The organism is Paraburkholderia susongensis, assembly GCF_900177725.1.
In the GTDB taxonomy this organism is placed as follows: domain Bacteria; phylum Pseudomonadota; class Gammaproteobacteria; order Burkholderiales; family Burkholderiaceae; genus Paraburkholderia; species Paraburkholderia susongensis.
The window spans coordinates 1-112,689 of the sequence record NZ_FXAT01000002.1; the positions used below are offsets into that span (position 1 = coordinate 1).

Below are 112,689 nucleotides of genomic sequence, written 5' to 3' on the forward strand. Positions count from 1 at the left end.
GTGCCCGAGAGCGAGCACGCGGAGTTCGAGCGGTTTCGCGAAACGCTGGGTTATCCGCATTGGGAAGAGACGCAGAACCCGGTGTATCGGCTGTTCCTTGTCTAGCTGAACACATCGGGGTTTACCTGAGGGCACGCCAGGCCGATGCAATGAGCCGCCGCTTCTCCTGATCGACGGAAAACCCCGGCTGGCATGCGTTTTCGGCCGATACGAGCCGGCTGCGCATGCCATCGGCATAGACCTTCTATCTCGCCACGCGATACAGGCTATCTGTCATATCGCGTTGCGGGATACCGACCGGGATCGTCACACTGAGTGCAAATCATCACCGCATTCAGGAGACACACCATGCGTACTCAAGTTGGCATCATCGGTGCCGGGCCCGCCGGCCTGCTTCTTTCCCACCTGCTTCATCTGCGCGGTATCGAGTCCGTCGTGCTCGAAACGCGTACCCGCGAACAGATCGAATCCACCATCCGCGCCGGCGTGCTCGAACAGGGCACGATGGACCTGCTGACCGAAACCGGTCTCGGCGAACGCATGAAAGCGGAAGGCGCATTGCATCACGGTTTCGAACTCGCTTTCGAAGGCCGTCGCCACCGCATCGATCTGACGGACCTCACCGGTCATGCGATCACCGTTTACGCGCAGCACGAAGTCATCAAGGATCTCGTCGCGGCACGTGTCGCCGCGAACGCCGAGCTGCGTTTCGGCGTGTCGGATACGTCGGTGCACGGCATCGATACCGATACGCCGTCGATCCGCTATCGCCACGAAGGCGAGGAGCACGAGCTGCAATGCGACTTCGTGATCGGCTGCGACGGCTCGCAAGGCGTGTCGCGCGCGGCGATTCCGCAGGCGCTGCGCAAGGACTTCGAACGCGTCTATCCGTTTGGCTGGTTCGGCATTCTGAGCGAAGGACCGCCGTCGTCGGACGAACTGATCTACGCGCGTCACGAACGCGGCTTCGCGCTCATCAGCACGCGCTCGCACAACGTGCAGCGCATGTATTTCCAGTGCGATCCGAAGGACTCGGTCGATAACTGGTCCGACGACCGCATCTGGGCGGAACTGCATGCACGCGCGGATTCGCATGACGGTCAGAAGATTGTCGACGGCAAGATTTTCCAGAAGAACATTGTCGGCATGCGCAGCTTCGTTTCGACGACGATGCAGCACGGCCGCCTGTTCCTCGCCGGCGACGCAGCGCATATCGTGCCGCCGACGGGCGCGAAGGGCATGAACCTCGCGGTGGCCGACGTCAAGGTGCTCAGCCAGGCACTGAATGCGTTCTACAGGGAAAATCGCACGGATCTGCTGGACCGCTATAGCGAAACCGCGCTCAAGCGCATCTGGCGCGCCGAGCACTTCTCGTACTGGATGACGAGCATGCTGCATCGTATCGAAGGCGCTTCGCCGTTCGAGCAGCAATTGCAGCTTGCCGAACTCGAGTACGTGACGACGTCGCGCACGGCGGCCACGGTGCTGGCGGAGAACTACGTCGGCATCGCCGGCGCGCAGATGCAAGGCCTGCGGTAAGTCGCACGCGGCGCCTCGGGATCCTAATTGATCGACAGATGCTGATGCGCGGCCGACTGAAATTCCCTGGGCGTGACACCCGTCTGCTTGCGGAAATAGCGGCTGAAATAAGCCGCATCCTCGAAACCGAGCGCATGCGCGATCTGTTTGATGCTCAAGCCTGAGTAGACCAGATCGCGCTGCGCCTCGCGTATCAACTGGTCGTTGACGAGCGACAGCGGCGAATGCCCGAGTTCTTCACGACAGATACGGCCGAGTTGCGCCGCTGTGACGCCAAGCTTTTCCGCGTAGAAATCGATGGGTTGATGTTCGCGCACGTGCGTGGCAACCAGTTCGCGCAGCCGTTTGAGTTGCGCCGCGCGCCGGTCGTTGATCGTCGCGCTGGCGGTTGCTCCGGCAGTCGATACCGCATCCGTCAACCGCGCCACCTGCACAAAAAGTGCAATCATGAGCGACATGCCCGCGGCGATATGACCGCGCGCACTGCCGCGAAATTCCTGCTCCAGCAAACCGAACAACGGCATCAGCGTGCGCTCGCCGATTTCGTGCCGCACGGGAGTCAGCGCAGGCCGTTGCAGCACCGGTAGCAGACCCGGTGACACCACCTTCGAGATCGACTCCAGCGCCCGTTGTGCGGCGGTAATCACGAGGCCGTCGATCTCCGGCGAAAACACGAATCCATGCACCGTTTGTGCCGGAAGCAGCACAAGGCACGGCGGCTCGATCGCGAGCTTTTCGCTTTCGATCAGCACATGGCCCGCGCCGCTACGAATATAGAGAATCTGCAGCAACGCGTCGTGCCGGTGAGCAGCGATATGCCAGTCGTTCGGACGACTGCGCTCGGCGATCCATTCGAAGTTGAAGGCATCGTACCAGGGCGGCCGCGCCGACTCTCCGTACAGATCGTAGTTAGGGATATTCCTCATGCCGTTTCGTCTCCTATGTTCGAATTGTCCTGCGATGCGTTGTCTTTGTCCAATTTCAGTGTCACGCTCGTAGCTATACTTTTTCCCATGAAAGACACGGTTGATTAGCGCGGCGGCAACGCCGCGACAGCACATCGCCGTCACGATTGGAATCATGGAGATTCGGATGACTAATCAAATGATCGAAAAAAGAGGTGAGCTAACGAGTCAGCGCGAAGAAGATACGAAATCGCGCCACTGGCTCGGACTCGAAGGCCGCGTCTGCGTAGTGAGCGGCGCAGCGGGCGGCATTGGCCGCGCCATTGCTCAGGTGTTCGGCGAAGCCGGCGCGCGCCTTGCATTGCTCGACCGCGATGAAGAAAAGTGCCGTGCGCTTGCACACACGCTGAACACGAGCGGCATCGAAGCGCTGGCAGTGGCTTGCGATATCGGCGACATCGACAGCGTACGCGGCACGGTGTCGGACGTCGAAGCAGCGTACGGAGCCGCCGACGTGCTCGTGAACAATGCCGGCTTGTTGCGGCCGGGCGGCATCGAAGAGATCGGGCTCGATGCATGGAACGCGATGCTGCGCGTGAATCTGACGGGCTACATGCTGTGCTCTCAACAGTTCGGTCACGGCATGTTGAAGCGCGGCGCAGGCGCGATCGTGCACGTCGCGTCGGTGGCCGCGCATCATCCGCAAACCTATAGCGGCGCGTACAGCGCGGGCAAGGCCGGCGTGACGATGCTGTCGAAGCAGATCGCGGCGGAGTGGGGGCCGCGCGGCATCCGCAGCAATGCGGTGTGTCCCGGCATGATCCGCACGCCGCTTTCCGCCGCGTTCTATGAGCACGGCGATATCGAACGCCGTCGCAGCGCGATGACGGCAAGCCGCCGCATCGGCGAGCCGAACGATATCGCCGACGTCGTCGCGTTTCTCGCCAGCGACCGCTCCGCCTACGTCAACGGCGCGGAAATGGTTGTCGACGGCGGCCTCGAAAGCATGCTGATGGACCTCGTGCCGCGTCCCGGCTTCGAGGCGTCGCAAGCCGCCCGCTAAGCTCTCACACAAGGAAGCCATATCATGACCCATCCAATGCGCAGCGCCGCTTTGACATGCGACGTGCTCGTCATCGGTTCGGGCGCGGGCGGTCTTTCGACGGCCATCACCGCGCGCAAGCATGGACTCGATGTCGTCGTGATCGAGAAAGAGCCTTTTTTCGGCGGCACGACCGCGTTTTCAGGCGGCGTGCTCTGGATTCCGGGCAACCGTCACGCGAAAAGCAACGGTGTCGGCGATACGCGCGAAGCCGCGCTGACCTACATGCGCAACGAAACCGGCGCGTTTTTCGACGCCGCCGCCGTCGATGCGTTTCTCGACACCGGTCCGGAAATGCTCGATTTCTTCGAGCGTGAGACCGCGGTCAAATTCGTGCCGACGCTGTACCCCGACTATCACCCGAACGTGGAGGGTGGTGTCGATATCGGCCGCTCGGTCGTGGCCGCGCCGTTCGACGCGCGCGCGCTCGGCAATGACATCACGCGGCTGCGTCCGCCGCTCGCGACGATCACGTTCATCGGCATGATGTTCAACTCGTCGAATGCGGACCTCAAGCACTTCTTCAATGCGACGCGCTCGCTCAAATCCGCGCTGTATGTCGCGAAGCGTCTCGCCAGCCATCTGAAGGACCTCGCGCTGTACCGGCGCGGCGTGCAGATCACGAGCGGCAATGCGCTCGCCGCGCGTCTCGCGAAAACGGCGCTCGATCTCGGCATTCCGATTCACACGAACTCGGCGGCTCGCGAGTTGGTCGTGACCGATGATCGCGTGACAGGCGCGCTCGTCGATGGTCCAGATGGCGAGACGCGCATCGTCGCGCGGCGCGGCGTGGTGCTCGCATGCGGCGGCTTCTCGCATGACGTGGCGCGCATCGCCCGTGCGTATCCGCACGTGCGATGCGGCGGCGAACACGTGTCGCCGGTGCCGTCTGGCAATACCGGCGACGGCGTCGGCATGGCGGAACGTCTCGGCGCGCAGGTGGCGATACGTTATCCGCAGCCCGCGGCGTGGATGCCGGTTTCGCGCGTGCCGATGCGCGACGGCAGCATCGGCGTGTTCCCGCATCTCGTCGATCGCTACAAGCCCGGCGTGATCGGCGTGACGCGCACCGGCAAGCGCTTTACCAACGAAGCGAATTCCTATCACGACGTGGGCGCGGCGATGATCGAAGCGTGCGCGAACGAGAGCGAAACCGCGATGTGGCTCATCTGCGATCACGCGACGATCCGCAAATACGGGCTTGGTTATGCGAAGCCCGCGCCGGTGCCGCTTGGGCCGCTACTGCGCAACGGCTATCTGAGCACGGGCCGCACGCTTGCCGAACTCGCACGCAATGCGGGACTCGACGCAGTGGCACTGGAAGCCACGGTGAAACGCTACAACGCGGACGCGGTGCGCGGCGAAGATCGCGAGTTCGGCCGCGGGACGACGTCGTTCAACCGTTATCTCGCGGACCCCGAGCACAAGCCGAACCCCTGCGTCGCACCGATTGGCGACGGACCGTACTACGCGCTGAAGGTGGTGATGGGCGACCTCGGCACCTTCGACGGCATCGCAACCAGCGTAACCGGCGAAGTGCTCGGCGAAGCGGGCGCGCCGATTGCCGGTCTCTACGCAGTGGGCAACGATCGCGCAAGCGTGATGGGCGGCAACTATCCGGGCGCGGGCATCACGCTCGGGCCGATCATGACCTTCGGCTACATCACCGGGCGTCATCTCGCGGGTGTGAGCGGGAGCGCGAACAGCATGGACAACCGCACGAGCAATCGCACGGGCAACGGCATCGACGCATCCGCAACCGTATTGAGGACCGGCACATGAGCCAGAGTAAGCCTTTTGTCGATCATCGCATCTACACGATCCGTCCGCGCGGCATGGCGGAATTCATCGACGTATTCGACCGGCTCGCCATGCCGATTCAGCTCAAGTATCTGGGTGCGCCCGTCGGCTTTTATATGAGCGATATCGGCGCGTTGAATCAGGTCGTGCATCTGTGGGGCTACGAGAGCATCGCCGATTACGATCAGCGCCGCACCGCGCGCGACGCCGACCCTGAATGGCCCGCGTATCTGCAGGCATCAGCGCATCTGATCGTCGCGCAGGAGAGCCGGATCATCCGGCGTGTCGACTTCAAGACCCTGGCGATGCTGCGTTAGCCACGAGCTCTATCAGGAGGCAGGCATGAATGAACGAACACGGCAGGAAAGAGCACAACGCGCTGCCATCGTGACCGGGGGCGCGAACGGCATCGGCTGGGCCTGCGCACAGCGTTTCGCGCAGGAGGGCTATAGCGTGGTCATCGCCGATCTCGACGCGCAGGAAGCCGGCAAACGTGCACGTGAGCTGGGCGCCGGGCACCTCGGCGTCGGTGCGGACGTGGCTGCCGAGGCCGATGTGTGTGCGCTGATCGACGCGTGCGTCGAGCGCTTCGGGCGGCTCGACGTACTGATCAACAACGCGGGCAATGGCGATCAACCGCATCCGACCATCCAGCAAAACGTCGACGCCTTCGACCGGCTGCTCGACATTCATGTGCGCGGCACGTTTCTCGCGTGCCGGGAAGCCGGCCGCGTGATGCTGGCGCAGCGCAGCGGTGCAATCGTCAATCTCGGCTCGATCGCGGGGCTCGCCGGCATCCCGGCTCGCAATGCGTACGGCGCCGCGAAGGCGGGCATCGTTGCGATGACGCGTTCGCTCGCCTGCGAATGGGCGCGTGACGGCATTCGCGTGAATGCGGTGGCGCCCGGTTATGTGGCGACCGAACTGGTCGAGACGCTCAGGCACAACGGCCAACTGAACGTGCAGTCGATCGAAAAGCGCACGCCGATAGGACGGCTCGCGCGTCCCGAGGAAATCGCGCAGGCAATCAGCTTTCTCGCGTCAGACGCGGCGAGTTATATCACAGGGACCGTGCTGAGCGTGGACGGCGGCTGGCACGCGTACGGCGCGGCAGGCGACTGATCGCGCATCGATTCACCGCGGCCGGACCAGAATCCGGTTGCAGCGGCAGCGTTTTAGGTAGCAATCCAAACAATAAAAATCATTCCGCCATTTCACGGAGACATCGCAATGAGACAGACCGAAGCCGGGCGCTACAGCAAGCCGCAACGCGGCGAAGCGCCCACTACACGAGCGTACGACCGCGCCGTGCATTTGCACCACCTGAGTCACCACCTGAATCACCACGTAAAAGGAGCGCTCAAATGACCCACTCCGAACGCACTGTGGATGTTCAGGCGTTTATCGACGCGCAGCGTTTCTCGCCGTTTCAATGGACGATTCTTGTGCTGTGCTTCCTCGTCGTCGCGGCGGACGGCTTCGATACGGCCGCGGTCGGTTTCATCGCGCCGTCGCTCGTGCAGCAGTGGGGGATTGCACGCAGCGCGCTCGGCCCGGTGATGAGCGCCGCACTGGTCGGACTCGGCATCGGCGCGCTCGCGGCGGGTCCGTGCGCGGATCGTATCGGCCGCAAGACGGTGCTGGTGCTGTCGGTATTTTTCTTCGGACTGTGGAGTCTCGCCGCGGCTCGAGCGACTTCGATCGAATCGCTCACGCTGCTGCGATTCTTCACGGGCCTCGGTCTTGGCGCGGCGATGCCGAACGCGGTCACGCTGATGTCCGAATACGCGCCCGCACGCATTCGCGCGGTAGCTGTCAACGCGATGTTCTGTGGCTTTTCGTGCGGCCTCGCGCTAGGCGGTTTCGCATCCGCGTGGATGATTCCGCAGTTCGGCTGGCAGAGCGTGCTGGTGGCGGGCGGCGTCGGCCCGATCGTGCTGACCGTGCTGCTGATTCTGCTGCTGCCGGAGTCGGCGCAATTTCTCGCGGTGCGCAAGCAGGCCGATCAACGCATCGCCCGGATTCTGCAACGCATTGCGCCGCAGAGCCGTTTCGACGGCTGTCGTTTCTTTGCCGTGGACGTGCGTCGCAACGCCGGTAACGCGCGCGCCGAGTGGGCGCTCGCGATCATTCTGTCGGCGCGCTACCGCTTCGGCACGCTGATGCTGTGGCTCGCCTATTTCATGGGACTTCTGATCTACTACCTGCTGACCAACTGGCTGCCCACGCTGTTCAGGGACACGGGCTTCTCAGGCGAAAAAGCCGCCTTGATGACCTCGCTTTTTCCGCTTGGCGGCATCCTCGGCAATCTGTGTGTCGGCTGGGTCATGGATCGCTTCGCCGGGCATCGCGTGATCGCCTTGACCTATGTGCTGGTGGGCTCACTGGTGTTGCTCGTGGGGCAGGGCGTCGGCCATCAGGTCTGGCTCGGCACGCTGATCTTCCTCACCGGCACGGTGGCGACGAGCGCGGTCACGTCGATGTCGGCGCTCGCGGCAAGCTTCTATCCGACCCGTGCGCGCGCCACGGGTGTCGCGTGGATGCTCGGCATAGGGCGCATCGGCGGTGTGGCGGGTGCGCTCGTCGGCGCGGCGTTGATGGGGCTCGGCTGGCAGTTCGGCGCAGTGTTCAGCCTGCTTGCGGTGCCGGCCGTCATTGCGGCAGGCGGTGTGTTTCTGATGATGCGGCGTGCGCCGCGCGAGGAATCGTCCGCGAATGAAGCGCTCGGCGCTGTCACGGCCGAATGACGGCCGCATCGCCGTGAAAACTCACGGCGTGCGCAGCAGCGTCATTTCGTTGCGCAGCAGCGCGAGCAGATCGTCGTCGGTGGGCCGTGTGCCCCAGTGCCGCGCGCCGGCCACCGACGCAATCGCCATCCACGAATGAGGCGGAAACCATTCGCGCAACAGCGTGCCGTTCTGACGCAAACAGAGTTGACCGGTCTGCTCGCTGTATTCGGCGCAGATAAGCGCGCCGTCGATGTGCGCAGTTACGCGCCTTGGATCGTTTTGTAGCACGTCGTCGCTCCTGTCGAAGGGGTGGCGCGAATGCCGGAGTGGCGCGGCGATATAGCCGCCCATCCTTCATCAATCATCGTCATCGTGCCTATGGCCGTGCCAGCCGTTGTCATGCCGGTCGCCGTGCGGGCCGCGCCTGTCGTCCCAATCGCCGTGATGGCGTTCCCAATCGCGCCGCTCCCAATAGCGATGACCGTCGTAGTAGCGATCGTTGTACCAGCCCGGCGCGATCACGACCGCGGGCGGCGGCGCATAGACGGGTGCGGGCTGCACATAGACCGGCGGCGGTGGCGCATACACGGGCGCCACCGCCACGCCTGGAATGCCGATGTTCACACCGACGTCGACGTGCGCGAACGCGGCGGACGACGCCCCGATCGCGAGGCCTGCGACGATCGTCAACGACATCCAACGGTTGCGTGAATGGCTCATGTTGTTCTCTGTTTCGATGTTTGTCATGGTGTGAGTGTGGATACGCACAGGCGCCGCCGGGGATTCACGAGGCGCCCGCCGTGCGCTCAATAATGATCGTGGTCGTAGTGATGATCGTGATGATGGTCGTCGGGGACCACGATACAACCGCTCAGCGCGCCGCCGAGCGTAGCGGCCAGAATGACCAGCGCAAAAATTTTCTTCATGACGTTGCTTCCTTTTGCCGATGTTGCCATTGCGTTTCGTGTGAACCGAACTCTACTGGGTGGCGCAACTATCGGTGTGTTTGTGTGTAACAGGACGTGTCGATGCGCTCGCGCGCGAGCGTGGCCGTACGGCCATGTCGAATGATGCAAAGAGAAGCGCAAGCGCCGCGCGCAGGAATGACAAGCGATTGTCAAACAGGCAGGCAAACCCTTGAACGCGTTATGAAAAGAAGCGCGCACAACGGGCTTGCACGCGAGCGTGCGCATCGAACCGTCGACGCATTGAGTGCTGACAGATGCGGCAAATCGTGTTTCGCCGCGAATGTATCGCGCGGACACATTCGGTTGCAGACTGGAGACGTGAGGCCGGTTGGCACGCTCGCGCGAGCGTCATATGAAAGAGACAGGACGCGTTGCGCCATCAGCGTCTCTTAAGGTTCGATCGGGTTCGTATCGGGTTCGATGCAGTTCGATCAGGCGTGAAGCGTGGGCAAGATCCGCACATGAGGCGCGCATCGGCAGCACCTCGGACACATTGCATGCCCGCCTGGCCTATTGAGCCGCCGAGGGCTGCGCCGCACTCGCTTCGCGATAGCCGAGCCGCGTCGAAATCGCGAGTCCCGCCTGCTTGAGCAATGCGACATAGTGCTGCTTCGTGTCGGCGCCGCAGCGCATCGTGGGAAACGAAATCGACAGGCCCGCGATCACGTGGCCGAAGCGGTCGAACACCGGCACCGCGATGCACTGCAGTCCTTCTTCCTGCTCTTCGTTGTCCTCGCCGTAACCCTGCTCGCGCACGCGCGGCAGAATGCTCAGCACCGCTTCGGCGCAGGTGAGCGTCTTTTGCGTCGATCTGCGGAATTCGGCGTGCGAGAGCACGTCGCGCGCATCGGCCGGTTCCATCCACGCGAGCAGCACTTTGCCGATCGCCGTGCTATGCAGCGGATTGCGCCGGCCGATGCGCGATTGCATGCGCAGGCCGTAGTCGGCGTCGATCTTGTGGATGTAGATGATCGCGTCGTCGTCGAACGCGCCGAGGTGAACTGCTTCGCGCGTCATCTGGCCGATGCGGCGCATTTCGACATCGGCCTCGCGCACGAGATCGACGCTTTCGAGCGCCTTCGCGCCGAGTTCGAACAGACGGATCGTGAGCCGGTAGCGCTCGGTTTCGACTTCCTGCGTCACATAGCCGAGCGCCTTCAGCGTTTGAACGACGCGATGCACGGTGGTCTTGGACATACCGAGCCGCTGCGACAGTTCGCTGATGCCGATCTGCCCGGTGTCGCCGATCGCGCCGAGAATCGCGAAGACCCGCCCGACCGACGACGCCGATTCGCCGCGCTCGCCGCTGTCCGCGTCGGGCGGCGCATCGGTGTCCTTGCGCGGTTTGCCGCGCGTTCTGTCGCGGGCTTCGCCGTGAACTTCGTCGTGAACTGCGCCGCGAGCTTTGTTCCGTGCTTTGTCGATCTGTGGTTCTATTGCCGCCATGTCCGTCATTCCCTGTCTGTGCCAACCCGAGCTATGGGTTTACGCCGCCGGTGCGAGTGCATAGCGAACAGCGTGTGGTGTGCTTTTGGCTAACGCGCGAGCCGATCGCCATCCACCGCCAGTGCATGCCCATGCCGAACGTGTTCACTGTGTTCAAGCCCATGTCAGCGCCATGTTTCCTGGACTGTAACGCAGAATTTCAGCTTCGGAATGCTGGTCCAAAAATATTGCTATGTGGCATCGAGCCTGGCAAGAATTTCGAATAGAGAGCGGGTAAACGATAGCCCGCGTTTTTAATGGAAACGGAATAGCGTTCCTTTCATGGTGCTATATTGCGCCGGACAGGGATAGCCCGGCGCAGAACGGGACATAACCCAGGGTGATCCACCCGTCAACGGGACGTGACAGTCCATGGAGGAGGCATGAAGATCAAGAAGGCCATCGACCGCATTCCTGGCGGCCTGATGCTGGTGCCGCTGCTGCTCGGCGCCTGTGTGCACACGTTCGCGCCCGGAGCGGGCAAATACTTCGGCTCGTTCACGAACGGCCTCATTACCGGCACCGTGCCGATCCTCGCGGTGTGGTTCTTCTGCATGGGCGCGACGATCGACCTGCGCGCGACCGGCACCGTGCTGCGCAAATCGGGCACGCTGCTCGCGACGAAAATGCTGGTCGCGTGGATCGTCACCTTGATCGCGGCGCGCTTCATCCCAATCGACGGCGTCAAGACCGGGCTCTTCGCCGGGCTCTCGATGCTCGCGATCACGACCTCGATGGACATGACCAACGGCGGCCTCTACGCCGCCGTGATGCAGCAGTACGGCACGAAGGAAGAGGCGGGCGCGTTCGTGCTGATGTCGGTCGAATCGGGGCCGCTCATCAGCATGATCATTCTCGGCGCGACCGGCGTCGCGTTCTTCGAGCCGCGTTTGTTCGTCGGCGCGGTGCTGCCGTTCCTGATCGGCTTCGCGCTCGGCAACTTCGATAGCGACCTGCGCGAACTGTTCGGCCGCTGCGTGCATCCGTTGATCCCGTTCTTCGGCTTCGCGCTCGGCAATGGCATCGATCTGAACGTGATCGTGACGAGCGGCTTGCCCGGCGTCGTGCTCGGGCTCGGTGTGATCGTCGTGACCGGCATTCCGCTGATTCTCGCCGACCGCTGGATCGCGGGCGGCAATGGCGCGGCGGGGCTCGCGGCGTCGTCGACGGCGGGGGCCGCGGTCGCGAATCCGGCGATCATCGCCGACATGATTCCGAGCTTCAAGCCGCTCGTGCCGGCCGCGACCGCGATGGTCGCGACGGCTTGCCTCGTGACCGCGATCCTCGTGCCGATTCTCACGGCGCTGTGGGTGCGCCGGCATCATGCGCGCGACGCGCTGCGTGAGGAGTTCGCGACGGCGCAGGCCGCGCCGCTCAACGAGCGCGACGCGCGCGTTTGAGTACGGTAGCCGGGTAAATACGGCAGCCGGGCTCGCTCGCGCCGGGGCGCGTGTGGCGAGCCCCGGCGAAGAGGGGGGCGGCTGAAGCGTATGCGGATTCTGGCGCTTCCCGGGCGCGATAACGGTGCAACGCGGCGCCACGGCAACGCAACACCAGGGCGCTAAGCCCCAACCGCGCGACGAACCGGCGCACTTTTCAGCGCGCCAGTTTCGCTTCGAGCATCGCCTTCACCGCCGGCCATTCGTCATCGATGATGCTAAAGCGCACCGAGTTGCGCTTGCGTCCGTCCGGCATGATGCGCTCGTGCCGCACGGTGCCTTCCTGTTTCGCGCCGATGCGCAGAATCGCCGCGCGCGATTTCTCGTTGAGTTCGTCGGTCGTGAACTGCACGCGCACGCATTGCAGCGTGTCGAATGCGTGGCATAGCAGCAGATACTTTGCCTCGGTGTTCACGGCCGAGCGCTGCGCCGATTCGCTCAGCCACGTGTGGCCGATTTCGAGCTTGCGATTCGCGCGGTCGATCTTCCAGAAGCGCGTGCTGCCGACGATTGCGCCGCTGCCTGTGTCATGGCTCGCGCCATCACTTGTGTCGGCGCTCGTGCCGCCGTCCGTATGCCTGTCGCGCCGCACGATCACGAACGGCATCACCGTGCCGGCCGCGCGTCCGGCGAGCGCGGTGGCGATATAAGCGTCGATGCTCGCCGGTCCCGGCACCACGGTCAGCTTCAGATTCCACAATTGCCCGTCAGCGGCGGCGTCGACGAGCGCCCGCGCGTGCGTTTCGCACAGCGGCCGTAATTCGACGGCCGGGCCGGTCAGCGTGGGCTGCATCGGATCGCAGAGGGTGTCGCTCATGGCTGCAAATAAAAAAGTCCGCGAGTGAAAAGCTCGCGGACCTGGCTGGTCGATTGAAGCAGGTCGATTGAAGCGTGAGCAGGAACGCCGCGCCGCCGCGACGTTCCCGAACCTCGCCCTTAAACCGCCATCACCGTCACCGCCTTCGTGACGAGATAAGCTTCCATCGCTTCCGGACCGCCTTCCGAGCCGTAGCCGGAATCCTTGACGCCGCCGAACGGCATTTCCGGCGTCGGCGTGGCCGGCTGGTTGATCCACAGCATGCCGACTTCCATCTGCTGCGACAGCTTATGCACGTTGGCGAACGACTTCGTGTACGCGTAGCCGGCGAGGCCGTACGGCAGACGGTTCGCTTCGGCGATCGCTTCCTCGAGCTTGTCGAAGCCGCGGATCGCGGCAACCGGACCGAACGGCTCGTTGTTGAACACGTCGGCTTCGAGCGGTACGTCGGTCAGCACGGTCGGCGCGAAGAAGTTGCCTTCCGAGCCGACGCGCTCGCCGCCCGTCGCGATCTTCGCGCCGGTCTTGCGCGCGTCGTCGACGACCTTCGCCATTGCGCTCAGACGGCGCGCGTTGGCGAGCGGCCCGAGCGTCGTGCCTTCGGCGAGGCCGTCGCCGAGCTTGAGGCTTTCGGCATGCTTGACGAGCGCCGCGGCGAACTCTTCGCGGATGCTGTTGTGCACGAGGAAGCGCGTCGGCGAGATGCAGACCTGGCCTGCGTTGCGGAACTTGGCCGCGCCGGCTGCCTTGACGGCGAGCGCGACGTCGGCGTCTTCAGCGACGATCACCGGTGCGTGGCCGCCGAGTTCCATCGTCGCGCGCTTCATGTGCGCGCCGGCGAGCGCCGCGAGCTGCTTGCCGACCGGCGTCGAGCCCGTGAACGTGACCTTGCGGATCACCGGATGCGGGATCAGGTAGCTCGAGATTTCAGCCGGGTCGCCGAACACGAGGCCGACCGTGCCGGCCGGCACGCCGGCTTCGACGAACGCCTGCAGGAGCGCGGCCGGCGAGGCCGGGGTTTCTTCCGGCGCCTTCACGAGGAACGAGCAGCCGCAGGCGAGCGACGCGGAGAGCTTGCGCACGACCTGATTGACCGGGAAGTTCCACGGCGTGAAGGCCGCGACCGGGCCGATCGGCTCCTTGAGCACCTGCGACTGCGCGGCGAGGTTGCGCGACGGCACGATGCGGCCGTACACGCGGCGGCCTTCGTCCGCGAACCATTCGATGATGTCCGCCGCGGCCAGCGCTTCGACGCGCGCTTCGGCGAACGGCTTGCCCTGTTCCTGGGTCATCAGGCGGCCGATGTCGGCAGCGCGCTCGCGCACCAGCGCCGCGGCCTTGCGCATGATCGTCGCGCGCTCGTTGGCCGGCACCTTGCGCCAGGCTTCGAAGCCGCGCTGCGCGGCTTCGAGCGCGCGGTCGAGGTCGGCGATGCCGGCATGCGCGACCTTGCCGATGACCTGGCCGGTCGCGGGGTTGACGACGTCGAGGGTCTTGCCGCTGGCGGCATCGCACCATTCGCCGTTGATCAGAAGTCGGGTATCGGTGTAGCTCGGGATAGCCATGCTGGGTTCCTGTGAGTGGGAAAAACGACAGGCCGCGGGATCGTGAGGCAAGCGGGCGCGAGGGGCGCCGGCGGGACCGGCGCGGCCATGATTGAACTGCCGATAACGATTATCTTATCTGATTGTGCCCGATCGCATCGGACCCGGGCCTGACCGGCGGGGCGTGGCACGCTGCTTGCTCGCGCGCTGGCACGTGTCCGGCTCGCGGTCCGTGACGCGCCTTCCTTGCTCTCCCTGCCTTTCTATCCGATTACCATATCAATACGACGAGCATCGGATTACACGAAATCCACTGTCACGATGATGCCGCGCAGCACGGGAACGCAGTATCATGCTTCAGGTTTCCTTCAGCTTTGCTCCGTACTATTTGCGCCATTGCCCGTGGCCTTTCCGGACCGCGGCCGTTGTCATACGCGTGTCACTCGCATGATCCTTGCAACACGCGTGCGGGCAATGGACAGATAGATTCCCGACTGAAAATTGAAAGCGCCGCAGAGGCTTGCTGGAGCATCCATGAAAACCCTGTTCTTGCAGGCGCCGTCGTATGACGGCTTCGATGGTGGCGCGGGTTCGCGCTATCAAGCCAAGCGTGAAGTCCGCTCCTTCTGGTATCCGACGTGGCTCGCGCAGCCGGCCGCGCTCGTTCCCGACAGCCGCGTGCTCGACGCGCCCGCCGACGGCCTCGGCGTCGATGCAACGCTCGACATCGCCACGCAATACGACCTCGTCATCATCCACACGAGCACGCCGTCCTTTCCGACCGACGCGCTCTTTGCCGAAGACCTGAAAAAACGCAAGCCGTCGCTGCTGGTCGGCATGGTCGGCGCGAAGGTCGCGGTCGATCCGCATAACTCGCTGACCGCGAGCGACGCAATCGATTTCGTGTGCCGCGAAGAGTTCGACTTCACCTGCAAGGAGGTTGCCGAGGGCACGCCGTTCGCGCAGATCAAGGGCTTGAGCTATCGCGCGGCCGACGGCTCGATCGAGCACAACGAAGCGCGCCCGATCCTCGAAGACATGGACGAGTTGCCGTTCGTCGCGCCGGTCTACAAGCGCGACCTCAAGATCGACAACTACTTCATCGGCTATCTGAAGCATCCGTACGTGTCGATCTACACGGGCCGCGGCTGCCGCTCGCGCTGCACGTTCTGCCTGTGGCCGCAGACGGTGGGCGGGCACCGCTACCGCACGCGCTCGGTCGAGAACGTGCTGGCCGAAGTGAAGTGGATTCGCGACAACATGCCCGAAGTCAAGGAGATCATGTTCGACGACGACACCTTCACCGACTTCAAGCCGCGCGTCGAGGAAATCGCGCGCGGTCTCGGCAAGCTCGGCGTCACGTGGTCGTGCAACGCGAAGGCGAACGTGCCGTACTCGACGCTGAAGATCATGAAGGAAAACGGCCTGCGCCTGCTGCTCGTCGGCTATGAGTCCGGCGACGACCAGATCCTGCTCAACATCAAGAAGGGTCTGCGCACCGACATCGCGCGGCGCTTCAGCGAAGATTGCCGCAAGCTCGGCATCAAGATTCACGGCACCTTCATTCTCGGCCTGCCCGGTGAGACGCAGGATACGATCCAGAAGACGATCGAGTACGCGAAGGAAATCAATCCGCACACGATCCAGGTGTCGCTCGCCGCGCCGTATCCCGGCACGACGCTGTACAGCCAGGCGGTCGAAAACGGCTGGCTCGAAGAGAACAAGGTCATCAACCTCGTCAGCAAGGAAGGGGTGCAGCTCGCGGCAATCGGCTATCCGCATCTGTCGCGCGAAGAGATCTATCACCAGCTCGAAAACTTCTACAAACGCTTCTATTTCCGGCCGTCGAAGATCTGGGAGATCCTGCGCGAAATGCTGACGAGCTGGGACATGATGAAACGGCGCCTGCGCGAAGGCGTCGAATTCTTCCGCTTCCTGCGCGCGCACGAGGCGTGAGCGCAGCGCATCTCGCCGCCGTCACGTTCGCGTATGCGTGCGCGGCGGCGGCCGTCGTCGGCATCGGTTATACGGTGTTGGCGAGCGCGCTGATCGGGCGCTTCTTCGCAAGGAGCCTCGCCCAACCCGCGAGCTTTCCGCCTGTCACGATCATCAAGCCGCTGCACGGCAACGAATGGGCGCTGCTCGCCAATCTGTCGAGCTTCTGCGAGCAGGACTATCCGGGGCCCGTGCAATTCCTGTTCGGCGTGCACGACTCGGCGGACCCCGCGCTGCAAACCGTCGAAGAATTGCGCCGGCTGCATCCGGACGCGGATATGACCGTGATCGCCGACGCGCGGCTCTACGGTCCGAACCGCAAGATCAGCAACATCCTCAACATGCTGCCGCAGGCGCGTCACGACGTGCTCGTATTCGCCGACAGCGACGTGTGCGTCGGGCCCGACTATCTGCGCAACGTGATCGGCGAATTGCAGCGGCCGGGCGTCGGGCTCGTCACCTGCGCGTATCGCGGCCAGCCCGATCCGGGTTTCTGGCCGCGGCTCTCGGCGATCGCGACCAACTACCAGTTCCTGCCCGGTGTCGTCACGGGGCTCGCGCTCGGGCTGGCGCGGCCATGCTTCGGCCAGACCATTGCGATGCGGCGCGATACCTACGAGCGTATCGGCGGCTTCAAGCCCTTCGCGCGACATCTGGCCGAGGATCACGCGATCGGCGAAGCGGTGCGCGCGGTGGGCGAGGAAGTCGTGATTCCGCCGTTCGCGATTTCGCATGCGTGTGTCGAGTCGAGCGCGACGCAACTGGTCGCGCATGAGCTGCGCTGGAGCCGCACGATCCGCCGCATCGATCCGCTCGGGCATTTCGGCTCGGCGCTCGTGCATCCGTTCACGTTCGCGCTGCTCGCGCTCGCGTTCTCGGGCGGCGCGTGGTGGGCGTGGCCGCTCGTGTTTGCCGCGATGGCCGCGCGGCTCGCGTTGAAACTGCTGTCCGATCGCGCGTTGCGCCGGCCGTGCCGCGATCTGTGGCTGCTGCCGTTATGGGATATCGTGTCGTTTGCGATTTTCGTCGCGAGCTTCCGCTCGTCGCGCGTGATCTGGCGCGGTTTCAGCTTCAAGGTCGACGGCGACGGGCTGCTGTCTGCGGCGCAGGACGAATGACGAATGACGAATGACGAATGAACGGTAGGTTGGGCAGGCAATGATGGATCACATCCCATCCGCATGCGAGGTCAGCGCGTGATGAAGCATTTCGGCCGCGCGGCCGCGCTCGCGGGTTTGCTCGTTTCCCTATGGCTCGTCTGGCGCGAAGATCCCGGCACCGTGCTCGGCGCGTTGCGCGCGGCCGGCGCGGGCCTCGTGCTGGCCGCGCTCGCGCACGTGTTGCCGATGATCGCCAATGCCTGCGACTGGCGCTCGTTGATTCGCGGCGCGAACCGCCCGAGCTTCGGCAAGATGCTGCATCTCGTGTGGGTGCGCGAATCGGTCAACAGCATGCTGCCAGTCGCGCGGGTGGGCGGTGAACTCGTGTCGTTCCGCATGCTCAGACGCTGGGGCGTGCGAGCGTCGAGCGCGGTCGGCAGCATCATCGTCGACATGCAGTTGACGGTAATCAGCCAGTTGCTGTTCACGATGGTCGGCATCGGCTTCCTGTTCGCGCATGCGCAATCCGGCACGCTGCGGCTCGCGGGACAGCTCGCGTGGGGCGTCGTGGTGCTCATGCCGCTGCTGCTGCTGTTCGCGCTCGTGCAGCATGCGAATCCGTTCGAACGCATCACGCGCGTGCTCAATCGCATCACGAGCGGCAAGCTCGCCGCACTCGTCGGCCAGTCGGCGCAGATCGATCAGTCGATCAAGCTGATCTGGCGGCGGCGCGCGGTCGTGCTGCGCTATCTGTTCTTCTGGCAGCCGCTGCAATGCTTCCTGACGTCGCTCGAAATCTGGCTCGCGCTGTATTTTCTCGGCGCGCGCGTGACGCTCGTCGAAGCGATCGTGATCGAATCGCTGATCCAGGCGATCAGCAGCGCGGCGTTCTTCGTGCCGGGCGGCCTCGGCGTACAGGAGGGCGGCTTCATTCTGATCGGCGGCGCGCTGGGTCTCGATCCGGCGACCTGTCTGGCGCTCGCGGCCGCGCGGCGGATTCGCGATCTGCTGATGTTCGTGCCGGGATTGATCGCATGGCAGTTCAGTGAATCGCCGGGGCGCACAGCGGTGCGCGGTGCGGGACTGGCGGAACAGCGCTCGGCCGTCGGCGAGGCGAGCCGGCGCGGTGCCGGGCGCTGATTTTTCCCGCCAAAGAAACCGGTCTCACGCGTGAGCGCACCCTCTCATAGGCGGGAAACGACAGCGGGAAACGACACCCGCACCGCCAGCCCCCGCTCGCCGATGCCCGTGCCAAGATGCAGGCTCGCGCCGAAGTGCTCCGCGATACGCGCGACGATCGACAGGCCGAGCCCGCTGCCGGTCGCCTGATGGCCGGTCGCGCGGAAGAAACGGCTCGTCAGCCGGGCGAGATCGTCCGGCTCGACGCCGGGACCATCGTCGCGCACGGTGACCTGCACGCGATCGCCGGTCTGTTGCACGGCAACTTCGATGTTGCCGTCCGCGCGACCGTACTTGATCGCGTTATCGAGCAGGTTGTCGAGCAGGATGCCGATCAGCACCGGCTCCGCGTAGATCTCGGCGAGCAGGTCGCCGCTCAGCACCACCCTGATGTTTTTCTGCTGTGCGTTGCGCTCGTTCGCAAGCAGCGTGTGCTTCGCGATCGCCGCCGGCTTGAGCGGCTCGGTCGGCAATTTCTCGTGCTCGTCGAGGCGCGCGAGCAGCAACAATTGCTCGGCGAGCCGCGCGCTGCGATCGACGCCCTGCACGACGCGCTCCATCGCGAGCCGCTGCAACGCGATGTCCGGCTCGGCGAGGGCGACCTGTGCCTGTACCTTGATCGCGGCGAGCGGCGTTTTGAGTTCGTGCGCGGCGTCGGCGGTAAACGCGCGTTCGCGTTCTAGCGAATTGTGCAGGCTCGCGAGCATCTGGTTGATCGCGTCGACGAGCGGGCGCACCTCGATCGGCGTGCGGCCGATACCGACTGGCCCCATGCGGTTGATGTCGCGCGAACGGATCGCCGCCGACAGCACCTTCAGCGGCGCGAGACTCCAGCCGATGCTGATCCACACGAGCAGCGCGAGCACCGGCAGCGCGACCAGCGTGGAGCGCGTGATCCGGCTCGCCACGCCGCTCACGAGGTCGCTGCGCGTGTTGGCCGGCTCGAATACGCGCACGCTGTGACCGAGCGCGGTGCCGCGCAGCGTGAACGAGTGATACATCTGGCCGCCGAGCATGATGTTGTGCGCGCCGCTCGCGGGCGGCAGCGGCAGGTCCCACGCATCGAGCGCGTGCAATTGAGGGCTGCCCGCCAATACTTCGCCGTTGGCGGCGCGCACCTGGAAGAGGGCGTCGCGCGGCAGCGTGTCGTCGTCGTCGAGATCGCTTGCGCCGGGTTCGCCGCCTTTTTCCTCTTCACGCACGTCGATGCGCGCATTGGCGAGCGTGGTCAGATTGGCGGGATCGAGCAGCGCGAGAATCTGCGCGAGTTCCGCGAGGCGCGCTTCTTCCCATTCGCCGACTTCGTGCGACGCCTGCCGGTAGCTCGACACGAGCGCGATGCCCCACACGAGCACGATGCTCGCGAGCACGAGCAGCGCGAGGCGCCGGCGAATCGACGAGCCCATCATTCCTTCTCCATCACGTAGCCGATATTGCGCACGGTCTTGATCAAACCGGTGCCGAGCTTCTTGCGCAGATTGGACACGTGCACCTCGATCGCATTGCTTTCGATTTCCTCCTGCCAGCCGTACAGGCTTTCCTCGAGCCGCGAGCGCGACTGCGGGATGCCGAGATTGGTCAGCAGCTGCAGCAGGATCGCCCATTCGCGCGACGTGAGCGGCACGCGCGCCTCATCGACCTGCACGGTTTGCGCGGCCGGATTCACTGTCAGATTCTGGTAACGAATCAGATCGATACTGCGGCCTTGTGCGCGACGCAGCAGCGCACGGCAACGCGCGATCAGCTCGGTGAGGTCGAAGGGCTTGCCGAGGTAGTCGTCGGCGCCCGCTTCGAGACCGCCGACGCGATCGACCACGGTGCCTTTCGCGGTCAGCACGAGCACCGGCACGTCGTTGCCGGCATCGCGCAATCGCTTCAGCAGCTCCATGCCGCTCACGCGGGGCAGACCGAGATCGAGGACGATCAATGCGTAGCGGGTGGTGTCGAGCGCGAGGCTGGCCTTGTGGCCGTCGCGTGCCCAGTCGACCGTGAAGCCGGCCTGGCGCAGGCCTGCTTCGACACCACAGCCGATGAGTTCGTCGTCTTCTACGAGGAGTACACGCATGGGGCGGAAATTCCCTACGATGGTTTCATTGCTTAACGCTCAGCGTTTCGATGCAAGCGTAGCTTTGCGCTCCTGAAGTGCTCCTGAAGCGCTCCCGAAGTTTAACCATGCTGTTCGTTAGCCGCTTCATACCCCGCGATTGCTTAAGGTTTCCTTCAGCTTGAATAGCTACCATCGACGCGCTATAACTGGTCGTCGCAAGATCGTGTTGAGCGAGCGAGGCCATGTTGCTGTCAGATAGTCGAAATCTGGTCGTAAGGACTTCGATGAGTGCGATGAATGCATGGGGCAGGCATTTTTATGCCGATCAATGCCGTCAATGGGCGGCATCGAGTCAGCCCCATCAGCGACGTCGCACATCCCGCCAGGCCGCAAAGCCACGCACGAGACACGTTATGAAGCCAGTCACCGTCGACATGCTGCGAGCCCATCTGCTGGTCGCGTCTCTCACGGCTGTGGGCGCCGATATGCTGCTATGCGTTGCGTTGTCGGTGCTGCCGGTATCCCAGGCTTTTTTTGCTTCCACGTCGTTCCGCCTGTTCGCACTTGCGGTGATTGTCGGCGGCGTGGTGGTTGCGCGCGAATTCGCGCAGGCCGCATTCGAACTCGCCGTGAAACGCAACGGCGCGTTTCTGGCTGGTCCCGGTCTGCGTCCGGTTGCGGTCGTGGCGGATTGTCCTCGGCGTTGGCTCGTCGTGCTTCATCTGCGCCTGACGGGGCAACCGTTCGTGCTGGTCGAGTACTGACGGATACGGACAATGGCGGCGCACGCGTTGACGGCATGCCAATGGATCCTGCTGGCAGGCTGTATCGGTGCAGCGCTGTACACGACCGTCGCCGCCGTGGCGATGCCGTTTTTCAGTACCCGGCGCCGCAAGTCTCCTTATCCATTCGCCTCCCGTAGCGGCGCTTGCGCCAGTTCCCAGTCATTTTCCGCCACTCCCGAATCCACGGCACATGCCGCGGATGCGACGTGCGCCACGCAAACGCAGCATCCGTTCGCGCAGGTTGGCGTGAGCGTACTCAAACCGCTGTGCGGGGCCGAGCCGCGTCTCTACGAAAATCTGCGAACCTTCTGCGAGCAGCGCCACGGGCGTTTTCAACTGGTGCTCGGCGTGTCGTCGCCGCACGATCCCGCCATTGCAGTGGTACGCCGTTTGCAAGCCGCCTATCCGGAGCGCGACATCGAACTCGCGATCGACACACGCGTGCACGGCAGCAATCTGAAAGTCAGCAACCTCATCAACATGGCGGAGCGGGCGCGTTACGACATGATCGTGATCGCCGATAGCGACATCGCCGTCGACGCCGATTATCTCGACAGCGTGGCCGCGCCGCTCGCCGACCCGAGCGTGGGCGTCGTCACCTGCCTTTACGTCGCACGCGGCGTGGGCGGTTTCTGGCCGCGCGTGGGCGCGCTCTTTATCAACGAATGGTTCGCGCCGTCGGTGCGCGTCGCGCATGCGATGGGCTCGCGCCGCTTCGGCTTCGGCGCGACGCTCGCGCTGCGGCGCGCGACGCTCGAGCGCATCGGCGGCTTCGCCGCGCTGAAGGATTGTCTCGCGGACGATTACTGGCTCGCCGAGCACGTGCGCACGCTGGGCCTGCAAACGGTGCTCTCGCGCGTGGTGGTGGCGACCGACGTGATCGAGCCGACCTTCGCCGCGCTCTGGCAGCGCGAGACGCGCTGGCTGCGCACGATACGCTCGGTGAATCCGCTCGGTTTCGTGTCGCTGCTGATTACGTTCCCGACGCCGTGGCTGTTGACCGCCGCATGGCTGACCACGACGTTCGCGACGCACGCATGCGCTCACGCGCCGTTCGCGGTGACGCTCGCCAGCGCGTCGGCCACCGCGGTGTGCGGCGGCGCGCGTCTGCTGCTGCACCTGCGCGCCGCGCGCCGCGAGCGAACTTTCTGGCGCGATCTGCCGCTCGTGCCGCTGCGCGATACGTTGCTCGCGCTGCAATGGCTCGTCAGCGCGTTCGGTTCGCACGTCGTGTGGCGTGGCGCGCGCATGCCGGTCGAAACGCCGGCAGCCGGGCGTCGTGAGCGGCTTCACGTGATGGAGGCCTCGGATGGCGGCTAAGCCACGCGGGCTGATCGTCACCGCTGACGATTTCGGCTTGCATCCGCGCGTGAATTTCGCCGTCGAGCGCGCGTATCGCAACGGCGTGCTGCGCGCCGCGAGCCTGATGGTCGGCGCGCCCGCCGCGCGCGACGCGATCGCGCGCGCCCGTGCGTTGCCGCAATTGCGCGTGGGCCTGCATCTGGTGCTGGCCGACGGCGTCGCGCTCACGCCGCGCGAGGAGATTGCCGCGTTGCTCGACGAGGACGGCCGTTTTGGCAGCAACATGGTGCGCGACGGCGTGCGGTTTTTCTTTCTGCCGCATGTACGCAGGCAACTCGCGCGCGAAATCCGCGCACAGTTCGAGGCGTTTGCCGCGACCGGCCTGACGCTCGATCACGTCAATACGCACAAGCATTTTCATCTGCATCCCACCGTGCTCGGCCTGATCCTCGAGATCGGCCGCGAATATGGCATGAAGGCGATGCGCCTGCCGTTCGAGGCGAATGCGCCTCTGTGGCTGAGGCCGTGGATCGCGCACGTGAAGACGCGTCTTCAGCGCGCGGGAATCGCGCATAACGACTACGTGGTCGGCATCGCGGCGAGCGGGCGCATGGACGAAGCGGCCTGGCTCGCCGCGCTTGCCGATCTGCCGCACGGCGTCGGCGAAATTTACTGTCACCCGGCGCTCGCTGGCGATGCATTGAGCGCCGGCATGCGCGACTACCGCCATGCCGACGAATTGCAGGCGCTGCTGTCGCCGAGGGTGGCCGCCGCGATACGCTCGCTTGGAGCGCCGGTCGGCGGATTTGCTGACGTGCTGGCGCCGCACATCACACCGGCCGCTTCTTCATCAACAGCTTCAGCAACACCGGCAACAGCAACAGCACGAGCGGCAACTGCACGATCAGCCCGGAAATGATCGCGACCGCGAGCGGCTGCTGCATCGCCGAGCCTTGCCCCAGTGCGAACGCGAGCGGCAGCAGCGCGAGGATCGCGGCGATCGTCGTCATCGCGATCGGGCGCAGGCGATTGCGGCCCGCGCTTTGCAGCGCGTCGTCGAACGGCATCTCTTCGCCGTGCACGAGCGCCTGCAACTCCGACACATAGAAGATCGCGACCTCGGTCACGATACCGATGATCATCGTCATGCCCATCATCGCCGAGATGTTCAGCTCGATGCCGGTGATCCACAGGCCGATGAACACCGCGCCCGCCGCGAAGAGCGGCATCGCCAGCACCGCGAGCGCGACGCGCAGGCGCTCGTAGAGAAACAGCAGCAGGCCGAACACGAGCGCGATCGCGGCGCCGAATACGGTCAGGAGACCCTTGAACGCGATCTGCTGTTGCTGATACAGACCGCCGAGTTCGTAGTAGATGCCGGGCGGCAGCAGATTCGTTTCGCCGAGCGCTTTTTGCACCTCGGCGATCGTCGAGCCGAGATCGCGGCCGTCGATACGCGCGGTCACCGCGACCATGCGCTTGAGATTCGAGCGGCTGATTTCGGGCTGGCCCGTGACCGTCACCCGGTCGGCAACGCGGTTCAAGGCAAACAGATGCCCGTCCGGCGCGCGAATCTGTAACTGGCCCAGTTGCGTATCGGTGAGCTCGCGCGCGCCGTTCACGCGCACCCGTACGCCGACCGTTTTCGGCCCGCTCTGGAACTGCGTCGCGACATTGCCTTCGAGCATGTCGGTGACGGCCTGCGCGATCGATTGCGGGTCCATGCCCTCGGCCGCCGCGGCAGCGGGCAGGATGTGCAGTTCGAGCGCGTCGCCGGCGGGGTTGATGCCGTCATTGACGTCCACCACGCCATGAATCTGGCCGATGCGCGCCGCGACCTTGCGCGCGGTGGTCTCGAGGGTGCGGGTGTCGTCGGAAAAGATCTTGATCTGCACCGGTTGCGGCACGGCCGTCAGATCGCCGATCAGGTCTTCCATCAGTTGCGCGAGTTCGATGTTTACACCCGGCACCTGCGTTTCGATCTGCGAGCGGACTTCCTCCATGACCGTTTCGATCGGCTCGCGCTTGCCGGACTTGAGTCGCACGAAGAAGTCGCCCTTGTTCGGTTCGTTCAGATCGCCGCCGAGCCCCGCGCCGGTGCGGCGCGAATAGGTCGCGACGTTCGGATTCGCGCGGATGATCTGCTCGATCTGCTTCATGAGCCGGTCCGTTTCGGTGATCGAGGTGCCCGGCTGCGTGTGATAGTCGAGCACGAAGCCGCCTTCGTCCATGCTCGGCATGAAGCCGCTGCCGACGCGCGTGAACGCGAACGCTGCCACCAGGACGAGCGGCAGCACGCCGAGCAGCACGAGCGGCGGGCGCGCGATCACGCGCGCGACCAGAACCGCATAGCGCCGGTTCAGCCACGCGGCGAGGCGCGTTTCCGCGTGCTCTTCGGCGTCTTCCGGCTTGAGCCAGTGGTCGCACAGAATCGGCACCGCGAGCCATGTGACGAGAAACGAAATGAAGAGGGCGCTTGCCATCGTCACCGAAAGCGCCTTGAAGAACGCGCCCGTCACGCCCGAGAGAAACGCGAGCGGCACGAAGATGATCAAGGTCGCCGCCGACGAGCCCGCGAGCGGCCGCGTGAATTCGAGCGCCGCGGCCATCACGCGGCCATGAAACGCGTGCGCGCCGGCCTCGCGCATGCGTCGCGCGATGTGCTCGATCATCACGATCGCATCGTCGATGACGAGGCCGACCGCGGCGGCCATACCGCCCAGGGTCATGATGTTGAAGCCCATGCCGAACACGTCGAGCAGCAGGATCGTCGCGGCCATCACGACCGGCACCAGCGCGACCGCGATCGCGGTGATCTTCCAGTTGCGCAGGAATACGAACAGCGTCAAAGCCGCGAGCACCACGCCGATCATGATCGCGTCGCGCACGCTCGTGGCCGACGCGATCACGAGTTCGCTCTGGTCGTACCAGTTCGACAGATGCACGCCAGCGGGCATCTGCTGCTCGAACGCGGCGAGCCGCTGGCGGATCGCGCGCGCCATCGCCACGCTGTTCGCGCCGGGCTGCTGATAGATGTTCAACAGCACCGCGTCCTTGCCGTCGGCGGTCACGCGCATCCATTGCGGCACGACGCCCGCGCTCACCGTCGCGACATCGCCGAGACGGATCTGTGTGGCGCCGCTCGCGGACACCACGACGTTGCGCAGTTCGTCGAGTTGCGTGATCGTCGTGTTGGTGACGACGAGGTACAGCTTGTCGTGATCCTCGATGCGGCCGTTCGCCATCAGCACGTTGCTCGCGCCGATCGCCTTCGACACGTCCGCGAGCGACAGCTTGTACGCCGCGAGGCGCGCGGGATCGACCGCGACTTCGAATTCGTCCTGTGCGCCGCCGATCACCTCGACACGCGCCACGCCTTCCACCGACGACAGCAGCGGACGCATCTGGAACTGCGCGAGGTCGTGCAGCGCCGAGAGCGACTGCTGCGTCGACGTGAGGCTGTACGCGAGCACCGGAAACACGGTCGGGTCCATGCGCCGCACCTGCATCGTCGTGCCGGGCGGCAGCGTCGCGAGAATTTCGCTGATCGCCGATTGCGCCTGCAACGTCGCCTGCGCCATGTCGGTGCCCCAGTCGAAGTTCAGCGAGATTTCCGCGGCGCCGCGGCTCGTGGTCGATTCGACGTCGCGCACGTTCGGCACGCGCCGCAGCGCTTCCTCGACCGGCATCGTGACGAGTGTTGCCATCTGCTCGGCGGGGCGGTCGCCCGCGTCGAGCGACACGACCGCGCGCGGAAACGCGACGTTCGGAAACAGCGAGATCGGCAGACGGAACGCGGTCAGTGCGCCCGCGATCGCGAGCAAGGCGATCACGAAGAGGAGCGAGCGGCGATGCGTCTGCATCCATTGGCCGAAGTTCATCGCGGCGTGTCTCCACCGGCGCGCACCGCCATGCCGTCCTGCAACTCGTAGTTACCGCTCACGACCAGCCCGAGCGCGGCGTCGAGCGAACCGTCGACGCCGTAGCGCTCGCCGTTCTCGACCGCGATCGTCACTGCGACGCGGTGTGCCTTCTTTTGCGGCGTGATCTGGAACACGTAGTGGCCCTGGCCGTCCTCGAGCACGGCCGCGCGCGGCACGATCCAGTGCGTGCCGCTGCGTGTCGCGATGTCGGCGGCGACGCGCGTGCCCGGAATGAACGGCGTCTGCGCAAGCGGCACGTTCGCGCCGATATCGACCAGTTGGGATTGCTGATCGACCGCGGCGCCGACCAGCACGACGCGGCCCGCGACGGCGGTTTTCGCGAGCGGAGCGGAGAGGCCGTGCAAGGTCACGGTGTCGCCGGGATGAACCGAGCCTGCATCGGCGGGCTCGATGCCGAGCGTCACGTTCGCGCGGGTATCGTGGGTAGCGTCGAGATGGCCGCTCGCGAGTTGCAGGATCGCCGCGCCGGCGGCCACCTGATCGCCCTGCGCCGCGGACAGTTGCAGCACCACGCCGGCGAACGGCGCCGTGATGGTCTTGTTGCCGCCCGCGATGCCGGTTTGATTCTGCGCGGCGAGCGCCTGCTGCGCGTCGTCGGCGGCTTTGCGCGCGCTCGCGAGTTGCGACTGCGTGGCGAGCCCCTTGTCATAGAGCGACTGCGTGCGCGCGAGTTCGCCTTGCGCGAGCGTCAGCGCGCTCTTTGCCTGGGTGGCGGCCAGCACCGCGGCCGGATCGGCCTGCACGACGAACAGCGGCGTGCCGCGCGCGACGCTCTGGCCGGTCTGCACGCGCATCTGCACGATACGCGCGACGTAGGGCAGGTTGATCGTCGTGAGGCTCGAAGCGGAAGCCGCGACGATGCCGAAGCCGCGCACCGGCTGCGCGATCACGGCACGCTGCACGCGCACGGTCTGGACGGCGACGGACGGTTGCGGCTCGGCGGCGGCGCTATCGGCCGCATGGGCTGCATGAATGGATGCGCACAGCAGCGCGGCCCAGGCGAGCGGCGCGGCAAGAGCCGCAAGGGGTGCGATGGCCGCGATGGTGACGGCGCGCGGCCACGGCCGCAGCGGCGGAAACAGGCTATTTCGCATGAGTGTCGGTGAAAGTCTGAGCGGAGGAAAAGGCGTCGGGAATCGCGCTGCCGAGCAGCGCTTGCAAACCGACGCGTTGTTCGGCGAGCGATTCGCGCAGCGTCGCGACGTCGATGCGTTTGGTGAGCGCGGCGCTTTGCGCGTCCGTGAACGCGCCGAGCGCGAGGTTGTGTTCGGCGTAGGCCGCGGCCGCCTGCTGCGCGGCGTGCTCGACGTCGGGCAGCGCGGACTCGGTCTGCTGCAACTGCCGCGCGAGAATCGTGCTGTCTTCGCGCAGACGCGCGACGTCCGCGTAGGCCTGGTTCAGGCGCATCTGGTATTCGTCGCGCAGGCGCTGGCGGGTGGCTTTTTCGATCGCGACGTTGCCTTGATTGCGGTTGAAGATCGGCAGGCTCAGGTTGATCTGGAAACCGCTCGTGTAGATGTTCGACGTGTCGCTCGCACGCACGAAACCGACCGACAGACTCGGAAACTGGCTCAGAATCGCCGCGCGATATTTCTGCTCCTGCGCTTCATAACCGGCTTGCAGCGCGATCAGGTCGGGGCGGCGTTGTGCGAGGTTGGCGAGCGCTGTGTCGATCGTGTCGTCCGGGGGCGGCGCGTCGTCGCTGCCCGGCTGCGATTGCAACGGCGATGGCAACTGCGCCGGTAACGCCGGCTGCAACTGCAATTGCACGTCGGGCGCGAGCCCGAGCAACGCGTTCAGATCGTGATGCGTTTGCGCGGCGCTGCGTTCGGCGTCGGTGTATTGTTTGCGCGCATCGCTGTAGGCGAGCAGCGCGGTGCTCAGTACGTCGTCGGTCAGATTGCCGTCGCGGCGCGCGGCGGCCATGCGCTCGTAGCGCGTGCGCGCGAGATCGCGTTGCTCGCGCAGCAGCGGCAGCGTGTCCTGCTGGAAGCGCGTCTTGATGAACAACTGCCGCGCCTGCGCGACGACCTGCCACTCCTGCCACAGCAGACCGAGATCGATCTTCGCGGCCGTCGCATCGGCGGACTGTTTGTTCGCGCTGCGCAGCACGATCGCCATCACGTCGATGCTCAGGCCATAATTGAACGCGCGCGTGGCGCCGGCCGCGCCCGGATAATCGCTCGACACGCTCAGTTGCGGATCGGGCAGCAGACCCGCCGAATAAGCCTGCGCGCGGGCGATGCCGAGATCGTCGCGAGCGAGCTTGAGGTCGGGATTATTGGCGACCGCGAGCATCGCGACTTCGTCGATGTCGAGGCCGTCGGCGGGATCGAAGCGATGCGCGGCCAGCTCCGGCAGCGGCATGCTCGACGGATCGATGCGAATGCGTTCGAGCGAACGCGCCGAGGTCGATGTGTCCTGCGGCGCGAGCGGCTCCCGGTGATACGTCGCGCAAGCGCCGAGCAGCAGCGCGCAGAGCGGCACGAGCGCACGCAGCCGCCCCGCTGGGCGGGGGCGCGGCGCTGTCGCTGCCGTGGCGGATGCAGCCACGGGCAGAGCCACCGCGGTGGCATGGAAAACGGGCAAAATCCGGCTCCTGACGAGAATTCGGGCAACCACGAGCGAATGCCGCGAAACGGATGCCGATTCTGCGCAGAAGGCGCTTAAGGCATGCTTAAGTTGATTCTCCGCCCATGAGTCATATGCGGTAAGGCTTTACAGGCTGTTACGCGGTGTACTGGCGCGAAAAACCGCAATGTTCCTGCGGGCGTTTTTTTCTGTCTCATCGAAAGCCACGGAGATTTTGGGCTGTCGCCCATGTACGGATGCCTGTCACACGGTAATCATCTGACTGCTGTCAACCCCGGCAGCGACTTCAGATAGATCATCGGCATACCTATGTCCCAGTCCGTATTTGAGATGCACTCCGTGGAGCTGTTCTGCCAGCGGCCACTGGGTGCCCGTTATGTCATCTGCGACGAATGGCACTATGAGGCGGCCCTGAGGAAGGCCGCCTATCTCGGGAAGGCCAGAGCAGAGACCCAGGAATTTCTCAGTATTTCCCAACTGAACCGTAGGGAATGGGAGCGGGATCTTGATCTGCTACGGAGTATCATGAAACGTCACTGGCTGACGTTTCATGATGTGCGGGACCGGAACCCCGACACCGACGGCTGGTGGATCATCAATGCGCTTCTCGCCGAGGTGCGCCGGGGCTCCCTGCTAGCCGTCAAGGGCCCTCGTGCTGACCTGTTTCCGCCACCCGATAGTACGCCGCTGCGACGTCTCGCAGCGAGGTCCGTCCAGTACGATCCGGCCACCTGGCAAGCGCAACTGAGAGCCGCACGCGCAGCCAAGGCAGGCGGCAGCAGCGGTGAAGGCCTGCCAGATGCGGCTGCCACTGTGGTCGGTACGCAAGTAGGCGATAGGCACGCCTCAACGTCGCTTGCCGACGCTGCACCCTTCGAAATGGGTGATTCAGTCAGTAGAGGCAACGTGCTGACAATGGCGGTACGCGGCGTGAGCGAAGCCGAAGAAGCGGAATGTGATGCAATGTACGAAGCTCGAATGACGTATTGCAGCGCATTGAGCAAAATGTACGGAGGCGATGCACGTACATATCTTGCCTGCAAACAGCAGGCGTTCGCAGACTATCAGGCATGTAGAGGGTATTGATGATTGAATATTTCGTCTCTTACTACGATCCAGAAACAAAGACGATAAAGACAGGTTTTGTGGATTCCCGAGCCTTGAAAGGCGCACGTATAAACATGTCAATAGAACATGCGGTCGGGGTGGACGATCCCATCACGGATGAATTCGCGCGTCGGTTCGGCGGCGCTGCACTCCTGTGGTTCGCTACGCAATACCCGGAACTTCGGAATTTTCTCGAAGTGACTGATGGTAAAGGCAGCAAAATAACGCTTGAACCACCATCCACCAATTGACACTCTTCTTGGTGACCCTTTCCGTTCCGTCCGTTGGGCCGCATGGCGCATTAGACAAATCCGTGCCCCGTTCGTAGTGGACGAAGCTATTTCGGTACGCCTTTGCCTCTTAATCGGCCACTGGCGGCGTCGGCGTCTCCCACCTCATTGGATGGGCTGTTGTGATTTGAAGGCGCTCGCGCAAATCGGGATTGGACATTGCCTGAATCAGAATTGCCATTCCGCCTAGCTGGCGAGCGTGTTCGTCGGTGACTGGCTCGGTCGAGTTTTCCTCTGCTTCTGGCGGGACGGTCATTGCCGCTGCTCGGTCGATGGCTGATTGCACCTGAGAGCGAAGCACAGTGCAAATCTTGATCTGTTGCGTTTGCGCATCGTAGAAAACGATGCTGGCCTTCTGTTTCTGCGTCATTTCAATATACTTTTTTGTCAGGCTCGGGCAGCCCAGGATGCTTGATGCTGAAGTGAGTCCCGATACAGCGTGCAAATTTTCAGTGCGTGCTCGTCTTCGTCGCAAGCGATGACAACGCATCGTCGTGGTGTTTGCATGGTGCGTGCTACGGCTGTGAGGGCTTGTCGATGGGTTCCTGTGTGACCGATATGTATTGCTTGATGTCTGGTTGACCGAGCGCAATCAAATTGAGCATCGCAACTCCAAGCCTCCGCGCAAATTCGTCGTCGAGCTTGAAATCGTACTCGTCGAGCAGAATGGGCATTTCGAGCTTCCCGGCGAGAAGTGGTGCCAGCCTGGCGGGATCGATAGTTTGCACCGTGAGCCTTTGGCGGTCTTCCGCGTAGCTTAGAACCACGGAATAGGGCGGATGATTAGCCATCAGTAACCTCTGCATTGTTGATAGTTCTGAAATAGCCGGCGGCCGGCGTGCGCCTCGTCGCTAAAGGGGTTACCGCGATATTCCTGCCGCATGTGGAGCGTGCAGCTTCGGTGAGCTCCGACCTTGAAATCGATCGCCATCTGTCTTTCATGTTCATGTCAGATCAGTCGGCAAACCTATCATGGCGCTGGGTCGCGTACGACAAAAGAATGAATCACTGAAATCCCCGCAAGTGCTGCGATACTCCCAGGCAGGCACAAGAACGCGCCGTCCCACGAGTCACGCTACCTTGCAACATCGTGGATTCTCCGCCCATGAGTTATATGCGGTAAGGCTTTACAGGCTGTTATCGTGATGTGGCGCAGCGCAATGCGGAGACGATGATGAAGTTTCTCGACGTCATCCTTCAGGCAGTCTTACTCGTGGCCTCCGCTCGATCGCTGGCCGGGCACCAACCGGTTACTTTTTGTCAGGCTCGGGCGGCCCGGGATGCTTGATGCTGTCCGGATGAGGTGTGACACTGATGTACTGCTTCAGCTTCGGCTGATGCACGGCCAGAAGGCCGAAGACAACGCCCCCAATGGTCCGGGCAGATTCATCATCCAGCTTGAAGTCGACGTCTTCAAGACGCCACGGAACAACTAGTGCCGCATCCAGCCGCCTGGCAAGTGAGTCTCGATACAGCGTGCAAATTTTCAGTGCCTGCTCGTCTTCGTCGTAAGCGATGACAACGCATCGTGGCGGTCTTTTTTCCATATCAACCAAGTCCTCTCAAACAGTTTGCATATCGCTGCATAGAGCGTTCCCGACACACGCCCCATGACGATGGTTTAGCTGCGTACCAAACCGAACACTCATCCATGTCCGCATTGAGCTGCATTTCGCACTCGGTCTCTTCTTCGGGCGAGAGAAATAACCCGGCGTCCTGCTCGGTATTATCAATGGGCGCAGCCTCGCTGTACTCAAACGGCTGCGCCTCGCCGAGTGGTGTCGATACCGCCGTGGCGATGGTTCCATCGGGCAGCACGTCGCCGGGACGGGCGAACCAGATCGCGAGGCCATCCTCGGCGGGCAACCGTGGCAATTTCGGGCGCTCGAAAGAGCGTGCGACACGCGCCACGGGCAGCGCGCGCCGGAATGCCTGCGACGGTGTGACGGTCGTATAGTACGGCCTGATCTGCTGTTGGACAGGTGCGCAGCTTCCGCCCGAGACACGCGGCTCCGACGCGACTGCAATCACATCGCCGCGCTCGACGGCGGCCCGTAGCATTCGGGCGAGTTGATCCGGCGCAGCGCCGCTCGCGATTGCGCCGCCGGGCGCATTGCGCATGAACTCGACGAGCCGCGCTAGCTGGCGCGTGTCGTGTGTAAGCTCCCATGCGCTTGCCGAGGTAATGAGCCGGCGCCCAGCGCGCGCCTCGTCGCTAAAAGGGTTGCCGCGATATTCCTGCCGCGTGTGGAGCGTGCAGCTTCGGTGAGCTCCGACCTTGAAATCGATCGCCATCTGTCTTTCATGTACATGTCAGATCAGTCGGCAAACCTATCATGGCGCTGGATCGCGTACGACAAAAGGAATGAATCCCTGACCCCCCGCAAGTGCTGCGATACTCCCAGGCAGGCACAAGAACGCGCCGTCCCACGAGTGACGCTATCTTGCAACATCGTGGACAACTGTCAAACAAGGCATCAAGGGCTTAATTTGCGCGGGCGTTCGATGTGATTCATTATGAGGCGACCCTGACTCCAGGACGTGCTTGACCTGACTTGATGCGCGAGGTTGAAGACAGAACAGCAAGTCATCGGAGCTTGCCGATAAGCTCATAAGGAACCGTTAAGCCGCTACATCCGATAATGCGGCGGGCAACCCTGCACGAAGGAGAGGCCATGCGCCTGCTACTGGTCGAAGACGACGACATGATCGCGGAAACGGTGCTCGGCGCGATGCGTCGCGCCGGCTATGCGATCGACTGGGCCGAGGATGGCCGCGCCGCGGAATTGTCGCTGGATAACGGCGTGTACGATCTCGTGCTGCTCGATCTCGGCCTGCCGAAGAAAGACGGCATCGACGTGCTCAACACGTATCGCCGCAATGGCGGTGCGGCGCCCGTCATCATCCTGACCGCGCGCGATGCGATCGACGAACGCATTCGCGGTCTCGACGCCGGCGCCGACGACTATCTCATCAAGCCGTTCGATCTCGACGAACTGGCCGCGCGCATCCGCGCGCTGCTGCGGCGGCGCACCGGCCAGAAGCAGCCGGTCTATGCGCACGGCGAACTCACGCTCGACCCGGCCGCGCACGAAGTCACGAAGAACGGCGTGCCGCTGCCGCTCGTGCCGCGCGAATTCGCCCTGCTGCAAGCGCTGATCGAGGAACCCACGCGCGTGTTCACGAAAGCCGAGCTCGAAGAAAAACTGTATGGCTGGGGCGAGGAGGTCGGCAGCAATACGATCGAAGTGCATGTGCACAGTCTGCGGCGCAAGATCGGCGCGGATCAGATCGTGACCGTGCGCGGCGTCGGCTACCGTCTGAAGAGGTGCTGATGACGTCGATTCGCCGCTGGCTGCTCGGCTGGCTGATCTTCGGCACGGTGGCGGCCTCGGCCGTCGCAGGCTACGCGATCTTTCACACGGCGCGGCGCGAAGCGAGCGAACTGTTCGACTACGAGCTGCGCACCGTCGCGCTGTCGTTGCCGTCGAACCTGAGCGGCGCGGGCAGCGGCGAGCGGCGCGAACCCGACCTCGGCGATCTCGCCGACGATCGCATCGTCATCGAAATCTGGGAGCGCGGCGGCCAGTTGATCTACCACTCCGCTCGCGCGCCGGTGTTTGCGCGCCTGCCGCAGGGCTTCAACACGGTGCAGCGCGGCGACTACCACTGGCGCACCTTCGGCGTCGAGCAGAAGGAGCGCTACGTGCAGGTCGCGCAGCCGGTGTCCGTGCGCGAGGATCTGGCGCTGCAGCTCGCATTGCACACGCTATGGCCGCTCGGCGTGCTGCTGCCGGTGACGGTCGTGCTCGTGCTGCTGGTGGTCGCGCGCGGCCTGGCACCGATCGGAAGCCTGTCGCGCGCGCTCGCCACGCGTTCGATCGATTCGCTCGAACCGTTGCGGCTCGACGGCACCGTGCCGGTCGAAATCAGACCGCTCGTCGAAGCGCTCAACGATCTGCTGCAACGGCTGCATACGGCGTCGCAGGCGCAGCGCACGTTCATCGCCGATGCCGCGCACGAACTGCGCTCGCCGCTTGCCGCGCTGAAGCTGCAATTGCAGGCGGCCTCGCGCGACGGCTCGTTAACGGGTGAGGGGCAGGCGTTCGAGCGCGTCGAGCATCGTGTGAACCGCATCATTCACCTCGTGCAGCAATTATTGGCGCTCGCGCGCGAAGACGCGCAGCCGGTCACGTCGATGGTGCCGGTCAGCCTGCGACGCATCGGCGAACAGGTGGTCAGCGATTTTTCGCTGCTCGCGGAGATGCGCGAGATCGATCTCGGCCTCGAATGCGAAAGCGCGCGCGCGCCGAACGACGCCTATACGGTGCTGGCCGAGCCGCATAGCATGAGCGTGCTGCTAGGGAACCTCATCAACAACGCGATCCGTCACACGCCGCCCGGCGGCCGCGTCGACGTGGTGCTGCGGCGCGCGGGAGAGCGGGTTGGTTTCGAGGTCGTCGATAGCGGCTCGGGCATTCCGGAGGAGGAGCGCGAACGCGTGTTCGACCGCTTCTATCGCGGCGAGGGCTCGAAGGGCGAGGGCAGCGGTCTCGGTCTTGCGATCGTCGCGCGGATTGCCGGGCGTCATCAGCTTGCGCTGTCGCTGCGCAATAACGCCGGGCGGCCCGGTTTGAGCGTCGCCGTGTCGGGTCTGCGCGCGCACGATGCCGACGCGTCGGCGCCTGCCGCGGGCTGACGATCCGCACACCGCTCAGGGTTGTCACGAGGGCGTTTGCGCAGACTGCTACAATCCCGTTTTTACGAATCGACTGACTGGTTGCGCACTATGGGTTTCGAACAACTCGCTGAACTGAAGAAGCAACTGGCCGCCGCTCGCGCCGCGGCCGAGTCCGCCGGCAAGCCCGATCGCAAATCGGCTGCCCGGCCTGCTTCGAAGTCCGCCGCCAAGCCGGATTCGCGGCCCGGTTCGAAGCCGGCCGCGAAGGCCGGTTCCCGCCCGGATGCGAAGCCGGGTGCGAAGCCCGCGCGCCACCACCACGGGCAGCCGCGCGGCGCGGCGCAGGCGGCCGCCGCGCAGGCGAAGCCGGCGGTGGATGCGAAACCGGTGGACCCGGTCGTCAGGTCGATCGGGCGTCTGCAAAAGCGCTTCCCGATTGCGTTCCCGAAGAACCCGGCGCCGAAGCTGGCGCTGAAGATCGGCATTTTCGAGGACCTCGTCGTGCACGCGAAAGAGCTTTCGCTCACCGAAGCCGAACTGCGCGACGCGATCAAGACGTGGTGCCGTGGCGGGCGCTACTGGAAGAGCCTCGTCGAAGGCGCGGCGCGCGTCGATCTGACGGGCACCGAGGCCGGCAAGGTCACCGCGCAGGAAGCCGCGGGCGCGCAGCGTCTGCTCGCGCATCGCGCGGCCAGAGGGGCGCAGAAGGCGGCCGCAGGCGCGGGCGCAACCGCTGATTCGGTGGCGGGCTCGCAAAGCGCGCCGGCTGACAAGCCGCAGGCCGAGGCGGCGGCATCGTCCGCGAATAGTGGCGAAGCCGTGGCGGAACAGGCGGGGGCGCAGGCGGCTGCACAGTCAGCGTCGCCGGACAAGGCGCCGGCGGCCGGTAGCGAGACCAGCGCTCAGGCCAACGAGCGGACCGACACGCAAGCCAGCGCGCAGACCGACACGCAGGGTGGTAGTCAGGCCAGCACCCAAGTCGATGCACAGGCCGATGTACAAGCCGACACACGGGCCAGCGCCCAAGCCGATGCACAGGCCAACACGCAACCCGGCACGCAGGACGCTCCTTCAGCCAGCACCCCCGCAGTACCTCCCTCCCAGGCATAACACGCCGGCCGCCCGCATCAGGGCGGCGCTTCAGGACACCACCGCGGGCCGCGCAGCCAATAACCGGCTGCGCACGAAGCCCACATGCTCGCGCAGCACATAGAACGCGTCCGCGTACGCGAGCGGCATGCGCAGGCGGTTCAACGCTCCTTCGATCTGGTCGAGTTGCCCGAGGAGTTGCGTGCGCTCGTCCTCGGTCGCTCCGGCGAGCGCATGCCGTTCGATCGCGATCAGCGAGCCGTAATAGCGATAGATGCGCGAGCGCACGCGCCAGCGATAGAGCGCCGGAATCACCCGCATCGCCGGCACCAGCAGCACCGCCACGGGCAGGAGCAGCACGAGCGTGCGGTCGCCGATGCTCGCGAGCCAGAACGGCAGCGTGCGGTACAGAAAACCCTTGCCGGTCCGGTAGTAGCGCCGCGCGTCCTCGCTGATCTGATATTCATGCGCGACCGGGTTCGGAAACTGTCCCGCGTGCTGCAGCAGGCCCGCCGTGCCATGCACTTCCTGCGCGGCTTCGATGAGCAGATCGGAGATGGCCGGATGCAGATTACGCCGCGCGACGAGTTCGACGGTCGGGCTGATCAGATGCACGGTCTCCGGTGGAATGCGCCGCTTCAGATCAAGCACGCCGGGCGGCAGATCGATCTGGTCCAGAAACGGGAAGAGGCGCGTATAGGCGGCCGCTTCGTCGAAATTCATCACCGAAATGCCGGGCACCTTGAGCAGCCGCAGCATCAGACCGCGCGTCGTGGAGTCGCCGCTGAGGATCGCCGCGTCGACTTTCCCCGTGACCAGTTCCGTGGCGGCCTGCAGGCCGTCGCTCGGCAGGAGCGTGGTGCGCCCGCCGGGTACGATGCCGTTCGCCGCGAGCAGTTGCAGCGCAAGCAGCCGCGTGCCGCTGCCTTCACGGCCTATCGCGATCCTTTTGCCCTCGAGTTGCGCGAGTTGCGTCAGGCGCGTGCCGCGATAGAACACGACCACCGGTACATAGAACACGCTGCCGAGCGACATCAGCGACGACGTGTCGAGCCCCTCGGCGACGCCTCCTTGCACGAGCGCGATATCGACGTGCTGTTTCGGATCGAGCAAACGTTGCAGGTTCTGCACCGAGCCATCCGATTCGAGAACGTTCAGCTGGATGCCGTTGCGCGCGAGGATCTTTTTGTACTGGTTCGCGGTGACGATAAACGAACTGTCGCGCGGGCCCGCGCTGATCGTGATCGTGCGCGGCGGCGCCGGGTTCGCCAGCCAGACGATCAGCATGACCGCGAACGCGATCAGGAGCGCCGTGAGGAAATAGGGCAGCACGTGGTCGCGCCATTCGGCACGCGGCGTATTTTCGCGAGAGACGTGTAAAGGATGCGGGCGCTGCGCTTTCATGAACACTCCGTGCCCAAGCCGGGATCAGGCATTGTCGCCTGTGCGTGGCGGATTTGCCGTCGGCAGTATGCTCTATTGACCGGGCGGGGCGCATTTATTCCACGGCCTGGATCGCGGCCCCGCGAGAGTTCGGACAGTTGGGCGCGCATGGCATAATTTGCCGCAAATCATGGTCTATCGATCATGGGTCGCCACTTCGTCGCATAGCGCCGGGCGTATGTTCAATCGTCTGCACCTGAAGATCGGCAGTTGGCTGGGATTGGCCGCGATCCTGATGGCGGCGCTCGCGCCGACGATTTCGCATACGCTCGCCGCCCACGTGGACGATGCCGTGATGTCCGCCGCGCTTTGCCGGGCGGCGTCGATGGATGCGACGGACGCAATGGACGATATGTCGGCGATGCAGTCCACGTCGCCCATGCGGATGCAGATGCCGGCGCAGGATGCCGCACCGCAAGACACGCACGCCACGGCAGACACGGCGGACGCAGCGGACACACCAGCAGCCCCCGGCGATTCCCCCAGCAAGCACACGCAGATGTCCGATGGCGACGCCTGCGGCTATTGCAGCCTGCTCGCGCATCTGCCTGTGATGCCGAGCGTCGAAACGCTGTTCGTCACCGCGGTCCGCGCGCGTCAGCAGAGCGCCACAGCCCGCTTCGAAAGCGTGCGGCGCGTCGCACCGCTCACCTTCGCGCAGCCACGCGCACCGCCGTTCACATCCTGATTCGAGTCCTTGATGGCGCGATGCGATGACCCGCCTCGCGCCCGCCGGCGCGCATCCATTCGGTTGCGCGCTGGCCCCGTCACAACCGAACAGACAGGATCAGACATGCACAATCCAGCAACGCGCGGCGGCCGTCCGCTGCGCGCGGCGCCGCTCGTCGCGGCCGCCCGATCTGTCGCGCGCGGCGCTTTACCGTCCACGCTCGCCGCCGCCTGGGTCACCGCTTTGGTCACGCTAGGCGCGCCGTCGCTCGCGCGCGCCCACGCGATCGCGGGCGACCGCGTCTTCCCGTCGACGCTGGCCGTCGACGACCCCGGCGTCGGCGACGAAGCCAACTTCGAGTACGGCCATCAGCGCGTGCCGGGCGACAACGGCGATCAGAGCATCAACACCTTCAGCTTCGAGTACGACAAGCTGATTACGCCGCGCCTCGCGGTGTCTGTCGACGGCGCCTACGTGATGCAGAACAACCCCGGCGCGCGCGGCTTCGACACCTTCGGCGTCGGCCTCAAGTACCTGCTGTATGTGAACGAGAAGCACGAACTGATGACCTCGGTCGGCGTGAATGCGGAACTTGGCGGCACCGGCAGCCGTGCGATCGCCAACAACTTCTCGACGATCTCGCCGACCGTCTACGTCGGCAAGGGCATGGGCGATCTGCCGGATTCGCTCGCCTATCTGCGTCCCGTGGCGGTGACGGCCGAGGCCGGTCCCGCGCTGACCACAGGAGGCGGCCAGCCGAACGCGTTCAACTACGGTTTCACGGTGCAGTACAGCCTGCCGTATCTGCAGCAGCACGTGCACGACGCCGGTCTGCCGCAACCGTTCGCGAACCTGATCCCGCTGGTGGAAATTCCGCTCTCGCGCAGTCAGGGGCAGACGACCGGCACGGTCAATCCGGGCTTCATCTGGCTGAATCGCTACGGGCAGTTCGGTGTCGAGGCGCAGATTCCGGTCAACCGCGCGAGCGGCTCGCACGTCGGCATTCTGGTACAGGCGCATCTGTTCTTCGACGATATTGCGCCGACCACGCTCGGCAAGCCGCTATTCCAGTAACGCAGGAGAACGACGATGAACAACACCTTGAAGAATCGCGCGGTACGCATGGCTACACTCGTGGCCGGTCTCGCGCTGGCATGCACCGCGTTCGCGCATGTCTTTCCGCAGAAACAGGAGCCGGGCGCGGGCGCGACGGTCGCCTCGCCCGCCCAGGTGCGGATCACGTTCGACGGGCCGCTCGAACCGGCGTTCAGTTCGTTGACCGTTACCGACGCCAGTGGCAAGCAGGTCAATGCGCAGAAGTCCGCGGTCGACGCGCAGCAGACTGCCGTGATGACAGTGCGGCTGCCGGCGCTCGTGGCGGGACATTACATCGTGCATTGGGTGGCCGTTGCGTCGGACGGGCATCGCACGCACGGTGATTATGGGTTCGACGTGAAGTAGAGCGTATGACGAAGTGCCGCCGCGCAAGGCGGCGGTGCTTCGCCGTTTGTTCGACTATCATCCTGTACTTCGGCAAATGCGGTCTATACGGCAGGCCGTTCGGCGGCCCCGCCGAGAGCAGGCGTGCGCTCGTCAATCCCGCCACGTCGTGCTGTCCATCACCTGGTAGACCGAACCATATTGCGTGATCTTTGAATACGGCACGGGGTCCGCGCCAAAGATTTCGCGCAGCTTCGCGGGTGCGACCTGCTCGATGTCATGGGCGTGATGAGGCCGTTGTGCTTGAAGGTCTCTTCCATCAGCGCAACTGGAATCAGCGATTGCCTACTCACTCAGTAGCCGTTTTACTTCATCAAGGAAGGAAGCCGCCGTGTAGCCCCATGCTTCGGGGTCAACGTAAAAGCCATACATTTCTTCAAAATGCTCATCCAGGTTGGCGGAACAATCGCATTTAAAACGATCAATTTCATCCATGACTAACTTATGAAGGGTTTTGTCGCTCTCTTTTTTGAAACACGAAACAATTTCCTGTACGTTGTTACCCCATAAATCGAAATCTTCATTGAAATAGCCGTGAATCAAAAAATTCAGATTCGGGTAAAGTGATTCGCTTTTCACGATAAGTTCAAGGTATCAGGTAGGCGGTAAGAATGTAGTATGGCATGCCGTTATATTCCTTTCGTATCAGCCACATCTGAACCTTGCTCAGATTCACCAACTCCCCGGTCTTACGAACGACCCCGTGTCCTACCTGCCTGCCTACGTCGCCAGTCAGTTCCAGTCGTACAGAACCGGTATGAGTTTGCGCCCATGTCGTGATGCAAGCTGTGTTGGCCTGCATGACCTTGGAAATCGCCCACTCTGCTGTTCGCAAATCAGTGAACGATGAAACAACCTGTCGCTTTGGTTCGCGCACCAATCGTTCCCGCAACTGTGCCTCGGTGCGCCCCACGTGCTTCTCGAATGTGTGTCCACCAATCCGGCTGCTCGGCTTTGCTTCGTGCTCCATCAGCCTGATCCGGCCCATCGTGATCTCGGACGCCCGTACTGCCTTGATCGATCCGGCCACGCCTACCGACACAGCAATATCCAGCGACAGGCCAATGTTGTTCGCCATCTCGGGACTGACCTTCATCGCTTCGGCCAGCTTCGCCGTGCCCCGCAACGTCAACGTAGCTGTATCCTGGCCGGTCCAGACCTGCCGCAAGCTCGACGCCGCTGTATCCGAACCATGCACGCCGAACGCGATACATCCCGCCTTGCTCGCCATTGTCGGTTCCGGCAGCACGCATAGTGCCCCTGCCCCGACCATTTCCAGCACTCCACCAACGATCTGAAGACCGCCCCAAATCCGATTGGAAAGCATCTCCGACTGGCTGACCGACTGGCCAGCCAATACCGCGACCAACTGCGGCGCACTGAGTACCACGCGCACGCCGTCTGAATCCTGTTCCTGTGACATTCGGAATTTCCTCTGTAATCGTTTGAACCCAGCAAGCTAGCAGGTAGCGCCAGGGAGAGGAATGGGCGGTGGATGAAAATCGCGGATGTATTTTTTTCAGATGTACTAAGCACTGTCTTGCTCCTACTTCAGACATGGGACGCGCTGTGGTCGCGGCGAATCTGTATGACTGGTGTTCGCAAAATGCCCGTACGTCTTTTCGCGGGCGGCAGCCCGAAAGCTCCGCCAGATGCGTCAACACGGCTTGAATTCTGATCCACCTTTCGACGATTCACCGCATGCGATGCACTCATAGAGCGCACTACGCTGAAGGCCCGCAAGCTGTGAGACGCGAGCGCGGGAATCAGAAGAGTTGTCACAGGCTGGTCGCGAAACGCAGTCCGATGATGGGCTAATTGATGGCCCCAAAAAATCCCGTAAGTTCCTGAACTTACATCACGTAGTAGCCGGCTTCCGCGAGCGGCTGCGTCGTTTATGACAGCATGCTCGACGACACCTTCACATTTTCAGCTTTGGCCCATTGCCTCCTTAAAAAAATTAGAGAATGATCGGCAAACTTGAGGCGCGCTGGTTTGCGTCCAGTTCTTGGCTTCGCCTGCGTTGCCCGCAGGTAATTTTTTGGAGTACTGAAAATGCAGGTAAAGCAGCAACGTGACCGGCGGAGGGCACAATGAAGCAGGCACCGCTGGAACCCGGCGACCAGCCTGGTATCGGCCATTCAGTCGTGAAAGGCGATTCATCCGATTCATCCGCTAGCAGTGCCTGCGCGATTATTTTCCGACTCGTCACCGATTACCAGGAGTCGTTCGGAGGCCATTTCGATTCGCTGCCGTTCCTGACATCGGGAGGGTGTTTCATCCAGGGTGCGAGCCTGCGATCCGCCAAATCCGGCTGCGAAATCTGGTCTCGCCTGCAATGGGATATATGCCAGTGTCGGCGTCAACGCCAGGACTGGTACGACCAACGGTTCACTCTGACCGATGCGGCAGGCAAAGTGCTTGCGGACACCTATTACACGATACGCAAGCCGGGCGGCAAACCGATTCACGGTACAACGGACAGTGAAGGCCGAACTGCGAAGCACGTAACGGACGGCGCGCAATCCATCCGGATTTATCTTGGTCACAAACAGGACGCATGATGCCTGATGCACTCGCAACCGCAGTAACGAACACAAATCCGAATTCTTGCATAGAGGCTAGCTGCGATCGATACGGCAAGCCGTGGAAATTGTCCGATGATGGAATTCGCTTTATGGCCGTATGTGAAAGCGGTGTTTTGAATGGCACCTATATGGGTATGCCTGTTGTTGATGGAATGATTCTAAAGGTCTACGTCGATAACAAGGGATATCCAACAGTCGCATTTGGCCATAAAGTTTTACCTTCGGATCACTTGCATGTAGGTGATACCATTTCTGTAGAGCGTGCGCGTGAACTTAAAAAAAATTTTCAGAATGTGAGTCTGCGATTAATCGTCGTGTGCGTGTTCCACTACATCAATACGAATATGACGCTCTGGTAAGCATGGCTTACAACGCGGGGCCGGGAACGGGCATTGCAGAATTGGTCGACAAGGTTAACACTGCAAATTATGCCACCTTGCCGGCCTATATTCGCACGTATCGCGCCCGCGGAATTGAATGGCGGCGCGCCCTCGAAGCACGGCTTTTTGGAACAGGAAATTATGATGCACGACATGGGAGAGGTATTGGCATTGCATAAATTTACCAAAAGCTTTGTGGCAGTGATGGCTCTATTTATTGCTCAGCCAATATATGCCGATGAGTATATCGATGATTCGAACTGTATGCAACACCTTGGCGGTGGCGGATTTGGAGATTTTGATTGCTATGAACATCATGCAAAATATCTTGAAGCCGACAACAAAAAAGTGGCCAATTCAATTAAATCGACACACGGCGTCAAAGGCGAGAGCAAAGCTGAACTTGACCGGTATATGCGGGCACAGGATGAAGCGGCAAAGGCTTGCGATCTAGCCTCTAAACTCGCTTATGATTGGAATATTGAAGAACCGCCAAAAACACATGTAGATATGTACGATGTCATGGGGGCACGCTGTCATTATTCAATCCGAAAACAGCAGAACGATTTCCTGCATGATCTCTATTCGATAAAAACGGGCGAATGACTGCATCACATTCGGCGGGAATCCAGTCGCTTTTTTACTTGGTTTTTTCGTATTTACAGGCGAACATCAGACATGGCACTTCTGGTGCCCGCACCGCTGTTGCTCGCTCTTGGATTCTTTGCCGAACGCGTTAAAACACGTCACGCATTCGAAGCAAACTTTTTGTAACGGAAGTTTATGATGCGAGCCATTAGCATCGGGGCTATGCTTATTTTTGCCAGCCTTGTGTTCGGGCAATCCATTTACTCAGGGCCGTTCGATTATACGAAAGTCAAGCCGGCTGAAATATTTTTTTCTGGAAAATCTCCGTTAGATATTAAAGTGCATTGCAAAACGGATTCTCTATCTACTGAGGAGGCATGGCAGTGCTCACATTTCCAATTCGAGCAAGCGAGCGTTGCGCTAAATCGGCAGGTAGCAGTAATTGCCGCAGAGCTGAAAAAGAATGATCGGGATCTGAAAGCTGGTGGCTATCCACTGGCGTTGCCATTTTTCAAAAAAGCGCAGGAATATTGGAAATCGTTTCGTGATAACGAGTGTTACTCTGACACCTATTCGCTTGGTCAGGCATCAATGCGAGACATGGTGTTTTGGGACTGCATGACTCGAATCACAACAAACAGGCTTGATGAATTGAAGAAGCCTAACGACGACTAATAAAATACGATCCCGCTTCTGCATGGTTTTGCGTATTCACCGGCGAACATCAGACATGGCACTTCTGATGCCCGCACCGCCGTCAATATCAGAAGCACACAGAATGCTACGGAATGAATTCTGGCGATCTCCGCCGCCGGCGCGCGGCATCCGCTGCACGCGCGACGCAGGCTCGCGTGGAAAGACACCGTGCGTTTTCCGTGGATCGTTCCGCCTGAGCGTTCGCCGATGCGCGCGAGTCTCGAGGCGGCGTTCGCCCAGGCCGGTCTCGGCATGCCGGCCGCAGTCATGTCATCCGCTTCGATACTCATCAACAAGGCATTGGCGCAGCAGAGCGACTGCCTGTTCGTTGCGTCGCTGAACGTGTTGCGGGAACTGGAGCAGGCGGAGCCCGACGCGGTGCGTCATCTGCCGCTATACGTGCCTCACGTCGCGCCCGGCGTCGGCATGTTATGGGTCGACGACGCGACGCCCGGTGTCGCGGTGCTGATGGACGCGTTGCGGATCGCACCGCGCAGGATACAGAATTAAGTCCTACGGAATTAAGTCCGCCTGAACAACTGCCGCGCGAGCGAACACATGAGCATCGTCGCGGGCGATTCGTCCTGCAAGCGGCGGCTCATGATGATCGGCGACGCGGCATTGGCCGACGGAATCTGCCGGTACACGACGCCATGCGCGCGCAGACCTTCGACGCTCTCCGGCACGAGGCACACGCCCACCTGCGCCGCGACGAGACCGAGCGCGGTCTGCAATTCCCTCACCTCATGAATCGCCTTCGGCTCGAGCGCATGGTCGTGCATTGCGGAGAGCTGCTGGTCGGCATAGCTCGGCCGCGGTGTGCTCGGATAGACGATCAGCGTTTCCTCCGCGAGCGCCGCGAGCGTCAGCGGCTTCTTTTGCCGCGCGAGCGGATGGTCTTGCGGCAACGCGGCGATCATCCGTTCCTCGACGAGCACTTCGCGGGCCAGTTGCGCATCGTCGAAACGCAAACGGCCAAAGCCCACGTCGATACGGCCGCCCTTGAGCGCGGCCAGTTGCTCGATCGTGAACATTTCGATCAGCGATAGCTCGATATGCGGCGCGGCCTCGCGAAACGAGCGAATCACGGCGGGCAGCGCGCCGTAGAGCGTCGACGGTACGAAGCCGATCACGATGCGCTCGGCCAGTTGCGCGAGCCGCCGCGTGAGCGGCGCGAGTTCGTCGGCTTCGTCGATCAGCCGTTTCGCCTGCGTGTAGAAAATGCGGCCGGCCTCGGTGAGGCGCAACGGCCGCGACCCGCGCTCGAATAGCGGCAGGCCGACGCTTTCCTCGATCTGCTGGATCTGCCGGGAAAGCGGCGGCTGCGTCATGTGCAGACGGTTGGCCGCCCGCGTGATGTTCATTTCCTCTGCGACCGCGATGAAGTAGCGAAGTTGGCGAATTTCCATGCATGCCTCTAGGTGCGGAAGGAGTCGGAATGAAGGCTGGCGAGATGCCGGACCAGCGCCTTTTCGGCGCGCGGCATCGCATTCAGATCGCGCATGCAGATCAGCAGGCGGCGCGTGGCCCACGGGTCGCTCAGCCCGATCGTGCGGATGCCCGGCGTGCCGCGATAGCGCTTTGCCGCGGTAGCCGGCACGATGCCGATGCCGGCGCCCTGTTCGACCATGCGGCAAACGCCGTCGAAGGTGCGCACGTTCGCGCGGAAGGCGAGCGCCTGACCAGCCAGCAAGGCGCGCTCGCCCAGATAGGTTTGCAACGCGCTGTCCGCGCTCAGACCGATGAACTCGCGCTCCGTCACCTCCGCGAGCGCGACGCGCCGGCGCGCGGCAAGCGCATCGTCGCGGCTCGCCACCAGCACGAGTTTGTCGACGGCGAAGGGCAGCGTCTGCAACGCGCCGTGCTCAACCGCATCGGAGATGATGCCGATTTCCGCGGCGCCGCCCAGCACCGCCTTGACGGTCTCGCTGCTTTGCCGCTCCTTGAGATCGACCTGTACGTTCGGATGGTCGCGCAGAAAAAGGCCGATCGCGGAGGGCAGGAATTCGGTGATTGCCGCGGTGTTGGTCCACAGCCGGATGCACGCTTTGCGTCCCTGCTGATGCTCGCCCAGTTCGCCCTGCATCCGTTCTATCTGACCGAGCACGAGCCGCGCATGATGCGCGAGCGTGTCGCCGGTCGGGGTCGACTCGACGCCGCGGCGTCCGCGTTCGAGCAGCGGCATGCCCAACGCGTCTTCCATGCCGCGCAAGCGCGCGCTCGCTGAAGGCAGCGACAGGTTCGCGCGCGCGGCGCCGTGCGTGATGCTGCCGGTATCGAGAATGTGCAGAAAGAGCCGCAGATCGATGAGGTCGAAGCGCATGGGCTGGTTGCCTGGGTCAAACCGCAAGAGAGGTTGAACGGGGATTGAAGTGACGTCGTGCGTGAGTCTTAGCCTTACCTTCAGCCTTAGCTTCAGCCTAAGTCACGCTACGTATCTTACGCATTGTGAAGCGCGTTGCGGCAATTGAAAATCGCCAGCATCGCTTTAACAGAACTCTCCCGATGATCTCTTCGTTTGCGTTGCCGCTCGCGATACCGCATGCCGTACCGCTCATCACGCGCATCGGCGTGGTCGCCGCGACCTTCGTCGTGGCGGGTTTCGTCAAGGGAGTAACCGGCATGGGGCTGCCGACCGTCGCAATGGGCGTGCTCGGCACGCTGATGCTGCCGGCCCAGGCGGCCGCGTTGCTGCTCCTGCCGTCATTCGTCACGAATGTGTGGCAACTGTTCGCGGGGCCGGACGTGCGCGCGCTCGCGAAACGCTTGTGGCCGATGATGGCGGGCATCGTCGCCGGCACGCTCGCGGCGGCGCCGTTCATCGCGGGCGGCGGTGGCGCATGGGCGGTCACGGGACTCGGCGCCGCGTTGATGCTCTATGCGGCGGCCGGCCTGCGCGCGTGGCGCTTTCCGGTGCCGGCGCGCCACGAGCGCTGGCTCTCGCCGGTGATCGGCACGGTGACCGGCGTGGTCACGGGAGGAACCGGCGTGTTTGTCGTGCCGGCAGTACCCTATCTGCAGGGGCTCGAGTTGACCAGGGAGGACCTGGTTCAGGCGCTCGGATTGTCGTTCACGGTGTCGACGATCGCGCTCGCGGCCGGACTTGCCAACGCGCATGCGTTCGCCGCCAGCGATCTGAGCAACTCGCTCGCCGCCGTGCTGCCGGCGCTTCTCGGCATGTGGCTCGGTCAGCGCGTGCGCGGACGCATCAGCGCCGTGAGCTTTCGCCGCTGGTTCTTCATTTGCCTGCTCGGCCTCGGCGTTCAATTGGCCGCGCGCGTCTTCGTTTAACGAAGACCTGAGGACGGCGAACATGGAGGAGGGGAGATCGTGTGGCCCGTTATTCTGGATACGCTCGGCGCGCTCGCGGTGCTCGCGAGCGTCACCGCGCAAATTGCGCTGCTGCGCAGGGGCTGAGTTGCTGCGTGGTTCGTGTGCGGTTTGGGCGCGACGCGTGATTCGTTGGCGCGGTGCTGACTGGCGCTTGCATCGCGCGGGCCGCGTCTTGCCTGCACGCTGAGTCGTTCGGCTCGCGCGGAATTCGGCTTGCGCGAAAGCGTGACTGCGTTGCACGTTTGTCCGCTTTCCGTTTTTCCGCTTGCCCGTTTTCCCGCTTACCCGTTTTCCATTTGTCAGACGCGCGTCCCGTCTGCAGGATCCTGCGCGGCAGCATGCCCGCTACGCTGCGCGTCATCCAGACCGCGCCGTTCATCTCCGCGCTGTTCATCACCGATTTCAATCCGCTTCACCTCACCGAGCAGGAACGTGTAGCACAGCACGGCGATGATCGCGAACAGGCTGATGAGCCCGAGCGCCCAGCCGAACGAGCCGGTCGCGCGCACGATGAAGCCGATCGCGATCGGCGTCACGATGCCCGACAGGTTGCCCGCGAAAGCGTTTTTGTTCTATATATGAAACAATAATTTATAGGTGGGATGATTATAGGGTATCGGGTAGAAGCTCGAAGGCGGAGATCGATTGCCGCGAAGTTGGCGGAATCGGGTGATGGAGGCGGCACAAGCAAGGAGGGCGGGATTCGACTCGCACCGATTGTTCGCCGCAACCGGCGGATCTATTCGGCTTGAGCCGCTTTATCCAGCGCACCGCGATGCCTACATTGTGTCCAGTGACAGCGCCACTGCATTTCCAGCTTCAGCGGCGTGAACCCCGCGGCTCCTCGCGGCGGCCCGCCGGCGCGAACCATTGAAAGGACACGATCATGAGCAAGCTCACAGGCAAGGTAGCGGTTGTAACGGGTGCATCGAAAGGCATTGGTGCGGCGATTGCGAAGGCATTGGCGGCGCAGGGCGCGTCGGTCGTCGTGAATTACGCGTCGAGTCGCGCGGGCGCCGACAAGGTGGTCGCCGACATCACCGCGGCGGGCGGCAAGGCGGTTGCGGTCGGCGGCGATGTCTCGAGAGCGGCGGACGCGCAGGGCATCGTCGAGACGGCGATCGAAACGTATGGCAAGCTCGACATCCTCGTCAACAATTCGGGCGTCTACGAGTTCGCGCCGATCGAGGAGATCACCGAAGAGCACTTCCACAAGCAATTCAATGTGAACGTGCTGGGTGTGCTGCTGACCACGCAAGCAGCCGTCAAGCATCTCGGCGAGGGCGGCAGCATCGTCAACGTCAGTTCGGTGGTAAGCCGCATCACGCCGCCGAACAGCGCGGTCTATACGGCAACCAAGGGCGCGGTGGACAGCATTACGGGCGTGCTCGCGAAAGACCTCGGTCCGCGCAAGATACGCGTCAACTCGGTGAATCCAGGCATGGTCGAGACCGAAGGCACGCACGCTGCGGGCGTGATGGGCTCCGACCTCGAAACGTGGGCAATCAGCACGACGCCGCTCGGACGCATCGGCCAGCCTGACGATATCGCGGATGTCGTCACGTTCCTCGCATCGGACGACTCGCGCTGGCTGACCGGCGAGAGCCTGATTGCGAGCGGCGGGTTGCGGTGAGGCTCGACGCTGATGCGGGTTTTGTTGTCTGAGTATTGTTTTGAGATGGGTTTGATCTGAGGGCGAGCGGCGCGGCCGGAAGTGTGATGGCCGCGCCGCTCGTCGTTTGCGTGGGAGACCGCATTGAATCCGTGCATGGCCGCAGCCGAATCTCCATGCGAGGCTCAGAAGCTGTCAAGGCTCGCTATCCGGCAGACGCCGTGCCTTCCGCCTCCGTCAACTCCACCGCAAACAACGCATCGAGCAGATTCGATCCCGGCCGTTCGGCCCGGCGCGTCAGCGATTCGATCATCTGCACCTGGCAATCCTGCAGCGGCACCATCCTGATGCGCCGCGACTCCTTGAACTCCGCGCGCGCAATCACCCCGACGCCCACGCCTTGGGCGACCGCTTCCTCCAACGCCTCGCGCCCGTCCACGTAGAGCACCGGCTCCACCTGCAACGACTCGCGCACGAGTTCGATTTCGAGCAGTTGCTGCGTGACCGATTGCGGCTCGCGGAAAATCATCGGCTGCCTGACCAGCTCCGCGTAGCTGAGCCGGCGTTTCTTCGCGGCCGGGTGGCTGGCCGGCACCATCGCGACGAGCGGGTCGCGCCGCAACACGCGTGATTCGAGCCGGCTATGCACTTGCGGCGCGGCGGTGATGGCCGCATCGACCGCGCTCGACAGCACGCGCCGCATGCACTCGGCCGCATTGGCGATGGACAGCGTCACGACAATGCCCGGATGGCGCTTGCGAAACGCGCCAATGAGCGCGACCGCAAGATCGGGCGCATCGGCGGCGAGCGAGAGCGAGCCCGATTCGAGCCCGCCCGCCGATTCGAGCAACTGCCGCGCATCGCGCTCGCAACTGAGCATCTGCCGCGTCACGCTGAAAAGCCGCAAACCCAGTTCCGTCGTTTCGACGCCGCGCGGCCCGCGCTCGAACAGCTTGACACCGTAATCCTGCTCGAGCCGCCGCACGTGATCCGACACGGCCGGTTGCGTGAGCGAGAGCGCCTGCGCCGCCTTCGAAAACCCGCCATGTTCCGCGACCGCATGAAACGCTCGCAATTGCGCATACTGCATAAGTGTCTCGCTGTGAATAAGTTTTTACGATAGCTCCATCGATTATATCGATTTTACCGATGGACAGCCTTTCTGTATTGTGTCAGCCATCGACATCAGTTTTATCGGAGTTCGGGACATGGAAAGCGCGATCGGCGGTTCAGCGGCGGCGGCGTTTGCAACATCGGCAACATCGGCAGCGGCACCCGCGGCACCCGCAGCACCTCACGGCACGACCGCCTGCGCCGCACCCGCCGGCGGCGAGCCTTATCTGCTCACGCCGGGTCCGTTGACCACAGCGCTCTCGACCAAGGAAGCGATGCTGCGCGACTGGGGCTCGTGGGACGGCGACTTCCGCGCGATGACCGCGCAATTGCGCGCGAGCCTGCTGGACATCGCCGGTGACACCGCCGGCGACTACGACTGCGTGCCGCTGCAAGGCAGCGGCAGCTACTGTGTCGAAGCGATGCTCGGCAGTCTGATTCCGCGTGACGGCCACGCGCTCGTGCTCGCGAACGGCGCCTACGGCAAGCGCGCGGCGACGACGCTGGGCTATCTCGGCCGCGCCTGCACGCTGCTCGACAAGGGCGACTATCTGCCGCCGCGCGGCGTCGAAGTGGAGCGCATGCTCGACGCCGACCCGTCGATCACGCACGTGGTCGCCATTCATTGCGAAACCAGCTCGGGCATTCTCAACCCGCTCGAGGAAATCGCGGCGGCCGTCGCGAAGAAGGGCCGCAAGCTGTTGATCGATTCGATGAGCGCATTCGGCGCGGTGCCGCTCGACGTCCGGCAAATTGCCTGCGAGGCGTTCGTGTCGTCGGCGAACAAGTGCATCGAGGGCGTGCCGGGTTTCGGTTTCGTGATCGCCCGCAAAAGCGCGTTGCGGGAAGCGAAGGGCCGCAGCCATTCGCTCGCGCTCGACATCTACGATCAATGGGACGTGATGAACCGCACCGGGCAGTGGCGCTTCACGCCGCCCACGCATACGGTGGCCGCGTTTATCGAGGCGTTGCGTCTGCACAAGCTCGAAGGCGGGCAGCCGGCGCGTCTTGCGCGCTACGCGAACAATCGCGACGTGCTCGTGGCCGGCATGCAGGCGCTCGGTTTCGAACCGCTGCTCAATGCGCGCTGGCTCTCGCCGATCATCGTGACGTTTTTCTCGCCCGCGCATCCGTCGTTTGAATTCGCGCGCTTCTATGAACTGATGAAGCAGCAGGGTTTCGTCATCTATCCGGGCAAGCTGACGGTGGTGGACAGTTTTCGCATTGGCTGCATCGGTCAGGTCGACGAGCACGTGATGCGCCGTGTGGTCGAAGCATGCGCGCAATCGCTGCGGGCCATGGGCGTTCCGCATGCGGCGCCGCCGGCCGCCGCGCTCGAAGAGCGCAAGGCGCTCGCACAGGTGGCGTAAGGCACGGCACGAAGCAGGGCGCAAAGCAGGGCACGAAACAAGGCCCAAAGCGCAATACATCAGGATTCCAGAGGATTGAAGCAGATGAAGCAGCAGATAAAGCACGTCAAAGCAGTGATTTTCGATTGGGCCGGCACCGTGGTCGACTACGGTTCGCGCGCGCCGATGGGCGCGTTCGTCGAGACCTTCGAACAGTTCGGTGTGCCGATCACGATCGACGAAGCGCGCGGCCCGATGGGCATGGCGAAGCGTCCGCACATCGCGGCGCTGATGGCGTTGCCGCGCGTCGCGCGAGCGTGGACCGAGCATTACGGCCACGCGCCGTCCGAAGCCGATATCGACGCCGTGTACGACGTGTTTGTGCCGAAGAACATCGCGGTCGCGGCAAGCTATAGCACGGTGATTCCCGGCGTCGCGGAAGTGGTGAGCGCATTGCGCGGCGACGGCATTCGCATTGGTACGACCACGGGCTATACGCGCGAGATCATCGACGAAATCGTGCCGGGCGCGGCCGCGCAGGGTTTTTCGCCGGACAGCATCGTGTGCACCGGCGATACGCCGGAAGGGCGGCCGTCGCCGTACATGATCTATCGGACCTTGCCGCAATTGGGCGTGTGGCGCGCGAAAGAGACGATCAAGGTCGACGATACCGAGGTCGGCATCGAGGAGGGCCTCAACGGCGGCACGTGGGCGGTTGGCGTCGCGGTGAGCGGCAACGCCTTCGGCATGAGTGAGGCCGAGGTGAAGGCGTTGCCCGTCGAAGAATTCGCCGCGCGCCGTAGCGAGGCGATCGGCAAGCTCAAGGCTGCCGGTGCGCATTACGTGATCGACAGCGTCGCCGATCTGATGCCGGTCGTGTACGACATCGACGCGCGGCTTGCGCGTGGCGAAAAGCCTTGAGTGTCCTTGAGTGTCGAAGCGAAGTGAAGCCGGGCAGGGCGAAGCGAAGCAATGCGATGTAGCGACGCTTCATCCCGCCCGGCTCACTCGAAGTAACCCACCGCGAGATCGATGAACTCGCGCACCTTGCGCGGTACGAACTCGCGGCTCGGATAGACGAGCGACACGGCCACGTCGCCATTGAGCACCGTGTAGCCGTCGAGCACGCGCACGAGCGTGCCCGCGCGCAATTCGTCGGCCACCATCTCGAGCGGCAGCAACGCGATGCCCATCGCGCCGAGCGCCGCCTGCTTCTGCATGATCATGCTGTTGACCGTGAACGACGCGTCGACGGCGATGCTCTCGCTGCCTTCATCCTCTTTACCCTGTTCATCCTGTCCGTCGCCTTCGCGGGCCGCGCCGTTGCGGAGTATCCACATCGGCCCGCTCGTGTCGAACGGCGCGGCAATCAGCTGGTGTCGCGCGAGATCGGCCGGTGTCTGCGGATGACCGGCTCGCGCGAGATACGCGGCCGCTGCCACCGGCACCGCGTGCGAGTTGATGAGACGCCGCACCACGAGCGACTCCGAGCGAATCATATGCTCGGTCACGATGCCGACGTCGAAGCCGCCGTCGAGCAGATCGACGCGCTTTTCCGTCAGCGTGACGCGCAGATTCACCTGCGGGAATCTCGCCTGATATTCGGCGAAAAGCGGTGTCAGGCGAAACAGAGAAAAGCTGCCGAGCGCGACGATGCGCAGATCGCCCGCGACTTCCTTCGATGCCGTGGTCGCGCGCGACTCCACTTCCTCGAGTTCGGCGAGCAGCACGCGGCAGCCATCGGCGTATTGCGCGCCGGCCTCGGTCAGCACGACCTTGCGCGTGGTGCGCTGGAAGAGGCGAATGCCCAGATGCTGTTCGAGACTCGACACATGGCGCGTGACTACCGAGGTCGATACGCCGAGCTGCGCGGCGGCCTGCGCGAAGCTGCCCGCATCGGCAACCTTGACGAATGCCTGCATGGCCTGAAAGAGATTGATCATTCGAGTGCAGAAGGTGGTGCAAAAGTGGTGCAAAAAAACCTGGCACTTCCAACTACTATTGGACGAGCGCGCCATCACGCGCGACGACGCGGCCGTTCGCCACCACGAGCTTGCGCGGCGGCCGCGCGACGATTGCATGCGCGAGCGTGTCCGCGTCGACGAGCACGAGGTCGGCGCGTGCGCCCGCCTGCAGACCGTACGCCTCGAAGCCACATGCGCGCGCGGCCACGCTGCTCACGCAATCGAACGCGAGCGCGAGGTCGTCGTCGCGGCGCAGGCCGTTGCGCATCGCGATCAGCATCGCGCGTTCCAGCATGTCGGGCGAGCCGTACGGCGTCCACGTATCGCGGATGCCGTCGTTGCCGCCGAACAGCGTGACGCCGTGCTCGAGGCACGCCTTGAGCGACGGCACCGCCACCGACGGCGGGGCGGTGGTCAGCAGCGCGACGCGCAGATCGGCGAGACGCGCAAGCAGCGCATCGCGTTCGCGCTCGGGCAGCGCGCCGAGACAGAATGCATGACTGACCACGACCTGCCCCTGCATGCCGAGCGCGGCGACGCGATCGAGCAGCAGGCCCAGCGTGAAGGCGCCGACTTCGCCGGGCTCGTGCAGATGAATGTCGATCGGCTTCTGGTGACGCTGCGCGAGGCTGAACGTCAGATCGAGCGACGCGACCGGGTCGCCGTCGATGAGCGCGGGGTCGAGCGCGCCGAGCACGTCGGCGCCCGCCGCAAGCGCGCCATCGAGCAGCGCATCGGTGCCCGGCCGGCCGAGCAGCCCCGATTGCGGAAACGCGACGATCTGCATGTCGAACACGTCGCGCAGCGCGTGACGCGTCGCGAGCACGCCTTCGAGATGACGCAGGCCCGCGTCGGTGTCGATATCGACGTGGGTGCGCAGACGCGTCGTGCCCGCCTCCATGAACGCACGCGCGAGCGCGAGCGACTGGGCGCCCGCATCGTGGCCGCTTTGCGCGCGCCAGCGCCGTTCGTTTTCGATGCGGTCGGTGAGCTTCGGCCCGACCTCGTTGCGATACCAGCGCAAGCCCCAGTTCGTCTTGTCCAGATGCGTATGACCTTCGACGAAACCCGGCAGCAGCAACGCGTCCGCGCCGTCCTCGATGTGCACGCCGGGCTCGCGCGCGAGCCCGGGACCGATTGCGGCGATGCGGCCGCCGGCGATCGACACGTCGACGCGTGCGCCGTCGGCGGTGCGGACGTTCGTAATGAGGGTGGTGTTCGTCATGGAAGGTGGCGTAGTCGTGGTCATAAGCGGCAGATAAAAGTGGATGGAGGGACGAGGGCAACGGCATGCGGCGGCATGCATCGACACGCCGGTGAATGCCTGCAAAAAGACAGCTCATGGAGCCCGCCCGAAGCCCGCCAGCCGGCCAAAAACGCAAGCCGGACGGCCGTTCACGCTATACTCCCGCGTAACTTGCCTTATCGCGAGGCTTGCCTGATACTCAATTGTTACACCCTAATATTCCCGTACGTCGAGTTTAACGCTACAGCATATGAGTACAATTCTTGAAAGTCTCCCGATCGGCCAGAAGGTCGGTATCGCCTTTTCCGGTGGCCTCGACACCAGCGCCGCGCTGCACTGGATGAAACAGAAGGGCGCCGTGCCTTACGCCTACACGGCCAACCTCGGCCAGCCCGACGAAGACGACTACGATTCGATTCCGCGTCGCGCGACGCAATACGGCGCCGCGGGTGCGCGCCTGATCGACTGCCGTGCGCAACTCGTCGCGGAAGGCATCGCGGCTCTGCAATGCGGCGCGTTTCATATCTCGACGGCAGGCGTCACCTACTTCAACACGACGCCGATCGGCCGCGCCGTGACGGGCACCATGCTCGTCGCCGCGATGAAGGAAGACGGCGTCAACATCTGGGGCGACGGCAGCACCTACAAGGGCAACGACATCGAGCGCTTCTACCGCTACGGTCTGCTCGTGAATCCCGACCTCAAGATCTACAAGCCCTGGCTCGACCAGTTGTTCATCGACGAACTCGGCGGCCGCTCGGAAATGTCCGAGTTCATGCGCCAGTCGGGCTTCGACTACAAGATGTCGGCGGAGAAAGCCTACTCGACCGACTCGAACCTGCTCGGCGCGACGCACGAAGCGAAAGACCTCGAAAGCCTCGAGAGCGGCATCAAGATCGTGAATCCGATCATGGGCGTCGCGTTCTGGCGCGACGACGTGCAGATCGCGAAGGAAGAAGTGACGATCCGCTTCGAGGAAGGCCAGCCGGTCTCGCTGAACGGCAAGACGTTCCCGAATGCGGTCGAGCTGCTGCTCGAAGCGAATCGCATCGGCGGCCGTCATGGTCTCGGCATGAGCGACCAGATCGAGAACCGCATCATCGAGGCGAAGAGCCGCGGCATCTACGAAGCCCCGGGCCTCGCGCTGCTCAATATCGCTTACGAGCGTCTCGTCACCGGCATTCACAACGAAGACACGATCGAGCAGTACCGCGAAAACGGCCGCCGCCTCGGCCGCCTGCTGTACCAGGGCCGCTGGTTCGATCCGCAGGCGATCATGCTGCGCGAAACCGCGCAGCGCTGGGTCGCGCGCGTGGTCACCGGCGAAGTGACCGTCGAATTGCGCCGCGGCAACGACTATTCGATCCTCAGCACGAAGTCGCCGAACCTCACGTATCAACCCGAGCGTCTGTCGATGGAGAAGGTCGCTTCGACGTTCTCGCCGCGCGACCGGATCGGTCAGCTCACGATGCGCAATCTCGACATCACCGATACGCGCGACAAGCTGCGTATCTATTCGCAGGTTGGCCTGCTGTCGTCGAACGACGTGTCCGCGCTGCCGCAAGTGAAGTCGGATAAAGAGTAAACGCCGGAGTAAAGGCGAGAATAAACGCGCGAGTCAGTCCGGGAGTCGATCCCGGAGCAAGTCTGCTGGTTCATGATGAGCGGGGAAGGGATGTCCTTCCCCGTCTCCTTCGCATTAAATCCCCCACTGATCCGAATGATCGCCGCTCGCCGCGAGCGCGGATTGCATGCTGCCCGCAAAAAAACCGCATCAGGCGCCAATCAGCTTCAATCCGGCAGGCAGCGACTCCCCGAACACGCGGCCCTCGTCAGCGTTATCGAGCGCGACGGTTTCTTTCACCATCATGATCCACGCGCGCGGCGCGTTCGCCGCGTCGAGCCGCCGCACGACTGCCGCACGCACGTCTTCGGGCAAATCGCGCGAGCGGTCGCCGGTCATGCGGGCGATCTGCACGGCGGCGAACGCCGCGGGGTCGACCTTCTTCCAGTCGAGCTTGAGAATCGCGTCGAGCCATTGCGCGGCGGTCGCGGGCGGCACGACGCTATGCGCGCTGCCGTAGAACGGCTGCCGCGCGCCGATGCGCCCGACCGCCCACCAGCTTTGATGATTTTCCGCAGGCTTCTTTAGGCGCGTCAGCACCGCCTCGCCGAGTTCGATCTTGCGTTCGGCCGGAATCCGTTCGAGCGATGCGCTGAGGCGCACCATATCGGCGAAACCTGTCTTTGCGACATCGAACGGCAGCTTGTGACGCGATTGCGCGGCCTTCTGCAGATAGTCCATCGCGTCGAGCACGCGTAGTTGCTCGTCTTCGCCGAGGCCGCCCGCGGCGCGGCGCCACAGCGTCCACCATTCGGACCAGACCTGGCTGTCGTTGACGTATTGAATGCCGTCGTCGAACAGCGACCACAGTTGCTCGACGCGCCATTCATCGAGCGGATAGCCGAAGCCCGGCCGCACGCAATAGCCCGCCAGATTGAGCCAGAGCCGTTCGTGATCGGCCGTGCGCCGCCTGCGGCGCGCGCGTTCCCATAGCGCGCCGAACAGTTCGCGCAGCAAGGCGCTGTTCCAGCTATCGCGCGGCCCGAGCAGATGTTCGAGCTGCGCGCGCAGCCGCTTGATTTCCTTCGGATCGACGTTTTGCGCGCGCGAGCCGAAGCAGCGGTCGATCAGTTCGATCGCGCGATCGAGCGCGGGATGGCGCTCGTGTGCGGCATCCGCGGGCAGGTCGACCTGCGCGGCGTCGCGGCGCAACTGGAATTCGAGGCGCCAGCGTTGCGCGGGGTCGTCGAGCGCGAGGCAATGGACGTCGAGCGTGCCGACTTCGGTGAGCGTCGTCGCGATTCGCACCGCGGTTTCGCGCGCGCTTTGTCCGTCGCGCGGCTGCACGACGGTCGCGATCGGCGGCAGACGCACGAAGTCGCCGCCCGACAGATCGATCAGCTCGCCGGGCTGATAAGCCGTGTCCGCGCTCGACGACACGAGGTGGAACTGCACCGGATGCCCGAGCCGCAGCGCGAACGTGCGCTCCGCGATCAGAATCTCATGGCCTTCTTCGGTGCCGCGCGGCAGCAGGCAGATGCCGCGTTGCGCCGGAGCGGTGCTCTGCGTTGGGTTCTGTTCCCCGTCGCCACCGGCTTCGTCGAGCACGAGAAAGTAGCTGCGCGGCGAGCCGCCGCCGATTTTCGGCGCGACGCCCGCGCGCGCAAGCGAATAGGCCACCGCGCCGCGCGCGACGGCGACGTCGGGGTTGTCGTTGTGCAGTACGTTGAGCGGTGCGCCGCGCCAGTTGCCGAGCGTCTCCGCGAGACGCCGCGACAGCGCTTCGGCGCGGAATACACCACCGTTGAGCAGCAGCGTGTCAGGCACGGGCAAGGCAGTTTCACCGCCCGCGTCCGGCGAACCCGAACCCGCACCCAACGCCTTGCCCGATTGCGCCGCGAACCGGTCGAGAAACGCCGCGATATGGCGTGTGACCGCCGCGTCGGTCGCATAGGGCAGGCCGAATTCGACGATGGCGCCGCGCAGCCGCCCCGGCCGCTCATGCGCCGCGACCTTCGGAAAGAAACCATCGACGATGATCCGCTCGACCTCGTCGCGCGTGACCTGCGCAGTGCGCGCTCCGCCGATCAGCTTCGAGCCCGCGCCGAGCAGCGTGATCGACGCCGACTCCGGCGCCTGTGCGCCGAGCAGTTGTTCCTTCGCGCCGCGGCAGCGTTCGACCAGTTGCGACAGACTCGCCGCCGACAGCCGCTGCGGCGCCTGCCTATCGGCACTGGAACCGCCAGAGCCACTGGGACCGCCCGGCAGCCGCGCCTCGACGAGATGCGCGAGCGCGAGGTCCATATTGTCGCCGCCGAGCATCAGATGATTGCCGACGCCGATACGCGTGAGGCGCGGCTCGCCATCGTGCAGAGCGACTTCGATCAGCGTGAGATCGGTCGTGCCGCCGCCCACGTCGCAGATCAGCACGAGCCGCGTGTTCGCGAGTTCGCCGGCAAGCCGCTCGCGATGATGAAACAGCCAGTCGTAGAACGCCGCCTGCGGCTCTTCGAGCAGGCGCAGCGACGCGAGGCCGGCAAGCCGCGCCGCTTCGACGGTCAACGCGCGCGCGCCTTCGTCGAACGAGGCCGGCACCGTGAGCACGACGTCCTGCTGTTCGAGCGGCGCGTCCGGAAACTGCTGGTTCCACGCAGCGCGCACGTGCGCGAGGTAGCTCGCGCTCGCCTCGAGCGGCGAGACCTTGCGGACTTCATCGGGGGCGCCCCACGGCAGAATCGGCGCGACGCGATCGACCGACGCGTGCGAGAGCCAGCTTTTCGCGCTCGCGACGAGCCGTCCCGGCACCTGCGCGCCGAGCAGGCGCGCAAGCCGGCCGACCACGACCGGCTGTGCGGCGTCCTGGCCATGCTCCGCGCGCTGACCCGCATTGGCGGACCACGGCAGTTGCAGATCGGCCGCGCTCAGCTCGCCCTCGGCCGCGTGATAGCGCACCGACGGCAACAGCGGCCGCGCGGCGACTTCGCCGGGGCTCACGAGCTGCTCGATCCCGAACACGCGAATCTCGTGCGATCCGGCTTGCGCGTACGCGAGCACCGTGTTGCTGGTGCCGAGATCGATGCCGACGCTGTACCGCTTCATCTGTGCCCTATCTTGCTGATTCACTGACGCGCTGATTCACTGCTCCACTGCTTCACCGGCCATCACCCATGCGCGGCGCCGCGCACATCGAACTCGACTTTCCAGCGCTCATCCGACCCGCGCGGAATCGCTTCGAGTTCGAGCGTGCCGGCCTCGGTCACGCGCGCATGCAGCTTCACCGGCACGACTTCTCCGGCGGTGCGGCCGGCCGCGGGCAGCGATGCCTCGATTTCCTCGAGTTCCTGTAGCTCCTCGGGGCCCCAGTAGTCGAGCAGCGTGCCGACCTGATCCTGACGACGCACCGACGAGCCGAAGAAGCGGAAATGCACGGGCTCGCCGACGACCAGCCCGAACTCCTGCGCGGGCAACTCGGCATCGGTGCCTTCCTCCATGCCGAACGGCGCGACGCACAGCGCCTGCACCGGCGGTTCGAGCCCAGGCACGGCCGGCATCGCCGATTCGATCGCGATGTAGTACGCGCGCGCGGTGCCGCCGCGAATCCGCACGCCGCGCCCGCGCCGCACGTAGCCGTAGTAGGCCGCGCCGCGCGCGACCGCGAGATCGAGGTCCGCGCCTTCGAGCAGGCGCGCGCTCGCCGCGCCTTCGGCCGCGAGCCAGCCATTGAGCGTGCCCATGATGCGCTCGACGAGCAGCGCCGACTTGAACACGCCGCCGTTGAACAGCACCGCGGTCGGATGCAGGAAGCTCGCGTCTGGCGCGACGTGCTCGCGCAGACCTTCGAGTTCGGCCAGCGCGCCGACCTGACGGCCGAGGAACGCCGCCAGATGCCGCGTGATGCCCGCGTCCTGCGCATACGGCAGGCCGAGCTGCGTGAGACCGGCGCGCGCGCGGCTCACCGGACGCGCGGCGCTGTCCACTTGCGGGAAAAAGCCGTCGAGGATCGTCTGCGTGAGTTCCGCGCGCGTGAGTTCGGTGCGGATCGACCCACCGATCAGCTTCGAGCCGCGACTCGGCACGACGAGCGGCACCGTGTCGGTGGCGGGGTCGCTGAGCAGCGTTTCCTTCGCCGAGCGGCACGCATAGGTGAGGGCGCGCAACTGCCACGCGTCGGCCTGCGTGCCCTGCGCCGCGAGCTTGCGCGCGACCACGTGCGCGAGCGCGAGGTCCATGTTGTCGCCGCCGAGCAGGATGTGCTCGCCGACCGCGACGCGATGCAGTTCGAGGTTGCCGTCGCGCTCGATCACCGCGATCAGCGAGAGGTCGGTCGTGCCGCCGCCCACATCGACGACGAGGATGATGTCGCCGACCTTGACCTGCTTGCGCCACTCGCCGCCGCTCTTCTGGATCCAGCTATAGAGCGCCGCCTGCGGTTCTTCGAGCAGCGTCATACGCGTCAAGCCCGCGGCCTCGGCCGCTTCGGCGGTCAGCTCGCGCGCGGCCGGATCGAACGAGGCGGGGATCGTCACCGTGACGTCCTGCTCGCCGAACGGCGCGTCCGGATGCGCGTGATCCCATGCTTCGCGCAGATGCGTCAGATAGCGCACCGAGCTTTCGAGCGGCGAGACGCGCGCGACTTCGGGCGGCGCATCGTTCGGCAGAATGCCCGCGCGACGGTCGACGCCCGGATGGCACAGCCAGCTCTTCGCGCTCGACACGAGCCGGATCGGCGTGCCCGCGCCGCGGCTGCGCGCGAACTCGCCGACCGCGAAGTCGCGCTCGCCGGTCCACGGCAGATGGAGGTCGCCCGAGGCCAGTTCGTCGGGGTGGGGCAGATAGAGGAACGAGGGCAGCAGCGGCAGATCGTCGATTGCGCCGGGACCCGTGAGTTGCGCGATCGGCAGCACGCCCTGGGCGGTTTTCTCGCCGTCGCTCGCGTGCGTGTCCACATAGGAGAGCGCGCAATGCGTGGTGCCGAGATCGATGCCGATGGAATAGCGTGCGTCGCTCATAGCTCCACCTCGGCCGGTGCGATGACTTTCGCGTTGTGGCCGTCCGCGAGCTTCGGCAGACGGACCTCGTCGACGCGCCAGCCGCGATGGCTGATGCTGCCCTTGAACGGCGCGCTGCCGACGACGTTGCCGGTCAGGCGGATCGAGCTTGCGTCGAAGCCTTCGGGCAGCGTGACGCGGCTGCCCTCGGCTTCGTCGCGCACCGGGAGGATCGTGAAGTGCTCGCGCAGCGTCGCGCGGCAGCCTTCGTGCACGAGGCGCGCGGCGGCGCCGATGTCGGCGTCGCTATAGCCCTTGATGTCTTCCTCGACGAAATCGATAAAGCGCGCGTCGCGTTGCAGCAGGCCGAGCAGTTGCAGCGCGGCGTCGGGCGTGGCTTCCTTCAGCACGGGCGCGGCGGGTGGTTTCGGCTGCGGGGCGGGTGTCGCGGCGGGAGATGACGTACGCGTGGGCGTAGGCGCGGACGCCGGGCTGGCCGGTTCGCCGTTGCGCAGACGCAGCACGCTGGCGGCGAAATCGCCATTGCCGAGAATGCTGAAAAACGTGCCGACGGCCAGCGAAATGCGGCCGAGGAAGGATGGGTTCGTATCGCTCATAAAGGCTCCTGATCTGCTCTGTTAAAGGACGAGCGGTCCTCGCCGCGCCGCGCACGCCAGGCTGCGAAGCGCTGACGGGCCGGGCGGGGCCGTGATGTTGCGGATCGGCGCGCGGCCAGCAACGCCCGCTGCGGCCGATGCTGCAGCCGTCGAGCCGATGGACGGCCCAGAGGCGCTTCGCGAGCCGGTTGGCCGCGCGTGCGGCGCGCGCAAAACCCGTATTTTGCCTTGCGGCGCGCCCGACGCGGGCAAAGCCGGCAATTCTAGCGGGCAATGGGGTGGGATTGGCGGGGAGTTGGGGGCAGGGCGTGTTTCGCGCAGACGCTTGCGGCGCGAGGTTGGCGTGCTGCGGGCGAGCGGTGGATCGCGTTTAAGCCAGACTACCTGCCGCCCGCATCGCCGTCTTTCGATTTCGCCCCATCCCAGTTCATGCGATGACGATTGACGGTTTCCGTATGCCGCGCATCGTCTTCGGTGTGCAGATAAAGACTCGTCGTATTCAGCGATACATGGCCGAGATTGTCGCGGATCGTGCGCAGATCGACGCCGCCGTCGGCCTGATGCGAGCCCGCCGTATGTCGCAGCCAGTGCGCCGACGCGCGCTCGAGTTCGTCGGCGCGATCGGAGAATTCCGGGCCGCGCGCGCGTAGCCACGCAGCCGCGCCCGCAAAGATGCCCTTGATCGCATCGTGGATCGCCGAGCGGGACAGGCAGCGGTACCTGCCCTTGAACGGCAGCACGAGCGGCGTTTCCTCGGCGCGAGTCGGCAGGGCGGCAAGGCCATTGAGCGTCCGGTAGCTGCGCAGCTCCTCGACCAGTTCGGCCGATACCGGCACGATGCGCTCCTTGTCGCCCTTGCCGAGCGTTTCGAGCCACCACTGGTCCTGGCCGTCGGTGCTGAGCCTTCTGAAGAACTGCCCCATCTGTCCACCGGCGACTTCCGAAATCCGCATGCCTTGCAGATAAAACAGCGTGGTCAGCCAGCGGCAGCGCGCGTAGTACGCGCGCTGCGCGTCGGTGTCCTGCGGCAGTTGCTCGACGAACAGCTTGACCTCGTCCCACAGCGACGTCGACAGATAGCGCGTAACCCGCGGTGCCGAGCGCTTCGCGCGTTGCCGCAGCAACGCCATCGGATTGCCGCGCAGATAACCCGCGTTGACGAGCCACGTGAACATCGCGTTCAGGATGATCAGCGCCTGGCGCTGGCTCGCCGGCGAGAGCGGACCATTGAATGGCCGCCAGCGTTCGTCGGCCCGCGCGAACTTGCCGCCGCTCGCCGATACCCAGCGCGTGGCCGGCTGCGGATCGGCGATAAACGCCTTGAACAGCAGCAGGTCCTCATGCGTGAGCGACGACAACGGCTTGCCGAGCTGCACGACGGCCCACAGCAGGAGCCGCTCGGCTTCCTTGCGGTAATTGTCGAAGGTGGTTTTGGTATCCGCGTAATTGGAAAGCCATGCGCGCACGGCGTCCAGATCGTTGCGCGCCGACAGCTGCGAGCTTTCGGCCGCGCCGCGATTGGTGCCGTCGCGGCCATCGAGCATTTCCGGCACGACGAGCGATTCGACGGGCTGGACAGTGGCGAGTTCGGCGTGAGAGGCGGCTTTCGGCAAGGCTTTGGACACGATTCGGAGGGCTCCTGAGGGCGAACGCCGGTTGCGTAATTCTGCTCCGCTCAAGCGCTTTCAGACAGACTTGCCTGATGAAAACCCGCTGTTTCAGGCGAAACGCGCAACGCTATCACACAGTCGGCTTTGTCTGGCGCAAAAGCGGGCGTCGACGATGGCAGGGCACCGGTGAAAATCGCCCGCATCGCTATTTTTCGCGGCCTGCCAATGCTGCCGATACCCGCTCGCGCAACGCCGGTAAAACGTCGGCGTCGAACCACGGATTGCGCTTGAACCACGCGATATTGCGCGGCGACGGATGCGGCAGCGGCATGATTCGCGGCCCAAAATCGGACCACCGGACGAGCGTATCCGTCAAGGTGGGGCCGTATGCGTCACCGAGACCGAAACGCTGGGCGTACTGCCCAACCAGCAGCGTCAGCCGGACCGAGCTCAGGTGGCCGAGCAACTCGCGATGCCAGCGCGCGGCGCACGCGGGCAGTGGCGGCAGATCGCCGCTCGGGCCGCGTCCCGGAAAACAGAAGCCCATCGGTACGATGGCGAATTTCGAAGCGTCGTAAAAGGTGGCGTCGTCGACGCCGAGCCATGCGCGCAGGCGTGTACCGCTCGCATCGCTCCATGGAACGCCCGACGCATGCACCCGTGCGCCCGGCGCCTGGCCAACGATCAGAATGCGCGCCCGAACGGACGCGGCCAGCACCGGCCGTGGCGGGTGCGGCAGCGTCGGCGCGCACAGGGTGCAGGAGCGAATGTCGCGAAGCAGGGCTTCGAGCGCGGTGGATTTCGTGACAGCCATGCTATGGAGCGAAGTGACTGACGCGCGGCCGTGCCGTCATCTCGCGTCGTAATCGTGTCGTAGATCGTTTCGTAGATCGTGTTGTGAAGCGGCTCAGCTCTGGGGCTGCGCCGGATAGATCAAGGTGCCGTCGGCCTGGATCTGCGCCTCCGGCGTCATCGTCGCCACGCTTGTGTGATGCGCGTCCATGATATGCAGCACGGTTTCGCGGCGGGCCAGCAGATAGTCCGCAATGATACGCCGGTGGCAGCGCCACCAGACCGCTTCGGAGCACATGATCGCGCACGGCTGACGATGACCGAGTTCGAGGAGCTGCGCGAGTCCATCGCGAAACGCGTCGCTCATTGCATAGTCCGCGTAATTGCGGAAGGCCGGATGGGTCCAGTACATATTGGGCGACGGCGCATCGTCCTTGCGCTTGCCGCGGCGTCCGCCCAACGCCGCCAGATGCACATAGCCGATATGCTCGGGCGCGAGCGCCGCCGGCAGCGTGTCGCGATTGAACTGCGGGTTGGTTCGCGAGCGCGGAATGCTACGCACGTCGACGAGCGTTGCAATCTGCTCGTTTTTCAGCAGCCCGACGAATTCCTCCAACGGGCGGGTCGAATGGCCGATCGTGAAAAAGGGGCGTTTCATCAGTGCCTCGTCAGCTTCGATGTGAGGACCATGACAAGTTTATAACGTGTGACCTTGCCACGAGCCGCGCCTATGCTGATGAAAGACGGCTGCCCGCGATCGCCGGCGCGTTGACCGGCCGCCGTCAACGTTGATGAAGGAGAGCGCGATGCGAGCGATGGTGTTCGACGGCGGTTCAGCGACGCTGAACGAACGGGATGTGCCGGACCCGATACCCGGCCCTGGGCAGATCCTGATCGACGTTCATGCGTGCGGCGTGTGCCGCACGGATCTTCATCTGGTGGATCGTGAGCTCGAGCATCCGAAGCGGCCGGTGATACCGGGCCACGAAATCGTCGGCGTGGTGGCCGCACTGGGCGAGGGCGTGAGCGGGTTCGTGGTGGGCGAGCGCGTCGGTGTGCCGTGGGTCGGCCGCACCTGCGGCCATTGCGGCTACTGCCTGTCCGCGCGCGAGAATCTGTGTGACGACGCCGGCTTCACCGGCTACACGATCGACGGCGGCTATGCCGAGCGTACCGTCGCCGACAGCCGTTACTGCTTTCATCTGCCGTCGCACTACAGCGACATCGAAGCCGCGCCGCTGCTGTGCGCCGGCCTGATCGGCTATCGCACGCTGAACATGGCGGGCGACGCGCAACGGCTCGGCATCTACGGTTTCGGCGCCGCCGCGCATATCGTCGCGCAGGTGGCGCGTCATCAGCAGCGCAGCGTGTATGCGTTCACGCGTCCCGGCGATCAAGCGGCCCGGCAACTCGCGCTGCGTCTCGGTGCGGCATGGGCCGGCGGCAGCGACGAGATGCCGCCCGTCGAACTCGACGCGGCGCTGCTGTTCGCGCCGGTCGGCGCGCTCGTGCCGCAGGCGCTGCGCGCGGTCGCGAAAGGCGGCGTGGTGGTCTGCGGCGGCATCCATATGAGCGACATTCCGTCGTTCCCCTATGCGTTTCTGTGGGGCGAGCGGCGCGTCGTATCGGTCGCGAACCTGACGCGCGACGATGGGCTGTCGTTCATGCGTATCGCGGACGCAACCCGTCTCGCGATAGAAACGACCACTTATGCGTTGAGCGATGCGAACCGCGCGCTCGACGATTTGCGCAACGGCAGGCTGACCGGCGCGGCGGTGCTCGCGATCCGGTGACGCTCGACGCGGATCGAACCGCCGGCCGCATCGTGGCCGATGATGCAAGCGTGGCGATTTCCCGCCTACTCCATCGTCACCACGATCCGCCCATCCACCGTGCCGTCGCGCAGCGCACCCAATATCGTATTGATGTTCTCGATCCGGTCGCGATGGATATGCGCGCGCACGCTGCCTTGCGCCGCGAAGTCGAGCGACTCCTGCAAATCGCGTCGCGTACCGACAATCGATCCGCGCACGGTAATGCCGTTGAGCACGGTCGAAAAAATCGGCAACGGGAAATCGCCGGGAGGCAGCCCAACCAGCGACACCGTGCCGCCACGGCGCAGCATGCCGAGCGCCTGCGCGAACGCGCCGCGCGAGACGGCGGTCACGAGCACGCCATGCGCGCCGCCGATTTCCTTCTGGATCACAGCCGCGGGGTCTTCGGTGCTCGCGTTGATCGCGAGCTTCGCGCCGAGCTTGCGCGCGAGCGCGAGCTTGTCCTCGGCGACATCGACGGCGGCCACGTGCAGCCCCATCGCAATCGCGTACTGCACCGCGACGTGGCCGAGCCCGCCGATACCCGAGATCGCGAGCCACTGGCCGGGCCGCGCCTCCGTCACGCGAATGCCCTTGTAGACCGTCACGCCCGCGCAGAGGATGGGCGCGATTTCGTCGAATGCCACGTTCTCGGGCAGATGCCCGACGTAGTTCGGATCGGCCAGCACGTATTCCGCATAGCCGCCGTTGACCGAATAGCCGGTGTTCTTCTGCTCGTGGCAGAGCGTTTCCCAGCCGCTCAGGCAGTGCTCGCAGTGACCGCATGCGGTATAGAGCCACGGCACGCCAACGCGATCGCCTTCCTTGACCGCCTTGACGCCGCTGCCGGCCGCCGCGACATAGCCGACGCCCTCGTGTCCGGGGATAAAAGGCAGGGACGGCTTGACCGGCCAGTCGCCGTCGGCGGCATGCAGGTCGGTGTGGCAAACGCCCGAGGCCTTGATGTTGACGAGAATCTGTCCCGGTCCGACCTCCGGGACCGGCACTTCTTCGATGCGCAGCGGCGCGCCGAACTGATGAACGACAGCGGCTTTCATTTGAAGGGTCATGTCATGCTCCTCGAAATGGCCTGTCCAGTATTTTCGTGCGGCCCGCGGCTCGGTGATTGACGAAGATCAAGCGAAGCGGACAAACGCTACTCGCGCTACTCGTGCGGACGCGAGCGGCACGAAGCGATGAACCTGCGGTGCAGCCGCGCGGAGTGGCAAAACATCCAGCGAACACACGCGATGCCACGCAATGCGCCGAAGCCGGGGCGCGGATGACGATGGACAGGCGTTTTTCGTCCCGCACCGTGAACGTCGGCTTGTCCCGCTCCGGATCAATGACGCCCTCGAGGATCAGAGGAAAGCGGTGACGTGATGCATTGTAGTGCCGTAGCACTCGCGAGGCAGCGTCCGAACGTGCACATCCCTTGCTCCCGGCTCGCGCAGTCTCGAAGTGTTCGCCGTCTTCCTGGATCAACAGCGCAGCGTCGCACACGGCATTCAGCGGTGACGGAAGCTTCCCGCGACCGGCGGATTCCGCGCGTCACGCACGCATAGGGCCCAGGGTATACGCAAGCTTGGTCACACTTGACACTGTATTTTGGATCCAGGATATTGATACCACGATCCCGCTTCGGATTCTTTCTGAACAGGCTGGTCCCGTTGGTCCCGTTGGTCCCACTGGTCCCTTTCCCTGGGAGCTCCACATGTCACCGATTGCAGCCCGGCTCGAGCGTCTTCCGTTCAGCCGCTTTCACTTCAAGCTGCTCATCATGGGCGGTCTGGGCTTCATGTTCGAAGCCATCGACGCAGCCATCATCGCGTTCATCCTGCCCGTCGTCCGCACGAAGTGGCATCTGACCAGCTTCGAGACGGGGCTGCTCGGCAGCAGTACCTACGTCGGCTTTCTGGTCGGCGCGCTGCTCGCGGGCCTGCTGGGAGACCGTTTCGGCCGGCGCGTCGTGATGATGTGGGCATTGACGTTTTTCTGCGTGCTGACGTTCATCAACGCGTTCGTGAACGACTGGCACACCTTCGCGCTGCTGCGGGCCATTGCCGGTATCGGGATGGGCGCCGAGGGCGCGATCATCGCGCCGTTCCTGGTCGAGTTCGTCAGCAACCGCTATCGCGGCGCGTTTACCGGCGCGCTCGCCGGATTTTTCTCGTTCGGCTTCGTGGCCGCCGCGCTGATCGGCTATTTCGTGATTCCGCTGAATCCGGAAGGCTGGCGCATCGCGCTGATCATCGTCTCGGTACCGGTGGTCGTGCTGCTGTGGTGGCGCCGTTCGCTGCACGAGTCGCCGCGCTGGCTGGAGCTTCACGGCCGCCACCAGGAGGCCGAAGCCGTGGTCGCGGACATCGAGCGGCAGATCGAGCGCAGCGGGGTGACATTGCCTGCGGTCACGCCAGTGGCAGGCGGCACGGTCAGCTTCGAGCAGTCCAGTTCGTTCTTCGGCAACCTGAAACTGCTATGGAAGCCGCCGCTCGCCAGAACGACGCTGATGAGCTGGTGTTTGTGGCTCTCCGTCACGTTCTGCTCGTATGCGTTCTTCGTCTGGATTCCCAGTCTGCTGGTTCAGCATGGCATGACCATCACGAAGAGCTTTTCCGTCTCCATCGTGATCTACCTCGCGCAGATTCCGGGCTATTACTCGGCTGCGTACTTCTGCGAGAAGCTCGGCCGCAAGACGACGATCGTCTCCTATATGGCGATGGCCTGCGTCGCGGGTATCTGGCTGGCCAGCGCGGGCAGCGACACGTCGATCGTGCTCGCGTCGACGTTCATGTCCTTCGCGATGAACGGCGTGAACGCCGGTGAGTATGCCTATACGCCCGAAGTGTTCCCGACGCACCTGCGCGCAACGGGCATGGGAACGGCATCCGCGTTCGGCCGGATCGGCGCGATCTGTTCGCCGATGCTGGTGGGCTATATCTATCCGCTGTGGGGTTTCGCCGGCGTGTTTGGGATGACGACCGTCATTCTGCTGATTGGCGCGCTCGCCGTGATTTTCCTCGGTGTATCGACGCACGGCAGAACCCTCGAAGAAATCGCGGAAACCGAATACGGTTCGATGCGCGCCGAAGCACAAGGCAGCGCGCTTGGAACGGCGAAATGAGGAGAGCTTCGTGAGAGACGCAAACTTCGCACTGATACTGCGCGCAATCGGGCGCGTCGCCCGCCTGCAGCAGGAAGTCGATACCGTCGCCGGTGATCGCGACGGGGATGGCGCCGGCGATCGCGTCGGAAATGGCGCAGAGCGGGTCTGGCATGAGTTCGAGCGCTCGCTCACCGAAGTATTCGGGCAACGGCTCTTCACCGTGCTCGCGTATGACGAGACCTCGAGCCGCCTCGGCCGCTTGCATAGCAACCGCCTCGACATCAATCCGGTGGGCGGCCTCAAGCGGGTGACGCAAAGCCGCTGGTCGGACCAGGTTCTGCGTCGCGGCGAGATCTTCGTCAGCTCGACCCGTGAAGACATCAAGGCGGTGTTCTCGGAGTACGAGACGCTGTGGTCGATCGGCTGCGAGAGCGTACTGAACATTCCGGTGCGCAGGAACGGCGTCACGCTCGGCACGATGAATCTGCTCGGCGAAGCCGGTCTGTATGACCATGCCGATATCGAGCTGGCGTACATATTCGCGCAGCTGGCGGTTGCGCCGCTCGAAGATCAGGTTCAAAGAATCCGCGGACTCGAAGACCCGGACTTCATGGAACAGGTGTAGTCACGTACATGACCCAGCATGCTCAGAACGCCAACCCAACCTCCGACGTCGTGGTGATCGGCGGCGGAATCATCGGTCTCGCCTGCGCATGGTCCGCGCTGCGTGACGGCGCTAGCGTCACCGTCATCGATCGCGATTTCGAAGGCGACCGCACGTCGCACGGCAACGCGGGCGGTATCGCCGTGACGGAGAGCACCCCCATTGCGGTGAACGGGCTGTTCACGAAGGCGTTGAAATGGCTCGTCGATCCGCTGGGACCGCTGTCGCTCGACTGGAAACATCTGCCGGCCGCCTGGCCCTGGTTCATGGCATTTCGGCGCACGGCAAACAAGGAGCGCTTCAGGGAAATCTCACTGGCGCTGGCGAGCCTGAACAACCGCGTGTACGACGACATCGTTCCGATGTTCGAGGACGTCGGCGCGATGGACAGCTTCTACCGTCGCGGCGCGCTGACGGTCTACGAGACCGGCGAAGCGTTCGCGGCCGACCAGCACGAGTGGGCATTCAAACGCGAACTGGGCGTGCGCTGGCACGCGATGTCCGCCGATGAGATTCGCGAATACGAACCGTCGCTCGCGCCGGTGTTCCGGCACGGCGTGTTTCTCGACGACTGGTCGCACATCGGCGATCCGAAACGGCTCGTCACGCAACTGCGTGATCGGGTGAAACAGCTTGGCGCCACGTTTGTCGCGGGCACGGTGCAGGCGCTCGATTTGGCCGACGCACTCGCACCCGCCGCGGTGATCGGGACCGGCGAGCGGGTGAAGGGCCGCCGCATGGTCGTGGCGACGGGCGCGTGGTCCGCGTCGCTTGCCGCGTCGATCGGCGATCGCGTGCTGCTCGACAGCGAACGAGGCTACAACATGACGCTTCCGTCGCATGGCATCGGCCTGTCGCGTGAAGTGATCTTTGCTGAACGCAAGTTTGTCGCGACGCCGCTGGATATCGGTCTGCGCATCGGCGGAGCCGCCGAATTCGCCGGCCTTGAAGCGCCGCCGAACTACCAGCGCAGCGAAGCATTGCTCGCGCTCGGCAAGCGCTTCCTGCCGGACATCAACGACGCCGGCGCGGTGAAGTGGATGGGGCATCGTCCGGCGACGCCGGATTCACTGCCTGTGATCGGCTCTTCGCCGCGCGCACCGTCCGTCATCTACGCGTTCGGCCACGGTCATCTCGGCCTCACGCAGTCGGCAACGACCGGCGCGCTCGTCGCGGACCTGCTGGCCGGCCGAACACCTGGAATCGACCTTGAACCGTATTCGATCAAGCGATTCCAGAATTGACGAGGCCACCGCGACCTCGATTGATCCGCGGGATCTCCCGCCTCTCATTGTCCGTTTTTATTTTTTCTGAAAAGGAGTCGCCATGAAAGTCAACTGGCAAGGTGTTTTCCCCGCTGTGACGACGAAGCTCAAGGAGGATGGTTCGCTCGATCATGATGCCATCAAGTCCGGTCTGAACCGCCTGATCGACAGTGGCGTCGGCGGTGTCGTGATGATGGGCATGGTCGGCGAAAGCGCGCAGCTCACGCAGGAAGAAAAGCGCACGGTGATCCGCCTGGCGGTGGAAACCGTCAATGGCCGCGTGCCGGTGATCGCGGGTCTGGCCGAAACCAACACGGCGAGCGCGGTCCAGTATGCGAAGGATGCGCAGGCGCTCGGCGTGCAGGGCCTGATGGTCTTTCCGGGGCTGACGTACAAGTCCGACCCGCGGGAAACGATCGCGTATTTCAGGACCATCGCGCAGGCCTCCAGCCTGTCGATCCTGCTCTATAACAATCCGCGCGGCTATGGCGTGGACCTGACGCCGGATGTCGTCGCGGAACTGCTGAAGGAGCCGACGATTGAAGCGCTGAAGGAAGAGACGTACGACACGACCCGCGTGACCGACCTGATCAACCGTTTCGGCGAGCGGCTCGCGGTGGTGTGCGGCGTCGACGATCTGGTGCTCGAGTCGGCTGCGCTGGGCGCGAAATGCTGGGTGTCGGGCATGGCCAACGCGGTGCCGCGCGAATCGGTCGAGCTGCTGAAGCTGGCTGTCGCCGGCGACTATGAACGGGCCCGCAAACTGTATCGCGCGCTGATCGATCTGTTCCATCTCGACACGCACGTGAAGCTCGTGCAGTACATCAAGCTGGCCGAGAACATCACGGCCGGCTATGCGGAAACCGTGAAAGCGCCGCGTCTCAAGCTCGAAGGAGCAGAGCGCGAGAAGGTGGTGGCGATCGTCGAGAAGACGCTGGCGAACGTGCGCGCGTTGTCGAAGTAAGCGGGCGAGGCCTATGAAATCGACATTCTTTTGCATCGACGGACACACGTGCGGCAATCCGGTCCGGGTCGTCGCCGGGGGCGCGCCCCGGCTCGAGGGCGCGAACATGATCGAGCGGCGCGCGCACTTCGAGCGCGAATTCGACTGGATCCGCACCTCGCTGATGTTCGAGCCGCGCGGCCACGAAGTGATGTCGGGCAGCATTCTTTATCCGCCGACGCGTCCTGACTGCGATGTCGCGATTCTCTTTATCGAGGTGAGCGGCTGTCTGCCGATGTGCGGCCACGGCACGATCGGCACCGTGACGAGCGCCATCGAACATGGCCTCGTGCGGCCGCGCGAACCAGGCGTGCTGCGCCTCGATACGCCGGCGGGCGTCGTGGTCGCGCGCTACAGGATGGATGGCGACCACGTCGATTCCGTGCAGCTCATCAACGTGCCGTCGTTTCTGCACTCGACGGATCTGACGGTCGAGGTCGACGGGCTCGGTGAAATCCGCTTCGACGTCGCGTATGGCGGCAACTTCTACGCGATCGTCGAGCCGCAGGCGAACTACGCGGGTCTGCATACGCTCAAGCCTTCGGACATCCAGCGTCTCAGTCCGATCCTGCGCCAGAAGGCGAACGAAAAGTACCCGTTCGTTCATCCGGAGAAGGCTGAAATCCGCGGGCTCAGTCACGTGATGTGGACCGGCGAACCGACGGTCGCTGGCGCGAGCGCGCGCAACGCGGTCTTCTACGGCGACAAGGCCATCGACCGCTCGCCGTGCGGCACCGGAACGTCGGCACGCATGGCGCATCTGGTCGCGAAAGGCAAGCTGAAGATCGGCGAGCGCTTCGTGCACGAAAGCATCATCGGCACGCTCTTCAACGGTATTGCGGAAGAGGCGGCGAAGGTCGGCGAATTCGACGCGATCATCCCGAGCATCGAAGGGTGGGCTCGCGTCACCGGCCATAACACGATCTTCGTCGACGATCGCGATCCGCTTGCCAGAGGCTTCCTGCTGAAATGACCCACTGCGGTCCCGCGCTTGCGCGGGCCGCGAAACCACTCGTTGGGGAATCCGAATGTTGATCCTGAAAAACGCGCGCGTGCTGGACGTCAATCACGAACACGACACGGCGCCGTATTCCATTGTCGTCGACGGGGACGTGATCAGAGACGTCACCCGCGAGCCCGTGTCGATCGAAGGCGCGCAGGTGATCGACGTGGGCGGCAAAACGGTGATGCCCGGCATGATCGATTGTCATGCGCACGTCATTGCTTCGGTGGCTCACCTCGGCAATAACGGACGTTTGCCGAACACCTTTGCCGTGCTGCGCGCAGTGCCGATTCTCGCCGGCATGCTCAACCGCGGCTTCACGACCGTGCGGGACGCGGGCGGCGCCGACTATGCCTTGTCGCGCGCGATCGAGGAGGGGGTGATCGCCGGGCCACGTCTGTTCGTTGCCGGCAAGGCGTTGTCGCAAACCGGCGGTCACGGCGACTTCCGCGAGCGCTTCGATAACTCCGATCCCGATCCGTGCGGATGTCATCGCAACCTGGGTGCGATCGGCCGTATCGTCGACGGCGTGGACGACGTGCGCAAGGCGGTCCGCGAAGAGATGCGCGCGGGTGCGCACCATATCAAGATCATGGCCTCGGGGGGCGTCGCGTCGCCGACCGATCCGATCGGCAATCTGCAGTTCTCGGTTGACGAGATCAAGGCGATCGTCGAGGAAGCGGCGTCGCATCAGACGTACGTGATGGCGCATGCGTACACGCCCAAAGCCATCTCGCGCGTGGTCAGGCTGGGCGTGCGTACGATCGAACACGGCAATCTCATCGACGAGGAAGCCGCGGCGGTGATGGCGGAGCATGGCGCGTTCGCGGTGCCCACGCTGGTCACCTACGACGCAATGAAGCGGGTCGGCGCACAGTCAGGCGTGACTGAAAGCGCGCTCGCGAAAAACGAAAACGTTCGCGTGCAGGGCCTGAAGGCGCTGGAACTGCTCAAACGCTCGGGCGTGAAAATGGGACTGGGCACCGACCTGCTCGGCGACATGCATCAGTACCAGAGCGACGAACTGACGATTCGCGCCGGCATTCTCGGCGCGTTCGAAACTCTCTGCCAGGCCACGGCCATGGGTGCGGAAATCGTCGGGCAACAAGGGCGCCTCGGTGTCGTCTCTGCCGGTGCTTACGCGGACCTGCTCGTCGTCGACGGCGACCCGCTGAAGGACATCAGCGTGCTGACCGGGCAGGGCGAACGTATTGCCGGGGTGATGAAAAACGGCACCTGGGTGCGCGAAGCGTTGCGGTGACGCCGCATTGTTCATTGGATTTTGGATCCGAAAGCCGACACCGTGATAGCATCATCGCTGTATCCAGAATCCCGTAATGAAGCCGATCATGCCTCCGGTATCCGCCAAGCGTCCTGCCAGAAATGCATCCACGATGAATGAAATCATCGCGGAGGAAAACACGCGAAAAATCGTCCGGCCCACCACGGTCGAACTGGTGACGACCGCGGTCCGCCAGCGGATTCTGAGCGGCGAACTGGCGCCCGGCGAGGTACTGCGCCAGGAGGCGCTCGCGGAGGAACTGGGCGTAAGCCGCGTGCCGGTGCGCGAGGCCATTACGCGCCTGACCGCCGAGGGGCTTCTGACCAGCGTGCCGCACAAGGGCGCCTACGTGGCGGAGTTGTCGATCGACGAAGTCAAGGAAACCTTCGACATCCGGCTGCGTCTCGAACCCTGGATCTTTTCGGAAGCGATTCCGCGCATCACCGAAGCCGAGATCGGCAAGGCCGTGCGACTCGTCAAGGAAATGGACAACGCGGATTCGGGTGTCTGGGGGCAACTGAACTGGCGCCTGCACGAAACGCTTTATCTGCCGGCGCAGCGCGACATCACGTTGCAGATGCTGCGGGTGCTGCACGATCGCAGCGACCGTTATTTCCGTTTCCAGGCTGTGCAGGTGCCGATTCGCGAGCAGTCCCACGACGAACACATGGCATTGATCGAAGCCTGCCGGAAGCGGGACGCGAAGCTCGGCGCCAAACTGCTCGAGCAACACGTGAAAACGGCCGCGCAGCAGATCATGTCGGTCGTGCAGGCGGTCGTGTCACGCTGATCTACACAGCGCACGGCCGGGCGAGGCGGTGGAAATTGCGGTCGAAGTAGACAAGCCCGTCGCCGTCGCTGCGCACGCGGATATGGGTCGCCTTCACGAAGATGACCGAGTGCGAGCCGACGTCCTTGCACTCGACGATCTCGCCCTGCAGGCTCGCGAGTGCATCGCGCAGCACGGGCACGCCGTGCTCGCCTTCGTCCCATAGCGGCAGGTCGAAGCGCGCGTCCATCGGCAACTGTGTGAGACCCGCGAAGTGCTTCGCGAGCAGTTCGTGCTCGCCGGGCAGCACGTTCACGCAGATGCGGCTATTGCCCGCGAACGCGGTATGCATCGCGCTGGAACGGTTCAGGCAGATGAGCAGCGTAGGCGGCGAATCCGTCACGGAGCAAACAGCGCTCGCGGTGATGCCGCAGCGGCCGAGCGGACCGGCCGTCGTGATCACGTTGACCGCCGCGGACAGATGCGCCATCGCCTGGCGAAATTGCTTGCGCTCGTCGTTCACGGGGAGCGGGGTCGGGCAGGATGTATTGGCCATGTGTGTTGTTCCGTGCAATGACGTTGCTTTCATAGGCACCAGCGTGGGCATCAGCGTGGACATCAGCGCGCATTCGCCGAGATCGCACCGGGATCGCGCTGAGCATGATTCAAGCGTACGGCAAGCACCGCGCGAAAAATATTGTCACGAATCGCCCGCGCGCTGGCGTCGCTCCCAAGGCGTCTAAAGGTTTCACCAGGAGGCGCGCGAGCGCCTGGGATCCGCCTGGGGAAATTACCGTGAAATTACATGTAGCGCGGCTTTTCAGGGCTTTTTCGGCTGGTTATGATGGAATGCAACTGCGCGAACGCGAAGATGAAATGAGGCGGCACAGGGCACGTCTCACGGCGTTTCGCAACGAACCATAACGGAGAGAGAGCAAGTGACCTTACCTGCTCCGGTCATCTACATCGTCGACGACGATAACGGCATGCGCACCTCGTTGGCATGGCTGCTGGAGTCGGTCGGCGTGAAATCGGAAGGGTTCGCCAACGCAACCGATTTTCTGCGCGCATTCGATCCGGACATCCCCGCGTGTCTGGTGCTCGACGTGCGCATGCCGGAGACTGGCGGCTTCGACGTGCAGACGGAATTGAACTGTCGCGGCGCGACGTTGCCGATCATTTTCGTGAGCGGCCACGGCGACATACCGATGTCGGTGCGCGCGCTGCAGAACGGCGCGATCGACTTCGTCGAAAAGCCGTATAACTCGCAGCAGATGCTCGATCGCGTGCAACGCGCGATGAAGCTCGCCACGCAGCGTCATGCCGCCGACCAGAAGCGGCGCGATCTGAGCAAGCGTCTCGAATCGCTGACGGGGCGCGAGAAGGAGGTGCTGCGCGGCGTCATCGACGGCAAGGGCAGCAAGCGCATCGCGGCGGAGCTCGACATCAGCGTGAAGACGGTCGACGTGCATCGCGCGAGCATCAAGGAGAAGCTCGGTGTGGCGTCGATTGCGACGCTCGTGCGCGACGTGATGGCGGTGTGGAATCAGGACACGCAGACGCACACGCCGTGAGGCGGTGCGTGCGCTGACGGACCCACGACGGGCCCACAACGGACCCACGATAGCGCGCGGCGGGCCCGCGCAAGCAACACGCGGGTGGTGACGTCAACGCATATAGAGCCCGCCGTTGATGTCCCAGCACGCGCCGTTGGCGAAATACGCATTGCCTGAAGCGAGCAGAACGGCGGCGTCGGCGATATAGCCGGCGGCGCCGAGGCGGCCCACTGGAATGTTCGCGATTACCGTGGCGAGTTTTTCCGCGGGCACGCTCTCGTGCACGATCGGCAAATCGAGCGGTCCCGGCGAGATCGCATTGACCGTCACTCCCGACGCGGCGAGGTCCCGCGCGAACACCTTCGTGAGCGTGATGGCGCCACCCTTGGCGGCCGCATAGTGCGCGCCGGTCGCCGAGCCGCCGTTCTGGCCCGCGAGCGACGCGATGTTGACGATGCGTCCTTCACGCTGATTCGCGAAGTATTGTCCGAATACCTGGCAGCCGAACAGCACGCTGCGCAGGTTGACGTCGATCACCTGATCGAACTGCTCGGCGGTGATTTCCATCACGGGCACGACTTTCGATGCGCCCGCGTTGTTGACGAGCGCATCGATGCGGCCCCAGCGCGCGACGATCGCGTCGCGCGCGCTCACAAAATCCTGTTTCGACGTGACATCGAGCTTCAGCGCGAACGCGCTCGATGCGTCGGCACTCAGGTCGCGCGCGACGGCTTCGGCTGCTTCGACGGCTACGTCGCCGAGGGCGACACGGTAGCCTGCCGCATGAAAACGCGCGGCGATGACGGCGCCGAGGCCGCGCGCCGCGCCGGTAACGAGGACGACTCTGCTGGACATGACGTTTTCGGTTCCTTGAAGAATTTCAGCGGGCTCAGCTGGTTCAGTTGGCTCAGCTGGATCAGCCGGCGAGGGCGGCTTCGAACGCGGCGGCGACCGCGCAGACCTGCTCGTCGGCGCCGTGACGCCCGACGATCTGCAACCCGGCTTTCAATGGCGAGCCGTCGATCGGCAGCGGCAAGCTCAATGCCGGATGACCGCTGAGATTGAACGGGCGAATCAGCGACGACATCGCAATCACCGAGACACCGCGCCGCGCGTCGTCGAGCGTGATCGGCAAGGCGGGCAGTGTCGGCATCACGATGACATCGACGCTGTCGAGCGCGCGATCGACCGCTTCGGTAAAGCTTCGGCGCACGCGTTCCGCCGCGCTCACCTGTTCCGGCGTCGTGGCCGAAGCGGCGCGCAGGCGCGCTTCGAGATCGGCGCCGAGCTTGCCGCTATCGACGAGATGGCCGAATGCGGCCCACGTCTCCGCGTTGATGATCGAGAGTCCCGCCTGGAATGCGTCGGCGAGGCCCGCGAGGTCGATGGCTCGTGACGTGAAGCCTGCGCGTTGCGGCGCGCGCGCGACCGAGGCAAGCAGGTCCGCCTGCGCATCGACATTCGCGACGCCGACATTGCACGTGGTCACTTTTTTCAGCGCGGCGTTCCTGTCGAAGCCGGGCGCGATGGCGCCCATCGTCTCCGCGATCATGCGCATCTCGCGCGCAAACGGACCGACGCAATCGAGCGTCGATTCGGCGGGCGCGACGCCGCGCCGCGAAACACGCCCGAATGTCGGCTTGAAGCCTGTCACGCCACAACATGCGGCCGGGCCGCGAATCGAGCCGCCCGTATCGGTGCCGAGCGCGGCGTCCGCGAGCCCGAGGCCGACCGCGGAGGCCGAGCCGCTCGATGAGCCGCCCGGAATGCGCGTCGCGTCCTGCGGATTGACGGGCGTGCCCGTGTAGTCGTTGATGCCTGTCATGCCGAACGCGAGCTCGTGCATGTTGGCCTTGCCGATGATTTTCCAGCCCGTGTCGAGCAGCAACTGCACGACTTGCGCATGCCGTTGCGCGGGCGCGGCATCGGCGAGTGCGCGGCTTGCAGCGGTCGTCGGCATGCCCGCAATGTCGATGGTGTCCTTGATGGCGATAGTGGGGCCGTCGCCGCCAAGCGAGAAAGTACTGATCAAAGCGCTCATCGATTCGGTTCCGTTAGGTCGGTCAATCAGGTTACGGAGCAGGCCGGGGCGACACGCGCCACGGTGCATCGAACAGACGCTCGGTGCGAAAGTGCGCGATCTGCCATACAGAAGCATCGGACGCACCGGACGCATCGGACACGGGCACGAAGTCCACCTCGAGCCGCGCGCCGATCAGCTCGGCGCGTTCGTCCACATAGCCCGAAGCTTGCAGCATGATCCAGCGTCCCTTCGCGCGCGCCGGCGTCACCATGTCGATGCTCTCCGACGTCAGAAAGTGCACGTTGGTCGCGAAGTGCGGCGCAGGCGGCAGATAGCGCGCGAGCATCGCGACGATCGCCTCGCGCCCCTCGATGCGGCCGAACTTGCTCGTGTATTGCGGGCCGATGCCTTCCCACACCGCGTTGGCGGTGAAGAGACGTTCGAGCGCTTCGCCGTCGAGCGCGCCGCTCGGCACGTCGCACAGCGCCATGTAGCGCGCCATGGTCCTGCGTGCCGCAGCCGCGCCTTCGAGTGCGGCGAGGCGCGCTTCGAGCGCGGCAATCGTGCGCATTGCGTCGGTCGTCATCGCCATCGCGTCATGCCCCCGCGGCGGGCGGCACGGCAAGCGCACGTCCCACGCGCGCCTCGATCTTGCCGTAGCGCCACAGGTTGTACTCACCCACCGGCGTCGTGCGATACAGATTGCAGACGGCCACCGTGGTGTCGAAGTCGGCGACGTCGGCCATGATGTAGAAGGTCCACGGCGAACCGGTCGCCTGGCCGACCACGAGGCGGTCGTCGTCCATGACGCCGAGCACCTTGACGCCGTCCATCGCTTCGATGGCGGCCAGCATCTTGCCGTACGCCTGCCACACTTCGCCGATCTTTTCGCGCGGCAGGTCGAAGAAGTTTTGCGTGACGCCGCAGCAGAAGAGCACGCGCAGCGGCAGGGGACGGTTCGCGGAAGTATCCGACATGTGATTGATTCCTTGAAAGAGGGGATATGGTTACAGGTAGCCCGGAATCGGCGGCACGCCGACGAACACGGCACCGGCTCCGTCGAAATTGCCTTCGCCGAGGAACGCGTGCTGCGTGACCACCATCGAGTCGCGCAGCAGACGCTGCAGCGGATGCGTGCGATAGATCGCCATCGTGCCGCCGAGCCGATACGCGCGATTCACGACGTCGGCGCCTTCGCGCGCGATGTGGGTCGCGCACAGACGCAGCATACTGACCTGCTCGGGCGTCACCGGATTGCCGGCGAGGATCGATTGCCAGACGCTGTCGGTCGATTCGTAGAAGAACGCGCGCGCCGAGCGCAACTGCGCCTCGGCCTTCGCCAGCTCGATGCGATAGTACGCGCGGTCCGCGAGTTGCGGTGCGCCGGTCGTCGTGCGGCGGCCGCCCGACATGTGGTTCGCGACGTCGAGCGCGGCACGCGCAAGGCCGAGGTTCACGACCGCGAGCACCTGGGCCGCGTAGGCGACGGTCGGGTAGCGATAGAGCGGTTCGTCGACACAAGGCGTGCCGCCACGCACGAAGGTCCAGTCGTCGCTGACGATCTGCTCGGTCACGCGCAGATCGTGACTGCCCGTGCCCTGCATGCCGACTACGTCCCAGTTCTCGACGATCTCCACCTGTTCAGGGCGGAACACGGCCGTGCGCGGCTTGTTCGGGCCGCTGCCCGCGGCGTCGCCGGTGCTGATGCCGACGCCGAGCCAGTCGGCGCCCTTGCAGCCGCTGGCGAACTTCCACGTGCCGTTCACGCGCCAGCCGCCCTCGACGGCTTGCGCGGACTGCACCGGGAAAAGGCCGCCCGCGAATGCCTGGTCCGGGCCGCTCGCATAGATCCGCGCCTGTGTTTCGAGCGGCAGCGCGGCGAGGTAGACGTTGGCCGAACCGAAGCTCGCGACCCACGCGGCGGAGCCGTCGGCGACGGCAATGCGCTCGATCATCTCGAGAAACTCGCCGGGCGCGCGCGCATCGCCGCCGAATCGCTTCGGTGTCGCGGCACGGTAGATGCCCGCGCGCTTGAAAAGATCGATGACGTCGCGCGGCACGTGCGAAAGCCGGTCGAATTCGTCGCGGCGCGCAGCCACCACGTCGATGACTTCGTCGAGCGAGAGTCTGCCGCCCGGCTGCGCGGCGCTCGCTTCTGCGTGCGGGTCGCTGTGGGATGCGACGGCGGTCGCAACTGATTGCATGGTGTATCTCCTGAGTTCCTGAGCCGCAAGGTTGATGGCGTTGGATCGCGTTGGACGCCGCGTTCGCTCGCGGCCGTCCAGTCTGGAACCCAGTCTAGAAAGGCAAAAAGAGGCCATCAATTGGGACGCCGCACGCATTTTTAAGTAGCGCTCCCCGCGCGTCTAAAGAAATCTTCAGATTCCCCGCGCGGTGCATGGATGCTATCGTTCGTGGACTCCGGTTTTGTTCGCATTGGACCATGACGTACCCCACCGAAGACGATTTTCACCGCCTGCTCGACGCATTGACGATGTGCGTGCTGCTGCACGATGCCGACACGAAGGCGATCGTCTGGGCCAATCGCGCCGCGTGCATCGCGCTCGGCTTCTCGGTCGAGGAACTGCTGCCGCTGAAGGCTCGCGACATGACGCGCCCTGAGCCGAAATATCGGCGCGAAATCGCCGTGGCGGCGATGGATCGCTCGATCACGGAAGGGCCGCAGGGCTACGAATGGTGTTATCGCTCGCGCACGGGACAGGACATGCTGTCGGAGGCGATTGCGACCTATGTGCCGCTCAGGGAGCACGCTGTCGTGATGGTGCAGTTTCGCGACATCAGCGCGGAGGAAGCGGTGCGCCAGGAACTGCGGCGCTACGAAACGCGGCTGCGCGAGTTCATGCAGGATCTGAGCGAGGGCGTTGCGGTGCTCACGCACGACGGCGCGATTCAGTTCATCAGCGATTCGGGGCGCCGCCTGCTCGGTCTCGCCGCTGGCGACGCGCCGGGTTCGGTGTTCGACTACTGCGGCGCGCGCAGTCGCGAGAGCCTTGCCGGACAGCTCGACGATGCGCCGTTGCAGCGCCCGTCCTCGCCGCAACGCTATCGCATGATCCGGCGCGACGGCAGCGCGTGCTGGCTGCGCATCACGTGCCGGCGGCTCGTGATCGAAGACGACATTGACGGCCTGCTGATCCACTTTCGCGACATCTCCGACGAAGTCGGCATCGAGGAAGCGCGCCGCACCGAGGCGCGCATACTCGAATACGCGGGGCGTTACAACGCGATGGGAGAAATGGCCACGGCCATCGCGCATGAGTTGAGCCAGCCGCTCGCGGCCGTGCGCAATTTCATCGAGGGATCGATCCGGCGCCTCGAGTACGCGGGGCCCGTCGAGGATGCGATCTGGGGACTGCGCAGCGCCGACCGCCAGGCGGAGCACGCCGCGCTCATCATCAAGAGCGTGCGCGAATACATCGTGAAACGCGAGCCGACCGAAACGCGCATGGACCTGCGCGATATTCTCGCCGACGTCGCTTACTTCATCGAGCTGCGCGCGCGCGATGCGGGTGTGCGGGTTCATATCATGCAACCCAGGGCCGCGTTGCCCGTGCTGTGCGAGCGCGTGTTGATCGGGCAGGTAATGCTGAATCTCGCGTTCAACGCGATCGACGCGCTGGCCGACGTCGCGGCGGACCGGCGCGATCTGACGCTCGCGTGCGAGGAAGAGGAGGGCAAGGCGCTCGTGCGCGTGATCGACAACGGCCCGGGCGTGCCCGCCGATGCGCATGGGCGGCTCTTCGACGGCTTTTCGTCGTCGAAGGCGGCCGGCAACGGCATCGGCCTGTCGCTGTGCAAGAACATCGTGACACGGCACGGCGGAACGATCTGGGCGCTGCCGGCGGCGGACGGCGGCCTCGAATGCTGCTTCGCGCTGCCGCTCAGGCTCGAATAGCGTGGCGACGAGTGTCGGCATGTGAATGGAAGCAGGGCGCGCGCCGATGACGCGCGCCCCTGTTCTTAGAGCAGGAAACCGATGGCGCTCAGCGCTTCGGTCGAATCGATCAGGCGGATCACTTTCTGCTGCAGCTTCGGCTCGCCGCCCGCGAAACTGATGCGATGCGTGAGGTCCGCCGCGAAGATCGTGTTCGTGCCGCGCTTGTACGCGACGATGATCTGCGCCGACTTCACTTCGACGGTATCGGCCGCGTCGCTCGACAGCGTGAAGCGCGACACCGTGCGTACCGTGCGCGCCGCGTCGGAGGCCGACGCCGAATAGCCCGACGTCATGCGCTGCACGCGCATCTCGCGCATGTGCTGATCGTCATACGCGTAGTTCAGCGTGGCGGCGAAGTCAGTCGTGTTCGGATCGATCGGCACGACGTAGTGGCCTTGCGGATCCCACAGGTCGAGCCATGCGCGGTATTCGCGCCGGTCCAGCATTTCGGCTTCGCGCCAGATGAATTGCACGGCGCGTGCAAAGGTCTCGTGCGAGTTGAGTACGTTTCGGTCGTCCATCATGCCTCCATCATCGCGCGCCATTGTGCATACGCTTCGCGCATGCCGGTTTCGTCGGTGGCGTGCGCGGTCTTTTCTCCGTTCGGTGCGGTCGTTTCGCGATTCAGGCCGCGATTCACGAGGATCGGAATATCGGGCCCGGCATGCGCGCCGCGTTGCACGCGCTCCCATGCTTCGGCGTCGTCGGGGCTGCCGAATCCGAACGGGCCCTGGAAGTGTTCGTGAATGCGCAGGCGCACGCGGTTGGCTTCCTCCGGGCCGCCGTCCATTCCGAGCGCGACGTGGCGGATTTCGGTTTCCTCGGCGGAAATCGGGCGCAGCACGCGGAAAAACGCCATCGACAACGCGAGATTCGGAAACAGATTCAGGTTGAAGCCGACGCCCATCAGCGAGCGCACGATGCGCCGCACTTCCTCGGCCGTATGGCGCTCGGCGAGCTGTGCGGCCAACTCCTGGAAGCGCTCGGGCAGCGGCGCGCCGTCGTCCTCGTCGAGATCGACGAGTTCGGGCATGAGCACGGCGAGGCTGTGGCCGTTGCCGAGCGAACGGCAGAAGGCTTTGTCGCTCGTCATGAAGCTCGTGATCGCCGCGGCGGTTTCGTCGTCGATCGACTTCATCCACGATTTGTGCACGACCGGGAAGTGATACAGGTCCGTCGTGTTCTCGAGCTGGATCTTCCAGTTGCCCTTGAACTTGAACTTGTGCTCGCCGTTGGCTTTCACCGGATAGCCCGCGCCCTGTTTCATGAACAGGTCGATCCACGGCTTGGCACCGCCGAGGAAGTCTTCGAGCGGCTCGATATCCTGGTTGAAGCTCGCGAAAATGAGCCCCTGGTAAATGCCGACGCGCAGCTTTTCGAGCGGGAGATCACCCTTTTCGCACACACCTTCGTAGCCATCGCCGTAGGGCAGCGCGCGCAGCGTGCCGTCGAGCGCATAGGACCAGCTATGGTACGGACACGTGAAGCCCTTCGCGTTGCCCTTGTGCTCTTCGCACACGGTCGCGCCGCGATGGCGGCAGCGGTTTTGCAGCACGTTGACGGCGCCGGTCTTGTCGCGCACGACGATCACCGGCTGGCGGCCGATCGTCGTGGTGCGGAAGTCGCCCGGATTGGGCAGTTCGCTTTCGTGCGCAACCCAGATCCACGTCTTGTAGAAAATGCGTTCGAGTTCCGCTTCGAACAGCGCCGGATCGTAGTACAGCGAAGGCGCGATGCGGTCGGCCTGTACGCGGCCGCGCAGCGTGCTCGTGTCGATGGTCTGCCAGGTATCGCTCATGATGTCGAGTATCGGGGTGATCGCGATGTCTCGCGAGGTGGTTATTGCACAGCGCGTTGACCGCCGCTGCGTTGATTGCAGTCTCGTCTGTGGCACACCATACGTCAAATCGATCTAAAATTAAGTCTCACATAAATGCCGCTGATAAAACGATGCCTACTCTCGATCACGTCGATCTCAATCTGTTGCGGGTTTTTGAGGCCATCGTCGAGGAACGCAGCCTGACGAAGGCGGGCGAGCGCCTTGCGCTCTCGCAGCCCGCCATCAGCTATTCGCTGTCGCGCCTGCGCTCGCTGTTCGACGATCCGCTCTTCATTCGCACGCGCGCGGGCATGCAGCCCACGCCGATCGCGCTGGAGCTCGCTTCGATCGTCGGCCACGCGCTCGACACCGTGCGCGCGGCGCTGCGCTACGCGGAGCGCTTCGATCCGGTGGTGAGCACGCGAACGTTCAGGCTGTCGTTGTCGGATGCGGGGGAAATGGCGTACTTGCCGCCGATCTGCGAGGCGCTGCATCGCGAGGCGCCGCACATCAAGGTATGCGTCGAGCCGCTGCCCGTGCAGGAGATCGAGGACGCGCTGCGTGCGAGCCGGCTCGACTTCGCGATCGGCAACCTGCCCGAGCTGACGTCGCGCACGCGCCACCAGTTGCTATTCGAGGAGACCTATGTGTGCATGACGCGGCGGCGGCGCGGTTTGCCGCGCGGCGACACGCTGAGCCTCGCGCAGTTCGTCGGCGCGTCGCATGTGCAGGTGAGGTCGGTCGAGCATAGCCATCATGCGCTCGACGACGCGCTGCGCTCGCAGAGTGTGGGGCGCAACATCGCGCTCGAATTGCCGCACTTCGTCGCGCTGCCGAACGTGCTGGCCGTGACGGATCTGTACGCGACACTGCCGCGCCGTCTTGCGCACCTGTTCAATCGGGATGGGCGTTTCCAGATCTATGCATTGCCTGTGACGCTGCCCGTCGCGGCCGTGACGATGCACTGGCACGATCACTTCCACGAGGACGAAGGTATCGCGTGGATGCGCGAGCTCATTCAGGGCATCATGCAGCGCTTCGACGAGGCGACGCACTGAATGAAGCGGCAAATGTAGCGGCGTTTGCGCTGCCGTTCAGAGATCGAGCACGAGAACCGGTGAGCGCGAACGCGAAATGCAGCAGCAGATGACCTTGTTGCTCGCGCGCTCAGCCTTGCTCAGGCAGTGGTCGCGATGTTCGGGCTCGCCCGTCACGACGTCGACCATGCAGGTGCCGCACACGCCTTCGCCGCATGACGTATCGACCTCGATGCCGATCGCCGCGAGCGCGTCGACGATCGATGTGTTCTTCTCTACACGCACGGTCTGGCCCGTGCTGGCCACCTGCACATCGAACGCGTCGAGCGCCGTGCCGCTTTCGGGTGCGGTTGGCTCCGCGGCGAAGCGCTCGAGATGGATCGCGTCTTCGGGCAGGCGCTTTTCGGCCGTCGCGACCACGCGTTCCATGAAGGCGGAGGGTCCGCACGTGTAGACGTGCGTTCCTGTGGCGACATCGGCGAGACACGAGGCGAGCGCGCCGTCGAGCGCATCGGGCTCCACGCCGAAATGCAGTTTCACGTAAGCCGCGAACGGCGCACGCGCGAGCAGCGGCAGAAACGCCGCGTGTTCCTCGCTGCGCGCGAAATAATGCAGTTCGAACGGCGCGCTCTGCCTGATGAGGCGATAAGCCATCGATAGAAGCGGCGTAATGCCGATGCCCGCGCCGACGAGCACATGGCGCCGCGCCTCGGGCGCGAGCTGGAAAAGGTTGCGCGGCGCGCCGACCGAGAGTTCGGTGCCAACCGTCACGTCGTCATGCAGCGAACTCGAACCGCCGCGCGATGTGCTCTCGCGCTTGACGGCGAAGAGTTGCGCGTCGCGCTGGTCGGGGTCGCCGCACAGCGAGTACTGGCGCGTGACGCCGGACGGCGTCGTGACGTCGATATGCGCGCCCGGCTCGTAGGCATCGAACGGCTTGCCGTCGAGCCGGGAAATGCTGAACGAACGAATGCCGTGTGCTTCGTCGCGCAAGGCGTCGACGCGAACCTTGAATGTATTGGCTTGCATGGTGAGACCCGATCGCTGAAATGGCTGAGTGCTGGACTGCTGGGGACGTTCGCGCGCGTGGCGCGAGCGTTGAAACCGAGCATACGGCGGCCCTGCCAATCAGGCAAATCGATAAAAAATGGCTGAATAGATAAATGCCGTTGATAATGCGGAGCCGGCAGCGGCCGGCCCGGCAAGCCGGTCGCGATCCGCCTCGCCACCTGCCGAGTTACGGCCGACGCGTTTCGTGTGTGAACTTCAAGGTCACGGCCGTGATGAGGCCGAGCGCGGCGAGAAACAACGATATCGGCCAGTACGCGTGATAGCGGGCGAGTAGCGCCGTGGCGATCAACGGCGATAGACCGCCCGCGAAAATCGACGCCACTTCGTGGCCCAGCGCAACGCCGGAATAGCGCACCTCGGTGCTGAAGAGTTCGCCGACCAGCGCGGGCAGCGTACCGATCATGGCGCCGTGGCAGATTGCGGTGCCTGCTACCAGCGCGAGCCAGATGAGGGGCGTGGAGTGCGTGTTGAGCAGCCAGAAGAACGGGAACGCCATCGCGACGAGCGAGAGCGCGCCGATCATATAGACGGGCTTGCGGCCGATGCGGTCCGAGAGCCTGCCCCATGCAAGCATCGCCCCCATTTCGACGATCATCGCGAGCATCACGCCTGTGAGCATCGTCGAGTTCGGGATGCCCACGAATTTGCCGTAGACGAGTGAAAACGCGAGAAAGATGTAGGCACCGCCGTTCTCGGCCACGCGCAGGCCCATCGCCATGAGGATCTCTTTCGGGTGCCGCCTGATTGCTTCGAGCACCGGCATGTGCGCTGTCTTGCCCGCCTCTTCGGCCGTCGCGAAGTCGCGGCTTTCCGGCAGACGGCGCCGGATATACAGACCGATTGCGAAGATGAGGATGCTCGCGAGAAAGGGCAGACGCCATCCCCACGCGAGGAACTGGTCTCGCGGCAGCGCCTCCACCGCAAGAAACGCCGCGGACGAAAGTACAAAGCCGGCGCCCACGCCCAACTGGCTCCACGCCGCGTAATAGCCGCGCTTTTCGGGCGGCGCGTTTTCGCTGATGATGAGCACGCCGCCGCCCCATTCGCCACCCGAGGCGACGCCTTGCAGGAGCCGCAGAGCGACGAGCGCGGCGGGCGCCCATAGGCCGGCCTGGCCGTAACCCGGAAGCAGGCCGATGCCGAAGGTCGCAAAGCCCATGATGAGCAGAGTCCAGACGAGCGAGGTCCGACGCCCGTAGCGATCGCCGATGTGCCCGAACACGACGCCACCCAGCGGGCGCGCGACGAAGCCGATCGCGAAGGCCGCGAACGCGCCCAGCGTACCGATGAGCGGGTTGGCGTTGGGCGGAAAGAACAGTTGCCCGAAAACGAGCGCGGCCGCGGTGCTGTAGACAAAAAAGTCGTACCACTCCATCGCGTTGCCGGCGACGGACGCGATGACGATACGGGTGAGGGAATGCTCGGGAGTCGCGCCCACGGGCGTCGCGGAAGCCGGGGAATGAACGGAAGCCATAGGTATTCGCGTTGAAAGGGGCTGTGCGTGCGCCCACGCGAGGCGGGCGGGCGATGTATGGCAGGCAGTGTCGATGCTCGGGATTCCAGCGTCAAATCAACCGAAATCGAGTGCTGTTATCAGCGCGATGGATCGGAGTCAGGCCTCAGGAGTCAGGCCTCAGGCCGATGGAACATCTCGTAGAGCGTTTGCCGCAGCCAGGCGATACCCGGATCGGCGGCGAACTGCGTATGCGTATGCACCTGGATGTCGATGGGGGGCAGGGTGAACGGCAGGGGCAGAATACGAAAGGCCTTGCCGCGGTTGAAGCGGCGCGCGATGCTCCGTGGAAAGATAACCGCGAGATCGGTGTGCATGACGATTTCCGGCGCGACGACGAAATGGGGCAGCCTGAGCACCACTTCGCGCTTGAGATTCAGCTCGTCGAGCCACTGTTCGACCATGCGGTGACCGGTTGCATTGGTGCTCGCATAAACGTAGCGCAGGGCGGCCAGGTCCTCGCGCGTGGGCTTCGTCTTTCGCAACGGGTGTCCCGCGCGCACCACGCAGACATGCTCGTCCACGAACAGCGTTTGCGTCACGCAACCGGCGTCGAGCCCCGGCACATAGCCGAGCGCGAGATCGATCTCGCCGGCGCGCATCGCGGCGCTTACCGACTCGACCGGCACATTGGTCACTTCGATGCGAATGCCGCGCGTCTCGCGATCGAGCATCGCGAGCAGGGGCGGCAGAAAATAGAACTCCGACATGTCCGACATCGAGATACGGAACACGCGCCGCGCCGTGGCGGCATCGAATTTCGCGATCTGCTGGACCGCCTCGCTGATGATCGAGAACGCCTGGGCGAGCGGCGGATAGAGGCGGAAGGCGGCGTCGGTCGGCACCATGCCGTTCGGCGTGCGCACGAAGAGCGGGTCTTCGAAGAGCGTGCGCAGCCGGCGCAGTGCGTGACTGACGGCAGGCTGCGTGATCGCGAGCCGTTCGCCGGCGGCGGTCAGGCTGCGGAGATCCCAGATGGCGAGGAATACTCGCAGCAGGTTCAGATCGGTGCCGGCAAGGTTGGATTGGCTCATGCACTACATCTCGAACGAGTGGCGATGCCCGTGCCGGAGCGCGCGGCGCATCACGCCGCGCCCAAGTACTGCTCGATACTGCCCGACAGCAAGGCGAAAGCCGGTCACGGTCCTGCGAATTTACCGTAAATGCTTCGCATTGGGTAATGCGGAGTTGCACCGCTATAGGGCGGCAAAGCCTGGAAGTCGCGGCGCATGGCGTCGCGCACCGGCGAGGCGAGTGCACGGGCGAGCGACTGCGCATCGTCGAATACGACCTTGTTGCGCTGCATGGCGTCGACGTGCGCGAAAGGCAAGCCGCTGCAACTGTCCATGCGCGTGTAGATCTCCAGCTCGCGCAATGCAGGCAACTGCAGCATCAACGGCGGATGATGCTTCAGGTAATGGCTGAGCCACGCCCCGAAGTCGTGGGCGGGGCCTTCATAGGCCACCATGTAGGTGCATCGCTGTGCGCGGTCGTTCATCGGCATGGCCTGCGGTGGTGCGAGCTTGCGCACGGCCATGATCTGCTGCGAAAACGCATGCGGGTCGAGCTTCGCGAGCGCGGCGCCCCGCAGCGCGCGATGCACCGCGCCCTCTGGTTCGAGAGCGATCTCCAGAGCCGCGAGGTCGTCGAAGTACCACTGCAGCATGCATGACGGCGTCGTCGAATCCTGTGCCGTATCCGGACTGACCGGGTCCGCGATCGGCTCGTGCACGACCAGTTGGCAAAGCCCTTCTATGTCGCCCGCAGCATGCATGAGTGCGCGGGAATCGAGCGGCGGCTCCTTGCCGCTCGCGCCCATGAGGAACAGGCAGACCTGCATGCTCACCCCGCCGTGGAAGTAACGGCCGCGCGCGCGAGCCGATGGAATTGCCTGCCGAAATAGATGAGACCGTCGTCTTCGTCGCGCAAGGCGATGTGCTCGATCCGCACGAAGAACACGGAGTGCGATCCCACCGTCCTGCTGTCGCAAACCGTGCCTTCGAGACTCGCGATCGCATCGGCCAGCACTGGAACGGCAAGCCGGCCCGATTGCCATTCGCATTGATCGAAGCGTTCAGCCATCGAGCAGGCGGTCATGCCCGCGAATACGCGCGCCAGCTCCTGGCCGCGTGCGCCGAGCACATTGATGCAGACCTGCCCGTTGCCGTGCAGAACGTCGTGTACATAGCTCGTCTGATTGATGCAGACGAGCATCGTCGGCGGCGCGTCGGTCACGGAGCAGACCGCGCTTGCCGTGATGCCGCAGCGCCCCCGCGGACCGTCGGTGGTGATCACGTTGACGGCCGCCGCGAGAGAGGCCATGGCATCGCGAAAGCGCACCCGTGTTTCATCGAGGATCATGGCAGTCGGACCTCCTCGATCAGGGATAGGGCGTCACCGGCGCAATGCCGACGAACAATGCCCCGGACGCGTCATAGGTGCCTTCGCCGAGGAATGCGTGCTGTGTCACGACAATCGAGTCACGCACGAGGCGCTGCATGCGGCTCTCCTGGTAGATCGCACCGATGCCCGCCATCTTGTAGGCCTCCATCACGACATCGGCGCAGGTATGCGCCGCGTGTGTCGCGCTCAGACGCAGGATATTGGCCTCGGCCGGCGCGACGGGGTCGCCCGCGAGGATCGTTTGCCATGCCGCTTCGGCCGACTCGAAGAAGAATGCCCGGGCGCTGCGCAGGCGCGCCTCGGCTTGCGCCAGGCCCGAGCGGTAATAGGCGCGGTCGGCAAGGCGCGGCGCGCCCGTGGTGGTTTGCGTCACGCCCGACATGCCCGCGAGCAGGTCGAGCGCGGCGCGCGCGAGACCGATGTTCACGCTGGCATGCACTTGCGCCTGATAAGCGACGGCCGGATAGTGATAGAGCGGTTCGTCGATCAGCGCCGCGCCGCCGCGCACGAAGGTCCAACCCTCGTCGACGAATTTGTCTTTGAGCCGCAGGTCGTGACTTCCCGTGCCTTGCATGCCGACCACCTTCCAGTTCTCGACGATTTCGACTTCGCTGGCGGGAAATACGGCCGTGAACGGTTTGCCGGCGTTGGGTTCACCCGAGTTGCCGGGTGTCCCGCCGATACCCACGCCGATCCAGTCAGCCCCTTTGCAGCCGCTCGCAAAGCGCCATTGCCCGCTCACTTTGAAGCCGCCCGGCACGCGTACCGCCTTTTGCAGCGGATAGAGTCCGCCCGCGAAAACCTGGTCGGGTCCGCCTGCGTAGAGTTTCGCCTGGGTTTCGACCGGCAACGACGCGAGGTACGTATTCGCCGACCCGAACGCGGCGACCCATGCGGTCGAGCCGTCTGCGATGGCAATGCGTTCGAGCATCGCGAGGAACTGGTGCGGCGGCAGCGCGTCGCCGCCGAAACGCTTTGGCGTGCTCGCCCGGAAAATACCGGCTCGCTTCATTTTCGCGACCATGTCGCGAGGCACGTGCGAGAGCGCGTCGAAATCGTCACGGCGGCGCTCGACTTCGCTGATCAGCGCGTCGAGCGAAAGCGGCCCAGCATATTCGGGGTAGCCATCCTGTCCGGCGATGAGCCGGAGATCGGAGCCGCGGACGTCGGCGCTTGCAGTCTGCAGGGCATGCATACGGATTACCTCTTGAAAAATTTGAAACGGGTCAGGTGTCGCCGGCCGGGCCGGCAATTTCATTCGGATTGCTGACGGGCTGCGGCACGCATCGCTTTGGGCCAGGTTTCGCGGGCGAAGCAGGTGGCGATGACCGTGATGAGTCCGAGCGCGCCGAGATAGATCGCGACGGGGACGGCGCTTCGGTAGTACGCGAGCAGGCCCGTGGCGATCATCGGCGAGAGGCCGCCACCCAGCACCGAAGAAATTTCCCGTCCGATGCCGAGCCCCGAGTAGCGCAAATGCACCGGCAGCATCTCGCTGATAAAAGCGGGTTGCGCGCCTTCGAGAATGCCGAGCGTCAGGCTGTTCGCGAGCAGGAGCGCGGCCATCACTTTCCAGTACTCGCCCGAGCCGAGCAGCGCGAAGTACGGCCACGCGACGAGCACCATCGCGATGGCGCCAAGCAGATACACCGGCTTGCGTCCCACCTTGTCGGTAATGTGTCCGGCCAGCAGCGACACGGGGATCATCAGAAGCATCGAGAGCGTGAGTCCGCCGAGTATCCACGACGATTTGACGCCGAGAAACTGGCCGTAAGCGATCGAGAACGCAAAGAAGATATACGACGCGCCACCTTCGCCGAAGCGCAGGCCGAACACGGTCAGCACTTCGCGCGGACACTGCCGCAGGACGTCGATGACGGGCATGCGGCTTTCATTTCGCGTCGCCTTGACCTCGGCGAATGCGGCACTTTCGCTAACCGAGCGGCGCATCCATAAGCCGAGCACGACGAGCGCCGCGCTGCCGAGAAACGGCACGCGCCAGCCCCAGCTCAGGAAGTCGTCGTGCGAGAGTTGCTGCGCGAGCATGAAGACCCCCGTCGACAGCACGAAACCGAACGCGGCGCCGCAAGGGCTCCATGCGGACAGCGCGCCGCGCTTCGTGAGCGGCGCGCTTTCGTGGATGAGCAGGATGCTGCCGCTCCATTCGCCGCCCGCGGCGAGCCCCTGGAGAATGCGCAGGACCACGAGCAGAACGGGTGCCGCAATGCCGATCTGATGATAGGTGGGCAGCGCGCCCATGAGCACGGTGGCCGTGCCCATCGTCATGAGCGTGAACATCATCACGGTTTTTCGGCCATAGCGGTCACCGAGATGCCCGCACAGCACGCCGCCGATCGGCCTCGCGATGAAGCCCACGGTAAAGCCGCCGAAGGCCGCGATGGTGCCCGTCAAGGGATCGTTGCCCACCGGGAAAAAGAGCTTGCCGAACACCAGTGCGGCAGCGGTGCCGTAGAGGAAAAAGTCGTACCACTCGAGTATCTGCCCGAGTACGGCAGTGGTCACGGCTCGACGGACTGCGCTCTTCGGACGCGCGAGGCGGTGCGCGGCGAGGGGAGTACTCAGGTGAGAATTCAAGGCGTCAGGATTCATGGTGAGGGCCAGGCATGAAGTTGAGGTTGCCGCTCTGTGGAGATGCCGGGCGACGCAGGTGAGTCACGTCGTCACGGCATGGGGCAACGATATGAGCCGTGCAACCACGGGTCAAATTCCGGCCAAAAATGGGCGCTATGAATGCGCTGCATGATGGGGTCTTGCCTCTGTTCCTGCCGGCCGCGACTTGCTGGCCGCGAAACGGCCCCCGCTCGTCCCAGTCAGACGCGCGTCGCGCTGAGCTCCGTGTTCGCCGCGTTCGCCGTATTCGCCGCGTGTTGCGCGCCCATGCCGGCATCCGCGCTCTGTGCATGCCGATGCTCGCGCTCGAGGCTCAGACGGAACTGGCGGCAACCGAACCCCAGCAGCACGGTCGCGAGCAGCGCCGCGACGAGGCTGACAATCGACATCGAATGACCGACGGCGAGCGGCGAGCCGAACACCTTGTCGGTCAGCAGCGCGACGAGCGTCGTACCGATGCCGAGACCGATCAGGTTCGACACGAGCAGGAAGACGGCGGAAATCTGCGCGCGCATCTGGTTCGGCGCGAGCGTCTGCATCGCGGCTGTCGAAGTCGGCATCGGGAACGACGCGAAGAACATAGCGATCACGAGCAGCGTCAGCGACCCGCCGAGACTATCCACTTGCGTGAAGGCGGCGGCGGGCACGATCATCGCCGCCGCGCCGATGCAGCCCGCGAGCATCGGGCCGTCACTGCGCCCGCGCCGCAGCAGCCAGTCGTTGAGCCAGCCGCCGCAGAACACGCCGCTGGTGTTGGCGACGAGCAGGATCGTGCCGAGCGTGTAGCCGGCTTCCACCGGCGACATGCCGAAGCGCCGGATATAGAACGCGGGCGTCCAGCTCATCAGGCAGAACAGCGTCATCGCGTAGAACGAAAAACCGATGTAGTGGCAGAAAAAGGTCTTGCCGTGCGAGCGGATGAAGCGCGCGGAATCGGCGAGCGACACGCGCCGCGCGTTGCCGCTTGCGTCCTGCACGAGCCCCTTGCGTTGCGGATCGCGCACCGTAAGGATGAACACGAGAGCGACGAGCAGGCCGGGCAGGCCGACGATGAAGAACGTCACCTGCCAGCCGTGTACCGCGCCGACGATCGGCAGCGTCACCATCGACGCCTGCTTGAGCAGCGCGATCACATAGCCGCCGATCAGGAACGCGATGCCGCCGCCGATGAACGAGCCTAGCGAATAGACGCCTGCCGCGCGGCCGAGCTTCTCCTTCGGGAAATAGTCGGCGAGCATCGAGTACGTGCCGGGCGACAGTGAGGCCTCGCCCACGCCGACGCTCATGCGCGAGAGAAACATGTACAGGAAGTTCTGGCTGATGCCGCAGGTGGCCGTGGCGACGCTCCACAGCGCGATGCCCGCCGCGATGATACGGGGCCGCGCGAAGCGGTCGGCGAGGTACGCGAGCGGGATGCCCATCACCGCATAGAAGAGCGAGAACGCGAAGCCCTGCAGGAGGCTGAATTGCGTATCGGTCAGTTGCAGGTCGCGCTTGATCGGCTCGATCATCAGCGCGAGTACCTGACGGTCGACGAACGAAAAGACATAGGCGAGCATGCAGATCAGCACGACGTACCACTCGTACGTGTAGCGTCGGGCGTCTTTCGCGCTGGCGGGTGTGCTACCAGTGGTGGGGCTCATTCTTGTTCTCCGATGTATCGATCGTGTTGTTCCCTGCTGCATGCACGCAGACGAGGCGAGTCGAACCAGCGTACGCAAACAAATTTCGCAGACAAAGGCTCAAATGTCCCAGACATCTGGTGGCAACTACCGACCGGCCTAAAGGATTTACCAGGGAGATCCCCGCGAATCACGCACGGACGGGCGCTCGCGGCTTCATTGACGGTGGGTTTGCCGGTTGCCGACGCGCTCATGAACCGGATCTATAAGTGATATACGCCCGGCTTGATCGACGTTCGATATTGGCCTTTCTAGACTCGCCCCGGTTCTTCAATAACGTGACGCGCTTCGCGGGCTCGTATGCGAAGCGACGATCCATTCTTCTCGCCGGGATGACAGGGATGACCAACTGGAAGTGGTGTATTTCACTCGCGGGTATGGCTGCGGCAGTGCCGGCCTTCGCGCAATCGAGCATCACGCTGTATGGCCGTATCGATACGTCGATCGAGTACGCGAACTTCGGGCCGGACCATGTGGCGCGCATGGGCACGGGCAATCTGTTCGCGACGCAATGGGGCTTGAAGGGCGTCGAGGATCTGGGCGGCGGCTACGCGACGATCTTCAAGCTCGAAAACGGTTTCAACTCGGCCAACGGCGCTATCAGCGGCAACGGCGCGCTGTTCGGCCGCGAGGCATGGGTCGGGCTGACCGGTCCTTTCGGCGGCTTGCAGGCCGGCGAAACCTATACGGTCCTGCACACATCGTTCGTGACCTACAGCCTGCCCGGCTATGGCGCGGGGCTCGCGTGGGGCAACGCGTCGAACAATTTCGTGCTGCCCACGTTTCTGCGCACGAGCAACACGCTGCGCTACACGTCGCCGCGCATCGGCGGCTTCCTGCTGCGCGCGACGGCCTCGCGCGGCGCCAACGGCGCGGCCAACGTGCCGTCGACCCTCGGCGATACCTATGGCGCCGGGCTCAACTACGCGAACGGGCCACTGTCGATCGATGTCGACTACATGCAGCAGAAGTTCAGCACCGCGACGGCCGCGGCGCTGTCGCCGACGAGTCCCACCGGCACCGGCAACTACGCGCTCGGCGCGATCTCGTACGACTTCGGTTTCGTGAAGCCCGCGTTTATCTACCTGCGCCACCGCGGCGGCCCCGATGTACCGACGGCGGTGGCGAGCGCCTACTCGAACCCGCACAACGACTTCTTCGAACTGAACGCGACGGTGCCGATCGGCAAGGCGTCGCTGCTCGTGAGCTACGGTCACTATCGCAAGATCGCGGACAGCGCAGGCAACGCCGATTCGTACGGGCTGCGCCTCGACTATCCGCTGTCGAAGCGCACGGTCCTCTATACGGGGGCGGCGATGGTTCGCAATGGAGAACACGCCGCGTTCGCGATCAACGGCGCGGGCGGCGGCGGGGTGCCAGTCGGCAAGCCTGGAGCCACCGCCAGCTCGCTCGTGGCCGGCATCCTGACGTCCTTCTGAGCACGCGAGGCTGCCGCCCGCGCTCACGGGTTGAGTGCGGACGGCCTCAGATTGGGCGGGATCGCGAGCCAACTCTCGTGGGGCTCGCGCGTGCCGATGCGGAACAGTTCGATCAGCAGCGCGCGCAGCCAGCGGTGACCGGGGTCCGCGTCGAAGCGTCGATGCCAGTATGCATTGACCGGCCACGTGGACGCATTGGCGATCTCGAACGCGGCCATCTCGCCGAGCGGTGCGAACGCGCGTGCAACGGTTCGCGGCAGGATCAGCGCGTAGTCGCAGCGATAGAGTATCGCGGGCACCACCATGAAATTGGGCACCGCGACTCGCACACGCGACGCGAGCCCGTGCTGCTCGAGCAGCGCCGTCGACTGCGGATGCGAGCTTACCGCGATGAACTGCAACGCGGGCGGCACGGTGCTGTCGAGCACGAAGTGATCGTCGAGCGCGTAACGTTCGGCCACGCGGCGCGGCATCATCAGCACATAACGCTCCTGTAGCAGCTCGCAGTGGTGGAAGTGGCTGAATGCATGGGGAAAATTCCCCATCGCAAAGTCGATACGCCCCGATTCGATCGCGACGTTGAACTGGTTTTCCTCGATGTGCAATGTCTCGATCACGACGCCGGGCGCGCGCCCGTCGAGCTCACGCAACAGCGTCGGCAGAAAGGCGCTTTCCGCGAAATCGCTCATATACAGGCGGAACGTGCGGCGCGAGGTGGCCGGCGAGAACTGCGCGCCTTCGTCGAGCACAGCTTGCAGGATCGCTAGCGAGCGGTCGATCGAGGCCGCCAGACGTTGCGCGCGCGGCGTGGGCTCGACGCCGCCGCCGGTGCGCACGAAGAGCGCGTCGTGAAACAGCAGGCGCAGGCGTCCCAGCGCGTGGCTCACCGATGGCTGCGTAATGCCGAGGCGCAGCGCGGCGCGTCCTACATGCTTCTCGGCGTAGACCGCGTTGAAGGTTTTCAGCAGGTTCAGGTCGAGGTTCTGGACGCGCAGTGCGCCTGCGGATTCGTCGCCTGGTGGCGGAAGGAGGTCGCTGGAGTGGGTCATGGAAACGTTCGTTACATGCCGCGCTTCGCGGTCGCCGAAGGCGGATAGCCGTAGCGGCGCGCATACGCCTTCGCGAAGTGGCCGGGGCTGTGCACACCGTGCTCGAGCAGCACGTCGGTGACGCCTCGCTCCGGATCCCCCTTCAGCGTACGGTGCACGGCTTCGATGCGCCGCTCGCGGATGTATTCGGCGGGCGACACGTCGAGAAACTGGCTAAAGCCGTTTTGCAGCGTGCGCGGCGACACGCCTGCCGCTTGCGCGAGCGTCGCAATGGACAGCGTGTCGCCGAGATGCGCGTCGATATACTCGCGCGCGCGTTTGACATGCGCCGGCAACGGCGGCTTCGCGCCGCGCGCGAGCGTCTCGCTGTACGAATGCGGCAATTGCATCAGCAGCAGCGTGGCAAGCCACTGCGTGAGCTCGGGACCGAGCAGGCTGTCGCGCGCGCTCGCGTCGATCTGCTCGCACAGGCTGCACAGATAGCGCAGCGTCGAGTGGAACACGGCGGCTCCGCCGTGCGCGCGGCCGACTTCGAGATCGAACACGAGCGGACGGCGCAGCGAGCTTTGCAGCATCTCGGCGAGCCTGATTTCGAGCGCGGCCCGGTCGATGCGCAGCAGCAGGCTGCGGCAGGCCATGTCGGTGCTGATGCGGCTCTCGCGCGACGGCGACGACACGCTCAGGCTGCCCGCCGACAGCGACACGCGCTCCTTGCCCGATTGCAGCTCGCAACGGCCGGCGAGGGTCGTGCGAAACAGATAGTGATTGTCGAGCGCGCCTGCGTCGATACGTGTTTCGCGGCCGTAGCACAGTTCGAGCAGGCTCGCGCGATGCATCGCGACGCCATAGAGCTCGGCGGCGTTCAGCGGTTCATGGCCCGAGACGTCCATGCGGTGTTCGCAAAGCAGCTTCGCCACTTCGCGTTGGACGTCCTCGCGCGCGCGTGATGCGCCGAGCCGGTTGCAGTGTTTGCGCGGAATCGCAATTTCCATCGTTTAGTGGCCTCGAAGAAACAAACGGCGGCGAGCCGCACGCCTATGATCCGATGGCCAATAAGTCCGCGCAAGAAAGGATTCACCCTCATACCGGGCGCAACGCGTACGCGGCCGTCGCAATTGTGTTGCCGGTGTTGAACAGCGTTTGCGCATGTGGAAGTGCGGCGATCGGGCCGCCCCCTTAATCTCGATGCTATTGCACAAGGAGGCGAAGAATGAAGGTTAGCGTACTGGGTGGCGGACACGGCTGCTTTGCAGCGGCGATCGATATGCTCGAAAAAGGCCACGAGGTCACATGGTGGCGGCGCGATACGGCGGCATGCGCGCGTCTGCGCGAACTGGGCGAGCTGAACGTGAAGGACTGGCGCGGCACGCGTCGCGTGCCGGTGGGCGACGCGCGCGGCGCGATTCGTCTTGCCGGCGATCTCGGCAGCGCGGTGCGCGACGTGCGTCTGATCGTGATTCCGCTGCCATCGACGACGCACGAATCGCTTGCGGGCCAACTCGCGCCGCTCCTCGCGGATGGACAGGTGGTCTATCTGCCGCCCGGCACGTTCGGCAGCTATGTGTTCGCGAAGGCAATGGACGACGCCGGCAACCGCGCGCGCGTCGCATTCGCGGAAACGGGCACGTTGCCGTATCTGGTGCGGCGCCACGGCGAGAACGACGTGGTGATTAGCGCCTACGCGACGCGTCTGCCCACGGGCGTGCTGCCCGCCGCCGCGGCCGATTGGGCGTTTCCCGTGCTCAAGGAAGGCTATCCCAGTGTCGAGCCGATCGAGGATGCGCTCAGCGGTGCGCTGATGAACGCGGGACCGGTGATCCATCCGCCTCTCATCATGATGAACGCAGGGCCGCTCGAGCATTTCGAATCCTGGGACATTCACAACGAAGGCACGCAAGCGTCGATTCGCCGCGTGACGAGCGCGCTCGACGCCGAACGGATGGCCGTGCGCGAAGCGCTCGGATACGGCGCGCCGCATTTTCCGCTCGCCGATCACTACGCGAGCGAGGGCGACGAATGGATGTATGGGCGCGGCGCGCACGGCAAGCTGACGGACAGCGGCGACTGGCGCGAGAAGATCGACCTGAAGACGCATCGCTACATGCTCGAGGACACGCGGCTCGGACTGTCGTTCATCGTCTCGGTTGGGCGCTGGGCAGGCGTGCCGACGCCGGTTGCTCAAGGGCTCCTGAGCATCGCGAGCGCGGTGGCGGAGCGTGATCTGTACCGCGAGGGCCGCACGCTCGAAAACCTCGGGCTGGCCGCGCTGTCGCGCGAGGCGATGCGCGATCGGCTCGTGCGGGGGCTCGCATGATGCACAGCGCCGCCGACGTGAAACATGTCCACGTGCTCGGCGCGGGACGCATGGGGCAGGGCATTGCGCTCGCGTTCGCGTTCGCCGGCTTGCGCGTGACGCTCATCGACTTCAAGGAGCGCGACGCGGTTGCACGCGCCGCGTTTGCGGCGGCCGCGCTCGGCGAGATTGGCCGGCAGCTGCAGACCCAGGCCGATTTCGGCCGGATCGACGCGAGCCAGGCCGCCGATGCGCTCGCGCGCGTCGAAGTACTCGATCGCGCGGGCGCCGAGGCTGCGCTCGCCGGCTGCGAGGTCGTGTTCGAAGCGGTGCCCGAAGTGATGGCGGCCAAGGAGGAGGCATTCGCGTGGCTCTGCGCGCGCGTTGGCAGCGCGGCAACGATCGCGTCCACGACGTCGACGTTCCTCGTCACCGATCTGCAGCAGGCGGTCACGCATCCGCAGCGCTTCGTCAACGCGCACTGGCTCAATCCCGCGCATCTGATGCCGCTCGTCGAGATCAGCCGCAGCGATATCACGGACCCTGCGGTGCTCGCGCGGCTCAAGGATCTGTTGCGGCGTGCCGGCAAGGCGCCGGTCGAGTGCGCGGCGTCGGCGGGGTACATCGTGCCGCGCATTCAGGCGCTCGTAATGAACGAAGCGGCGCGCATGGTGGAAGAGGGCGTGGCGAGCGCGCACGACATCGACACGGCCGTTCGTACGGGCTTCGGTCTGCGCTTCTCGGTTCTCGGGTTGCTCGAATTCATCGACTGGGGTGGTTGCGACATTCTGTATTACGCGTCGCGTTACCTTGCGAAGGAGATCGATCCGCGCTTCGAGCCGGCTGGCATCATCACGCGGCATATGGAAGAAGGACGGGATGGTATCCGCACGGGCAAGGGCTTTTACGATTACGCGGACGTCGAGGTGCCTGCCTATGTGAAGCACCGGCTCGGCGAGTTCGGGCGGTTGCTCGAGCATCTCGGGCTGGCGCCGCGTTATAACTCGGCGATCGACGCAAAAGCCGCCGCCGGGTCCAGCGAGTCCGCGAGCGCTTGATATCGAACGGGACAACGCACGGCGAAGAGTTCGCCGTGTTTGCCCGAAAACGCCAGAACAGGCGGAACGTTCAGATAACACCGCGCAGGCTCGATGGATCGAATGGCGCCATTCTGCGCAGCGCGAGGCGAAAGTCACGTGCGATCGGCGAAAGCGCGGCATCGCGCCGGCGAATCAGACCGATGGTTCGCGCGACCGTTGGATCGACCAGTGGCCGGATCGCAATGCGTGCATGCGGGTCGCGCGGTGCCGCGCAGCGCGGAATGATGGAAATGCCGAGCCCCGCCTCGACGAGTCCCAATGAGGTGGTCAGATGCTCGATCTCGATCAGCCGGTCGGGGCGCCAGTCGATATCCCTGAGCGCGGCATCGAGCATGCGCCGGTTGCCGCTCGACGTGCCCGACACGATCAGCGGCCAGGGACGCAATTCGGGCCACGCGACATGCTCGCTCGCGGCGAGCGGATGATCCGCGGGGCAGGCGAGCACATAGGGATCGACCAGCAGTTCATCGAAGGCGAGCTCAGGGGTTTCATTGACCAGAAACGCGATGCCGAACTCCGCGTCGCCGTCCGCGACACGCTGCACGACCGTCGCGAGATTGGCTTCGATGAGCCTGAGCCGTACTTCAGGGCGCCGCTTGTGATAACTGCTGACGATGCTCGGCAGCATGAATTTCGTCACCGTCGGAATGCATGCGATGGTCAACTGGCCGGCGCGCATCCGCGTCGCTTCGCTCACCAGTTCGAGCGACGCAGCGAGGTCGCGCAGCACGCCCTGCGCACGCGGCAACAGTAATTCGCCGGAACCGGTGAGCGCGACGCTGCGCGTGGTGCGCTCGAACAGCATGACATCGAGCGCTTCCTCGAGCCGTTTGATACGGCGCGTCAAAGCGGAGGCGGACAGGTTCAATTCGATCGCCGCGTCATTGAACGACGCGTGTGACGCGACCGCGACGAAGGCTCGCAATGCGTCGAGATCGACAGTCGGAAAACGGTTCATCGGTACTCCGCTGACTCTTGCGTGTGACGCAATAATAATCACGTCGCGTGCAATTCACAAATGCGTTCCCGCTGCTGATACTGAAGGCACGACATTTCCGTGCAAGCTCATTCATTCAGGGGACGTTCAAGCCGATGAACCAGCACAACGACATAGGCACAAACCCTTATACGGGCGGCGTGGCCGCATTCGTCGCGAACCTGCAATACGAGGCGATACCGGACGAAGTGCGCGCGCGCATCAAACTTCTGATCCTCGATTCAATCGGCTGCGCGATATTCGGCGCGGGACTGCCGTGGAGCCGCATTCTTGCGGATACCTTGCAGCGCGTCGACAGTACGCCGGGCTGCCGCGTGTGGGGCATGCCGTTGCGTTTGTCCGCGCCGCATGCGGCGCTCGTCAACGGCACCTTGATCCAGAGTTTCGAACTCGACGACGTGCATCGCGTCGGCGTGCTGCATGTCGGCGCGGTGACCTTGCCGGCCGTGCTGGCCGTTGCCGAGTTGCTGTCCGCCGACGCGCCGATGACGGGGCGCGAGTTCCTGCGTGCCTGCGTGGCGGGCTACGAAGTGGGCCCGCGCGTGGGCATGTGCATGGGACCCGAGCACATCGCACAGGGCTGGCATTCGGGCGCGACGGTCGGCGTATTTTCCGCGGCGGCTGGCGCGGCAGCCGCGCTGCGGCTCGATGCGCAACAGACAGTGCATGCGCTCGGGATCGGCGGCACGCAGTCGGCGGGGCTGATGGCCGCGCAGTTCGGCGCGATGGTCAAGCGCATGCACGCGGGCCGCGCCGCGCAAAGCGGCCTGTACGGCGCGTTGCTCGCGCAAAACGGTTTCACCGGTATCGTCGACGTGTTTGAAAACCCCTACGGCGGATTTTGCAGCACGTTCTCGCGCTCGTTGGACCGCTTCGATCTGGCGCAACTCGTGGACGGCCTCGGCGAGCGCTTCGAGACCCTGCGCATTGCGCTGAAGTTCTACTCGTGCGTGGGCAGCAATCACACGACGCTCGACGCGATCCGTGCGATGCAGGCGCGCCATCCGTTCGGCCCGGACGATATCGAGCAGATCGTCGTGCACGGTTCGCGCGTGACGGTCGACCATGTGGGCTGGAAGTACGTGCCACAGGGGCTGACCTCGGCGCAGCTCAACCTGTCGTATTGCGTCGCAACGCTGCTGCTCGAAGGCGACGTATTCGTCGACCAGTTCAGCGAGGACAAAGTCGCGGACCCGCAGCGCATGGCGCTGGCGGAGCGCGTTCAGGTGGTGGAGGATCCGTCGATCACGGCGCGCGGCTCGCTCCTGCGGCACATGGTGCGCGTCGAGGTGCGCTTGCGCGACGGCACCCGGCTCGAAGAAACGGTCGAGGCGCAGCGCGGCAGCGAACACGCGTTCGCGAGCGCGGCGGACATCGTGGGCAAGATGAGAAAGCTTGCCGCGCATCGGATCGACGCCCGGCAAATCGCCGGCATCGTCGACTGGGTGATGCACGCCGAAGACCAGCCGGACGCCAGCGAGCTGGCGCGTCTTCTCGCGCTCGCCGCTTGAGGAGCCATCGTGGCCGCCACTGCGCACACTCTGACGTTACCCGCGACGCGTGCCGCGCGGCGCGAGCAATTGCGCTCGATCATCGGCGGCAGCGCCGGCAATGTCATCGAGTGGTATGACTTTCTCGCGTATTCGATCTTCTCCATCTATTTCAGCAAGGCGTTCTTCCCGGGCGGCAATCAGACCGCGCAACTTCTGAACGCGGCAGCCGTCGCCGCGATCGGCTATGTCGTGCGGCCGCTCGGCAGTTGGGCCATCGGCGCGCTCGCCGACCGGCATGGGCGGCGCATCGCGCTGAGCCTGTCGGTTGCGATGATGAGCATCGGCTCGCTGATCATCGCGGCGACGCCGACGTATGCGTCGATCGGCGTGGCCGCGCCTGCCGTGCTGATCTGCGCGCGTCTGCTGCAGGGCTTCAGCATGGGCGGCGAAGCGGGCACGAGCGCGACCTATCTGAGCGAAATGGCGCCGACGGGCCGGCGCGGTTTCTTTGTCGGCTTCGTCCAGGTGACGGTGGTGATGGGCCAACTGCTGGCGCTCGCGCTGATGCTCGTGCTGCAACGGCTCGTGCTGACGCCCACGCAACTCGAACAGTGGGGCTGGCGGATTCCGTTTGCGATCGGCGGCGCACTGGCCGTGTTCGCACTCTATCTGCGGCGCGGCATCGCGGAGACCGACGCGTTCGCACGCAATCGCGGTGCCGGTGCTGAAGCACAGGCGCGCACGCAGACGGAGCGGGGCAGTCTGCTCGTGCTGCTGATCCAGCACCGGCGTCAGACACTGTGGACGATCGGCATCAGCATCGGCGGCACGGTCGCGTTCTATACGTTCACGATCTATCTGCAGAAGTTCATGGTCAACACCACCGGTTTCAGCCGCAATACGGCGACGCTGGTCGCGACCGTGGCGCTGGTCATTTACATGGGTTTCCAGCCGCTTTTCGGCCTGCTGTCCGATCTGATCGGGCGGCGCCCGGTCATGATGATCTTCGGCGTCGGCGGCACGTTCCTGACCGTGCCGCTGATGCATGCGCTCGGCGCGACGCATAGCGCGCTCACGGCGTTCGCGCTGAACCTTGCGGCCCTCGGTATTCTCAGCGGCTTTTCGTCGATCCATTGGCTCGTCAAGTCGGAGCTTTTTCCCGCCAGGGTTCGCGCACTCGGCGTGGGCCTGCCGTTTGCGATCGTGTCCTCGGTGATGGGCGGCACCACCGAATATCTCGCGTTGCGCTTCAAGCACGACGGTCACGAAGCGTGGTTCTTCTATTACGTGAGCGCGTGCGCGGCGATTTCGCTCGTCACGTATGTGCTGATGCCCGAGACGCGCCATCGGTCGGTGATCGACCAAGAAGCCGACGAAGAAGCCGACGAAGAAGCACGTCAATGATCAACGGAGACGCTTTCATGCAACCGGCTTCATCGGCAGGGCTCAGCGCGGCGCAGTCGTTGTCGGAGTATGCGCTCGGTGTGCGCTTCGAGCAGTTGCCCGCCGACGTCGTGCGGCTTGCGAAAGACTGCCTGATCGATGCGATCGGCGCGGCGTTGTACGGACACGAAGTGGAGGCCGGGAGGGCCGCGCTGCGCTATGTCGGCCATGCGGCCGCGGGCCCTTGCGCGATTCCTGGCACGAACCGGCGCGTCGCGCCCGAAGCGGCGGCGTTCGCGGGCGGCGTGCTGGTCCATGCGGCGGAGCTCGACAGCCTGCGGCAACCCGGCGCCGGTGTTCATCCCGGCGCAACGCTGGTGCCGGTCGCACTGGCCGCCGCACAGGTTGCCGGCGCGTCGGGGCGCGAATTGCTCGCGGCGCTCGTCGCCGGTATCGAGGTGCTGTTTCGCATCGGTGCCGCCACGAAGCACTCCGCCGAAGCACGCGGCTTTCATGCGCCGGGTCTGACGGGGCCGTTCGGCGCCGCGATCGTCGCGGGCAAGCTGGCCCGCGTCGATGCGCACACGTTGTGCCACGCGCTCGGCATTGCCGGCTCGTTGAGCGGCGGGTTGCTCGAATTCGCCAGGTCCGGCGACGGCGGTCTCGTCAAACGTCTGCACCTGGGACGCGCGGCGCAATCGGGCATCGTCGCCGTGCAACTGGCGCAAGCGGGCTTCGACGGACCATCGAGCGTGCTCGAAGGGCGCTACGGTTTTCTGCACGCGTATTGCGAGACCTCGGACGCGGCGCGTCTGACCGACGGTCTGGGCACGCGCTACGAAACGCCGACGTTATGCCTGAAGCGCTACGCGTGCCACATCGTGGCGCACACACCGGTCTACGCGGCGCAGCAACTGCGCGCCGCACACGATATCGACGCGCGCCGTATCACCGCCATCCAGATCGAGGGCGCGCCGCGTCTGGCCGCGAATCACGATATCAAGCTGCCGGCCAATCAGGTTCTCGCGCAATACAGCGTACCGGTTTGCGTGGCGGCGGCGCTGCTGCACGATGCCGACGATCCGGCGAGCTTCGGCGAGCGCCTGTTGCAGGACGAGGCCATCCGTCAGCTCGCGCAACGCGTGACGCTGGTCGCGAGCGGCGCCACCGGTCTCGCAACCGTCACACGCATCACGCTCGATGACGGCACGATCTACGAGAGGGCGCAAGCGGATTTTCCGGGCTGCCCGTCGACACCGTTCACACCGGCCCAGTTGCGCGGCAAGTTCATGCGGATGGCAAAGCGCTCAGGCGCCGCGGCGTCCACGCTGTTCGAGCGGCTGGACCGGGTGGAAGACGAAGCGGATCTGCACTGGCTCGACGCGATGCCTTCTTCGCCACCCGATGCATCTGCTGGAGGAGACCACCGATGAGTACTGCGAACATTGCCAGATCGCTGGGTGAACGCATCGCGGCGTTCGCGTGGGCCGACGTGCCCGGCGAAGCGTTGCGCTGGGCGCGCATCGGTATCATCGACACGATCGGCGTGATGCTCGCCGGCGCGGGAGAGCCGTGCGCACGGATCGCGCGGACCGTGGCGGGGCCCTCGAACGGGGCGGCACTCGTGGTCGGCACGCGCGAACGGATGAAGGCGAGCGACGCGGCGTTCGTCAACGGCACGGCCGCGCATGCGCTCGACTTCGACGATTGCAGCAATACGCTCGGCGGCCATCCGTCCGCGCCGATCCTGCCCGCGCTCTTCGCGCTGGCCGAAGATGCGCACGCGAGCGGGCGGCAGCTCGTCACCGCCTACGTGGCGGGTTTCGAAGCGCAGGCTCGCATCGCGCACGCCGTCAATTTTCACCACTACGACAAGGGCTGGCATCCGACGGCGACGCTCGGCGTATTCGGCGCATGTGCGGCGTCGGCGCATCTGCTCGGACTGGACGCGGCGCGCACGGCGACGGCGTTGTCGATTGCCGCGTCGTTCGCCTCCGGCATCAAGGCCAATTTCGGCACCATGACGAAGCCGTTGCATGTCGGCCATGCGTCGCGCAACGGCTTGATCGCGGCACTGCTGGCGCGCGAGGGCTTCAGCGCCGGCGACGAAGCCTTCGAACATCGCCAGGGATTTTTCAACGTCTACAACGGCATCGGCCATTACAACGCTGAAGCGGCGCTGAGCCATTGGGCCGAGCCGCTCGACATCGTCGAACCGGGCATTGCGATCAAGCAGTATCCATGTTGCGGCAGCACGCACCCCGCCATCGACGCGATGCTGATGCTCGTCAGCGACTACGGCCTGAAGCCGGACGATGTCGAATCGGTCATCTCGTGGACGCATCCCCGCCGCCTTCAGCATACGAATCGCCCGCAGCCGGCCAGTGCGCTCGACGCGAAATTCAGCGTGCAGTACTGCGTGGCGCGCGCGCTGGCGCAGGCACGCGTGGTGCTGTCCGACTTCGAAGGCGAGGCGTTCCGCGACCCGGCGATTCGCGCGCTGATGGCGAAGATCGTCGCAGAGCCTGATCCGCTGGCGGACCAGCAGGCGGATCATTTCGGCGCGGAAGTCGTGGTTCAGCTGCGCGATGGGCGGCGCTTGTCTCGCCGCGTCGCGCGGGCGGCGGGCAGGACGTCGGCGAATCCGCTGCCGGACGCGCGGATCGAAGCCAAGTTTCTCGACTGCGCGAATCACGCATTGACGCCCGATGCGAGCCGCGACGCGTTGGGCATGCTCTGGCGCATCGACAGCCTGGAAGACGTCACCACGTTGAGCGCTTTACTCGAAGCTGGTTTGCGGCACTGACGCGGCTGTCGGGCCCAGCGGACGGCTTCATCCGCAAGACAATCGCGCGGCTACGACCGCCGGACATGAAGGAGACAGGCATGAACGACTTACTCGTCGCTGCGCGCGTCGACCGTTTGCCGAACTCGCGGATGCATCGTGAATGGATGTTCCTGTTCGCGATTCCGCTCTTTTTCGATAGCTGCGATATCAACACGTTTGCGTCGGCGGCGCCCGCGCTGGTCCGGCATTGGCACATCGCGATCAACGAGATCGCGCTGATCACGTCCGCGAGTTTCATCGGCATGTTCTTCGGCGCGACGCTCGGTGGCTTGCTGTCCGACCGGCTTGGCCGCAAACGCTCGCTGATGCTGTTCGTGCTGATCTCGTCGCTCGGTTCGCTGGCCACCGCGCTCGTGCCGAGCGTCCCGTATCTGTTCGCCGCACGGGTCATCACCGGCTTCGGCATTTCCGCGGGCATGGTGACGGTCATGACCTACATCGCCGAGTTGTTCCCGGCGCGCTCGCGCGGCACCTGGCAGTCGTGGGCCATGGTCATCAACCTGTGCGCGATTCCGATGACGAACTTCGTCGCGCGGCTGCTCGTGCCATACGGACCGGACGGCTGGCGCTGGGTCTTCGTGTGGGGCGCGCTGGGCATCGCGTTTCCGCTGATCGCGAAACGGCTTCCCGAGTCGCCGCGCTGGAGCGTGAGAGCAGGGCGCTTCAGCGAAGCGGAAACCGCGCTCGCGGCGATGGAAACGAGGAGCATGGCCGAAGGCAATGTGCTGAGCGCACCGGAAGTGGTCGTGCGAGCGCCCGAACCGCGCGAGCCGTGGACGACGATGTTCAACCCTGTCTACCGTCGCCGCACGCTCGCGCTCTGCGCGATCTGGCTGCTGCAGACGATCGGCTTCTACGGCTTCGAAGCCTGGGTGCCGACCCTGCTCGTGCATCACGGCATCACGATTGCCCGCAGCCTGACGTATTTCACGCTGATCAACGTGGGTGCGCCGCTCGGCGCATTGCTCGCGGTCTATCCCGCCGACCGTTTCGAACGCAAGCATCTGATCGCGCTCGTCGCGCTGCTGATCGCGGCATTTGGTCTGCTGTACGGGCTGAGCTTTACCCCGGTGCTGATCGTGACGTTCGGATTCGCGGTCGGCATGCTGACGCAGACCTTCGCGACGCTGCTCTATTCGTATACGCCCGAACAGTTTCCGACCGGCGTGCGCAACAGCGCCACGGGTCTCACGTATGGCGCGGGCCGGATCGCGAATGTGGCGAATGCTTTCGTGATCGCCGCGGTCTACACGAACTACGGCTACGCAACCGTGTTCATGTATATCGCGGGCGCGTGGTTCCTGACCGCGTTGATTACCGTCGTCTTCGGCCCTCGGACCACCGGCCGCAGCCTCGAAACCCTGAACCCTGGCGTGGGTGTCGAAGCCGACGCGGCATCGCTGACGCCGCTTGCCGAATACCCGCGACGCTAAGGTCTGCTTACCTATGGAACACTGGAACTGGAGAGCCAACTGATGACCCTCAACGTCAATGAACTCAACGATATCGACGTGCTCGTAATCGGCGCGGGAAACGCGGCGGCCAATGCGGCACTGGCCGCGCGCGAAGGCGGCGCGAAGCGCATCGTGCTGCTCGAGAGTGCGCCGCAGGAAGCGCGCGGCGGCAACTCCGCATTTACGGGCGGTGCATTCCGTTTCGTCTACGACTCCATCGACGATCTGCTGAAGCTCGCGCCGGATATCGCGGAACTGGATTTGCCGAATATCGATTTCGGTACCTATACGCGTGAGCAGTACTTCGACGATATCGGCCGGCTCACGGAGTTCCGCGCCGATCCGGATCTGACCGACGTACTGATCGGCAACAGCTATGACGCCGCGCTGTGGCTCAAGCGGCATGGCGTGCGATTCCAGCCGGCGCTGGGGCGGCAGGCGTTTCGTGTCGAAGGCAAGTTTCGCTTCTGGGGCGGTCTTGCCTGCCACATTCTGGGCGGCGGCACGCATCTCGTCGAAACGCTGCATCAAGCCTTGAAAGATGCGGGAATCGATGTTGTCTATCGGACGCAGGCAATGGGTCTCCTGCATGGCGACGGAGGTATCGAAGGCGTACGCGCGATGCATGACGGCAAGCCGGTCGAGATTCGCGCGAAAGCGGTGGTGCTCGCATGCGGCGGGTTCGAATCGAGCGCGGAGATGCGCGCGCGCTATCTCGGGCCGAACTGGGATCTCGCGAAAGTGCGTGGCACACGCTACAACACCGGCTGGGGTCACAAGATGGCGATGGAAATCGGCGCGGCGGTCACGGGGCACTGGTCGGGCGCGCATGCGGTGCAATGGGACATGAACGCGCCCGAGTACGGCGATCTGACGATTGGAGACCGCTTCCAGAAACATAATTATCCGTTCGGGATTCTGGTGAACGCGAAGGGCGAGCGGTTCCTCGACGAGGGACTCGATTTCCATAGCTTCACCTACGCGAAATATGGGCACGAAGTACTGCGCCAGCCGGGTCTTTTTGCCTGGCAGATATTCGATCAGAAGGTCGTCAAGCTGCTGCGCGACGAGTACCGGATTGCGCGAATCACGAAGGAAACGGCGAATACGCTCGAAGAACTGGCGCAGAAACTCACGGGCGTCGATCCGGAAGGTTTTCTGCGCACCGTGCGCGCGTACAACGATGCGTCACGGCCCGATACGCCGTTCAATCCGAACATCCACGACGGTCTGCGCACGCGCGGGCTCGCCATCGACAAAACCAACTGGGCCAATCGGCTCGACACACCGCCCTATGAAGCCTACGGCGTCACCACGGGCGTGACTTTCACGTTCGGCGGACTCAAGGTATCGACCGACGCCGAGGTGCTCGACACGTCGGGCGCACCGATCCGGGGGCTCTTCGCGGCGGGCGAAATTGTCGGCGGTCTTTACTATCACAACTACGGCAGCGGCACCGGGCTCGTCGCCGGCGTCGTGTTCGGACGGCGCGCGGGGGCAGGGGCCGCGCGGCTCGTCGCACGCTGATCCACCAGCTCGGAGACTCGACACGATGCTGCTGATAGATAACGACTGTGTCGCGCGCGTGCTCACGATGCGCGATTGCATCGACGTGCAGGAACGCGCGTTCGCCGGGCTGCCGGACGGCGCCTCGATTGGGCGTCCGCGTATCGACACGTATGTGCCGACGCTGAGCGACGACAGCTATTACCGTTTTGGTTCGGTCGATGGCGCGACCGGCGGCATTCTGGCGGTCCGTCTCAAATCGGACGTGATGGTGTGGCCGCGTGACGCCGACGGCCGCGCGGGCAGTGAGCAGAAGTACTGCGTCGAGCCCGGCACGTATTGCGGGCTGGTGATGTTGTTCAGTACCGAAAACGGCGCGCCGCTCGCGATGCTCAACGATGGCCACCTGCAGCACATGCGCGTGGGCGGCGCGGCAGGACTCGGCACCCGGCTGCTGGCGCGCGAGGACGCGCATGTCGTCGGCATGATCGGCTCGGGCGGCATGGCGCAAACGTTTCTCGAAGCGCTGGTGGCGGTGCGCGATATCCGGCGCGTGCGCGTCTTCAGCCGTCGCGAAGCGAACCGGACGCGTTTTGCGCACGACATGCGGGCGAAATTCGGCATCGAGGTCGAAACAGTGGGCTCGGCTGAGCAAGCGGTGCGCGGCGCCGACATCGTCGCCACCTGCACCGACAGCATGACGCCCGTGATCGACGCCGACTGGCTGGAACCCGGCATGCACGTGGTGGCGCTCACGCCGCGTGAATTCGACGCCCGGGTGGCAGCCCGTTTCGACGTGCGCATCGCGCAGGGCCATGAGCGGCTTGCGCTGGAGGAAAGCGAACGCTTCAGCCAGCGTGTGTCGGGCAGCCCGAATGCGTTCATCGGCGGAAGCAACGAGGAGCGGGCGCGTCTGCCCGTGTCGCGCGGCGAGCGCGTGGATACGGCGGGCTGGCCGGTCTACACCGACGTCATTACCGGCCGCGCGCCCGGCCGCACGGATGCCCGGCAGATCACTTTCTATTACACGGTCGGAAACTGGGGGGTTCAGTTCGCGGCGGTGGGCGGGCACGCATACCGGGAAGCGGCGCGGCAAGGCCTTGGCATGTCGTTGCCGGATCACTATTTCCTGCAGTCCATCAGGAATTGATCAGGAAGTGAGCGATCTTAGACACGTGCGCAGACGTGTGTGAAGGCGGCAAATTCATGCAAACAGAGGAACATCCGAAAGATCTACATCCCCATTCCATAAACACGACATTATAGTACTAATGTCGTGTATTAGATGTTCATGTGTAGTGTTTTTAGCGTATTACGTTGTATTATCAACGTATCGACAACCCTATGCCCTGAGCGCGCCATGACACTCGAATCCGACATCGAAGCCGCCCGCGAACATGCGTCCGACACACAGGCGCTGTACCGCGAGGTCTGTGCGCTGCTGTTTTTCCGCTACGGTGAAACGCCGACCGCCAACCGGCTTTATCAACTGGTGCGCAAAGGCAGCATGAGCGCGCCGGCCAAGGCTTTGCGCGATTTCTGGGTCGAGGTGCGCGACAAGACTCGCGTCGACGTCGGGCGTCCGGATCTGCCGTCCGACGTTGCGGCGGCAGCCGGAGAATTCGCCGCCCAGCTATGGCGTCTGTCGAGCGACGCCGCGAGCGCCGCGCTGGACGTGTTCCGGCAGGACGCGCAGACGGAAGTCGCCGCGGCGCGCGAAGAGGCACAGGAACGGGAAATACAGCGGCTGGCCGCCGTCCAGAAGGCTGAGCAGGCAGCGAACGACGCCGTCGCGCTGCGCGCGCAGATCGGCGGGCTCGAGGCACGCATCGTCGAGTTGCAGACCGCCAACGAGATGCTGATGACGCAACTGGCGGCGTCGAAGGAAGAAATCGCGACGGGAAGCGCCGCGCTGGCGGACGCCCGGCGCGATTTCGCCGACGAACTGGCCAAGCTGCGCCGCTCGCACGAACAGAACGAGCAGCGGCTCGCTGCCGCCGAAAAACGTGCGTTGCTTGAGATCGAGAGCGAACGGG

At 64.5% G+C, this 112,689-nt stretch carries 105 protein-coding genes and 1 pseudogene (1 of these 106 only partly in view); 55 read left to right on the forward strand and 51 right to left on the reverse strand.

The features are described from left to right. The first annotated feature begins 348 nt into the window (after positions 1-348). A complete protein-coding gene (locus tag B9Z01_RS05160; RefSeq protein WP_085481192.1) occupies positions 349-1,539 on the forward strand; it encodes a 4-hydroxybenzoate 3-monooxygenase in 1,191 nt (396 codons plus the stop codon). A gap of 23 nt (positions 1,540-1,562) precedes the next feature. Here the strand turns inward: B9Z01_RS05160 and B9Z01_RS05165 are convergent, their stop codons facing one another. After that, on the reverse strand, positions 1,563-2,465 hold the full coding sequence (locus B9Z01_RS05165) for a helix-turn-helix domain-containing protein (protein ID WP_085481193.1): 903 nt from the start codon (positions 2,463-2,465) through the stop codon (positions 1,563-1,565). A 178-nt stretch (positions 2,466-2,643) separates the two neighbouring features. On the opposite strand from B9Z01_RS05165, the gene B9Z01_RS05170 reads away from it, so the two are divergent. The 6 genes from B9Z01_RS05170 to B9Z01_RS05190 all read left to right on the forward strand — a co-directional run bounded on the left by B9Z01_RS05170 (position 2,644) and on the right by B9Z01_RS05190 (position 8,093). Next, positions 2,644-3,507 (forward strand): SDR family NAD(P)-dependent oxidoreductase, encoded by an 864-nt coding sequence (locus B9Z01_RS05170; protein WP_085481194.1) that lies wholly within the window; start codon positions 2,644-2,646, stop codon positions 3,505-3,507. Positions 3,508-3,531: 24 nt separating this feature from the next. Continuing rightward, on the forward strand, positions 3,532-5,328 hold the full coding sequence (locus B9Z01_RS05175) for an FAD-dependent oxidoreductase (protein WP_085481195.1): 1,797 nt from the start codon (positions 3,532-3,534) through the stop codon (positions 5,326-5,328). Next, positions 5,325-5,663, forward strand: coding sequence for an NIPSNAP family protein (locus B9Z01_RS05180; protein ID WP_085481196.1), 339 nt, complete (start codon positions 5,325-5,327; stop codon positions 5,661-5,663). Before B9Z01_RS05175 ends, B9Z01_RS05180 begins: the two co-directional genes overlap by 4 nt. A 25-nt stretch (positions 5,664-5,688) precedes the next feature. Continuing rightward, on the forward strand, positions 5,689-6,468 hold the full coding sequence (locus tag B9Z01_RS05185; protein ID WP_085481197.1) for an SDR family NAD(P)-dependent oxidoreductase: 780 nt from the start codon (positions 5,689-5,691) through the stop codon (positions 6,466-6,468). A 108-nt stretch (positions 6,469-6,576) separates the two neighbouring features. Then, the gene (locus tag B9Z01_RS35435; RefSeq protein WP_167387439.1) at positions 6,577-6,714 is read left to right on the forward strand and encodes a hypothetical protein; all 138 of its coding nucleotides are present in this window, start codon (positions 6,577-6,579) and stop codon (positions 6,712-6,714) included. Continuing rightward, positions 6,711-8,093 (forward strand): MFS transporter, encoded by a 1,383-nt coding sequence (locus B9Z01_RS05190; RefSeq protein ID WP_085481198.1) that lies wholly within the window; start codon positions 6,711-6,713, stop codon positions 8,091-8,093. The genes B9Z01_RS35435 and B9Z01_RS05190 overlap by 4 nt, the downstream gene beginning before the upstream one ends. 21 nt (positions 8,094-8,114) lie before the next feature. Here B9Z01_RS05190 and B9Z01_RS05195 read toward each other — a convergent pair whose 3' ends face one another. The 3 genes from B9Z01_RS05195 to kdgR form a co-directional block, all read right to left on the reverse strand. Continuing rightward, positions 8,115-8,363 (reverse strand): hypothetical protein, encoded by a 249-nt coding sequence (locus B9Z01_RS05195; RefSeq protein ID WP_085481993.1) that lies wholly within the window; start codon positions 8,361-8,363, stop codon positions 8,115-8,117. Between the two features lie 69 nt (positions 8,364-8,432). Beyond that, positions 8,433-8,795, reverse strand: coding sequence for a hypothetical protein (locus B9Z01_RS05200; protein WP_085481995.1), 363 nt, complete (start codon positions 8,793-8,795; stop codon positions 8,433-8,435). Positions 8,796-9,553: 758 nt separating this feature from the next. Continuing rightward, positions 9,554-10,498, reverse strand: a complete 945-nt coding sequence (gene kdgR / locus B9Z01_RS05205; RefSeq protein WP_085481199.1) for a DNA-binding transcriptional regulator KdgR — start codon at positions 10,496-10,498, stop codon at positions 9,554-9,556. Positions 10,499-10,911: 413 nt separating this feature from the next. Between kdgR and kdgT the strand changes: the two genes are divergently transcribed. Further along, a complete protein-coding gene (kdgT, locus tag B9Z01_RS05210; RefSeq protein ID WP_085481200.1) occupies positions 10,912-11,928 on the forward strand; it encodes a 2-keto-3-deoxygluconate transporter in 1,017 nt (338 codons plus the stop codon). 196 nt (positions 11,929-12,124) lie between these two features. Here the strand turns inward: kdgT and B9Z01_RS05215 are convergent, their stop codons facing one another. Continuing rightward, positions 12,125-12,784 (reverse strand): GNAT family N-acetyltransferase, encoded by a 660-nt coding sequence (locus tag B9Z01_RS05215; protein ID WP_085481201.1) that lies wholly within the window; start codon positions 12,782-12,784, stop codon positions 12,125-12,127. Positions 12,785-12,903: 119 nt separating this feature from the next. Then, on the reverse strand, positions 12,904-14,349 hold the full coding sequence (locus tag B9Z01_RS05220; protein ID WP_085481202.1) for an NAD-dependent succinate-semialdehyde dehydrogenase: 1,446 nt from the start codon (positions 14,347-14,349) through the stop codon (positions 12,904-12,906). 513 nt (positions 14,350-14,862) lie between these two features. Between B9Z01_RS05220 and hpnJ the strand changes: the two genes are divergently transcribed. The 3 genes from hpnJ (at position 14,863) to B9Z01_RS05235 (ending at position 18,563) form a co-directional block, all read left to right on the forward strand. Continuing rightward, the gene (gene hpnJ / locus B9Z01_RS05225) at positions 14,863-16,284 is read left to right on the forward strand and encodes a hopanoid biosynthesis associated radical SAM protein HpnJ (protein ID WP_085481203.1); all 1,422 of its coding nucleotides are present in this window, start codon (positions 14,863-14,865) and stop codon (positions 16,282-16,284) included. Then, a complete protein-coding gene (hpnI, locus tag B9Z01_RS05230) occupies positions 16,281-17,441 on the forward strand; it encodes a bacteriohopanetetrol glucosamine biosynthesis glycosyltransferase HpnI (protein ID WP_085481204.1) in 1,161 nt (386 codons plus the stop codon). Before hpnJ ends, hpnI (B9Z01_RS05230) begins: the two co-directional genes overlap by 4 nt. Positions 17,442-17,522: 81 nt before the next feature. Further along, on the forward strand, positions 17,523-18,563 hold the full coding sequence (locus B9Z01_RS05235) for a flippase-like domain-containing protein (RefSeq protein WP_244195962.1): 1,041 nt from the start codon (positions 17,523-17,525) through the stop codon (positions 18,561-18,563). A 44-nt stretch (positions 18,564-18,607) separates the two neighbouring features. Here the strand turns inward: B9Z01_RS05235 and B9Z01_RS05240 are convergent, their stop codons facing one another. Both B9Z01_RS05240 and B9Z01_RS05245 read right to left on the reverse strand, forming a co-directional pair. After that, positions 18,608-20,011 carry an ATP-binding protein gene (locus B9Z01_RS05240; protein ID WP_085481205.1) on the reverse strand — a complete coding sequence of 468 codons (1,404 nt, stop codon included), beginning with the start codon at positions 20,009-20,011 and terminating at the stop codon, positions 18,608-18,610. Further along, positions 20,008-20,667 (reverse strand): response regulator, encoded by a 660-nt coding sequence (locus B9Z01_RS05245; protein WP_085481206.1) that lies wholly within the window; start codon positions 20,665-20,667, stop codon positions 20,008-20,010. The genes B9Z01_RS05240 and B9Z01_RS05245 overlap by 4 nt, the downstream gene beginning before the upstream one ends. 395 nt (positions 20,668-21,062) lie before the next feature. Between B9Z01_RS05245 and B9Z01_RS05250 the strand changes: the two genes are divergently transcribed. The 3 genes from B9Z01_RS05250 to hpnK are packed head-to-tail and all read left to right on the forward strand — an operon-like array spanning position 21,063 to position 23,655. Then, complete coding sequence (locus tag B9Z01_RS05250) at positions 21,063-21,413, forward strand: hypothetical protein (protein WP_085481207.1); 351 nt, start codon at positions 21,063-21,065, stop codon at positions 21,411-21,413. Between the two features lie 12 nt (positions 21,414-21,425). Next, positions 21,426-22,754 (forward strand): bacteriohopanetetrol glucosamine biosynthesis glycosyltransferase HpnI, encoded by a 1,329-nt coding sequence (hpnI, locus tag B9Z01_RS05255; protein ID WP_085481208.1) that lies wholly within the window; start codon positions 21,426-21,428, stop codon positions 22,752-22,754. Then, complete coding sequence (gene hpnK / locus B9Z01_RS05260) at positions 22,744-23,655, forward strand: hopanoid biosynthesis-associated protein HpnK (RefSeq protein ID WP_085481209.1); 912 nt, start codon at positions 22,744-22,746, stop codon at positions 23,653-23,655. Before hpnI (B9Z01_RS05255) ends, hpnK begins: the two co-directional genes overlap by 11 nt. On the opposite strand, the gene B9Z01_RS05265 is transcribed toward hpnK, so the two are convergent. Genes B9Z01_RS05265 through B9Z01_RS05275 form a run of 3 tightly spaced genes read right to left on the reverse strand, consistent with a single transcriptional unit; the run spans position 23,567 to position 29,233 of the window. Next, a complete protein-coding gene (locus tag B9Z01_RS05265) occupies positions 23,567-26,617 on the reverse strand; it encodes an efflux RND transporter permease subunit (protein WP_085481210.1) in 3,051 nt (1,016 codons plus the stop codon). The genes hpnK and B9Z01_RS05265 overlap by 89 nt on opposite strands. Further along, positions 26,614-27,774 carry an efflux RND transporter periplasmic adaptor subunit gene (locus B9Z01_RS05270; protein WP_085481211.1) on the reverse strand — a complete coding sequence of 387 codons (1,161 nt, stop codon included), beginning with the start codon at positions 27,772-27,774 and terminating at the stop codon, positions 26,614-26,616. The genes B9Z01_RS05265 and B9Z01_RS05270 overlap by 4 nt, the downstream gene beginning before the upstream one ends. Continuing rightward, a complete protein-coding gene (locus B9Z01_RS05275; RefSeq protein WP_143808835.1) occupies positions 27,764-29,233 on the reverse strand; it encodes a TolC family protein in 1,470 nt (489 codons plus the stop codon). The genes B9Z01_RS05270 and B9Z01_RS05275 overlap by 11 nt, the downstream gene beginning before the upstream one ends. Positions 29,234-29,581: 348 nt before the next feature. On the opposite strand from B9Z01_RS05275, the gene B9Z01_RS36075 reads away from it, so the two are divergent. Next, complete coding sequence (locus B9Z01_RS36075; protein ID WP_085481212.1) at positions 29,582-30,358, forward strand: hypothetical protein; 777 nt, start codon at positions 29,582-29,584, stop codon at positions 30,356-30,358. Then, positions 30,358-30,630: a hypothetical protein gene (locus tag B9Z01_RS34665; protein ID WP_143808836.1), complete on the forward strand. Its 273-nt coding sequence runs from the start codon at positions 30,358-30,360 to the stop codon at positions 30,628-30,630. Before B9Z01_RS36075 ends, B9Z01_RS34665 begins: the two co-directional genes overlap by 1 nt. A 109-nt stretch (positions 30,631-30,739) precedes the next feature. Here B9Z01_RS34665 and B9Z01_RS05285 read toward each other — a convergent pair whose 3' ends face one another. The 4 genes from B9Z01_RS05285 to B9Z01_RS05300 form a co-directional block, all read right to left on the reverse strand. Then, the gene (locus tag B9Z01_RS05285; RefSeq protein WP_085481213.1) at positions 30,740-31,039 is read right to left on the reverse strand and encodes a hypothetical protein; all 300 of its coding nucleotides are present in this window, start codon (positions 31,037-31,039) and stop codon (positions 30,740-30,742) included. A 145-nt stretch (positions 31,040-31,184) separates the two neighbouring features. Continuing rightward, the gene (locus tag B9Z01_RS05290; protein ID WP_085481214.1) at positions 31,185-31,460 is read right to left on the reverse strand and encodes a hypothetical protein; all 276 of its coding nucleotides are present in this window, start codon (positions 31,458-31,460) and stop codon (positions 31,185-31,187) included. Between the two features lie 459 nt (positions 31,461-31,919). Beyond that, positions 31,920-32,216: a hypothetical protein gene (locus B9Z01_RS05295; protein ID WP_085481215.1), complete on the reverse strand. Its 297-nt coding sequence runs from the start codon at positions 32,214-32,216 to the stop codon at positions 31,920-31,922. 1 nt (position 32,217) lies between these two features. Beyond that, positions 32,218-32,964: a hypothetical protein gene (locus B9Z01_RS05300; protein ID WP_085481216.1), complete on the reverse strand. Its 747-nt coding sequence runs from the start codon at positions 32,962-32,964 to the stop codon at positions 32,218-32,220. 380 nt (positions 32,965-33,344) lie between these two features. Here B9Z01_RS05300 and B9Z01_RS05305 point away from each other — a divergent pair, with 380 nt between their 5' ends. The 3 genes from B9Z01_RS05305 to B9Z01_RS05315 all read left to right on the forward strand — a co-directional run bounded on the left by B9Z01_RS05305 (position 33,345) and on the right by B9Z01_RS05315 (position 36,460). Continuing rightward, positions 33,345-34,004: a response regulator gene (locus tag B9Z01_RS05305; protein ID WP_085481217.1), complete on the forward strand. Its 660-nt coding sequence runs from the start codon at positions 33,345-33,347 to the stop codon at positions 34,002-34,004. Beyond that, positions 34,004-35,368, forward strand: coding sequence for an ATP-binding protein (locus B9Z01_RS05310; RefSeq protein WP_085481218.1), 1,365 nt, complete (start codon positions 34,004-34,006; stop codon positions 35,366-35,368). Before B9Z01_RS05305 ends, B9Z01_RS05310 begins: the two co-directional genes overlap by 1 nt. 90 nt (positions 35,369-35,458) lie before the next feature. Then, positions 35,459-36,460 carry a ProQ/FinO family protein gene (locus B9Z01_RS05315; protein WP_085481219.1) on the forward strand — a complete coding sequence of 334 codons (1,002 nt, stop codon included), beginning with the start codon at positions 35,459-35,461 and terminating at the stop codon, positions 36,458-36,460. Positions 36,461-36,490: 30 nt separating this feature from the next. Here the strand turns inward: B9Z01_RS05315 and B9Z01_RS05320 are convergent, their stop codons facing one another. Then, the gene (locus B9Z01_RS05320; RefSeq protein WP_085481220.1) at positions 36,491-37,843 is read right to left on the reverse strand and encodes a TAXI family TRAP transporter solute-binding subunit; all 1,353 of its coding nucleotides are present in this window, start codon (positions 37,841-37,843) and stop codon (positions 36,491-36,493) included. A gap of 169 nt (positions 37,844-38,012) precedes the next feature. Between B9Z01_RS05320 and B9Z01_RS05325 the strand changes: the two genes are divergently transcribed. The 3 genes from B9Z01_RS05325 (at position 38,013) to B9Z01_RS05335 (ending at position 40,013) form a co-directional block, all read left to right on the forward strand. Next, positions 38,013-38,570 carry a DUF2946 domain-containing protein gene (locus B9Z01_RS05325; RefSeq protein ID WP_420814647.1) on the forward strand — a complete coding sequence of 186 codons (558 nt, stop codon included), beginning with the start codon at positions 38,013-38,015 and terminating at the stop codon, positions 38,568-38,570. 105 nt (positions 38,571-38,675) lie between these two features. Continuing rightward, positions 38,676-39,626, forward strand: coding sequence for a hypothetical protein (locus B9Z01_RS05330; RefSeq protein ID WP_085481222.1), 951 nt, complete (start codon positions 38,676-38,678; stop codon positions 39,624-39,626). A gap of 15 nt (positions 39,627-39,641) precedes the next feature. Further along, positions 39,642-40,013, forward strand: a complete 372-nt coding sequence (locus B9Z01_RS05335) for a copper resistance CopC family protein (protein ID WP_085481223.1) — start codon at positions 39,642-39,644, stop codon at positions 40,011-40,013. A 144-nt stretch (positions 40,014-40,157) separates the two neighbouring features. On the opposite strand, the pseudogene B9Z01_RS05340 reads toward B9Z01_RS05335, so the two are convergent. The 3 genes and pseudogenes from B9Z01_RS05340 to B9Z01_RS05350 all read right to left on the reverse strand — a co-directional run. Beyond that, positions 40,158-40,330 (reverse strand): annotated as a pseudogene (locus B9Z01_RS05340) (GNA1162 family protein); the annotation flags it as partial. A gap of 7 nt (positions 40,331-40,337) precedes the next feature. After that, positions 40,338-40,631, reverse strand: a complete 294-nt coding sequence (locus B9Z01_RS05345; protein ID WP_085481224.1) for a contact-dependent growth inhibition system immunity protein — start codon at positions 40,629-40,631, stop codon at positions 40,338-40,340. 7 nt (positions 40,632-40,638) lie between these two features. Beyond that, positions 40,639-41,475 carry an RNase A-like domain-containing protein gene (locus B9Z01_RS05350; RefSeq protein ID WP_085481225.1) on the reverse strand — a complete coding sequence of 279 codons (837 nt, stop codon included), beginning with the start codon at positions 41,473-41,475 and terminating at the stop codon, positions 40,639-40,641. Positions 41,476-42,145: 670 nt separating this feature from the next. Here B9Z01_RS05350 and B9Z01_RS05355 point away from each other — a divergent pair. The 6 genes from B9Z01_RS05355 to B9Z01_RS05375 all read left to right on the forward strand — a co-directional run bounded on the left by B9Z01_RS05355 (position 42,146) and on the right by B9Z01_RS05375 (position 44,814). Next, positions 42,146-42,616: a hypothetical protein gene (locus B9Z01_RS05355; protein WP_085481226.1), complete on the forward strand. Its 471-nt coding sequence runs from the start codon at positions 42,146-42,148 to the stop codon at positions 42,614-42,616. Continuing rightward, positions 42,616-42,999, forward strand: coding sequence for a lysozyme family protein (locus B9Z01_RS34670; RefSeq protein ID WP_143808837.1), 384 nt, complete (start codon positions 42,616-42,618; stop codon positions 42,997-42,999). The genes B9Z01_RS05355 and B9Z01_RS34670 overlap by 1 nt, the downstream gene beginning before the upstream one ends. Then, positions 42,957-43,199 (forward strand): lysozyme, encoded by a 243-nt coding sequence (locus B9Z01_RS36855; RefSeq protein ID WP_167387440.1) that lies wholly within the window; start codon positions 42,957-42,959, stop codon positions 43,197-43,199. Before B9Z01_RS34670 ends, B9Z01_RS36855 begins: the two co-directional genes overlap by 43 nt. Continuing rightward, positions 43,147-43,626: a hypothetical protein gene (locus B9Z01_RS34675; RefSeq protein WP_208625937.1), complete on the forward strand. Its 480-nt coding sequence runs from the start codon at positions 43,147-43,149 to the stop codon at positions 43,624-43,626. Before B9Z01_RS36855 ends, B9Z01_RS34675 begins: the two co-directional genes overlap by 53 nt. Before the next feature lie 177 nt (positions 43,627-43,803). After that, positions 43,804-44,283 (forward strand): lysozyme inhibitor LprI family protein, encoded by a 480-nt coding sequence (locus B9Z01_RS05370; protein WP_085481229.1) that lies wholly within the window; start codon positions 43,804-43,806, stop codon positions 44,281-44,283. Positions 44,284-44,409: 126 nt separating this feature from the next. After that, positions 44,410-44,814 (forward strand): LysR substrate-binding domain-containing protein, encoded by a 405-nt coding sequence (locus B9Z01_RS05375; RefSeq protein WP_275937491.1) that lies wholly within the window; start codon positions 44,410-44,412, stop codon positions 44,812-44,814. An 11-nt stretch (positions 44,815-44,825) separates the two neighbouring features. On the opposite strand, the gene B9Z01_RS05380 is transcribed toward B9Z01_RS05375, so the two are convergent. Next, on the reverse strand, positions 44,826-45,713 hold the full coding sequence (locus tag B9Z01_RS05380; protein ID WP_085481231.1) for a LysR family transcriptional regulator: 888 nt from the start codon (positions 45,711-45,713) through the stop codon (positions 44,826-44,828). Positions 45,714-45,721: 8 nt separating this feature from the next. Continuing rightward, positions 45,722-46,627, reverse strand: coding sequence for a LysR family transcriptional regulator (locus B9Z01_RS05385; RefSeq protein WP_085481232.1), 906 nt, complete (start codon positions 46,625-46,627; stop codon positions 45,722-45,724). Positions 46,628-46,809: 182 nt separating this feature from the next. Here B9Z01_RS05385 and B9Z01_RS05390 point away from each other — a divergent pair, with 182 nt between their 5' ends. Then, a complete protein-coding gene (locus B9Z01_RS05390; protein ID WP_085481233.1) occupies positions 46,810-47,595 on the forward strand; it encodes a sulfite exporter TauE/SafE family protein in 786 nt (261 codons plus the stop codon). A 341-nt stretch (positions 47,596-47,936) separates the two neighbouring features. Here B9Z01_RS05390 and B9Z01_RS36080 read toward each other — a convergent pair whose 3' ends face one another. Continuing rightward, entirely contained in the window at positions 47,937-48,173 is a 237-nt protein-coding gene (locus tag B9Z01_RS36080; protein ID WP_420814648.1) for a hypothetical protein, read from the reverse strand. 350 nt (positions 48,174-48,523) lie between these two features. Here B9Z01_RS36080 and B9Z01_RS05400 point away from each other — a divergent pair, with 350 nt between their 5' ends. Beyond that, positions 48,524-49,270: a glucose 1-dehydrogenase gene (locus tag B9Z01_RS05400; RefSeq protein ID WP_085481234.1), complete on the forward strand. Its 747-nt coding sequence runs from the start codon at positions 48,524-48,526 to the stop codon at positions 49,268-49,270. A gap of 184 nt (positions 49,271-49,454) precedes the next feature. Here B9Z01_RS05400 and B9Z01_RS05405 read toward each other — a convergent pair whose 3' ends face one another. Next, a complete protein-coding gene (locus tag B9Z01_RS05405) occupies positions 49,455-50,339 on the reverse strand; it encodes a LysR substrate-binding domain-containing protein (protein WP_085481235.1) in 885 nt (294 codons plus the stop codon). Between the two features lie 118 nt (positions 50,340-50,457). Here B9Z01_RS05405 and B9Z01_RS05410 point away from each other — a divergent pair, with 118 nt between their 5' ends. Next, entirely contained in the window at positions 50,458-51,732 is a 1,275-nt protein-coding gene (locus B9Z01_RS05410) for a 2-aminoethylphosphonate--pyruvate transaminase (RefSeq protein ID WP_085481236.1), read from the forward strand. A gap of 96 nt (positions 51,733-51,828) precedes the next feature. Further along, the gene (gene phnX / locus B9Z01_RS05415; RefSeq protein ID WP_085482001.1) at positions 51,829-52,632 is read left to right on the forward strand and encodes a phosphonoacetaldehyde hydrolase; all 804 of its coding nucleotides are present in this window, start codon (positions 51,829-51,831) and stop codon (positions 52,630-52,632) included. Between the two features lie 83 nt (positions 52,633-52,715). Here the strand turns inward: phnX and B9Z01_RS05420 are convergent, their stop codons facing one another. Both B9Z01_RS05420 and B9Z01_RS05425 read right to left on the reverse strand, forming a co-directional pair. Next, positions 52,716-53,654: a LysR family transcriptional regulator gene (locus B9Z01_RS05420; RefSeq protein WP_085481237.1), complete on the reverse strand. Its 939-nt coding sequence runs from the start codon at positions 53,652-53,654 to the stop codon at positions 52,716-52,718. Between the two features lie 55 nt (positions 53,655-53,709). Next, positions 53,710-54,900, reverse strand: a complete 1,191-nt coding sequence (locus B9Z01_RS05425) for an amidohydrolase family protein (RefSeq protein WP_085481238.1) — start codon at positions 54,898-54,900, stop codon at positions 53,710-53,712. 271 nt (positions 54,901-55,171) lie between these two features. Between B9Z01_RS05425 and argG the strand changes: the two genes are divergently transcribed. Continuing rightward, positions 55,172-56,506 carry an argininosuccinate synthase gene (gene argG, locus B9Z01_RS05430; RefSeq protein WP_085481239.1) on the forward strand — a complete coding sequence of 445 codons (1,335 nt, stop codon included), beginning with the start codon at positions 55,172-55,174 and terminating at the stop codon, positions 56,504-56,506. Positions 56,507-56,695: 189 nt separating this feature from the next. On the opposite strand, the gene B9Z01_RS05435 is transcribed toward argG, so the two are convergent. From B9Z01_RS05435 to B9Z01_RS05460, 6 genes are all read right to left on the reverse strand, one after another. Continuing rightward, a complete protein-coding gene (locus B9Z01_RS05435) occupies positions 56,696-59,584 on the reverse strand; it encodes an Hsp70 family protein (RefSeq protein ID WP_085481240.1) in 2,889 nt (962 codons plus the stop codon). A 62-nt stretch (positions 59,585-59,646) separates the two neighbouring features. After that, on the reverse strand, positions 59,647-61,494 hold the full coding sequence (locus B9Z01_RS05440) for an Hsp70 family protein (RefSeq protein ID WP_085481241.1): 1,848 nt from the start codon (positions 61,492-61,494) through the stop codon (positions 59,647-59,649). Further along, positions 61,491-62,090, reverse strand: coding sequence for a DUF2760 domain-containing protein (locus tag B9Z01_RS05445; RefSeq protein ID WP_085481242.1), 600 nt, complete (start codon positions 62,088-62,090; stop codon positions 61,491-61,493). Before B9Z01_RS05445 ends, B9Z01_RS05440 begins: the two co-directional genes overlap by 4 nt. Before the next feature lie 380 nt (positions 62,091-62,470). Further along, a complete protein-coding gene (locus tag B9Z01_RS05450) occupies positions 62,471-63,715 on the reverse strand; it encodes a tyrosine-type recombinase/integrase (protein ID WP_085481243.1) in 1,245 nt (414 codons plus the stop codon). Between the two features lie 190 nt (positions 63,716-63,905). After that, positions 63,906-64,514: a uracil-DNA glycosylase family protein gene (locus B9Z01_RS05455; protein WP_085481244.1), complete on the reverse strand. Its 609-nt coding sequence runs from the start codon at positions 64,512-64,514 to the stop codon at positions 63,906-63,908. A gap of 93 nt (positions 64,515-64,607) precedes the next feature. Then, positions 64,608-65,150, reverse strand: coding sequence for a DUF488 domain-containing protein (locus B9Z01_RS05460; RefSeq protein WP_085481245.1), 543 nt, complete (start codon positions 65,148-65,150; stop codon positions 64,608-64,610). A 148-nt stretch (positions 65,151-65,298) separates the two neighbouring features. Between B9Z01_RS05460 and B9Z01_RS05465 the strand changes: the two genes are divergently transcribed. Next, entirely contained in the window at positions 65,299-66,285 is a 987-nt protein-coding gene (locus tag B9Z01_RS05465; RefSeq protein WP_085481246.1) for a zinc-dependent alcohol dehydrogenase family protein, read from the forward strand. Positions 66,286-66,350: 65 nt separating this feature from the next. Here the strand turns inward: B9Z01_RS05465 and adhP are convergent, their stop codons facing one another. After that, entirely contained in the window at positions 66,351-67,376 is a 1,026-nt protein-coding gene (adhP, locus tag B9Z01_RS05470; protein ID WP_085481247.1) for an alcohol dehydrogenase AdhP, read from the reverse strand. A 644-nt stretch (positions 67,377-68,020) separates the two neighbouring features. On the opposite strand from adhP, the gene B9Z01_RS05475 reads away from it, so the two are divergent. From B9Z01_RS05475 to B9Z01_RS05505, 7 genes are all read left to right on the forward strand, one after another. Beyond that, the gene (locus tag B9Z01_RS05475) at positions 68,021-69,430 is read left to right on the forward strand and encodes an MFS transporter (protein WP_085481248.1); all 1,410 of its coding nucleotides are present in this window, start codon (positions 68,021-68,023) and stop codon (positions 69,428-69,430) included. 10 nt (positions 69,431-69,440) lie between these two features. Next, positions 69,441-70,037, forward strand: coding sequence for a GAF domain-containing protein (locus B9Z01_RS05480; protein ID WP_085481249.1), 597 nt, complete (start codon positions 69,441-69,443; stop codon positions 70,035-70,037). An 8-nt stretch (positions 70,038-70,045) separates the two neighbouring features. Continuing rightward, the gene (locus B9Z01_RS05485; RefSeq protein ID WP_085481250.1) at positions 70,046-71,320 is read left to right on the forward strand and encodes an NAD(P)/FAD-dependent oxidoreductase; all 1,275 of its coding nucleotides are present in this window, start codon (positions 70,046-70,048) and stop codon (positions 71,318-71,320) included. An 82-nt stretch (positions 71,321-71,402) separates the two neighbouring features. Continuing rightward, positions 71,403-72,305, forward strand: coding sequence for a dihydrodipicolinate synthase family protein (locus B9Z01_RS05490; protein ID WP_085481251.1), 903 nt, complete (start codon positions 71,403-71,405; stop codon positions 72,303-72,305). Between the two features lie 13 nt (positions 72,306-72,318). Then, entirely contained in the window at positions 72,319-73,317 is a 999-nt protein-coding gene (locus B9Z01_RS05495) for a 4-hydroxyproline epimerase (protein WP_085481252.1), read from the forward strand. A 55-nt stretch (positions 73,318-73,372) separates the two neighbouring features. Further along, positions 73,373-74,608, forward strand: coding sequence for a metal-dependent hydrolase family protein (locus B9Z01_RS05500; RefSeq protein ID WP_085481253.1), 1,236 nt, complete (start codon positions 73,373-73,375; stop codon positions 74,606-74,608). Positions 74,609-74,741: 133 nt separating this feature from the next. Next, positions 74,742-75,419 carry a GntR family transcriptional regulator gene (locus B9Z01_RS05505; RefSeq protein ID WP_244195933.1) on the forward strand — a complete coding sequence of 226 codons (678 nt, stop codon included), beginning with the start codon at positions 74,742-74,744 and terminating at the stop codon, positions 75,417-75,419. 1 nt (position 75,420) lies between these two features. Here B9Z01_RS05505 and hpaC (B9Z01_RS05510) read toward each other — a convergent pair whose 3' ends face one another. Next, complete coding sequence (gene hpaC / locus B9Z01_RS05510) at positions 75,421-75,954, reverse strand: 4-hydroxyphenylacetate 3-monooxygenase, reductase component (protein ID WP_085481254.1); 534 nt, start codon at positions 75,952-75,954, stop codon at positions 75,421-75,423. Between the two features lie 382 nt (positions 75,955-76,336). Here hpaC (B9Z01_RS05510) and B9Z01_RS05515 point away from each other — a divergent pair, with 382 nt between their 5' ends. Then, positions 76,337-76,972, forward strand: a complete 636-nt coding sequence (locus tag B9Z01_RS05515) for a response regulator transcription factor (protein ID WP_085481255.1) — start codon at positions 76,337-76,339, stop codon at positions 76,970-76,972. A 93-nt stretch (positions 76,973-77,065) separates the two neighbouring features. Here the strand turns inward: B9Z01_RS05515 and B9Z01_RS05520 are convergent, their stop codons facing one another. From B9Z01_RS05520 to B9Z01_RS05540, 5 genes are all read right to left on the reverse strand, one after another. After that, entirely contained in the window at positions 77,066-77,809 is a 744-nt protein-coding gene (locus B9Z01_RS05520) for an SDR family NAD(P)-dependent oxidoreductase (RefSeq protein ID WP_085481256.1), read from the reverse strand. Positions 77,810-77,870: 61 nt separating this feature from the next. Then, on the reverse strand, positions 77,871-78,995 hold the full coding sequence (locus B9Z01_RS05525; protein WP_085481257.1) for an amidase: 1,125 nt from the start codon (positions 78,993-78,995) through the stop codon (positions 77,871-77,873). 31 nt (positions 78,996-79,026) lie between these two features. Continuing rightward, positions 79,027-79,569, reverse strand: a complete 543-nt coding sequence (locus tag B9Z01_RS05530) for a nuclear transport factor 2 family protein (protein ID WP_085481258.1) — start codon at positions 79,567-79,569, stop codon at positions 79,027-79,029. A gap of 4 nt (positions 79,570-79,573) precedes the next feature. Next, complete coding sequence (locus B9Z01_RS05535; protein ID WP_085481259.1) at positions 79,574-79,954, reverse strand: hypothetical protein; 381 nt, start codon at positions 79,952-79,954, stop codon at positions 79,574-79,576. Positions 79,955-79,984: 30 nt separating this feature from the next. After that, a complete protein-coding gene (locus B9Z01_RS05540) occupies positions 79,985-81,181 on the reverse strand; it encodes an acyl-CoA dehydrogenase family protein (RefSeq protein ID WP_085481260.1) in 1,197 nt (398 codons plus the stop codon). A gap of 239 nt (positions 81,182-81,420) precedes the next feature. Between B9Z01_RS05540 and B9Z01_RS05545 the strand changes: the two genes are divergently transcribed. Next, positions 81,421-82,893 carry a PAS domain-containing sensor histidine kinase gene (locus B9Z01_RS05545; protein ID WP_085481261.1) on the forward strand — a complete coding sequence of 491 codons (1,473 nt, stop codon included), beginning with the start codon at positions 81,421-81,423 and terminating at the stop codon, positions 82,891-82,893. Positions 82,894-82,958: 65 nt separating this feature from the next. Here the strand turns inward: B9Z01_RS05545 and B9Z01_RS05550 are convergent, their stop codons facing one another. Together B9Z01_RS05550 and B9Z01_RS05555 are read right to left on the reverse strand one after the other, a co-directional pair. Next, positions 82,959-83,459: an aromatic-ring-hydroxylating dioxygenase subunit beta gene (locus tag B9Z01_RS05550; RefSeq protein WP_085481262.1), complete on the reverse strand. Its 501-nt coding sequence runs from the start codon at positions 83,457-83,459 to the stop codon at positions 82,959-82,961. Further along, positions 83,456-84,733 (reverse strand): aromatic ring-hydroxylating oxygenase subunit alpha, encoded by a 1,278-nt coding sequence (locus tag B9Z01_RS05555; RefSeq protein WP_085481263.1) that lies wholly within the window; start codon positions 84,731-84,733, stop codon positions 83,456-83,458. Before B9Z01_RS05555 ends, B9Z01_RS05550 begins: the two co-directional genes overlap by 4 nt. A gap of 152 nt (positions 84,734-84,885) precedes the next feature. Between B9Z01_RS05555 and B9Z01_RS05560 the strand changes: the two genes are divergently transcribed. Beyond that, positions 84,886-85,812, forward strand: coding sequence for a LysR family transcriptional regulator (locus tag B9Z01_RS05560; RefSeq protein ID WP_085481264.1), 927 nt, complete (start codon positions 84,886-84,888; stop codon positions 85,810-85,812). 36 nt (positions 85,813-85,848) lie between these two features. On the opposite strand, the gene B9Z01_RS05565 is transcribed toward B9Z01_RS05560, so the two are convergent. From B9Z01_RS05565 to B9Z01_RS05600, 8 genes are all read right to left on the reverse strand, one after another. Further along, complete coding sequence (locus B9Z01_RS05565) at positions 85,849-86,820, reverse strand: PDR/VanB family oxidoreductase (RefSeq protein WP_085481265.1); 972 nt, start codon at positions 86,818-86,820, stop codon at positions 85,849-85,851. Positions 86,821-87,028: 208 nt separating this feature from the next. After that, positions 87,029-88,336, reverse strand: coding sequence for an MFS transporter (locus B9Z01_RS05570; protein WP_085481266.1), 1,308 nt, complete (start codon positions 88,334-88,336; stop codon positions 87,029-87,031). Positions 88,337-88,488: 152 nt separating this feature from the next. Continuing rightward, positions 88,489-89,409: a LysR family transcriptional regulator gene (locus tag B9Z01_RS05575; protein ID WP_085481267.1), complete on the reverse strand. Its 921-nt coding sequence runs from the start codon at positions 89,407-89,409 to the stop codon at positions 88,489-88,491. A 104-nt stretch (positions 89,410-89,513) separates the two neighbouring features. Then, positions 89,514-90,215, reverse strand: coding sequence for an EthD domain-containing protein (locus tag B9Z01_RS05580; protein ID WP_085481268.1), 702 nt, complete (start codon positions 90,213-90,215; stop codon positions 89,514-89,516). Between the two features lie 2 nt (positions 90,216-90,217). Further along, positions 90,218-90,736: a 4-hydroxyphenylacetate 3-monooxygenase, reductase component gene (gene hpaC, locus B9Z01_RS05585; protein ID WP_085481269.1), complete on the reverse strand. Its 519-nt coding sequence runs from the start codon at positions 90,734-90,736 to the stop codon at positions 90,218-90,220. Positions 90,737-90,755: 19 nt separating this feature from the next. Beyond that, on the reverse strand, positions 90,756-91,973 hold the full coding sequence (locus tag B9Z01_RS05590) for an acyl-CoA dehydrogenase family protein (RefSeq protein ID WP_085481270.1): 1,218 nt from the start codon (positions 91,971-91,973) through the stop codon (positions 90,756-90,758). Between the two features lie 59 nt (positions 91,974-92,032). Next, on the reverse strand, positions 92,033-93,388 hold the full coding sequence (locus B9Z01_RS05595; protein WP_085481271.1) for an MFS transporter: 1,356 nt from the start codon (positions 93,386-93,388) through the stop codon (positions 92,033-92,035). Positions 93,389-93,609: 221 nt separating this feature from the next. Then, on the reverse strand, positions 93,610-95,052 hold the full coding sequence (locus B9Z01_RS05600) for a spinster family MFS transporter (RefSeq protein WP_085481272.1): 1,443 nt from the start codon (positions 95,050-95,052) through the stop codon (positions 93,610-93,612). A gap of 380 nt (positions 95,053-95,432) precedes the next feature. Between B9Z01_RS05600 and B9Z01_RS05605 the strand changes: the two genes are divergently transcribed. Then, entirely contained in the window at positions 95,433-96,530 is a 1,098-nt protein-coding gene (locus B9Z01_RS05605) for a porin (RefSeq protein WP_085481273.1), read from the forward strand. A gap of 23 nt (positions 96,531-96,553) precedes the next feature. Here B9Z01_RS05605 and B9Z01_RS05610 read toward each other — a convergent pair whose 3' ends face one another. Continuing rightward, on the reverse strand, positions 96,554-97,579 hold the full coding sequence (locus B9Z01_RS05610; protein ID WP_085481274.1) for a LysR family transcriptional regulator: 1,026 nt from the start codon (positions 97,577-97,579) through the stop codon (positions 96,554-96,556). Positions 97,580-97,590: 11 nt separating this feature from the next. Further along, entirely contained in the window at positions 97,591-98,571 is a 981-nt protein-coding gene (locus tag B9Z01_RS05615; RefSeq protein ID WP_085481275.1) for an AraC-like ligand-binding domain-containing protein, read from the reverse strand. Positions 98,572-98,789: 218 nt separating this feature from the next. Here B9Z01_RS05615 and B9Z01_RS05620 point away from each other — a divergent pair, with 218 nt between their 5' ends. Together B9Z01_RS05620 and B9Z01_RS05625 are read left to right on the forward strand one after the other, a co-directional pair. Continuing rightward, the gene (locus tag B9Z01_RS05620) at positions 98,790-99,893 is read left to right on the forward strand and encodes an NAD/NADP-dependent octopine/nopaline dehydrogenase family protein (protein WP_085481276.1); all 1,104 of its coding nucleotides are present in this window, start codon (positions 98,790-98,792) and stop codon (positions 99,891-99,893) included. Next, on the forward strand, positions 99,893-100,930 hold the full coding sequence (locus B9Z01_RS05625) for a 3-hydroxybutyryl-CoA dehydrogenase (RefSeq protein ID WP_085482004.1): 1,038 nt from the start codon (positions 99,893-99,895) through the stop codon (positions 100,928-100,930). Before B9Z01_RS05620 ends, B9Z01_RS05625 begins: the two co-directional genes overlap by 1 nt. A 70-nt stretch (positions 100,931-101,000) precedes the next feature. On the opposite strand, the gene B9Z01_RS05630 is transcribed toward B9Z01_RS05625, so the two are convergent. After that, on the reverse strand, positions 101,001-101,930 hold the full coding sequence (locus B9Z01_RS05630; RefSeq protein ID WP_085481277.1) for a LysR family transcriptional regulator: 930 nt from the start codon (positions 101,928-101,930) through the stop codon (positions 101,001-101,003). Positions 101,931-102,064: 134 nt separating this feature from the next. Here B9Z01_RS05630 and B9Z01_RS05635 point away from each other — a divergent pair, with 134 nt between their 5' ends. The 8 genes from B9Z01_RS05635 to B9Z01_RS05670 all read left to right on the forward strand — a co-directional run. Further along, a complete protein-coding gene (locus B9Z01_RS05635) occupies positions 102,065-103,480 on the forward strand; it encodes an MmgE/PrpD family protein (RefSeq protein ID WP_085482006.1) in 1,416 nt (471 codons plus the stop codon). A 9-nt stretch (positions 103,481-103,489) separates the two neighbouring features. Further along, on the forward strand, positions 103,490-104,866 hold the full coding sequence (locus B9Z01_RS05640) for an MFS transporter (protein ID WP_085481278.1): 1,377 nt from the start codon (positions 103,490-103,492) through the stop codon (positions 104,864-104,866). 17 nt (positions 104,867-104,883) lie between these two features. After that, on the forward strand, positions 104,884-106,278 hold the full coding sequence (locus tag B9Z01_RS05645) for an MmgE/PrpD family protein (RefSeq protein ID WP_167387441.1): 1,395 nt from the start codon (positions 104,884-104,886) through the stop codon (positions 106,276-106,278). Next, a complete protein-coding gene (locus B9Z01_RS05650) occupies positions 106,275-107,651 on the forward strand; it encodes an MmgE/PrpD family protein (protein WP_085481280.1) in 1,377 nt (458 codons plus the stop codon). The genes B9Z01_RS05645 and B9Z01_RS05650 overlap by 4 nt, the downstream gene beginning before the upstream one ends. Before the next feature lie 80 nt (positions 107,652-107,731). Next, positions 107,732-109,126 (forward strand): MFS transporter, encoded by a 1,395-nt coding sequence (locus B9Z01_RS05655; RefSeq protein WP_085481281.1) that lies wholly within the window; start codon positions 107,732-107,734, stop codon positions 109,124-109,126. A gap of 42 nt (positions 109,127-109,168) precedes the next feature. Continuing rightward, a complete protein-coding gene (tcuA, locus tag B9Z01_RS05660; RefSeq protein ID WP_085481282.1) occupies positions 109,169-110,674 on the forward strand; it encodes an FAD-dependent tricarballylate dehydrogenase TcuA in 1,506 nt (501 codons plus the stop codon). Between the two features lie 25 nt (positions 110,675-110,699). Continuing rightward, positions 110,700-111,803 (forward strand): ornithine cyclodeaminase family protein, encoded by a 1,104-nt coding sequence (locus tag B9Z01_RS05665; protein WP_085481283.1) that lies wholly within the window; start codon positions 110,700-110,702, stop codon positions 111,801-111,803. A 210-nt stretch (positions 111,804-112,013) separates the two neighbouring features. Further along, positions 112,014-112,689 carry the 5' portion of a DNA-binding protein gene (locus B9Z01_RS05670; RefSeq protein WP_085481284.1) on the forward strand. It continues 386 nt past the right edge of the window, so the window shows 676 of its 1,062 coding nt (coding positions 1-676); the start codon lies at positions 112,014-112,016; its stop codon lies beyond the right edge, outside the window.

What these genes read in the sequence shown, in the direction of transcription:
- B9Z01_RS05500 (WP_085481253.1), top strand. Translation starts at nt 73,373, where the DNA reads ATGTTGATCCTGAAAAACGCGCGCGTGCTGGACGTCAATCACGAACAC.
- B9Z01_RS05455 (WP_085481244.1), bottom strand. Translation starts at nt 64,514, where the DNA reads ATGGCTGTCACGAAATCCACCGCGCTCGAAGCCCTGCTTCGCGACATT.
- B9Z01_RS05545 (WP_085481261.1), top strand. Translation starts at nt 81,421, where the DNA reads ATGACGTACCCCACCGAAGACGATTTTCACCGCCTGCTCGACGCATTG.
- B9Z01_RS05315 (WP_085481219.1), top strand. Translation starts at nt 35,459, where the DNA reads ATGGGTTTCGAACAACTCGCTGAACTGAAGAAGCAACTGGCCGCCGCT.
- B9Z01_RS05485 (WP_085481250.1), top strand. Translation starts at nt 70,046, where the DNA reads ATGACCCAGCATGCTCAGAACGCCAACCCAACCTCCGACGTCGTGGTG.
- B9Z01_RS05325 (WP_420814647.1), top strand. Translation starts at nt 38,013, where the DNA reads ATGGTCTATCGATCATGGGTCGCCACTTCGTCGCATAGCGCCGGGCGT.
- B9Z01_RS05610 (WP_085481274.1), bottom strand. Translation starts at nt 97,579, where the DNA reads ATGACCCACTCCAGCGACCTCCTTCCGCCACCAGGCGACGAATCCGCA.
- B9Z01_RS05540 (WP_085481260.1), bottom strand. Translation starts at nt 81,181, where the DNA reads ATGCAATCAGTTGCGACCGCCGTCGCATCCCACAGCGACCCGCACGCA.
- B9Z01_RS05630 (WP_085481277.1), bottom strand. Translation starts at nt 101,930, where the DNA reads ATGAACCGTTTTCCGACTGTCGATCTCGACGCATTGCGAGCCTTCGTC.
- B9Z01_RS05410 (WP_085481236.1), top strand. Translation starts at nt 50,458, where the DNA reads ATGGAAAGCGCGATCGGCGGTTCAGCGGCGGCGGCGTTTGCAACATCG.
- B9Z01_RS05620 (WP_085481276.1), top strand. Translation starts at nt 98,790, where the DNA reads ATGAAGGTTAGCGTACTGGGTGGCGGACACGGCTGCTTTGCAGCGGCG.
- B9Z01_RS05370 (WP_085481229.1), top strand. Translation starts at nt 43,804, where the DNA reads ATGATGCGAGCCATTAGCATCGGGGCTATGCTTATTTTTGCCAGCCTT.
- B9Z01_RS05575 (WP_085481267.1), bottom strand. Translation starts at nt 89,409, where the DNA reads ATGAGCCAATCCAACCTTGCCGGCACCGATCTGAACCTGCTGCGAGTA.
- B9Z01_RS05445 (WP_085481242.1), bottom strand. Translation starts at nt 62,090, where the DNA reads ATGAGCGATACGAACCCATCCTTCCTCGGCCGCATTTCGCTGGCCGTC.
- argG (WP_085481239.1), top strand. Translation starts at nt 55,172, where the DNA reads ATGAGTACAATTCTTGAAAGTCTCCCGATCGGCCAGAAGGTCGGTATC.
- B9Z01_RS05420 (WP_085481237.1), bottom strand. Translation starts at nt 53,654, where the DNA reads ATGATCAATCTCTTTCAGGCCATGCAGGCATTCGTCAAGGTTGCCGAT.
- B9Z01_RS34670 (WP_143808837.1), top strand. Translation starts at nt 42,616, where the DNA reads ATGCCTGATGCACTCGCAACCGCAGTAACGAACACAAATCCGAATTCT.
- B9Z01_RS05565 (WP_085481265.1), bottom strand. Translation starts at nt 86,820, where the DNA reads ATGCAAGCCAATACATTCAAGGTTCGCGTCGACGCCTTGCGCGACGAA.
- B9Z01_RS05200 (WP_085481995.1), bottom strand. Translation starts at nt 8,795, where the DNA reads ATGAGCCATTCACGCAACCGTTGGATGTCGTTGACGATCGTCGCAGGC.
- B9Z01_RS36075 (WP_085481212.1), top strand. Translation starts at nt 29,582, where the DNA reads ATGTCCCAGTCCGTATTTGAGATGCACTCCGTGGAGCTGTTCTGCCAG.
- B9Z01_RS05295 (WP_085481215.1), bottom strand. Translation starts at nt 32,216, where the DNA reads ATGGAAAAAAGACCGCCACGATGCGTTGTCATCGCTTACGACGAAGAC.
- B9Z01_RS05505 (WP_244195933.1), top strand. Translation starts at nt 74,742, where the DNA reads ATGAATGAAATCATCGCGGAGGAAAACACGCGAAAAATCGTCCGGCCC.
- B9Z01_RS05590 (WP_085481270.1), bottom strand. Translation starts at nt 91,973, where the DNA reads ATGCATGCCCTGCAGACTGCAAGCGCCGACGTCCGCGGCTCCGATCTC.
- tcuA (WP_085481282.1), top strand. Translation starts at nt 109,169, where the DNA reads ATGACCCTCAACGTCAATGAACTCAACGATATCGACGTGCTCGTAATC.
- B9Z01_RS05330 (WP_085481222.1), top strand. Translation starts at nt 38,676, where the DNA reads ATGCACAATCCAGCAACGCGCGGCGGCCGTCCGCTGCGCGCGGCGCCG.
- B9Z01_RS05635 (WP_085482006.1), top strand. Translation starts at nt 102,065, where the DNA reads ATGAACCAGCACAACGACATAGGCACAAACCCTTATACGGGCGGCGTG.
- B9Z01_RS05435 (WP_085481240.1), bottom strand. Translation starts at nt 59,584, where the DNA reads ATGAAGCGGTACAGCGTCGGCATCGATCTCGGCACCAGCAACACGGTG.
- B9Z01_RS05355 (WP_085481226.1), top strand. Translation starts at nt 42,146, where the DNA reads ATGAAGCAGGCACCGCTGGAACCCGGCGACCAGCCTGGTATCGGCCAT.
- B9Z01_RS05185 (WP_085481197.1), top strand. Translation starts at nt 5,689, where the DNA reads ATGAATGAACGAACACGGCAGGAAAGAGCACAACGCGCTGCCATCGTG.
- B9Z01_RS05595 (WP_085481271.1), bottom strand. Translation starts at nt 93,388, where the DNA reads ATGAATCCTGACGCCTTGAATTCTCACCTGAGTACTCCCCTCGCCGCG.
- B9Z01_RS05465 (WP_085481246.1), top strand. Translation starts at nt 65,299, where the DNA reads ATGCGAGCGATGGTGTTCGACGGCGGTTCAGCGACGCTGAACGAACGG.
- B9Z01_RS05555 (WP_085481263.1), bottom strand. Translation starts at nt 84,733, where the DNA reads ATGAGCGATACCTGGCAGACCATCGACACGAGCACGCTGCGCGGCCGC.
- B9Z01_RS05520 (WP_085481256.1), bottom strand. Translation starts at nt 77,809, where the DNA reads ATGTCCAGCAGAGTCGTCCTCGTTACCGGCGCGGCGCGCGGCCTCGGC.
- hpnK (WP_085481209.1), top strand. Translation starts at nt 22,744, where the DNA reads ATGGCGGCTAAGCCACGCGGGCTGATCGTCACCGCTGACGATTTCGGC.
- B9Z01_RS05175 (WP_085481195.1), top strand. Translation starts at nt 3,532, where the DNA reads ATGACCCATCCAATGCGCAGCGCCGCTTTGACATGCGACGTGCTCGTC.
- B9Z01_RS05250 (WP_085481207.1), top strand. Translation starts at nt 21,063, where the DNA reads ATGAAGCCAGTCACCGTCGACATGCTGCGAGCCCATCTGCTGGTCGCG.
- B9Z01_RS05460 (WP_085481245.1), bottom strand. Translation starts at nt 65,150, where the DNA reads ATGAAACGCCCCTTTTTCACGATCGGCCATTCGACCCGCCCGTTGGAG.
- B9Z01_RS05285 (WP_085481213.1), bottom strand. Translation starts at nt 31,039, where the DNA reads ATGACGCAGAAACAGAAGGCCAGCATCGTTTTCTACGATGCGCAAACG.
- B9Z01_RS05160 (WP_085481192.1), top strand. Translation starts at nt 349, where the DNA reads ATGCGTACTCAAGTTGGCATCATCGGTGCCGGGCCCGCCGGCCTGCTT.
- B9Z01_RS05525 (WP_085481257.1), bottom strand. Translation starts at nt 78,995, where the DNA reads ATGAGCGCTTTGATCAGTACTTTCTCGCTTGGCGGCGACGGCCCCACT.
- B9Z01_RS05530 (WP_085481258.1), bottom strand. Translation starts at nt 79,569, where the DNA reads ATGGCGATGACGACCGACGCAATGCGCACGATTGCCGCGCTCGAAGCG.
- B9Z01_RS05495 (WP_085481252.1), top strand. Translation starts at nt 72,319, where the DNA reads ATGAAATCGACATTCTTTTGCATCGACGGACACACGTGCGGCAATCCG.
- B9Z01_RS05405 (WP_085481235.1), bottom strand. Translation starts at nt 50,339, where the DNA reads ATGCAGTATGCGCAATTGCGAGCGTTTCATGCGGTCGCGGAACATGGC.
- B9Z01_RS05380 (WP_085481231.1), bottom strand. Translation starts at nt 45,713, where the DNA reads ATGGAAATTCGCCAACTTCGCTACTTCATCGCGGTCGCAGAGGAAATG.
- B9Z01_RS05180 (WP_085481196.1), top strand. Translation starts at nt 5,325, where the DNA reads ATGAGCCAGAGTAAGCCTTTTGTCGATCATCGCATCTACACGATCCGT.
- B9Z01_RS05385 (WP_085481232.1), bottom strand. Translation starts at nt 46,627, where the DNA reads ATGCGCTTCGACCTCATCGATCTGCGGCTCTTTCTGCACATTCTCGAT.
- kdgR (WP_085481199.1), bottom strand. Translation starts at nt 10,498, where the DNA reads ATGACGGACATGGCGGCAATAGAACCACAGATCGACAAAGCACGGAAC.
- B9Z01_RS05550 (WP_085481262.1), bottom strand. Translation starts at nt 83,459, where the DNA reads ATGATGGACGACCGAAACGTACTCAACTCGCACGAGACCTTTGCACGC.
- adhP (WP_085481247.1), bottom strand. Translation starts at nt 67,376, where the DNA reads ATGACCCTTCAAATGAAAGCCGCTGTCGTTCATCAGTTCGGCGCGCCG.
- B9Z01_RS05240 (WP_085481205.1), bottom strand. Translation starts at nt 20,011, where the DNA reads ATGATGGGCTCGTCGATTCGCCGGCGCCTCGCGCTGCTCGTGCTCGCG.
- B9Z01_RS05570 (WP_085481266.1), bottom strand. Translation starts at nt 88,336, where the DNA reads ATGGCTTCCGTTCATTCCCCGGCTTCCGCGACGCCCGTGGGCGCGACT.
- B9Z01_RS05170 (WP_085481194.1), top strand. Translation starts at nt 2,644, where the DNA reads ATGATCGAAAAAAGAGGTGAGCTAACGAGTCAGCGCGAAGAAGATACG.
- hpaC (WP_085481269.1), bottom strand. Translation starts at nt 90,736, where the DNA reads ATGATCCTCGATGAAACACGGGTGCGCTTTCGCGATGCCATGGCCTCT.
- B9Z01_RS05535 (WP_085481259.1), bottom strand. Translation starts at nt 79,954, where the DNA reads ATGTCGGATACTTCCGCGAACCGTCCCCTGCCGCTGCGCGTGCTCTTC.
- B9Z01_RS05580 (WP_085481268.1), bottom strand. Translation starts at nt 90,215, where the DNA reads ATGCAGGTCTGCCTGTTCCTCATGGGCGCGAGCGGCAAGGAGCCGCCG.
- B9Z01_RS05215 (WP_085481201.1), bottom strand. Translation starts at nt 12,784, where the DNA reads ATGAGCGACACCCTCTGCGATCCGATGCAGCCCACGCTGACCGGCCCG.
- hpnI (WP_085481208.1), top strand. Translation starts at nt 21,426, where the DNA reads ATGGCGGCGCACGCGTTGACGGCATGCCAATGGATCCTGCTGGCAGGC.
- kdgT (WP_085481200.1), top strand. Translation starts at nt 10,912, where the DNA reads ATGAAGATCAAGAAGGCCATCGACCGCATTCCTGGCGGCCTGATGCTG.
- B9Z01_RS05440 (WP_085481241.1), bottom strand. Translation starts at nt 61,494, where the DNA reads ATGAGCGACGCACGCTATTCCATCGGCATCGATCTCGGCACCACGCAT.
- B9Z01_RS05305 (WP_085481217.1), top strand. Translation starts at nt 33,345, where the DNA reads ATGCGCCTGCTACTGGTCGAAGACGACGACATGATCGCGGAAACGGTG.
- B9Z01_RS05390 (WP_085481233.1), top strand. Translation starts at nt 46,810, where the DNA reads ATGATCTCTTCGTTTGCGTTGCCGCTCGCGATACCGCATGCCGTACCG.
- B9Z01_RS05650 (WP_085481280.1), top strand. Translation starts at nt 106,275, where the DNA reads ATGAGTACTGCGAACATTGCCAGATCGCTGGGTGAACGCATCGCGGCG.
- B9Z01_RS05350 (WP_085481225.1), bottom strand. Translation starts at nt 41,475, where the DNA reads ATGTCACAGGAACAGGATTCAGACGGCGTGCGCGTGGTACTCAGTGCG.
- B9Z01_RS05300 (WP_085481216.1), bottom strand. Translation starts at nt 32,964, where the DNA reads ATGGCGATCGATTTCAAGGTCGGAGCTCACCGAAGCTGCACGCTCCAC.
- B9Z01_RS05165 (WP_085481193.1), bottom strand. Translation starts at nt 2,465, where the DNA reads ATGAGGAATATCCCTAACTACGATCTGTACGGAGAGTCGGCGCGGCCG.
- B9Z01_RS05400 (WP_085481234.1), top strand. Translation starts at nt 48,524, where the DNA reads ATGAGCAAGCTCACAGGCAAGGTAGCGGTTGTAACGGGTGCATCGAAA.
- B9Z01_RS05265 (WP_085481210.1), bottom strand. Translation starts at nt 26,617, where the DNA reads ATGAACTTCGGCCAATGGATGCAGACGCATCGCCGCTCGCTCCTCTTC.
- B9Z01_RS05425 (WP_085481238.1), bottom strand. Translation starts at nt 54,900, where the DNA reads ATGACGAACACCACCCTCATTACGAACGTCCGCACCGCCGACGGCGCA.
- hpaC (WP_085481254.1), bottom strand. Translation starts at nt 75,954, where the DNA reads ATGGCCAATACATCCTGCCCGACCCCGCTCCCCGTGAACGACGAGCGC.
- B9Z01_RS05320 (WP_085481220.1), bottom strand. Translation starts at nt 37,843, where the DNA reads ATGAAAGCGCAGCGCCCGCATCCTTTACACGTCTCTCGCGAAAATACG.
- B9Z01_RS05335 (WP_085481223.1), top strand. Translation starts at nt 39,642, where the DNA reads ATGAACAACACCTTGAAGAATCGCGCGGTACGCATGGCTACACTCGTG.
- hpnJ (WP_085481203.1), top strand. Translation starts at nt 14,863, where the DNA reads ATGAAAACCCTGTTCTTGCAGGCGCCGTCGTATGACGGCTTCGATGGT.
- B9Z01_RS05310 (WP_085481218.1), top strand. Translation starts at nt 34,004, where the DNA reads ATGACGTCGATTCGCCGCTGGCTGCTCGGCTGGCTGATCTTCGGCACG.
- B9Z01_RS05190 (WP_085481198.1), top strand. Translation starts at nt 6,711, where the DNA reads ATGACCCACTCCGAACGCACTGTGGATGTTCAGGCGTTTATCGACGCG.
- B9Z01_RS05615 (WP_085481275.1), bottom strand. Translation starts at nt 98,571, where the DNA reads ATGGAAATTGCGATTCCGCGCAAACACTGCAACCGGCTCGGCGCATCA.
- B9Z01_RS05245 (WP_085481206.1), bottom strand. Translation starts at nt 20,667, where the DNA reads ATGCGTGTACTCCTCGTAGAAGACGACGAACTCATCGGCTGTGGTGTC.
- B9Z01_RS05235 (WP_244195962.1), top strand. Translation starts at nt 17,523, where the DNA reads ATGAAGCATTTCGGCCGCGCGGCCGCGCTCGCGGGTTTGCTCGTTTCC.
- B9Z01_RS05600 (WP_085481272.1), bottom strand. Translation starts at nt 95,052, where the DNA reads ATGAGCCCCACCACTGGTAGCACACCCGCCAGCGCGAAAGACGCCCGA.
- B9Z01_RS05625 (WP_085482004.1), top strand. Translation starts at nt 99,893, where the DNA reads ATGCACAGCGCCGCCGACGTGAAACATGTCCACGTGCTCGGCGCGGGA.
- B9Z01_RS05665 (WP_085481283.1), top strand. Translation starts at nt 110,700, where the DNA reads ATGCTGCTGATAGATAACGACTGTGTCGCGCGCGTGCTCACGATGCGC.
- B9Z01_RS05560 (WP_085481264.1), top strand. Translation starts at nt 84,886, where the DNA reads ATGCCTACTCTCGATCACGTCGATCTCAATCTGTTGCGGGTTTTTGAG.
- B9Z01_RS05475 (WP_085481248.1), top strand. Translation starts at nt 68,021, where the DNA reads ATGTCACCGATTGCAGCCCGGCTCGAGCGTCTTCCGTTCAGCCGCTTT.
- B9Z01_RS34665 (WP_143808836.1), top strand. Translation starts at nt 30,358, where the DNA reads ATGATTGAATATTTCGTCTCTTACTACGATCCAGAAACAAAGACGATA.
- B9Z01_RS05490 (WP_085481251.1), top strand. Translation starts at nt 71,403, where the DNA reads ATGAAAGTCAACTGGCAAGGTGTTTTCCCCGCTGTGACGACGAAGCTC.
- B9Z01_RS35435 (WP_167387439.1), top strand. Translation starts at nt 6,577, where the DNA reads ATGAGACAGACCGAAGCCGGGCGCTACAGCAAGCCGCAACGCGGCGAA.
- B9Z01_RS05655 (WP_085481281.1), top strand. Translation starts at nt 107,732, where the DNA reads ATGAACGACTTACTCGTCGCTGCGCGCGTCGACCGTTTGCCGAACTCG.
- B9Z01_RS05220 (WP_085481202.1), bottom strand. Translation starts at nt 14,349, where the DNA reads ATGGCTATCCCGAGCTACACCGATACCCGACTTCTGATCAACGGCGAA.
- B9Z01_RS05645 (WP_167387441.1), top strand. Translation starts at nt 104,884, where the DNA reads ATGCAACCGGCTTCATCGGCAGGGCTCAGCGCGGCGCAGTCGTTGTCG.
- B9Z01_RS05270 (WP_085481211.1), bottom strand. Translation starts at nt 27,774, where the DNA reads ATGCGAAATAGCCTGTTTCCGCCGCTGCGGCCGTGGCCGCGCGCCGTC.
- B9Z01_RS05605 (WP_085481273.1), top strand. Translation starts at nt 95,433, where the DNA reads ATGACCAACTGGAAGTGGTGTATTTCACTCGCGGGTATGGCTGCGGCA.
- B9Z01_RS05290 (WP_085481214.1), bottom strand. Translation starts at nt 31,460, where the DNA reads ATGGCTAATCATCCGCCCTATTCCGTGGTTCTAAGCTACGCGGAAGAC.